We start from the raw sequence: 112078 nt of genomic DNA, 5'->3' as shown, positions 1-112078 counted from the left end.
ACTGGAAGGAAAACTGGTCAAGCATCTTGGCGGCGAGAACTACCTGTTCCGTGATGCCAGTGGTGAAGTGGAGGTCGAAGTGGATCAGGATGTGTGGCGCGGTACCGAAGTGGGCCCGGATGATCAGATCCGCATCCGCGGTGAAGTGGACCACAGCTGGAACAAGACCGAAGTAGAAGTGAAAACCCTGGAGAAAGTGGGCGCGGCCCCGCAGAGCAAGGGTGGCTTTATCGCCAAATAAGGCGTAACAACCTGCAATTTGGCCAGACGTAAAAAGGGCGCTTGATATCAAGCGCCCTTTTGCATTGGCTCTGGTTAACCGGCACGTCCAACATAGGAGCGTTTGAAGCCTTTCTCGGCCTGATCAACCTTGTAAAGATAACGCCGCGCTTCTGCTTTCGGATGCTGCTCGGTCAGCACCTGGTAGACAGCTTCTGGCGAGAGCCGGTTTATCTTGCCAGGCGCAGCCTTGCGATCCCGCGAGAAGGTGTTGAGCACCCCACCCGCACCACCGTTGTAGGCTGAAATCACCGCATAGCGACGGGAACGGGGATCCTCGATATCCACCAGATAGACCGTTTGCAACAAGTGCAGATAAGCGGTGCCGACATCAATGTTGTAGGCCGGATTAAACAAGTTCTCCCGGGTCGGTTGACCACTCTTGCCCTTGACCCGCTGGTAGACATCCCGTCCTGCAGTGGCAGGAATGACCTGCATCAGGCCATAGGCGTTAGCATGGCTCACCGCATAGGGGTTGAAGCTGCTCTCTGTCTTGATCACCGCATAGATCAGGCTCTCGGGCACCTTATATTTACGGGATGCGTCACGAATGATGTTTGCATACTTGTAGCCCCGCTTATCCTCATGGTTTGCCACCATCGGAATATCCACGAAGAAGATGGTGCGGATCCCCAAGGTACGCTTTTTCATTGCCGTACTCAGCAGGTAGTCGGCATAACGCTCGGCACGCCAGTCAAAACGGATCGGCTGACCCAGATTGTCCAGCACCTGACCATACAGGAACGGCTCGCCACCGGGGACGATTTCACGGTCAGAGTAGAGATCCACTTCCGCCGGGTCATCCGGTGTCAGCAAGGTCTCAATGATGGCGCGGCGTAAATGAGCCCGCGGATCGACACTGGATACCGTCTCCACCATGATATGACCACTGGAAAAGTCGATATGCGCCCGGCTTTTGTACTGATCCGTGTATTTGACGTAGTCAAACTTGCCGGCAAACAGCGCTTCCCGCCCCCATATTTCGTTCACGTTATGGGAGAGTGCACTAATCATGTGTTCAAAACCGCGAATGTCCTTGCCGTTGACCAGATCGTCACCCTCGCTCCCGTTGGGCTTGGGAGAAGACGAACAGGCAGAGAGAAACCACAAGGTACACAGCAGCCAAAAAATTCGGCCCATAAAATCCTCAAAACGGGCGGACATGCCGCCCATCATTCATTTGTTGCAAACAGGAAGAGGTGTCATCGCCAACAGTAACATCGGGCAATGCCTGCCCCTGTTCACATGTAGCACAGCTGGACGGCTTACTGGCTGGGAGGGGTATAACCGTCGATCTCTACTTCACCGGCATCAAACAGGTAGCTGACCATCTCTTTTTCCAGCAACTGACGATGCTCAAGATTCATCATGTTGAGCTTCTTCTCGTTGATCAGCATCACCTGCTTCTTCTGCCATTCGGCCCAGGCTTCCTTGCTGACGTTGTCAAAAATACGCTTGCCGAGCTCACCGGGATAGAGTTGAAAATCCAGGCCCGGGCCCTCTTTTTTCAAGCGTTGGCAAAATACAGTACGGCTCATGTTGACCTCTATTGTTGTAAGTCCGGATAGGCGAGCAGGCGGGCAGTGGCGGCCGCCAGCCCCACCTCGGCAGGATGGCGTAAGTTATACCAGAGTCGGTGATCGCCTTCCATGAGCCGCAGCGCCGGTGCGCTATCTATCTCGATCAGTAAAGGCTGAATATCGAGGTGGAAGTGACTGAACGTGTGGCGAAAACCGGCCAGTTCCCGATAACCGTGGTGCGCCAGCCCGAGATTTGCCAGCAGACCATCCACCTCGGCCAGCGAGGCCACCTGCGGGAAGCAGTAGAGACCGCCCCAGATCCCCTGTGGCGGCCGCTTCTCCAGCAGCAGCTCATCGCCATGGCGGATCAGCAGCATGATGCCGTCGCGGGCAGGGATACTCTTCTTGGGCTTGCTGTTGGGATAGGTGGTGGGATTACCTTGCGACAAGCCCTGGCAATCGGCCCGCACCGGACAGCGATCGCAGGCGGGCTTGCTGCGGGTACAGATGGTGGCCCCGATATCCATCATCGCCTGGTTGTAGTGCGCCACGCCCAGCTTGGGAGTTAACCGGATGGCAATCTCCCACAGCTCGTTTTCTACCTGTTTCTGACCGGGCCAGCCCGGCAGCGCCAGCCAACGGGTAAGCACCCGCTTCACGTTACCATCGAGAATGGCGTGGGGCTGACCGAGGGAGAGCGACAGCACGGCACCAGCGGTGGAGCGGCCAATCCCCGGCAAGGCCATCACCTCGTCAAAGCGCTCGGGGAAGAGGCCGTGGTGGTGATCGCGGATCTGCTGGGCTGCTTTGTGCAAGTTACGGGCCCGGGCGTAGTAGCCAAGGCCGGTCCAGTGGTGCAGCACCTCGTCGACAGGGGCATCGGCCAGCGCCACCACATCGGGGAAGCGCGCCATAAAACGCTGGTAATAGGGGATCACGGTGGCGACCTGGGTCTGCTGCAGCATGATCTCTGACACCCAGACCCGGTAAGGAGTCTTCTCCTGCTGCCAGGGCAGACTCTTGCGACCATGGAGCTGGTACCACTCCAGCACTCGGCTGGCGAAGGTTGATTGATTCACGTTGTTCTCATGTCGTTGATATAAAGGGGAACTCTGCGGTTCCTTCGATTCATGCTGGCTGTGCGCACGCCAACAGTGCCCGCAGTGCCGAGCATTGGATTGGGGGCATTGCATAGCACAATGGATTTGGAGCGGCAGCGTAAGGCCTCATCACGCCCAAGTCAAAGCCGCGCTGACCGGTACTGCGGACAGGTCGTGGTCAGGCTGCAAAGACGATATACTCGGCCCCATGATGGATGACGGGAGAGACGGTTTGCAGACTTATCTGGTTGGGGGCGCAGTGCGGGATCGCCTGCTGGGATTGCCGCAGGGCGACAGGGATCATCTGGTGGTCGGTGCCACTGTGGAACAGATGTTGGCGCTGGGTTTTACCCAGGTCGGTCGCGACTTCCCGGTGTTTCTCCACCCCAAAACCCAGCAGGAGTATGCCCTCGCCCGCACCGAACGCAAACAGGGGCAAGGCTACACCGGCTTTGTCTGCCATGCCGCCCCCGATGTGACCCTGGAGCAAGATCTGCTGCGCCGGGATCTCACCATCAACGCCATCGCCGAGGATGATCAGGGCCAGCTCCATGATCCCTACGGCGGCATTGATGACTTGAAAAAACGGCTGCTGCGCCACGTCTCCCCCGCCTTCGCCGAAGACCCGTTGCGCATCCTGCGGGTAGCGCGCTTCGCCGCCCGCTTCCACGCTCAGGGCTTTACCATAGCGCCGGAGACCCTCACCCTGATGAGCGAGATGACGGCCGCTGGCGAGCTGGCCCACCTCACCCCGGAGCGGGTCTGGAAGGAGCTGGAAAAAGTGCTGTTGGGGCCAACCCCGCAGATCTTCTTCGAGGTGCTGCGCCAATGCGGCGCACTCAAGGCGCTGTTCCCCGAGATCGATGCCCTGTTTGGCGTCCCCGCTCCCGCCAAGTGGCATCCGGAGATCGACACCGGCATCCACACCCTGATGGTGCTGGAGCAGGCGTGCCGGATCTCCCCCGAGCTGACGGTGCGCTTTGCCGCCCTCTGCCACGACCTTGGCAAGGGGATCACCCCCAAAGAGTTCTGGCCAAGCCATCATGGGCACGGCCAGAAGGGGCTGCCGCTGATCCGCGCCCTGTGCGAGCGGTTCCGGGTACCCAACGAGTGCCGGGATCTGGCGCTACTGGTGAGCGATCTGCACACCCAACTCCATATCGCCTTTGAGCTCAAGCCAGCCACCCTGCTCAAGGTGTTCGACAAAGCCGACGCCTGGCGCAGACCGGCCCGTTTTGCGCAGTTACTTGATACCTGCCGCGCCGACTTCCATGGTCGCACCGGTTTTGAAGAGCGGGTCTACGCCGAACCCGATTATGTGGCCGAGGCGCTGGCCGCCGCTCAGGCGGTGCCGGTCAGGGAGATAGTGGCTGCAGGCTTTAAAGGAGAAGAGATAAAGGCGCAGCTGGCCAAAAAACGCACCGACGCCATCAGTCGGGTCAAGGATGAGTGGACCTTTATCGAAGAGTAACATCGGCCCCATAACAGACGGCCGCCCTGATGATGAGCTCCGCAAGGAGAACATCAACAGGGCGGCCGTTTTGCATCCAGGTTTACAGATCACGTTTACATATGAAGAGGCGCCCCTTGGTGTTGCCGTTATGCTGGACCAATGCGATCCAGCAGGCTCATATGAGATGAACCATCGTGGCGTTTCAGATTCTGGCGGTACTCAACCTGGCGCTGGCTCTCCTGCTTGAGCCCCAGCATCAGCGAGTAACACATCGCCAGCATGATCACCGAAAACGGCAGCGCGGCGATAATACTGGCCGCCTGCAGGGCCGCCAACCCGCCAGAGAGCAGCAAAATGGCCGCGACCAGCCCCTGCCCCAGACCCCAGATTGCCCGATGCAACACAGGTGGATCCTGATCGCCAATGGAGAGCAAGGTGGTGATGACCAGGGTGCCCGAGTCACTGGAGGTAATGAAGTAGGTACAAATCAGCAAGGTCAGCACCCCTTTTGCAATCCAGCCCAAGGTCCCCCAGTGCAGCAACTCCACCGTCTGATAGAGCGCCAGGGTGACATCCTGATTAACCGCAGCCACCACGCCGCCACCGCCAAACAGCTCCAGATTCATCGCCGTACCACCGAATACGGTAAGCCAGAACATGCCGAGCAATGAAGGCACCAACAACACCCCGAGCACGAACTCACGAATGGTTCGCCCCTTGGAAATGCGGGCAATAAACATGCCGACAAACGGCGCCCAAGCGATCCACCAGCCCCAATAAAAGGCGGTCCAGCTCGATTGCCAGGCCGAGGTGCCATTGGCCTCGGAGTTGGTCCAGAAGCTCAATTTGACGATGTTTTGCAGGTAATCACCGATGTTCTGCACATAGGAGTTGAGGATATAAATAGTAGGCCCCAGCACCAAAAAGAGCGCTAGGACGAACACACTCAGCCAGATGTTGAGCTCGGAGAGCAGCTTGACCCCGCGCCCCACACCAGAGACCGCCGACAGGGTGGCGATCAGACTGATCCCGCCAATCAACCAAAGCTGGTTCGACTGCGATATCGCCATGCCAAACATCTGATTCAGACCGGTATTCATCTGTGCCACGCCAAGGCCAAGAGAAGTAGCCACCCCGAATACAGTACCAAACACCGCCAGTACGTCGGCAGCATGGCCCCAGAAGCCGTAAATGCGATCGCCGAGGATCGGATAGAGCACCGAGCGGATCGCCAGTGGTAACTTGCGGCGATAACTGAAGAAGGCCAGCGACAGGCCAACGATCACATAGATGGCCCAAGGGTGCAGCCCCCAATGAAAGAAGGTGAGGCGCATGGCGACCTGGGCCGCCTCGGGGGTCATTCCTTCGGTGATAAAGGGATTGCCCTGCAGATGGTTCATGGGCTCGGCAATGCTCCAGAACACCAGACCGATCCCCATACCGGCACTAAAGAGCATGGAGAACCAGGCAAAGTAGCCGAACTCCGGTACCTGGTCGTCGTCACCCAACCGGATGCTGCCAAAACGGCTGAACATCAGGTAGATAGCGAAGAACAGGAACAGGGCGACCAGCAAAATGTAGTACCACTTGAACCCGGCAATAATCTGGTCCTTGGCACCGGTGAACCAGGCCGCGGCGGTCTCGGGAACAAATACGCCAAACAGCAGAAATAGAGTGATCACGGTGAGGGCCGTCATGGCCATAGTGGGGTTGAGGCCTTTCAGTAGCCCCTTGGTTGCTATCATCGAGCCTCCTTAGTCGTTGTTAAAAAACTCTTCGCCTACATGATCACCGGCACCACCAATGGCGCGATAGACCAGCTTGCCGGTGGCCAGCTCACGATGATCCACCAGGGTGACCGAAGGCTGGCCATTCACTGCGTGGCGCTTGCCAAGGAAGATGGCCATCGGCACGCCGACATTGGAGATGCCACTGGTGATCCAGAGCCGGTTGAAGTCATAAGAGCCACCGATAAACTCCAGTTGGGCCAGTCCGGTATCAAGACCGGTCAGGTAGAAGTTCATGGCACTCTCGTCAGGAAAGAGGTGAACCAGCACATAGGCATAGCGTAATTCGTTCACCAACTCCTTTAGGTTGAAATGACCTGTCTCACTACAGGAGAGCGGTAGCTCACCATCATAGTGGTGTACCTTAAGGGTGTTGGGATCTTCTTCATAAGCGGGTTGATATCGTACAAAAGCCGAGGTATCTGGCAGTTCATAGCGAACTCTTACTATTTTCAACCCATTAACCAGGGTCTTCATATCAAGCTCGTTCATCATGGTCTATTCCTAAAATGTCAGGTTTCACACTGCGAAGAGTCGGCTAACCTAACACAAAATTGCTTTGAACATAAACCATTAGAGTAATAACGACATTGACCTTTTGATCGGTCAGGAGCAAAATTTTGCTCCTTTCAATCCCCGCAATGATTCAGAACCCATGGAAAAACATGATGAAGTGCTGGTTGCGCTGCGCCAGATTATTCGAGCTATCGATATGCACTCCAAGCGCTTGATCAAAGAAGCTGGCCTCACCTCGCCCCAACTGTTATTGCTCAAAGGAATAAATGAGCTGGGGCAGATCTCCATGCGGCAACTGGCAGATCACACCAATATGAGCCAGGCCACCGCCACCACCATCATGGACCGGCTGGAAAACCGTCAGCTGGTGCAACGCATTCGCAGCGAGACCGACAAACGCAAAGTGCATGCCACCCTGACCGATGCCGGTCGTGTGCTGCTGGCCCAAGCTCCGACACCACTGCAAGAGCGTTTCGTCCAGCGTTTTCATGCCCTCGAAGCCTGGGAGCAAAGTCTGCTGCTCTCTTCACTACAGCGGATCTCCGTCATGATGAATGCCGATGAAATCGATGCTGCCCCCGTGCTGAGCGTCAGATCGCTCACCGAAGAGTAGTAAGCAGAGCACCTTTTTCAGGCACAAAAAAAGCTCCCGTTCGGGAGCTTTTTGATATCAGGTCGCGCTGAAGATTACTCTTCCAGACTGATCCCGATGTTGGAGACGCCATCCTGAGCGGCAAACACCTTGATCGCCAGGATACGATCGCTGTCGCGTTCGTGGGCCACCCGCTTGAGCAGCTCAACCTGGAATTCCAGCTCGGCCTCCATGTACTCGTGTTCGTAGAGCTCCTCTTCGGTCAGATCTCGCTCTTCCAATAGCTCGATAAAACCGGCAACCGTGCCGACCGAAGCATGGCTGGCATCAAAGGCCTCTTCACCGATCCGGCAGATCACAGAGCTGTAAGCGCAACCCAGTGCGACGCAAGCGTCCAGCGCAGGGTAGGCGCCGTAGGATTCAAACTTGCGGGGATCCGGAATATGGGTTTCGAACTCTTCCAAAATGGCCCCCAGATTGACCCGGGATCCCTTGACGGTGAGGTAGGCCCACAGCTGATCCAGCGAGAGCCGGAAGGCGCCTGCATTGCCAAAGCCGGAGGCCTGACAGAACAGGGCATAGTTGGGGTACATGCGCTCTGCCAGCGCCAGGGTGTAGACGGTCTGTTGCCAAGGCTGTAGCTCGGCCAGTCGCTTATAAAACTTGTCACCAAACACTGGAGTCGGATCCTTTGCAAAATGTGGGGCAGATTGTAGCCCACGAGGGGCGCGGCGAAAACGAAAAAGCGCCCTGGTCAGCTATGTTGCGATATGAAGTCAGGTAAGATGGGGCGAGAGCGGCATCTTGTTGCGCCGCAAATTCTGATAAGGAACAAGAGTATGAGCCAACGTACCCTTCTTTTGCTCAGCCAGGATAATGCTCACTACGAACGGCTGCTCAAGGCCGCCAACCTCCCCCATCTGCGCATTCTGCGGGCCGATAATCCGAGCGATGCCGAAAAGCTGATTGGCGAAGCCCATATTCTGATGGCCGAACCGGCCCGCGCCAAACCGCTGCTGCCCAAAGCCAGCAAGCTGAGCTGGTTGCAATCCACCTACGCCGGAGTCGATGTGCTGCTCGACCCTGACAGTCGCCGCGACTATCAGCTCACCAATGTGCGCGGCATCTTCGGCCCGTTGATGAGCGAGTATGTTTTTGGCCATCTGCTCAGCCTGATGCGCCAAATGCCCGTTTATCGGGAGCAGCAAAAGCAGCGCCTGTGGCAAAGCCACCCCTATCAGGGACTCAAAGGCCGCACAATGTTGATCCTGGGTACCGGCAGCATTGGCCAGCATATTGCCCACACCGGCAAACATTTTGGCATGAAGGTGCTGGGCATCAGCCGTAGCGGCCGGGAACGCGCCGGTTTTGATCAGGTTTATCAGCTACCTGCGCTCAACAAAATGCTGGCCCAAGCCGATGTGATCGTCAGCGTGCTGCCTGCCACCCGCGATACCCGCCATCTGTTCAATGCCGCCCGGTTCGAACACTGCAAACCCGGTGCCATCCTGTTCAACGTCGGTCGTGGCAGCGCGGTTCACTCCGGCGATCTGCTCACCGCCCTGCGTACCGGCAAGCTGGCGATGGCAGTGCTGGATGTGTTTGAGCAAGAGCCCCTGCCTGCCGACAGCCCGCTGTGGGGCCAGCCCAACCTCATCGTCACCCCCCACAACAGTGGTTACAGTTTTCCAGAGGATGTCGCCCAGATTTTTATTCGCAATTACATCCGCTTTATCGATGGGCAACCGCTGGATAGCAAAATCGACTTCGACAAGGGTTACTGACCCTGCCGCTTGCTACCCATGTAGAAAGGCCCCGCCAGTCTGGCGGGGCCTTTCTATATCAGGATGGCTTACTCAGCATCAGCATCAGCCAGCTGCCAGCTCCTTGCGATAACTCTTCACTTTAGCGAGGAACTGGCGACGCTCCTTGCCACTCAAGGGCTCAGCCATCGGCAGTTTGGCGGTCATGGCATTGACCGGACGGTTATTGATGCGCAGCTCATAGTGCAGGTGCGCACCGGTAGAACGGCCAGTGTTACCGGAGAGGCCAATCTTGTCTCCCATCTTCACCCGTTGCCCCGACTTGACCAGCAGCTTGCTCAGATGCAGATAGCGGGTCGCCAAGGTGCGGCCATGCTTGATAACAATGTAGGTACCCGCCAGCGGGTGCCTGGTCGCCTTCTGGACGACGCCATCACCGGTGGCCAATACCGGCGTACCCACCGGCAAGGCAAAGTCAGTCCCTTCATGAGGACGAATAGCGCCAGTCACCGGATGTTTGCGCGCCGGGTTGAAGTTGGAGCTGATCCGGTAGCGGCTATGAGTCGGATAACGACGGAAACCGCGCTCCAGACTGTTGCCCTGAGCATCATAATAGTTACCGTCTTCCGAGAGCCAGGCCGAGGTACTCTGGCCCTGGCTGATCACTTCCACCCCCAACAGCTGGCTATTGCCGGTGCTCTTTCCTTCTACCGTCTCCTGGCGCACCAGTACCTTGAACTTGTCGCCCTTTTGCAAATCTTTGGCAAAATTCATCCGCCACTGAAACAGGTTGGCAATTTTCTGGATATGGTTGGCCGGAATGCCTGCATTGCGGGCACTGACATAGAAGCTACCGTTGATCACCCCATTGTAACGCTGCGGTTGCCACTCCACCTTCTCGTTGATCATGGTGGAGCTATACGCCTCGCCCCCACGTTCCATCACCAGCGTCTGTTTGATGTTCAGGCGGATCTTGAGCTGTTGCAGGATGTTGTCCTGATCAATCAACAGCTCGATATTCTGTCCCGGCTTGAGCCGCGCCAGATGGTTCTTGTTGTCTGCATCCAGCACCTTGTAGAGGGTGGTGGTAGAGAGCCCGAGGTTGTTGAAGATAGCGGTCAGGTTTTCACCATTACGCACCCGATAATCCTGCCACTGGGGAGTGGCATCGACCGGGATATCGTCATCCGGCGCACTCTGATCCACCAGCTCATGATCGGGGATTTCGTTAAAGTCGGTGTTGTTTTCATTGGTTGCCGTACCGGCGGTATCAATGGGCAACTCAAGACGCAGCGGCCGCTCCAGGATGTCACCTGGCGCTGGCAATAATGCCACTGCCGACAGCGTCATGGCCGTCAGCATCAGCATCGCATAAAAATGTTTGCGGGGAACCGGGGGTTCCCAATTGGTAGCCTGCACTACCAAGGGACGGAGACGTTTCATCCGCTATCCTGTATTTAGATCTAAAGAGTGTGAGTCGCGCGATTTGTTGTGACAAAACCGCATAAAACTGTTCTTTGGACAAAAACAAACACAGATAGTTCATCACAATCTGCATGAGCTTCACATTTTATGCATAACCTGCCCTGATGGGCAGAAATGATCGTCTTTTTTAACTATTTTTTCCTATTTTTAAGAACCGGGTCGAATTCGATTCTGAATAGAAACCCAAAATGTTGCGATATCTTTTCCATGGAGTGGATATGACGTTATCAAAACTGTTGAGCCGGATAATTCTCGTACTGTTCTTGATCGGTGCCGTGCTGCTGTTTGCTCTGGAGACCACGACCATCCGCCAGTCGATCCTCGATCAGATGTCCGCCAACCTGGAGACGGCAATTACCGCTCTGGGGCTGGTCTTGCAGGGCACCTTGCTCAATGACGACAAAGTGCTGGCTGAAACTATCGTCAACGCCATGTTTGATGGCGGCTTCGTCAGCTCGGTCACCCTGATTGATCCCGATGGCCAATTACTGTTTCAGAAAGTATTCCACGCTACCCAGCAGAATGTCCCAAGCTGGCTCCCCTCTGTTATCGGCATGCCCCCCGTCAAGATTGAGCAAGAGTTGACCGATGGTTGGCGCATGCTGGGCACCCTGACCCTGGAAGGACATAGCGGCTACGCCTATCAGCATCTGTGGAATGCCATCAGCCGCACCGGTCTGGCGCTGCTGGCAGGACTCGTCGTGTTTACCCTGATCATCTCTCTGGTTTGCAAACGCCTGCTGCAACCGCTGGAACAGATCAACCTGCAGTTGATCCGGGTCCGCAAACATCAGTTTAACAGCGCCCTGCCAACCCCCTGGTTGCAGGACCTCAAAGAGGTGTCGCTCTCCATCAATCAACTGGTATCCGAACGCAAACGGGATCTATTGCAACAACGGCTCAAAATTACCCAGCTGGGAAAACAGCTCCCCCCGCCAACGTCGCAACCACTGCAAGGGCTGGACCCGTTGCCAGAAGGCGGGCAACTACAAACTTTTGCTTCTACCCAAGGGGATATTGCACTCTATCAGCGTTTTTTACCCGGCCAGACTCTCTCTGCCAACACCGACCTGACGGTCATCCAAGCCACATTGCAGCAGTGGCAGCAACTGCACGTAGAGGGCATCTCCCTGCCACTCTCGCTGCTCAATCACCCGCAATGGACCGAGATCGCCTCGTTGCTGACCCAGGGCCGTGGCAAAACGCTGGATTGGCGTTGGGATGTGGTCTCCTTCCCCTCCCACGGCCAGCCCGCATTAGCCGCGCTGCAGGAGCAGGGCTGTGAACTCGCGTTCAGTGCCATTCCCCTGAACGCAGACACGTTTAATCTGCTCGACCCGCTCAATCCCATTTTTATCAGCTGCCAGCTGACCGATGCGCCGCTCTATTGGAACCTGCTCTCCCAGACCATGCATGCCGCCGGTTATACCCTGCTGGCAGAAGCGGGCGAGTGCAACGACAGAGACCAGCTGCGAAACTGGGGTATCGATGGGTATGCCAAGGAGGCTCAAGCATGAAAAAGCTCGCCATGTTATTGCCTCTGCTGTGGCAACCCGGCCTGATGGCCGCATCCATTACGATTGGCACCGGGGGTGAACAGGGAATTTATCACCAGATAACCAAAGAGTTTTGCCGCCTGGCCCATGAGGCCGATGAGCAACTAAAATGCGCACTGCAGGGAACATCAGGTTCAATAGAAAACCTGCAGCGGCTTAAGAGCGGCGAGTCTTCCTACGCCATGGTGCAGTCCGATTGGCTGTATCAGGCCAGCAAGGGGTTGGGCCCCTTTGCCACGCAGCCGCAACCTGAGCTGCGCGCCCTGTTTGCCACCCATGCCGAGCCCTTCACCATAGTGATCCGTGCCGATGGCGATATCACCTCACTGGAACAGCTCAAGCTCGCCCCTATCGATATGGGGCTGAAGGGGTCTGGCACACGTCAAACGGCACTGACGCTGTTCAATCAACTGGGCGCACAAGAGCAGGATCTCGATTTGAAGAGCATGGCCAATCAATCCGATGCACTTTGCAGCAAACAGATTGACGCGTTTGCGCTGGTGATGGGGCACCCGAACCGGATCGTGCTCGACACCGCCAAACGCTGCGCCGTCCGCTTCCTCCCCATCGAAGGGGCCACCCGGGATCAATTGCTCAAGGGGGTCAAATATTACCAACGCAGTCAGGTGCCAGCTCGCATCTACCCTGGCAATCTGAAAGCGACCCCCACCTTTGCCATCGCCGCTACCCTGGTGACCAATGCCGCCATGCCGGAAGAGTCTGTCTATCGGCTGACTAAAGCCATGCTGACCCAGCAGACCAAGTTCAATGAGCAGACGTACGGTTACGCCAATATGTTTCACCGAGCGCGCAATAAAATCGGCCCGGTGCTGAGCATTGAACAGCATCCGGGCGCAGTGAAATATTTCGAGGAGTTAAAAGCGGCGGGCAAGCTATAGCTGACGACGGGGAGAGCGCAGTTGCTCGCTGGAGAAACGGGTCTTCATCGATGTCCACTGCGCTAGCCTATCGGCACTCCCTGCTAGCGTCCCTTCCCGGCGCGACTTCATGATCCAGATACTTTTGGCATCGAAGCTGTAGACGGGTATCAGATCGGTACGCTTGCTACCCGGCAGGATCCGGCTGTTGATGTTGTCGAGCACCAGCGGGTCAGCCTTGGGGGTGGGGAAGTAGAGCGTCACCATGTGGAACTGGTTGTAACGTACGGCCTTGACGTAGGCCAGCCGTAGCTTTTTCTCGTCCACCCCCAACTCCATCAGGGTGTAGTACTTGGAGATGCTGTAATCCTCGCAATCCCCACCTCGGGCACCGATAAACTCCAGCGGATTGGCCCAGTAATCCTCATCACCCCACAGCTTGGGATCTTCACTGTAGGTCAGATTGTTGAAGTAGTTGTTCACCAGCTCGACCTTCTGCTGGTCGGTAGTGCCCGCTCTGGGGGTCAGCAGACGAGAAAATGCCTCGGCCCGCTGAATGGCGCGGCCACCATAAACCTCCTGCAGCTTGGCCCGTAGATCCGGGCTGGCAATGTACTCGGAAAGACGCGATGCCTGCACGCTGGCGCAACATAGCGCCAGCGTGCAGGCTGGGATCAACAACCATTTCATAGCAGACACTCCATGTCAGATGCTGGAGGTCAGTATAGTCCGTCCGGGTGAGAGGCTCAGCCGGTTATCAGCGGCACTGGGCGAATGCGTCAGCCAGTTGCTGCATGAACTGGGGATAACCATCCGGGCCAAGCGGCACCTGTTCACCCACCTCATCCAGCAACAACACCTTGGCACCGGTATTGCGCGCCACTGATTCGATCACTGCCGGTGAGAATTGCGGCTCGGCATAAATACAGCTTGCCTGCTGCTCTTCCAGTGCTTTGCGGATATCCACCAGCGTCTTGGCGCCGGGGCGACGCTCCGGGCTCACGGTGAAGTGACCTTTTGAACTCATGCCGTAATGGCGCTCCCAGTAGCCATACGCCTCGTGGAATACAAAATACCCCTTCTGGTTCACCGCCTTCATCTGGCCGGCAATCACCTTGTCCTTGGCATCCACCTTGGCATCAAATGCAGCGAGGTTGGCGGCATAGCGAGCCTGATTGGCAGGATCCAGCTTGCCCAATTCGCTTGCGATCGCCTTGGCAATCACCTTGGCCTGCGTCGGGCCAAGCCAGATGTGGGGATCGACCCCTTGGTGATGATGTCCCTCATGCCCTTCATCATGATCATGGTCACCGTGCTCGTGAGCCGCATGGTCATGATCGTGCGCATCATGATCATGGGAGTCATGGCTATCCTGAGTCGCGTAGTTGAACAGCGCCATCCCCTCAACCTGAGTCAGGGTCAATGCATGGGGATGATTGGCCAGCGGCTTGGCCATGAAACCCTCCAGCTCGGGGCCGACCCACACCACCAGACCAGCGCTGTTGATGCTGCGAATATCGGAGGGGCGCAGGGAAAAATCGTGGGGAGAGGCGCCGGTTGGCAGCAATACCTTGGGCTCGCTCACCCCGTCGGTGATCGCCGCTGCGATGAAGCCAAGGGGCTTGATGGTGGTCAGCACCTCAAGGGCACGGACAGGCAAACTCACCGCCAGCAAGGCAGTGAAAAGCGCAATAATTCTCATTGATGAATCTCGTCAGGGGGTGAGTATGTGATAATATAACAGCCGCTTTTTGTTATATTATAACTCTCACTGGCTGTAAACCCCGGAGTTGTCATGAGCCAATTGGTGGAGCTGAAAGAGGTCTCTCTCTCGTTTGATGGGCACACTGTGCTCGAAAAGGTCTCCTTTACCCTCAATAAAGGCAAAATCACCACCCTGGTCGGCCCCAACGGGGCAGGCAAGAGCACCCTGAGCAAGCTAGTGCTGGGCCTGCTCAGGCCAGATTCGGGCAAGATCACCCGCAGCCGCGACCTGAGAGTCGGCTATGTGCCCCAGCGCCTCTATCTGGATCCCACCCTGCCGCTGACGGTGCGCCGCTTCCTGCAACTGGGCAAGAACAGCCGCCTCTCCATCGAGGAAGCACTGGCCCGGGTTGGTGCAGAAGGATTGCTGGAAAACCGGATGCAAAAACTCTCCGGCGGTGAGATGCAGCGAGTGCTGCTGGCTCGCGCCCTGCTGGTCAAACCCGAACTGCTGGTGCTGGACGAACCGGTGCAAGGGGTAGATATCAACGGCCAGATCGAGCTCTATGCCCTGATCGGCCAACTCGCCGCCGAGTTTAATTGCGCCGTGCTGATGGTCTCCCACGATCTGCATCTGGTGATGGCCAGCACCCACGAGGTGATCTGCCTCAATCGCCACGTCTGCTGTCATGGCGCGCCGGAAAGCGTGGCCCGCCATCCCGAATTTGCCCGCCTGTTCGGGCGGCCGGAGCAGGAGGTGCTGGCGGTCTATACCCATCATCATCACTGCGACGGCGAACACCATCATCATGAACCGCAGGCTCCCGTCATCCGCCTGCCCTCTCGCAACAACGCTCACAGCAAATAGCGCAAGCAACAGGACATTCAAGTGGACAGCTTTCTGTTATACGCCCTCGCGGCCGGTCTCGGCATCGCCCTGCTGGCCGGCCCCCTCGGCAGCTTCGTGGTCTGGCGCAAGATGGCCTATTTTGGCGACACCCTCTCCCACGCCTGTCTGTTCGGCATCGCGCTGGGCATCCTGCTGCAGGTCGATCTCACCCTGGCGGTGGTGGTCTGCTGCCTCGCCATGGCGATGCTGCTGGTGATCATGAGCCGCAACCAGCAGGTCGCCACCGATACTCTGCTCGGTATTCTGGCCCACAGCGCCCTGTCCCTCGGTCTGGTTACCTTGAGCTTTATGGATAACGTGCGGGTGGATCTGATGGCCTACCTGTTCGGTGACCTGCTCTCGGTGCAACCGATGGATCTGCTCTGGATCTACGGTGGCGGCGCGCTGGTGCTGCTCACCCTGTGGCGGTTGTGGGATCCCCTGCTCTCCATGACCATCTCGGAAGAGCTGGCGCGGGTAGAGGGGATCCGGGTCGATGTGCTGCGCTGCGTGCTGATGCTGCTGATTGGGCTGGTGATCGCCGTGGCGATGAAATTTGTCGGGGCGCTGATCATCACCTCCCTGCTGATCATCCCCGCCGCCACCGCCCGCCGCTTCAGTCAGACACCGGAGCAAATGGCCGGCTTTGCCGCACTGATTGGCTGTCTCGCCGTGCTCGGCGGGCTGACCCTCTCCTGGTATCAGGATACTCCGGCAGGCCCCTCAGTGGTGGTCTGCGCCACCAGCCTGTTTGTGCTGAGCCAGTTCAAGAGAGCGTAACGACACAGGCTAGAGCGGCATGCTCTGGCGTGTCTCCATCATCAGCCACTGGCGCAACCGGCTGATGGCGGGCTCATGGGCCCGCGAGCGCTTGCAGGTAAAGTAGAAGGCATCCCCCGTCTCCAGCTGGTGTACCGGCAAGGCCACCAGCTGGGGATCATCGGGCCGTAGCATGTAGTCATTCACAAATGCCACCCCCTGATCCCAGGCCGCCGCCTCCATCGCCAGCAGCACATGGCTGAAATGGTGCATCCGCGCCTCGTCCGGAATAACAAGCCCGCCCGCTTTGGCCCAGCGCTGCCAATCCTCGCCCCGCGCCTTGTAGATGGACTGTACCGACAGCAACGGCAACTGCCAGATGGCCTCGGGCCACTCCCCACTGACCTGCTGTAACAGGCGGCGGCTGCAGACCGGAAAGAGCCGCTCCTGATAGATAAGATCGTGACAATAGCCGCGCCCGTGGGGCGACACCGTAATAAAACAGTCCGCCACCCGATCGGAGAGCTCGGGATCTTCCGCCACCATCTCCAGACTCAAATCCAGCTCGGGGTAGAGTTGGCGCAATCCGGCCAACCGCGGGATCAGCCACTTCACCGCAAACGAGCTGTAGACCGCGAGCCGAATTCGCATCTCGCCGCCACCGCGCAGCTGTTCGCTGCTCTGGGCAATCTGGCTGAGCCCGGCGGCAATCCCCTCGAAATAGCTCTCCCCTTGCGGTGTCAGCGAGAGCAGCCGCCCCTGACGCAGCAGCAAGCGCTCACCCAGAAAATCCTCCAACAGGCGGATCTGGTGGCTGACCGCACTCTGGCTGACATTCAATTCAAGGGCGGCGCGGGAGAAGCTGAGCAGCCGGGCGACCACTTCAAAATATTGCACGGCACGCAGGGGTGGCAGCTTCATTATCTAAATATCTCATGGGTGGTCATTTTTTATCATTTTACTGGATAACAGCCCCCGCGCTACCCTCCCCCTCATCTGAAGTGGGAGGTGGTATGAATGCAGTAGGGATCGGCATCCTTTATCTGGTGCTCGGCAATATGGTGGCGGTCTTTTCCGATGCACTGGTCAAGGTACTGGAGCCGGATCAGCCCGTCTTCCAGTTTGTCTTTTTTCGCCAGCTCTCGGCCGCCATTCTGCTGATGCCCTGGCTGCTCTGGTCATGGCGCCGCAACCCGCCGGTAGCCATCAAATGGCACCTGCTGCGGGCCCATATCTGGGCGGTCGGCGTCTGCCTAATGGTGGTCGCCCTCACCCGCTTGCCGCTCGCCACCGCCAATGCCCTGTTCTATGCCGCGCCCTTGATGATGGTGCCGCTGGCTGTGTGGATGTCGGGGGAAGCTATCTCGCGCCAAAAGGTACTGACCGCGCTGCTCGGCTTTATCGGGGTATTGATCGTGCTGCGCCCCACCGAAGTGAACTGGGCTGCGCTGGCGGCGCTCGGGGTGGCGCTGTCGATGGCGCTCAACAACCTGTTGATCAAGCGGATCCCGCTCAAGCAGCCCATCGCCCAGACTCTGTTTTTCACCAACGTGCTGAGCATGCCCTTCATTCTGGCGCTGGCACTGTGGGAAGGGGGCGACTGGCAGTGGCAGATGTGGTGGCCCGCCTTCGGCTCGTCGGCGCTGATCATGGTCTATGCGGGCCTGTGCGTGGTGGCCTATCGCCAGGCCGAGGCGAGCAAGATCGCCTCGGCGGAGTACACCGGCCTGTTGATGGCGGTGGCCATCGGGGTGTGGCTGTTTGACGAGCAGCCGGGCCTGCCGCTGCTGCTGGGGTGCCTCTGCATCATCTTGCCGCTGGTCGCCATGGCCCGCAGCAAACCCAAACCGCTGGCTGAACCGGCTGTTTGACCACTCAGGGTCGGACCAGCAAAGGGGCGACCCTTTGCTGCAGATGGGGGACTATCTCCTGCTCGAACCAGGGATTCTTCCTGAGCCAGAGGGTGTTGCGCGGGGAGGGATGCGGCAACGGCAGCCAGCCGGGGCCATAGTCGGCCCAGCAGCGCACCGTCTCGGTCAGCGATCCCTTGGCCGCCCCCCGCAGGTAGTAGGCTTGCGCATACTGGCCGATCAGCAGGGTCAGCTCGATGTTGGGTAACAGCATCAATATCTTGTCGTGCCAGGTGGGCGCGCACTCGGGTCTGGGTGGCAGATCGCCCGACTTGCCCCTGCCGGGGTAGCAGAGCCCCATCGGCATGATGGCGATGCGGGATTCGTCGTAGAAGGTGGTTTTATCGACCCCGAGCCACTGGCGCAGCCTGTCACCTGAGGGGTCATCCCACGGGATACCGCTGGCATGCACCCGGGTGCCGGGCGCCTGACCGATGATCAGCAGCCGGGCACTCTCGGCCCCGCGGATCACCGGACGAGGCCCCAGCGGCAAATGAGCCTCGCACAGACGGCAGGCCCTGATCTGCTCAAACAAAGTATCGATTCGCTGCATGATGTTGATAGTACCAGCATTTCCCTGTTTTCCCTCTTGTGGAAACAAGGCGCGCCCCCTACTATCGCCATGGGTGTTTAATTTAATAAACGGACAATAATGAAAAACTGGCTAGGTACCGGCACCGCGACCCTCTCCTTCATCCTGTGGGGGATGCTGCCGCTCTATTATCAATTCATGCCCGAGGTCAACATGTGGGAGCTGATCTCTCACCGGGTGCTCTGGTCTGTGGTGCTGCTGGGCGCCCTTTTTCTGCTGCTTGGCCACAGGGTGCCGTGGGCACAGCTGCGCAGTGAGCCGCGCCAGCTCGGCCTCATTCTGCTGGCGGGCCCGGTGATGTCCATCAGTTGGTGCATGTTCACCTGGTGCCTCACCACCGGGCAGGTGCTGACCACCAGCCTCGCCTTCTTTATGACCCCGCTGTTCAATATCGTATTCGCCGTCATCTTCCTCAAAGAGCGGCTCACCCCACAAAAGCATCTGGCAGTCGCGCTGGCGCTGGCGGGTCTCGCTTATATGCTGTTCTGCTACGGCCAGCTCCCCTGGTTCTCCCTCATCATGGGGGCCAACTTCGCCTGCTACGGCCTTATCAAGAAGAAGATCCACTACGACACCGGCACCAGCCTCTATCTGGAAGCCATGGTGCAACTGCCCGTCGCGCTGATCATCATCGGCACCCTGGCGTGGCACGGGGAAGGGGCATTCGTGAACGGAGATCTGGCCGACAAACTGCTGCTGATGGGCAGTGCGCCCGCCACCCTGCTGCCAGTCGGGCTGTTCTGCTACGCGGTGGCGAGAACCCGGATGAGCACGGTGGGGCTGTTGCAATATATCGAGCCCAGCCTCGCCTTCCTGCTCGCCATCTACTGGTTTGGTGAGGCGCCGGACCCCATCAAGACGGTCGGCTTTGCCTTTGTCTGGTCGGGTCTGCTAGTGAGCCTGCTACCGCTGCACCGGCTCAAACGTCGCCCTCAGGGGGTGCCGCGATAGGACTCCAGCACCTTGTGCCAACGGGGGTCCTTGTCCATCTGCTCGGCAATGTTGTTGAGGCGGATATGGAGATCGGCGCGGGATTTGGGAATCAGAATATGGCGGGTGTAGCTGGATTGGGGAAAGGGCGAGATAAACAGCTTGCCCCGATAGTGGCTTGAGTCGATATAAAAGCCCAGTGCCGAGCCGCTCACCAGGGTCACATCGATGCGCCCGCGTACCAGCAGCTCGAGATTGGTCTTCACCTTTTTGGCATCGTGGCGCACCAGCTCGCCCCGGCTGGCCGCATCGTCGATGCCCTGATAGCGATATCCCTCCACCCCGCCAAACACCAGCCCATTGAGGGAGTCGGGCCCGCGATAGGTGATCGGATTGTCGATGCTCGAGATCAGCTCGTTAGTGTCGCGCATCACCGGGAAGGTCCAGAGATAGCGCTCCCGCTGGGGATCCCCCACCCAGGTGGGATTGACCCAGACCACCAGACCGTTGAAGGCGGGATCCGACATCTCCAGCGCCAGCCGGGCACGATTGACCAGCCAGAGCTCGATTCTGGGTTCACCCCCCAGCTTTTCATTGAGATACTTGACCAACTCGCGGCTCAGCCCCGCATCCCCACTGGTATTGAAGGGCGGATGCTGATGGTAATCGTAGAGACGGATCGTCTCCCCCTGAGCCGGGACCGACAACAGTAACCACAACCAGAACCAGACTCTCATCGCACCTCCTTGAGCTGCCTCTGAGTTTGGCACAGAGAATTTGAATGAGAAAACCCGTGACCACTCCACCAGCGCCGCAACCAGCAGAGCCTTCCCGCTGGTCTGTCTATATGGTGCGTACCGCCACCGGCCTGCTCTATACCGGGATCAGCACGGACCCCCTGCGCCGTCTGCGCCAGCACCAGAGTGGCAAGGGCTCCCGCGCCCTGCGCGGCAAGGGGCCACTGACGCTGGTGTGGCAGCAGTTAGTCGGCGAGAAGGGGGCGGCCCTGCGCATCGAATACCGCCTCAAGCAGCAGCCAAAATCCTTCAAGGAGCGGCTGATCCACAGCCCGGAACTCTGGCAGAGCTGGAGCCCGCAGTGGTTAGCAGCAGCCACCCGGCCCTGAGGGGCGCAGGCAAAAAAAGGCCACTCAATGAGTGGCCGAAAAGGGGAAATCAGGGAGCATCACACAACGTATTGCACAACTACAGGTAAGTTACAGGTAGGTATTGGAACGCTTGCTGCGGTTGCTGATAAGCCAGCAGACCGCCAGCGCCAGCAGCAACCAGGGGGCCAGCTTGATGATCAGAGCAAGCATGCCGCCCAGTGCCCCCAGCAGCACAAACAGGCCGCTCACCAGCAACATGGCTACCAGGGTAAAACCGGTCAGTGCCATGACCAGCAGCACCACCAGCAATATGAAAAATTCCAGCATATCTTGCTCCTTATCAGTACCTTGTCTGCCGGCTGGTCAACCCTTCGGTCAATCCAGCCAGCGCTTCAATTCATAACGGGGCGGCATCACCAGCACCGCCAGCAGATAGATGGCCAGTGCCAGCGGCGGTATCAGGATCAGGGCGAGCAGTGCCACCACCCGCACCGTGACTCTGGAGACCCCCAACCGCCTTGCAATACCGGCACAGACCCCGGTCAGCTTGCGATGCACCAGATCCTTGGGCCAGGGGCTCATGATTACACCTCCGCCTTCTGGCCTTTGAGGCGAGCCAGCTCGCGCTCGATCTCGTCATTGAGCTCCAACTCGCGGAACTGGGCCTCCAGCGAGGGATTCTGCCCCAGCGTGGCCGCCTCCAGCTGGGCTTCCAGCTGATCGACTCGCCCCTGAAAACCGTCAAAGCGGGCCATCAGCTCATGCATGCGCTGGTTGTCCACCTGAGCGCGGGCACGAATGCGGCTGTGGGCCGTCTGCTCGCGCAGGGTCAGCAGTTTCTGCTTCTCGCGGGCTTCGGTCAGCTTGGCCGCCAGTCGCTCGCTGTCGGCGGTGAGCTGAGCCAGCACTTCGGCCACCCGGGCCTTGTCCTGCTCCAGCTGTTCACATTTTTTAACCTCCGCCAGCTTCTCGGTGAGGGCGGCACGGGCCAGATCCTCACGCCCTTTCTGGATGGCGAGCTCGGCCTTGGCCGACCACTCCAGGATCTGCGCCTGCAACGCCTGCTGGTGACGCTCCAGCTGTTTCTGTTCGGCAATCACCCGGGCGGCCTGGGTACGCATCTCGACCTGCACCTGCTCCATCTCTTCGATCATCAGGCGCAGCATCTTCTCCGGCTCTTCACTCTTGTCGAGCAGGCTGTGCAGGTTGGCATTAATCACGTCGGTCAGGCGGCTGAATACGCTCATGGTCTGGCTCCTTGTTGCTGGGATGGCTATCTCTTCCCATTGCATTACAAGAGCCGTGCCAAGAAAAATTATTGTTGTTTTACAGATAGATGTGGTTTTAGCGAGGAGATTCAAGAAAGGTTTATTGGTGAAAATAGCCAATGATGTGGTTATTTTTACCAACAAAAAAGGGAGCTTGCTGCTCCCTTGTCGATTCATTTTCGATATCTATCAGGCTGCGCGGCTGTGGCCCAGCTTGCTGTCCAGTTCGGCCAGTTTGGCCTCCATCTGGTCTCGACAAATCGTAGAGAGTTCACGGATCCCGGCTGCGCCGTGCTCCTTGCTGCACAGTGGCGGCAACACCTCGACCAGTACCTCGCCATTGTCCCAGCGATTGAGATCGATCTGCCCAAAATAACTGGAGCAGACAATGGGCACCACCGGCACTTCGGCCTGCACCGCGGTATGGAAGGCGCCGACCTTGAACGGCAACAGACCACGCCCCTGGGAACGGGTTCCTTCCGGGAACATCCAGATGGAGGTGCCACGCTCCTTGATGCGGTTCACCACCTGACCTATGGTGCCGATGGCACGGGAGCGGTTGGATCGGTCGATCAGCACGTTGCCGGAGAGCCAGAAAAGGAGGCCGAAGAAGGGCAGCCAGAGCAGGCTCTTCTTGCCCACCGCCACCACTCCGGGCATGACGGCACCGGTCACGGTAAAGATATCGAAATTACTCTGATGGTTGCAGACGTATACCGATGGCCCCACCGATTTGGCTTCCTCGGCCACGGTCACCTTGATCCGCACCCCGATCAGCGGGCAGACCGCGTGATACATGCGAGCGAAGACATAGACGTTGTTGGGATGGCGCGGACGAACCAGACAGAGCAGCAGGCCGAACAGGAACCAGAAAATCAGCAGCAGACCAAGCAGCAGCACACGGGCAATTTTGAGCATCGAACACCTCGAGTTTTAACTCGGCGCAGTATACTGATCCCCCTTTTAGCGAACAAGCGTTCGCCAAACAGAACCGCCCCTCCTCCCCGTCCCAACGCCCACTGCGCTGCTCATACATACGCCGCCGACTTGCCCCACCCGCCATTGGTCGTTAGGATGGCCCCATCTTGATGGACGGGGCGAACATGATTTTGCAACAACGGGTAGCGAAACATCTCCTGCTGCTGGTCTGCCTGCTGGTGCTCAATTGTGCGGCCCAGCCGCTGGCCCGGCTGGCGCTGCTCGATCACGCCCTCAGCTGTCAGGCACTGCCCGCGCCAAGCACGGCGACAGATCAGGGGGATGCCAAACCGGCCAGCCCGCAGCCCACCAGCTGCCAGCTCAACGGCAAGTGGCTGAGCGCCGCCACCCTGCTCTGCGTCGAACAACTCTTCTTTGCCGTGGCCGTGCTGATCGCCCTGCTGGCCCCCCTTTGGCGCTATACACCGCCACTGCCCCCACCCAGAGTCATCTCGCCGCCCGAACGGCGTCTGCACCTCACCCTCTGCGTCTGGCGGGAATGAGTTCAGCTGCGTTCATTCGTTAGCTATCACTCATTTTTGCGAGACCAAAAAGATGTCGAATCTCTTCAAGGCGGCCCTGCTACTGGGCGGTCTGCTGTGGCAATCCATGGGATTGGCCAGCGACACGGGCTGGCTCACCAGCCCACAGAATGATCACGCCAAGGTACGGCTGCAGGCCGACCGCAGCATGGCAGATCAGACCCGCATCCTGCTCGATGTCGAGCTGGAGTCGGGCTGGAAGACTTACTGGCACAGCCCGGGCGAAGGGGGCATTGCCCCCCAGATCCTGTGGCATGAGCCGGTCGGTGACTTTCAGTGGCACTGGCCGGTGCCGCGTCACTTCGAGGTGGCCGGGCTCAGCACCCAGGGTTATCAGGGTGACGTGACCTTCCCCCTTAGCCTCAGCTATCCGGCAGAGAAGGTGCTCAAGGGCACCTTGCGCCTCTCCACCTGCAGCAATGTCTGCATCCTGACCGACTACCCCTTCACCCTGGCGGTGGATGATGCCGCCCCGGCCAACTTCGACTTTGCCTGGGCGAAGGCAATGAGCACCCTGCCCCAGCAACTGCCCGCCGAGACCCGGGTCGAGCTTGGTTATCAGCACAACCAGCTGCAACTGCGCGCCGAGCGGGCAGAGGGCTGGCAGCAGCCTTCCCTCTTTATCGACGCTCTGGAAGGCGCCGAATTTGGCAAACCGGCGCTTGAGGTGCAGGGCAACACCCTGATCGCCCGGGTGCCGGTGAGTGACGGCTGGCAGGGGGATGCGCCGGATCTGCGCGGTCAATCCCTCGGCCTGCTGCTCAGCAGTGGCGAACAGGCGTGGCAGGGCAAGGGGACGATCGGCGCGCCGCTCGTGCTGCCCGGCCAGAGTCATTCGCTGTTCTGGTTGCTGGGAGCAGCGCTGCTCGGCGGCCTTATCCTCAACCTGATGCCCTGCGTGCTGCCGGTGCTGGCGCTCAAACTGGGATCTGTGCTGCAACATCAGGAGCGTGAACAGGGAACCGTGCGCAAACAGTTCCTCGCCGCCAGCGCCGGGATCATCGCCTCCTTCTGGGTGCTGGCGGCCATGAGCAGCCTGTTGCGAACCACGCAAGGGGCCGTCGGCTGGGGCATCCAGTTCCAGAGCGCCGGTTTTATCGGCTTTATGGTGCTGGTCACCCTGCTGTTTTGCGCCAACCTGCTGGGGCTGTTCGAGATCCGTCTGCCCAGCAACCTCAGCACCCGCCTCGCCACCAGCGGCGGCAACGGCCTCGGCGGTCACTTCCTGCAGGGGAGCTTCGCCACCCTGCTCGCCACCCCCTGTTCGGCCCCCTTCCTTGGCACTGCGGTGGCCTTTGCGCTGGCAGCGCCGCTCGGCCAACTGTGGCTGATCTTCACCGCGCTCGGAATTGGCATGAGCCTGCCCTGGCTGCTGGTGGCGGCCCTGCCACGACTCGCCCTCTGGTTGCCGAAACCGGGACGCTGGATGAACCATCTGCGTATCCTGCTCGGCCTGATGATGCTGGGCTCCAGCCTCTGGCTGACCAGCCTGCTCGACAACCATCTCGGCAGCTATGCCACCGGCTGGCTGATGGTTGCCATGGTGCTGGGGCTGATCTTCGCCATCGTCTGGCGTTACGGCATGCGCGGCTTCACGCTGGCGATCGCCCTCGCCGCCCTGATTGGCAGCGCCCTGCTGCTGAGCGGCGCCTTTAGCGCGCAGGGCTCGACCAGCGTCGACAAGGTGGTCTGGCAGCCGCTCTCTGAACGCGCCATCACCGATGCGCTGGCCCAGAACAAGCGGGTCTTTATCGATGTCACCGCCGACTGGTGCGTGACCTGCAAGGCCAACAAATACAACGTGTTGCTACGCGATGAGGTGCAACAGGCCCTCTCGGCCCCCTATGTGGTGGCCCTGCGCGGCGACTGGAGCAAACCGAGCGAAACCATCGCCGCCTTCCTGCGCCAGCGGGGCGCGGCTGCGGTCCCCTTCAACCAGATTTACGGCCCGGACTTGCCGCAGGGGGCCACGCTGTCGCCCCTGCTCGACAAGGACGAGCTGCTCACCACTTTGCACCAGGCTGGCCTGCTTCAGGCTGGCACCACCCGATTTTAAGGAGTACCCATGAAACCGACTCTGAGCGCCCTGACCCTGCTGGCCTCCCTCTCTGCCGCGCTGCTTGCTCCGGCCCTGCACGCCGCCCCCTTCACTGCGGAGCAGGAGGCGCGCATCAAGGAGCTGATCCGCGAGACCCTGATCGCCAACCCCAAGATCCTCGACGAGGCGGCCGAATCCTGGGAGAAGCAGAACGCGGCAACCCAAGAAGCGCAGCTTGGCAACTTCATCAAGGGCAACAAGGATGTGCTGTTCAACAGCGCCACCAGCCCGCGCCTCGGCGCCAAGAATCCCAAGCTGACCCTGGTGCTGTTCACCGACTACAACTGCCCCTACTGCAAGCAGTTCGATCCCCAGCTGACCAAGCTGCTCAAGGCCTATCCCAACGATCTGGGGCTGGTGATCAAGCTGCTGCCGTTCAAGGGGCAGACCTCCGCCAAGGCGGCCCAGTACAGCCTGACCCTGTGGCAGCAGGATCCCGCCCGCTTCCTCACCCTGCACGACAAGCTGATGAGCAAGCAGGGGATGCTGACCGAGGCGGACATCAACAAGGCGCTGGCGGCCACCGGCAATGTGGCCCTCAAACCAGAGGGCAAGGCGACCGAAGAGCTGCGCAATAGCCTGCGTATCGGCACACTCTTGGGGGTACAGGGCACACCGGCGACCCTGATCGGCAACCAGCTGGTGCCGGGCGCCATCCCCTATGAGGAGCTGGAGCAGTTGGTGAAAGATGAACTGGCCAAGCTGGGGTAAGGGATGACAACCACCAATCCTCACCCCCGCTGGCGACGCTGGGGCAAGGAGGCACTCTGGCTGCTGCTGATGGCGCTGGTTATCTCCACCCTGCTGGATCTGTGGCGCAGCCCGACCCTGCCAGAGGGGGCGATGCGCGCCCCCGTCACCCTGCAGGATGGCACCAACACGGATCTCACTACCTTAAGTCAGGGCAAGCCGCTGCTGGTCTACTACTGGGCCAGCTGGTGCGGTGTCTGCCGTTTCACCACCCCGACTGTGCAGCAGCTCTGGCAAGAGGGTGAAAACGTGCTGACGGTGGCGCTGCGCTCCGGCAATTCGGAGCAGTTAGGCAGAGGGCTGGGCAAGAAGGGGCTCACCTTCCCAACCCACAACGACGAGTCGGGGGATCTGGCCGCCCAGTGGCAGGTGGGAGTGACCCCGACTTTCCTCGTTATCAAGGATGGCAAGCTGGTGAGCAGCACCACCGGCTGGAGCTCGAAATGGGGCCTGCAGCTGCGGCTCTGGTGGGCGTCGCTCTAGCCCTCTAATCCTCACTAAACGCCACCCTTCACTACGGCAAGCCTCACCGCAGCAACCAATGACAAGGGCCATCCCACCGGATGGCCCTTTTTTATGCCGACATCAGGCGGGGAGCTGCATCCCGCGTAGCTGTTCCAGCAGGGCGATCACCGCCGCCGAGCGCAACGCATCGGGGGCGTAGCAGAGCCCCACCCGCCGTTTGAAGGACGACGCCGCCAGCTCGGCCACCCCACAACCGGATGGACAGAGGGAGCGAGGCAACCAGCCGATCCCCGCCCCAGCCGCCACCATAGCGGCGGCCAGTCGCAGCGATCCCGCTCGCCGTGGATAGAGCGGTGCCTGATTCCCGAGGATGGCGATCAGCCGCAGGTGGGAGTCGTGACGCGGGCAGGTGACCCAGGGCTGGTCCGCCAGCGCTGCCGAGGTGAGCGCCCCCTTGCCCGCCAGCGGGTGATCCGGCGGCAGCACCAGTACGAACTCCTCCTCCAGCAAGGGGATAAAGAGCTCATCGCCGCAGCGCAGGGATTCGCAGCCCAACCGCACATCGCCACAGCAGCCCTCCTCCAGGGTCAGCAGGATCTCCTCGTGGGCGAGCGCCCCTTGCACCAGCGCCCCCACCACGCTATCGCCCAGATCCGCCTCTATCCCCACCGTCACCTCGAGGCAGGGGGAGGTTTCACGAAACTCGCGGGCGAGGGAGTCGGTGTCGGCAATCAGCCGCTTGGCGCGGGGATAGAGCCGGTGCGCCGCTTCGGTTCCTTCCACCCCGCGGGCCTGCCGGACAAACAGGTTCACCCCCAGCTCATCCTCCAGTGTCTTGATGGTGGTGGAGAGGGTGGGCTGGGTGATGAAGAGGCGGGTGGCCGCCGCCGTGATGTTGCGCTCCTCGAAGACAGCGACAAACGCACGCAAGGTTCGCACATCCATAGAATTCACCTATACCAGACAGTCATAAAAGCCATTTTTCACGGCGACATGGGGGCAATATAGTGGTTCACCTGCCACAAGGCATCCCCATTCTCTATATCAGTGTCTATCAACACAGCCAGGAGCCATCATGCGCCATCTCTCTGTCATCGGCCTCGGGGCCATGGGCTCCGCCCTCGCCACCACTTTGCTCAAGGCGGGCCATCCGGTCACCGTCTGGAATCGCAGCGCCACCAAGGCCGCCCCGCTGCAAGCGCTGGGTGCGACACTCGCCCCCTCGGTAGGCGAAGCCATTGCCGCGGGCGATATCACCCTGATCTGTGTCGATAACTACGCCGTCAGCCAGCAGTTGCTGGACGAGGCGAGCGATGCCGTGGCGGGCAAGCTGTTGGTGCAGCTCTCCACCGGCAGTCCGCAGGGGGCCAGAGCGCTAGAGAGCTGGAGCCATGCCCGCGCCGCCCGCTATCTCGATGGCGCCATCCTCTGCTTCCCGGATCAGATCGGTACAGCCGATGCCAGCATCATCTGCTCGGGGGCCAGCGCCGCCTTTAGCGAGGCCGAGCCGGTGCTGCGCCTGCTCGCCCCCACCCTCGACCATCTGGCCGAAGCGGTGGGCGCCGCCGCCGCGCAAGATTGCGCCGTCGCCGCCTACTTTGCCGGTGGTCTGCTCGGGGCCCTGCACGGTGCGCTGATCTGCGAGGCAGAAGGGTTGCCGGTGGCCCAGGTGTGCGCCCAGTTCAGCGAGCTGTCGCCGATCTTGGGGGGCGATGTGGCCCACCTTGGCAAGACGCTGGCGAGCGGCGATTTCGATCACCCCTACGCCAGCCTGAAAACCTGGAGCGCCGCCATCAGCCGCCTCGCGGGTCATGCCACCGATGCCGGGATCGATAGCCGCTTCCCGCGTTTTGCTGCCGATCTGTTTGAAGAAGGAGTGGCGCAAGGCTTTGGCCAGCAGGAGGTGTCGGCGCTGATCAAGGTGCTGCGGGCCCGCAATGGGGCAGCGCAATGAACGAGCTGACCAACCAACCCCAAATTGCGCTGGTCACCGGCGCCGCTGGCGGAATTGGCCGCCAGCTCTGCAGCGGGCTGGCCGAGGCGGGCTATCGGGTGATTGCCACCGATCTGGCCCTTCACTCTTTCGACCATCCCGAGATCCACTTTCATCCCCTCGATCTGCGTGACGAGCAGGCCATCATGCGGCTCTTTGCGGAGGTGCGCGCGCAGCATGGCGGCGTCCATCTGCTGATCAACAACGGCGCCATCAGCAAGTTCCACACCCATTTTGAGGATCTGAGCGCAGAACAGTTCGATCAGGTGATGACGGTCAATGTGCGCGGCGCCATGCTCTGCGCCCGCGCCTTTGTGCAGGCCAACCGCGGGCAGCCCTATGGCCGCATCATCAATATTGCCTCCACCCGCTGGCAGCAGAACGAAGCGGGCTGGGATGCCTATGGTGCCTCCAAGGGGGCGCTGGTGGCCCTCACCCAGTCCCTCGCCAACTCGCTGGCCGACTACCCCATCACGGTCAATGCCATCAGTCCGGGCTGGATCCAGGCGGAGGATTACCACACCCTGACCGAGGCGGATCACCGCCAGCACCCGAGTGGCCGGGTCGGTCGCCCCGACGACATCACCCGCGCCTGCCTCTTTCTGGCGGATCCCCGGAACGACTTTATCAACGGCGCCAATCTGGTGGTCGATGGCGGGATGAGCAAGAAGATGATCTACCACACCTCCGCCTCCTTCTGGGAGCAGTAACCCCGGCGGCGGCATAGCGGCTGCCGCCCCATTTCACCTTCCAATTCCCCCCTGCCCATTTTTTCATCGCCTACTGCTAGATGGCCCTTGTACTGTCGTGGCCGACTGGCAACAATAGCCCTGCAACTGCCCCTCTTCACTCCGCCCCTTAACTCGTCGCTCAATTCATCGCTTTAGGGGGGCGTTTCCGTTAAAATGACGGGTTTTTACCGTGCCTGGGTTTCCAATCCCCACCCTCAGGCACCCGCAGTGTGAATCCTATGATGCCAGTGATGCAGGATCTGCCATGAACAACTACTTTCGGGTACTGGGCGTCAAGTCCAATGCCAACGAAAACGACATCAAAAAAGCCTATCGCCGGCTGTCGAACCAGTACCACCCCGATAAGCTGTTAGGGGCAAGCGAAGAAGAACGAGAACTGGCGGCAAGCAAGCTGCACCAGGTAAAGCAAGCCTATGAAGTGCTGTCAGACCCGCAACGACGGGCCGCTTTTATCAAAGATTTCAACAACGTCATCGTGACCGATCCCGCTGCTGCCATGCAGGATATGTGGGACCAGTTCTACCCCTGATGCACCAGCCAAAAGAGTGACTATGCAAAAAAAATGGGACCAGGCGCGGATTAAAGCGCTGATGAGTGATGCCAGCGAAAACATTGAATCCTATCGGGATCAAGATCAGCCCAAGGCACTTGAGCAGTTCACCGGCAAGATGAAGACCCTGCTGCTGGCCGACATGAGCATGCTGGAGTTCATGCCGGAATACCTGCCGCTGGCCCTCTATGGTCGGGTACAATTTGCACCCCAGGCAAAGCAGCAGTGGGTCACCTGGCTCACCAGCGGCGTACAACCCTCATGGGACGAATTCAAGGTATCGGTGGCGTTCAACAATGCCGACCTGCCGCTGGTCAAGGCAGTTCGCGCCCAGAGCGAAGATCAACTGATCGAAGCCTGTGCCGTGCTGTTCCAGCTCGACAACCCGCTGCCGCGCGGTGGCCGCCGTGCCGATGACGACTACGAGTTGCGTGATGAAGAAGATGAAGACGGGGAAGACGCTGACGCCGACTATAACGGTGATAGTGACGACGACGGCGATCAGGATATGCACGACGAAGTACGTTTCTAATTGGGGCAACGCATGAACAACAGTCTGATAGAAATTACCGCCATCGAGATCAAAGAGCTGGCAGTGGTCGAGCCGAAACAGGCCAGCGAAAGGTTCGAACTGATCGCCCAAACCATGTCTGACGACCAGCTGGCAGAAGTGATTGAGCAGATTGATATTGTCACCCTGACCCAGATCAATGGCCAGCATGACATGTCATTCCCGTCGATCATCTGTGAACTGATGACCCCGGAGCGGATCCGCGACATCGTCTGCCAGCAGCCGCTTTACTGGGAAGAGGCGATCAAGAACAACGCCGACGAGCTGCAACAGCATACCTTCGACTTCCTCAACTACCTGATCCGCACCCAGGATAGCGAAGCCAAGCAGACTGAAATTCTGGAGTGCATCGCCGACGATCCGGCCGGTCTTTTCTATCTCTCCATCCCCTTTATCGAGTTCTACCGCGGTGAGCGCATAGACGATGAAGAGGGCTCTCACGACGTGCTGCACGCCGAAGAGGAAGATCTGGAAGAGGCGCTCTCCTACAGCGATCGCCAGCAGAGTGAAAATGCTCACGACTACTCACTCGATGATCCGCGCAGCCTGTTGATGTTGATCCGCGAGCTGACCCCTGAGGTGGAGAAGGCGATCAAGGCACTGCTGCGCAATGAACACTCCAGCTGGGAAGGGATCATCAGCAAGTTCGCCAGCGAGCTGGTGATGCAAGCCAAAGAGAAGAACAAGGTCGAGGACGAGTTCGCCGAAGTCGACGACATGTTCAGCTTTCTGGATTAAGGGACCCCGTCATGCAACTGGTTATACGCGATGTCAATCAGGGCCCATTCCTCACGCAGGTACTGCGCTTTGGCCGCGAAAACGAACGCTTGAGCGATCAGCAACTGGCCGCCATCAAGGGCAAGGCCGGGCTGATGAGCCTGAAGTTTGCCGACAAGTACTACAACAAGTACAAGATGCACCTGCTGGAGCAGGCCGCCCACGACGTGATCGGGGTAGTGAGCCTGGGCCTGCTGGAGCTCTCCCAGCGCGACACTGACCGGGCACTCGCCCTGCTGCAGGCGCCGGAAGGGCCGATCAAGCCGTTCCAGAAGGGCTGGTCGATGCTGATCTCGGTCAGCACCGGCGGCAACAGCCTCTATGGCGAGGTGGATGCCCGTCTGCTGGACAAGATCTCCAGCCCCCCCGATGTGGAGGAGTGGCAAGGGTGGCAAGAGTACGAAAAAGCCCAGGTGGAGCATAACAAAGTCCGGCTGATGAGCCTGATTGATCAGCACTTCTTCGCCTGTGAGAACGACCACCCGACCATGGAAGACAAGCTGGCCGAAGCCCTGCTCTACCGCATTCTGTGCGGCAATGGCAGCGGCGCCGCCCCACTGAAGGTGAAGCAGGATCTCAAGCGCAAACTGGCGCGGGAAATCGTGCTGCAAGAGGAGTGGTACGACACCGACTATCTGGCCACCCAGCTGACGTTGCTGCTGGCGGAACTGCCAAGCGAGCTGATCGCCGGCCTACGGCAGGAGCTCAGCAAGGGGTTTGTCGCCAACCTGCTGCACACCTTGGGCTTTGTGCGCCAGTACCAGCTGCTGCAAAAAGAGCACGCCTCGCCGGAGAAGCTCGACAACATCGAGATGCGCGCCGGTCTGCGCCACCCGCTGCTCGGCTGGCCGCTCTACCACGACTTCTAGGGCGCGTTTCGCCGCCCGTTCAGTCGTTTCCCAACGCCCGGCCCGCCGGGCGTTGTTATATCTGGCGACAAGCACATCCCCTCACCCTGGCCCTCTCCCAAAGGGAGAGGGAACACGCGCCCGCGAGTAACACCTAGGGTGCAATCAAGTAGGGTCGATTAGCGAAGCGTAATCGGCCGCACCGCAACCATCTGTGGCTACGGAAATAGGAAGAGCAGATGGATTGCCAGAAAAATGGCGACCCCCTGTTTCGCTTCGCCAGTCAAACCGGCAGGCTCGCCATTTTCTCGCCAGCAATACCAATTTCCTCACATTCGTTGCAACAGCGAAACAATTATGCCATTCACCCCTCCGCAGATCCCTCCCCGGTTGCCCCTTTTCCCCTCCCGCCTCCCCCGCCGATATTTATTCACTCAACACCCATTGGTGAATGAATAACCTGCGACTGAACGGCCGGGTTATGGCGGCATGATGAGGTGAAAAACGGGACGGGGATCGCAATGCCGAGCCGAATAAGGGGCCAAATGGTCGCCATGATCACATGAACCGTACTGCAATCGCGTGGCAAATCGGGCTGCAACCACGGCGGCGAGCGCATAAAAAGGCGAAATAGATCAATAAAAAGCAATTAATCTCACCCAATTAAATTTAAGGGCTGGCAATTTAATCGCGCTGAACGCTAAATGACAAACCAGTCTTTAAAGCAGTATGGAAGCGCCAAAGGCTAGCCGGTCACTGACTGGCACACTCTCAGGATGAGTTGTGATTTTCTCTTCTCACAGGAGACAAACCGTGAGCGCTTCAGCACCACACCCTCATCACGCCGCCGTTCCCCCCGGCTCTGGCGCCCTGTTCTTTATCCAGACCTTTGCCACCCTGGGTTTTGCAGTGCTCTACTCCACGCTGGTGCTCTACGCCACCAAGCGGCTCGGCTTTAGCGAATCCCAAGCCAACGCCATGATGGGGATCTTCGGCGCCTTCAACTACGGCCTGCACCTGTTTGGCGGCTATCTGGGCGGACGCTTCCTCAGCAACCGCAACCTGTTTGTGATGGGGATGGTCTTGCAGGTGATCGGCTGCTACCTCATCGCCGAGATGGGCATCACCGGCCTCTACTGGGGGCTCGCCATGTTCCTCACCGGCAGCGGCCTCAACGTCACCTGCCTCAACATGATGCTGACCCAGCGCTTCGCCCCGGACGATCACCGCCGCGAGAGCGCCTTCCTGTGGAACTACGCCGGGATGAATCTGGGCTTCTTTATGGGCTTCTCGGTAGCGGGCTACTTCCAGCTCACCGAGGATTACCGCACCCTGTTCCTGTTCGCGACGCTGGGCAACGTGCTGGCCATCATCGCCACCCTGTTCTTCTGGCCGATTCTGGCGGATATCAACACCCCGCTGCGTCATATCAAGGGGCGCGGCTTCTACCTGCGGATGCTTGGCGGCCTCGCCATTCTGGCCATGCTGGTGCCCGCCCTGCGCCTGCTGCTGACCCACGCCAGCTTTAGCGGCAGCTTCGTGCTGATGCTGGGTGCCGTGGTGCTGGTGCTGCTCTGCGTGATGACCGCCCGCCACCCGGACGCCGCCGAGCGCAGCCGCATGGTGGCCTATCTGATCCTCGCTTTGGGCTCCCTCATCTTCTGGTCGCTCTACCAGCTGGCGCCGATGGGGCTGATGCTCTTCTCCGAGCACAACATCAACCTCAGCGTGTTCGGGCTGCGGGTCGCCCCCCAGTGGATCCAGAACATCAACACCAGCGTCATCGTTATCGGCGGCCCGCTGATGGCGCTGCTGTTCAAGCGGCTGCGCGAGCAGGGCTGGAACATCGACATCCCCTCCCAGTTTGCCGCCTCGCTGTTTTGCATGGGGTTGGGGATGCTGGTGCTGCCCATCGGCATCCATCTAGCGGGTGCCGACGGTCTGGTCGCCTTCAAGTGGATCGCCATCAGCTATGTGCTGCAGAGTCTGGGCGAGCTGCTGATCTCCCCCATCGGCTACGCCATGATTGGCAAGCTGGCCCCCGCCAGCCTGCAAGGCTTGATGATGGGCTGCTGGATGATGGTGACCGGCGTCGCCTCGGTACTGGCGGGGTATGTCTCCGGCGCCATGCCGCAAAATATCGGCAGCACCCCGCTCGCCACCAATCCGGGTTACAGCTCGGTGTTCAATATGCTGGGCTGGGGCTCGCTGGCAGGGGGTGTGGTGTTGCTGCTGCTGGTGCCCCGCCTGCGCCAGTTGATTGCCGCCAAAATTGCCCCACCACCGGCAGGGCCTGCCATCCCCGTTTGATCAGGTTCGGGCCAGCCATTTAACCGGCCCCAACCAGACTGAGCGGTTGAAGCAGCGACGCTGCTGATAATGCAAAGGGCCCCGCCATCATGGATGGCGGGGCCCTCTATTTTGGCGGGGTTAATCGCCTGCGGCCGGTTGGCGAATCCCTGTTCAGGCTGCGCTAATCAGCGCAAATCGCCTTATCCAGCAAGGCAATTCGGTTACCTTCAGAGTCCTGAAACTCGGCCACCTTGATGGCTTCACCCACCTGAGTCACGGGGTAAAGTAGCTTGGCGCCAGCCAACAGCGCACCCGCCATCACCCGCTCAATATTGTTCACCGTCAGATAAATCCGCGTGCCGTCCAGACTCGGAATATAACTATCCCCTCTGGCCAAGGCACCGGAACAGCCTTGCGCGCCATCAATAAACGGGAATAGCGCCATTTCATTGCCATCGATCTGCGCACGTTCGAACTCGATATCAAAAACGGCAGAGTAGAAGGCGATTGCTCGCTGCATATCCGTTACCGGAATCTCAAAATGCATCCCAATATTTATCATCGAATCCCTTCCTTGTTAGCTAGCGATAGCGCCGTGCAGGCAAAATCATGCACCCATTATTGCCATGATGTCATCCATCAGATCCACGCAGACGGGTCAAAAGAGCAGATGGTGCGCTGAGAAGCGCAAGCTCGCAGGGGACCAGGCGCCAGTAGGGCAACCTGCGCAGCCCATTGCAGCGGCAACCTCGCGGGGCACAACCTTGGTATACGATTGTCTGCACCACACCCGAATAAATATCGAGAGACACCATGAGTGAAGAGCCCTCTGCCGCCATGCCGGTATTGAATGACAAGGATTGCTATGGTTTCGAGCGCAAAAGTGCCGGGGACTTTCCCTTTTATCGCGAGGGGCTCCATGCATTATCTGCCCGCCACTGGGTACTGATTCTGCTGGGTGCGGCGCTGGGTTTCTCGATGCTGACGGTGCCTGTCGCATTTTTTAAAACCACCATGGGCGGCTTTGTTCCCGCCATCCTGTTTCCGCTTATCCCGCTGGCCGTGCTCGCCATCATGGTAGGCAAAGGGTGGCGAGCACTGTTTCGCACGCCGACATGGCGGGATGTTCTGTTGATGGTGGTCATTGTTGGCGCCAATATTCTGGTCTCCTTCACCGTTGCAATCTTGCTGCAGCTGCTTTTCAAGATGAATACCAATCCGGTCAATACCCTGCTGGCAGGGGCATCCGATACGGCACTCATCCTCTTTTATTTAAAAACGGCCCCGCAGCTGTTCGGTGAGGAGGTGGTATCCATATTGCCATTTCTGGCTGTGCTCTGGTTTTGTCACCAAAAACTCGCCATGACGCGCAAGCGCGCAATTATCACCGCCTGGCTCTGTACTGCGCTTATCTTTGGTGCGTTGCATCTGCCCACTTATGAGTGGAATTTTGTGCAATGTTTTCTAGTTATCGGGACGGCCCGCATTGTGCTGCTCAGTGGCTACATCATTACCAAAAATATTTGGGTATCGACCGGCGCGCACATTATCAATGACTGGCTGCTATTTACTATCATGGCGGCTTTACTGGGCGCTCACGCCGCCGGGTAGGGGCAATCCGTATAGCTCATTGCACCGGTAACCTGGTAATCCCCCCGAAAACCTGGGGTGCTCATAAGTAGAATTTTCTCGTATCTTGAACGCAGGAGGTTCTAACATGAAAACATCACGCTTTAGCGATGCCCAAATCATCGCCATCCTCAAACAGGCCGAGTCTGGCTCACCCGTCCCTGAACTCTGCCGCGAGCATGGCATCAGTTCCGCGACCTTTTACAAGTGGCGCGCCAAATTCGGTGGCATGGATGCCTCTCTCATGGCTCGCCTCAAAGAGCTGGAGGAGGAAAACCGCCGCCTCAAGAAGATGTATGCCGAGGAGCGCCTCAAAGCCGAGATTATCGCCGAGGCCATAGCAAAAAAGTGGTGACGCCATCTGCCCGCAGGGAGATGGCTATCAAAGCCGTGTCGCTCTTTGCCATTTCTATCCGGCTAGCCTGCAACATCTTCAAGGTCAGCGAAGGCTGTTATCGCTATCAACCCATGCTCGCCGATGAAAACCAGCTTATTGCGGATTGGTTGCTGCGTATCACCAACAGCCAGCGGAACTGGGGCTTTGGCCTCTGCTTCCTCTACCTGCGTAACGTCAAAGGGTTTGCTTGGAACCACAAGCGGGTCTACCGGATCTATCGGGAGCTTGAACTGAACTTGCGCATCAAGCCCAAGAAGCGACTGGTACGTGAAAAGCCACAGGCTCTGGCCGTGCCTGCCCAGCCTAACCACTGCTGGTCGATGGATTTTATGCACGATCAACTGAGCGATGGCCGGTCAGTGCGACTGTTTAATGTGATCGATGATTTTAACCGCGAGGCGCTGTGCATTGAGGTCGATTTTTCATTGCCCGCTTCACGGATCAAGCGCGCACTGGAACAGGTGATTGAGTGGCGTGGCAAACCGGCGATGATCCGGTGCGATAATGGACCAGAATATATCAGCGAAGTGCTCAAGGCGTGGGCGGCGAAACAGGAGATCACCTTGGGGTATATCCAACCAGGCAATCCTCAGCAGAACGCGTACATAGAGCGGTTTAACAGAACGGTACGTTACGATTGGTTGGCTCATCATCTGTTTGGCACGCTGGAGGAGCTCCAAGAGTTTGCAACCCAATGGCTGTGGGTTTATAACCATGAGCGGCCCAATATGGCGCTGGATGGTTATACCCCGAAGCAGCATCTGGCAAAGGCTGCATGACCTCTACTTTTGAATGCCCCTAAAAATGGGGGGATTACCACCTCGCGGGTTTAATCACGGTGCAATTCACCTTGTTCATTGCCCCCAAATGTTACCTCCCCTCACCCTAGCCCTCTCCCAAAGGGAGAGGGGACAAGTACCTGCCAACTTGTAGCCGTAGCTGTCACGCCATTCCAAAATCGCTGCGATCTGCGCCCCCTTCTCCCACTCTTTGCCATAGATAAGGGGAGAAGGGCTGGGGATGAGGGGGAACAAACCATCACAACAGAAGCCATCGACAAGCAGCAGAGCGTTAAATAAAACAGAGGCAAGTAGGGTCGATTAGCGAAGCGTAATCGGCCGCACCGGTTATCCGGTCGCGAGCAGGCAGAAGAGAAAGAACGTAGGATGCAATAAGCGAAGCGCATTGCACCGGCAACCTCGCGGGTTTAATCGCGGTGCAATTTCATTGCACCCTACGGTTACCTCCCCTCACCCTAACCCTCTCCCAAAGGGAGAGGGGACAAGTGCCTGCCAACCTTTGGCCATAGCTGTCACGCCATTCCAGAATTGCTGCGATCTGCGCCCCCTTCTCCCACTCTTTGCCATAGATAAGGGGAGAAGGGCTGGGGATGAGGGGGATCAAGCCATCACAACAGAAGCCACCGACAAGCAGCAGAACGTTAAAGAAAACAGAGAGAAGTAGGGTCGATTAGCAGAGCGTAATCGGCCGCACCGGTTATCCGGTCGCGAGCAGGCAAAAGAGAAAGGACGTAGGGTGCAATAAGCGAAGCGCATTGCACCGGCAACCTCGCGGCTTTAATCGCGGTGCAATTCACCTTGTTCATTACACCCAACGGTTACCTCCCCTCACCCTAGCCCTCTCCCAAGGGGAGAGGGGACAACTCAGCGCCAACCTCGGGCCGTAGCTGTCACGCCATTCCCAAATTGCTGCGATCTGAGCCCCCTTCTCCCACTTTTTGCCATAAACAAGGGGAGAAGGGCTGGAGATGAGGGGGAACAAACCATCACAACAGAAGCCATCGACCAGCAGCAGAGCGTTAAATAAAACAGAGGCAAGTAGGGTCGATTAGCGAAGCGTAATCGTCCGCACCGCAATCTCGGTGGCTATGGACATAGAGAAGAGATCAGCTGGAGCACCAGCAGAATTACGACACCTGTTTTCGCGATCGTCTGATTACGCTTCGCTAATCAGACCTACGACCCTAATCGAACCGAGGACACCAAGTTTTAAAAAACTGATTTCGCTCACAATAAATAACCATTTAGTACTGATAAACTACCTATCAATATATAATTGCATTTACTTTATCTATTTTTAATATGCGACACATTCTTTGTTTAAAAACCTGCGCGACTATATAGTAAAATAGGATTATATGGCAACTAATAAAAATCAACATTTTGTTCCAAGATGTTATCTTAAAGAGTTTACACATAACTCAGAAAATAAAACAATTAACATTTACAACATTGACAGAAAAATATCCATTCCTCTTGCTCCAGTTAAAAATCAATGTTCAAGAGATTATTTCTACGGAAAGGATGATAAATTAGAGGATGCAATTCAGTTCGTAGAACGAGCCTACGCCTCAGTATTACGAGATATCATCCATACACCTAAAAATCTAAATGAACATCATTGGACTGTGCTAAAACGCTTCTGGTTACTTCAACATTTAAGAACAGAAGCGGCCTCAAGAAGAACTGTCGAAATGACAAGTGGCCTAGCTGAGATAGCACAAATCAAGGGAAAGGAATTTAATTTAGGCATCAAAGAAGCTGTACTTATGGCAATGAATATCTATGCAAAAAACATGGATGTCATTGACGACTTAAAAGTCTGTTTAGTTCTTAATAAAACTGAATTACCTTTCATAACCTCCGATGATCCGGCGATACTCACAAACAGATGGCATTTAAATGATGAACGAACCAAGTTTAGATCTTTTGGGTTAAGTACTGCAGGTGACTTGCTACTACTTCCTATAACCCCCAATATTATGTGCGTAGCTTATGATTGTGATGTTTATAGTATTCCTCATAAAAATGGATGGTCAACTATATCTCAAAAAAGAGATGCTGAAGCATTTAATCAACATCAGTTTTTAAATTGTAGATCAAACTTGTTTTTTAAGAAAATACAACATCATGACTTCATTGACACTTCATTTAAATCAGTCGTTAAAATAAAAAAACCTGAGCGTCACAGAATTCATTATGCAATTCTGGATAGCCAAAACGGTGAATATACACGTTATAAAGTAGTTGATCCTAAAACAGCTGAGCATCACGAAAAGGCTATAATACACACAGAAACTCTACATTATAATCCAAACTTATGGCCAAGTATTATTCAGTGGAGAAACAAGGGCGTAGTTTACACAAATGGAACTGGAGCTGGCTATTTGAGAAAGCACCACATACCTCATGAATATAACAATTTTTACAAAGAGCCGTTAAGATCAAAAAAATGAAACCTATAAAAAAAATTAAAAGGGAGCAAATAATCGCTCCCTTTTAATTATCATCCTTCCTGATTTTCCTCCGCGACCGGTTCGGCACCGGCGGCGGGTTCAATCTCGATACGATCGACCCGCTGCAAACCACGGGGCAGCTTGGCGCCACGGCGGCCGCGCTCGCCGCGGTAGTAGTCGAGATCGGCAGGTTTGAGGGTCAGCTTGCGCTTGCCGGCAAACAGGGTGACATATTGCCCCTGCGGGATAATGGCGGCCATCACCATAAACTCTTCCCGCGCCTTCACGCGAGCCGACGGTATGCTGATCAGCTTGTTGCCCTTGCCCTTGCCAAGTACCGGCAATGTGTTGAGCGGGAACAGCAGCATGCGCCCTTCGTTGGAGATGGCCATGCAGAGATCGGTCTCTGGCGAGCCAATCTTCTGGGGTGCCATCACCTGACCCCCTTCCGGCACTGTGAGCAGCGCCTTGCCGTTCTTGTTCTTGCCGATCAGATCGTCATAGGTGCAGACAAAGCCGTAACCGGCATCGCTCGCAATCAGATACGGCTCACCCTCGTTGCCCATCACCAGATGGCGCACTTCCTCCCCAGCCCCCAGTGCAAAGCGGCCGGTGAGCGGCTCGCCCTGACTGCGCGCAGATGGCAAGGTGTGGGATTCGAGGGCGTAGGTACGCCCCAGAGTAGAGAGGAACACCGCCTGCTGGTTGCTGCGGCCACAGGCGTGGGCCAGATAGTTATCCCCCGCCTTGTAGGATAGCCCGGCCACGTCCACGTCGTGGCCCTTGGCGGCACGCACCCAGCCCTTGTCGGAGAGGATGACGGTCACCGGCTCGCTCGGGGTCAGCTCCTTCTCGGTCAGGGCCACGGCGGTGGCGCGCTCCACCAGCGGGGTGCGGCGATCGTCGCCGTACTTCTCGGCATCCGCCAGCAGCTCTTTCTTGAGCAGGGTGTTGAGGCGACGCTCGGAGCCCAGCAGCAGCTCCAGCTTGTCACGTTCGATGGCCAGCTCTTCTTGCTCGGCGCGCAGCTTGAACTCTTCGAGCTTGGCCAGATGGCGCAGCTTGAGCTCGAGGATGGCCTCGGCCTGGGTCTCGCTGATGTTGAAGCGCTCCACCATCACCTTGCCCGGCTCATCCTCGGTGCGGATGATCTCGATCACCTCGTCGATGTTGAGGTAGGCGACCAGCAAACCTTCGAGGATGTGCAGGCGGGCCAGCACCTTGTCGAGGCGGAACTGCAGACGGCGGCGCACCGTCTCGCGGCGGAAGATGATCCACTCGGCGAGGATCATCTTGAGGGTCTTCACCTGGGGTCTGTTGTCCAGCCCCAGGATGTTGAGGTTGACGCGATAGTTCTTCTCCAGATCCGTGGTGGCGAACAGGTGGGCCATCAGCCCCTCCACGTCCACCCGGTTGGAGCGGGGAATGATCACCAGTCGGGTCGGGTTCTCGTGATCCGACTCGTCGCGCAGGTCGGTGACCATGGGCAGCTTCTTGGCCACCATCTGGGCGGCGATCTGCTCCATGATCTTGGCGCCTGAGGCCTGATGGGGCAGCGCCGTGATGACGATGTCGCCATCCTCCTCGCTCCACACCGCCCGCTGCTTGATGGAGCCCTTGCCGGTCTCGTAGATTTTGCGGATGTCGTCGCGCGGCGTGATGATCTCGGCGTTGGTCGGGTAGTCCGGCCCCTGAATGTGCGCCATCAGCACATCCAGCCCCGCATTGGGGTTATCCAGCAGCTCGGCACAGGCAAGGGCCACTTCCCGCGCGTTGTGGGGCGGAATGTCGGTCGCCATCCCCACCGCTATGCCGGTCACCCCGTTGAGCAGTATGTGGGGCAGGCGGGCGGGCAGCACCACGGGTTCCTTCATGGTGCCGTCGAAGTTCGGCGTCCACTCCACAGTGCCCTGGCCGAGCTCGGAGAGCAGCAGCTCGGAGAAGCGCGACAGCCGCGCCTCGGTATAACGCATGGCGGCGAAGGATTTGGGATCGTCCGGCGCACCCCAGTTGCCCTGACCGTCCACCAGCGGGTAGCGGTAGGAGAAGGGCTGGGCCATCAGCACCATGGCTTCATAACAGGCGCTGTCACCGTGGGGGTGGTACTTACCCAGCACGTCACCCACGGTACGGGCAGATTTCTTGTGCTTGGAGAGGGCCGACAGCCCCAGCTCGCTCATGGCGTAGATGATGCGCCGCTGCACCGGTTTGAGGCCATCGCCGATATGCGGCAGGGCCCGATCCATGATGACGTACATGGAGTAGTTCAAGTAAGCCTGTTCGGTAAAGGTGCGCATTGGCTGGCGCTCTACCCCGTCCAGACTGAGCTCTAGATCGCTCATAGATTTGTTCTCTTTCGGTTATAGAGCCGGCTGGCGCTCTACTTCATCCAACAGACTGAGCTTGATAGCATCACTCATATGTTTTTTTCTTGCTATGGTGCGCCCTCACAGGACGCGCCTGAAATGCAGGTCGGCAGGTGGCCGACTGTTTGAAAGCAGGGACTATGGTGTCACCCCTCCCCCTCATCCCCAGCCCTTCTCCCGCGAGGGGAGAAGGGGGCAGAACGGCGTGCTGCGGATAAAGGGCGGATAACCTGCCAGCCACAGCTCCCCTGAACGGGGAGCAGATAACCGTAGTTGCAGCCATCGGGTCACCACCTGCACTAGATGATGGCAAGGTTGCCCTTCTCTTCCAGCCACTCACGACGATCGCCGGAGCGTTTCTTGGCCAGCAGCATGTCCATCAGTTGCAGGGTCTCTTCCCCTTGCTCATCCATGGTGAGCTGCACCAGACGGCGGGTGTTGGGATCCATGGTGGTTTCCCGCAGCTGTTTCGGGTTCATCTCACCCAGACCCTTGAATCGGGTCACCATCACCTTGCCTTTCTTCTTCTCGGCCTCGACCCGCTGCAGCACGCCGTTCTTCTCGTCCTCGTCGAGGGCGTAGTAGACCTCTTTACCGATATCGATCCGGTAGAGCGGCGGCATGGCGACATAGACGTGGCCCTTGTTGACCAGGGTGCGGAAGTGCCTCACAAACAGGGCGCAGAGCAGAGTGGCGATGTGCAGACCGTCCGAGTCCGCATCCGCGAGGATGCACACCTTGCCGTAGCGCAGGCCGCTGAGATCTTCGGAGTCGGGATCGAGCCCGATGGCCACCGAAATATCGTGCACCTCTTGCGAGGCGAGCACCTGACCGGCCTCCACTTCCCAGGTGTTCAGGATCTTGCCGCGCAGCGGCATGATGGCCTGAAACTCGCGATCCCGCGCCTGCTTGGCACTGCCGCCCGCGGAGTCACCCTCCACCAGGAACAGTTCGCCCTGCATGGGGTCGGCGCAGTTGCAGTCGGTCAGCTTGCCGGGCAGCGCCGGGCCTTGGGTAATCTTCTTGCGCACCACCGTCTTGGCGGCGCGCAGCCGGCGCTGGGCGCTGCTGATGCAGATCTCGGCGATCTGCTCCGCCAGCTCGGTGTTGCTGTTCAAGTAAAGGCTGAACGCATCCTTCACCACGCCAGAGACAAAGGCAGAACTCTGGCGCGACGAGAGCCGCTCCTTGGTCTGACCGGCGAACTGCGGATCCTGCATCTTGACGGAGAGGATGTAGGCGCAGCGATCCCAGATATCTTCCGGGGTCAGCTTGACCCCGCGCGGCAGCAGGTTGCGGAACTCGCAGAATTCGCGCATGGCGTCGAGCAGCCCCTGACGCAGACCGTTGACGTGAGTACCGCCCTGGGCGGTGGGGATCAGGTTGACATAAGATTCGGCGAGGCATTCCCCCCCTTCCGGCAGCCAGCAAAGCGCCCAGTCCACGGCAGACTGCTCGGTGCTAAAGGCGCCGATAAAGGGCTGCTCCGGCAGGCAGGTGAACTGCTTGACCGCATCGACCAGATAATCCTTGAGACCATCTTCGTAGCACCACTCCAGCTTGATGCCGGTGTTCTTGTCGAGGAACTTGATGGTGAGGCCGGGGCAGAGTACCGCCTTGGCCTTGAGCAGGTGCTCCAGCTTGGTGACCGAGAAGCGGGGCGAGTCAAAGTAGCTCGCCTGCGGCCAGAAGCGCACCCGGGTGCCGGTGTTGCGGCGGCCGCAGGTGCCGGTGATGGTCAGCTCCTGCACCTTGTCGCCACGTTCGAAGGCAATGTCATAGACCTGACCGTCGCGACGCACCGTCACTTCGACCCGATCGGAGAGGGCGTTCACCACAGAGATACCCACCCCGTGCAGACCGCCGGAGAACTGGTAGTTCTTGTTGGAGAACTTGCCGCCCGCGTGCAGCTTGCAGAGGATCAGCTCCACACCGCACACCCCTTCCTCCGGGTGGATATCGACCGGCATACCGCGGCCGTCATCGATCACCTCGAGGGACTGGTCTTCAAACAGGGTCACCTCCAAGGTACGGGCATGACCCGCCAGCGCCTCGTCGACGCTGTTGTCGATGACCTCCTGACCGAGGTGATTGGGCCGGGTGGTGTCGGTATACATGCCGGGGCGACGGCGCACCGGTTCAAGGCCATTGAGGACCTCAATGGCATCCGCATTGTATTGAGTAGACATGGAGGGCCTTGCGAATTGACGTTTGGAGGGAATCTTAACTGCTAGGCGGGGGTAGAACAAACTCCCCGCGCCGAAAGCTTGATCTGGTCCCCTTCATATAGGCGAGCGTTCAATCAAACAGCGTATCGCGCCGCCCTTGCAACAGATGGGCATGAAGGGTTTGTAACTGGGACGCCACCACCCGATGGCGGGAGAGCTCGGGCAAGTCGTCGACAGGGAAATAGGCGGCACCCTGAGTCTCGTCGGTCTCGCACAATAGCTGGCCACCGGTCACCTCGCACAGAAAGAAAGCCTTGTGGGCATGGGGCAGTTGCGGCGGATGGGGGTGTTTGTGCTTGTCAAACAGGGCCAGCAGTTGCACCGCTTGGCATTCAAGGCCGGTCTCTTCCACCACTTCGCGCACCACGGCATCCGCGGGCGAGTCGCCGATATCGCACCAGCCGCCAGGCAGGGTCCAACAGCCGTCGCTACGCTCCTGCACCAGCAGGATATGGCCTGACTCATCCATGATGAGGGCTCGCACATCCAGCTTGGGGGTGGGATAACCGCTGTCGAGGGCGATCCACTCTACTATGGCTTGCGGTTGCAGATCGCTCTGGCTGGCCATCAGGGCGACCGTGGCCACTCTGAGCGCCTCGAAACGGCCAATATCGAAGGGATCTTTCGAGTAGGTGAGGCCCGCTTGCGCCGTGGCCAGCACCTGTTCCAGAAAAGCGGCCAACGGCGGTTGCATGACTAGAGCCCGAGAAAGCGCACGATCTGGGCAGGATAGCGCTCAAACGCCACAAAGGCGTGGTTGCCGCCGCACTCCAGCGACAGGCGGGCAAAGCGGTATTCATCCAGCGCCTTGCGATAGTCGAGCACCTCATCTTCCTGCTGTTGCAGCACCCAGAGCCGCTCGGGGGCCGAGACCTGCACCGCCAACCCCCGCAGTTCATCAATGTGCGCTGGCAGCAGCTGGTACTGCTCGTTGGTATAGGGGTTGGTCTGGGGGCCAATATAGTCGCACAGCAGCTCATGAGGGCGCACTGCCGGATTGATCAGCGCGGCGCGGCAACCGTATTGCTCGCTGACCCGGGTCGCCATAAAGCCGCCGAGGGAGCTACCCACGGCACCGAGTTTGAACCCGCAATCATAACGGGTCGCAAGATCAGCGAGGGTCTGCTCGATAGCCGCCCAGGCCGCCGCAGGGGTATTGGGCTGGGCCGGAATGATCACCTCGATGTCGGGCCGGTTGGCTGCCACCCAGGCGGCCATCTGCTGCGCCTTGGCAGAGCCCGGAGAGGAGTTGAAACCGTGCAGATAAAGGAGAACCGACTTCATGCAATCCTCCTCAATAACCGGTGGCGTTGGGGTCGGGCACAAACTGCCCCACCGGCAAGCGCCACACCTCGCTGGCCACCCGCCCATCCGGATAAAGGGTGAGATAGCGCCAGCCCGGGCCGGACTCGTCCAGCGCGAAGCCATCGCAGAGCGGTTTGAACTGGATGCAGGTGGAGGGACTGGCAATCAGCCGCACCCCGTGGTGCACCTCGTCAAACTCCTGATGGACGTGGCCGAACAGGATGGTTTTTTGCTGCGGATGACGAGCCAGCACGGCAAACAGGTCATCGGCGTTCTTGAGATTGTGCTGATCCAGCCAGGCGCAGCCCACCGGCACCGCCTGATGGTGCAGGGTGATAAGGGCATGGCGATCAGGATACTGGCGCAGCGCGCGGTCGAGGGCCGCCAGCTGGTGATCACCGAGCACACCGTGGGGTTTGCCGCGCACCTGGGTGTCGAGCAGGATCACCTGCCAGTGATCCCCCACCAGCTGCTTGGACTCACTGATCCCGGCTGCATGGAGGTATTCGGTCATCAGTGGGCTGTCGTCGTGGTTGCCGGGCAACCAGTAGATAGGGCGGCCCAGTGGCGCCATCATGGAGGCAAAGCGCTGATAGGATTCCGGACTGTGATCCTGCGACAGATCGCCGGTAGCCAGGATCACGTCATAAGGATGCGGGTTGGTTTGCACCTGTTCCAGCACGGCGGCCAGACTCTCTGCGGTGCGCACAGCCAATAACCGTCCCTCTTGACTGGCAAAGAGGTGGGTATCGGTAATTTGCAACAGGCGCAGACTACCGTCCTGCGCCTGGGGGAGATCTGTTTCCAAAATCACGCTTCTTGTTATTTGTTCAACTGGAGATATTGATCGGGCTGGTACCATGTCTGAGACAAAATTTTAGCCATTCGGCCAGAAACAGATTTACCTGCTCCTTTTCATCCCGCTGGTGCATCTTTTTATTGGGATAATCATAACTTGGTTGCAAGCGGGAAATCTGTTGCGCTGCACACACTTCCGCCATCCGCACATCATGATACAAACGAATCTCGATTTGAGCCTGCAGGTATTCGGGCAATTCGGGATTGTGCTGGCTCAGGATCACCTGACTGGTGAAACGGCTCTCACCACTGATGGTGAGCTCAAATTGCAAATCGTTACCGACCCGATAGCGGCGCACCGCGCCCACCACCCCTTCCGGGGGCAGCAGCTTCATCAAAGCCATGTAATTGACCTCGCAGGTGCGCTGCCAAGAGATCAGATCTGGCACATGGCGCTTGCGCTGTTGCAGGGTCAGCGCCATCTTAGCGATCTGCCAGCCAGCGGGCGCGTAGCTCACCGTGGTTGAGGGCCAGCCACTGCAGGGCGATGACCGAAGCGGCGTTGTCGATGCGCCCCTCTTTGAGCCAGGCATAGGCCTGCTCGCGGCTTACCACATGCACCCGGATATCCTCCCCCTCGTCCGCCAGACCGTGTAGCCCCTCGGCCTTGCTGGCATCCACCTCGCCGACATAGACCTCGATCCGCTCGGTGCTTCCGCCCGGGCTCACCAGATAGCTGATGGCGTGCTCACAACGCCCTACCTCGATCCCCGCCTCTTCCACCGCTTCCCGACGCACCACCTCTTCAGCGACTTCGCCTGGGTCTATGATGCCGGCCACCAGCTCCAGCAGCCAGGGGGTCGGGCAGGTCTCCATGGCGCCGATCCGGAACTGCTCCACCAGCACAATCTGATCGCGCACCGGATCATAAGGCAGCAGTGCCGCAGCATGGCCGCGCTCGAACAGCTCGCGCACAATGGGCTCATTCCAGCCACCGGCAAATAACCTGTGCTGGAGCCGATAGACGTTCACCTTGAAGAAGCCGTTATATCCAGCTGATTTTTCGATGATTTTTACATCATCGGTGGCGTAGTGACGATCTTGTGGCAAGGGTTGCTGCGACATCCGGGACTCCCGTCAGCTTGACTTGTATCAGTTTGACCATAAAATCCGAGAAACATGAATGAACGTTCATTCACTCGGTATGCCATGGTAATGAGGGGTGGATTTTAGCAGCCACAGACCATTTGGCTAGGCGCGTGGGGAGAAAACTGCTTCCAGTTCTTGACGTTCCCGTTACCGGACCCGAGACTCTTCGCATTAAAATTTGCTTATAGTAGAGTGATTAAGCTGCAATTAAGCTTGGTCGGTGACAATATTTACCCTCTCCAGCAACCCGTTTGGATTACTACACAAGGTTAAATCGATCTATGAAAAGAACACTTTTGTCCGTCATGGTGTTGCTGGGTGTCAGTGCCGGAGCCCATGCTGAAAACCTGCTCGACATCTATCAACAAGCCCAGCTCAAAGACCCGCAGTTGCTGCAATCCAAAGCCCTGCGCGATAAGGCCTTCGAGCAGATCAATGAATCTCGTGCCTCATTGTTGCCGCAAATCAATCTGGGTGCTGGCCTGAACTACCTGCAAAACAAGGGTGATACCCAGACTGGCACCGCAGCTAGCGGCAACCTCTCACTGGATCAATCCATCTATCGCCGTAGCAACTGGATCAATCTGGACCTGACCGAGAAGAGCGCGACCCAATCTGACGTGAGCTACAACCTCGAAATCCAGAACCTGATGCTGCGCAGCGCCCAGGCCTATTTCAACGTGCTCAAGGCGATGGATACCCTGGAGTTTGTGCAGGCCAACAAAGTAGCCGTAGAGCGTCAGCTGGAACAGACCCAGCAGCGTTTTGAAGTGGGCCTGACCGCCATCACCGACGTTCATGAAGCCGAAGCCTCCCGTGACCAGGCGCTGGCCGACGAGATCAATGCAGAGAATGAGCTGGCCAACAGCTACGAAACCCTGCGCGAGCTGACCGGTATCGATCACCGCAACCTGGATGTGCTGAACACCGATCGTTTCACCCCGCAAAAAACCACCTTTGGCTCCGACAAGTGGCTGGAGTTGGCGCTGGACAAGAACCTGCAACTGCACAACGCCCGCATCACCAAGGACATCGCCAAAGAGCAGATCGATCTGGCCAAGACCGGTCATGAGCCGACTCTGGATCTGGGTGCTGGTCTGCAAACCAGCAATACCGATTACAAGGATGAAGTGCGCAACCCCGAGAGCAACGCCAATCAGGCCAACATCGGTTTGACCTTCAAGCTGCCGATCTACAGTGGTGGTGCCACTACGTCCAAAGTGAAGCAGGCCCAATTCAACTACGTGGCCGCCAGCGAACTGCTGGAGAAAAACTTCCGCTCGGTGCAGAGCACGGTGCGCTCCTCCTACAACAACGTGAACGCCAGCATCGGCTCGGTACGCGCCTACAGCCAGTCCGTGGTCTCCGCCGACAGCGCCCTGAAAGCGACCGAAGCCGGTTACGAAGTGGGCACCCGCACCATAGTTGACGTGCTGGACTCTACCCGCAAGCTGTACGATGCCAAGCAGAAACTCTCTGCCGCCCGTTACAACTACATCCTCAATATCCTCAGCCTGAAACAGGCTGCCGGTATTCTGGAAGCGCAGGATCTGGTGGAAGTGAACCAGGGTCTGATGCCTGCCACGGCAAAAACCAAAGCCTGATAGCCGTTATCGGGCATGAAAAAGGCGACCGCAAGGTCGCCTTTTTGTTATCCGGGGTTCTGTCGGCTTGCTCCGACCGATAGTCGTCGACCCCGCCAGATTACGGGGCCAGCAGAGCGTTAGCCGCGCTCGCGAATCGTCTTGATGATGTCAGAGGTGGAGCAGCCATCTTCAAAATTGAGCACTCGCACCTCACCGCCATTGGCGGTCACTTCGGCGTAACCGGCAATATCTTCCGGCTTGTAATCACCACCCTTGACCAGCAGGTCCGGCAGGATCTCGGCGATCAGTCGCTGCGGGGTATCTTCACTGAAGGGCACTACCCATGCGACGGCACCAAGGGCCGCCAACACCGTCATGCGGCGCTCGGTCGGATTAACCGGGCGACCCGGCCCCTTGAGGCGGCGCACTGACTCATCGGTGTTAACCGCCACGATCAGGCGATCCCCCAACTTGCCAGCGTTGGCCAGATAGGAGACGTGACCGGCATGCAGGATGTCAAAGCAGCCGTTGGTCATCACCACTTTCTCCCCGCGCAGACGGGCGGCACGGACCGCCACTTTCAGCTGGGCTTCAGACATCACACCAAAACCTGTCTCCTGCTCGGTATAGAGGGCATTGGCCAGCTCGACCGGACTGACGGTAGAGGTACCCAGTTTGCCGACCACGATACCGGCCGCGGTATTGGCCAGCGCGCAGGCTTCATCCAGGCTCTTGCCAGCCGCCAGTGAGGTAGCCAGGGTGGAGATCACGGTATCACCGGCACCGGTCACATCGTAAACCTCGTGGGCCTGAGCCGGCAGGTGCAGCTCGGGCTGCCCTTCGCGGATCAGGGTCATGCCATTCTCGGAACGGGTGACCAGCAGGGCATCCAGCTCGAAGCGTTTGACCAGCTCCAGTCCCTTGGCGACCAGATCGTCTTCACTCTTCACCTTGCCAACTACTGCCTCGAACTCGGACATGTTGGGGGTCAGCAGGGTGGCACCACGGTACTTCTCAAAATCAGTCCCCTTGGGATCGACCATCACCGGGATACCCGCAGCGCGAGCCCGCTTGATCATGCCGGGCACGTCGTTGAGCGCGCCTTTGCCATAATCGGAGAGGATCATCACGTCGCAGCTCGGCAACGCCTGCTCAACCTTGCTCATCAGCAGGCTGGCATCGACGGAGTGGAAGGGCTCTTCAAAATCCAGACGCAGCAGTTGCTGGTTGCGCGACAGCACTCGCAGCTTGGTGATGGTCGGGTAGTCAGCCAGACGAACGAAATCACAGGCGACTTTGACGCCAGCCATTTGACCGGCCAGCGCATCGGCCGCTTCATCCTGACCGGTCAGGCCAAGCAGCACGGCGTGGGCGCCAAGAGCGGCGGAGTTGAGGGCCACGTTGGCGGCGCCACCCGGGCGCTCCTCAATGTGTTCAACCTTGACTACGGGCACCGGCGCCTCGGGGGAGATCCGGCCGGTAGGGCCATGCCAGTAACGATCCAACATGACATCGCCAACGACCAGAACGCGGGCTTTTTCAAAATCGGGCAGGGTGATCTTCATCTGTATCGACTCTCAAAACCTGAAAAATCAGCGGACGATTTTATCACACTCTTTTATTAGGTGGAGAAAAAGCCGACCGCCGTTGCCGCACCTGTCACGCTAACCGGACGCAGGCCACCCCTCTGACCAGCAAACCGCCATTCGCCCCCGCCCCCCCTTTTCGGCTAGAATCCCCCGATTGTGTTTGCGAACAAGAGATTATCCATGGCCCATGACAATGCTCCTCGCCTCGAGCCCCGCCTGTTTCATCCCCGTTACTGGGCAAGCTGGTTCGGCCTTTCCCTGCTCTGGCTGCTGACCTTGCTGCCGTGGCGCAGCCAGATGTGGCTGGGCCGCCAACTCGGCCGCCTCGCCGCCAAGATACTGAAATCACGGGTGAAGATTGCCCGTCGCAATCTGGAGCTGGCGATGCCCGAGCTGACCAAGGATGAGCGCGAGAAACTGCTGAAAGCAAACTTCGAGAGCGTGGGCTGCGCCGTGTTCGAGGTGGGTATCGCCTGGTTCTGGCCAGACTGGCGGATGCGCAACCTGATGAAGGTGGAAGGGGAAGAGCACGTCATCGCTGCCATGGAGAAGGGTCAGGGCATGTTGCTGCTCTCCTGCCACTTCCTGACCCTCGAGCTCAACGCCCGCTGTTTCGGTCTGGTACGCCCAGGGGTCGGGGTCTATCGCCCCAACACCAATCCGGTGCTGGAGTATGCCCAGTACCACGGTCGCTGCGCCTCCAACAAATATCTGGTGGACCGGATGGACGTGAAGGGGATGATCAAGGCGCTGCGCAACGGTGACGCCCTCTGGTACGCGCCGGATCACGACTACGGCTCCCACGCCAGCGTGTTCGTGCCCTACTTCGCGGTAGAGCAGGCAGCCACCATCACCGGCACCGCTACTTTGGCGCGGGTGAAGAACACCGTCACCCTGCCCTGCTACAACATCCGCACCAGCGAGGGTTACACCCTCCATATCGGGGCGCCGCTCGCCGACTATCCCAGCGGTGACGAGATGGCAGATGCCGCCCGCGCCAACCGCGAGATTGAAGCCGCCGTGCGCAAGGCGCCGGAGCAGTACATGTGGCTCCATCGCCGCTTCAAGACCCGCCCCTCCCCCGAGGATGCCGGTTTCTACTAAGCGGCCACATCCAATAGAGGCCACATCGCAAAAACCGACAAACCGCCTGCTGGCGGTTTGTTTTTATCTGCTGTCAGCCCTGCGCGGCAAGCAAGATCCCCGCACGTCAGCCGCACGATAACACCCGGCATGTTTGCGCCCATTCCCATCAGCCAGCGGCAAAATAGCCCTCATCACCGACAGCAAAAACTGAAAGCGGGTTACAAACTTATTGATTCATTGATAACTAATAGACTATTTCGATAGATCCATCGTCACTACCCGCTGATGAGTTGCAGTGCAGCATATTCCATTTGAATACAAAAACTAATTTTGTGACATAGATCACTTTATCGGCAAGGTACGGCTAGGTCGCAAAGGTGATTTGGCTCACAAAAACAGGTCACTCAAAACAGAAAGGATCGAAAAGTAGCCTAATTACAGCATCAGAATGTGATCCGGGTCACTGGTTAGGGAGGGGGTATGGCGGGGTATCTGAGAGGTAGATCACAAGACACCCCGTTTTCAGCCTAATTTGATCGCAAGCTGGTAGATTGAAGTTGCTTAGACGACTGGGATGGCGGTTCGGCAAAACCGGACATCCCGACTACCACTTTTAATCAAACAGGCTTAAAACGGGGTCCCGACATGTTATCACCGGATACCAAAGTCAAGATACAGAATTTTGGACGCTTCCTGTCCAATATGGTCATGCCCAACATAGGCGCCTTCATCGCCTGGGGCTTTATTACCGCCCTCTTTATCCCCACCGGCTGGCTGCCAAGCGAAACCTTGGCCAAGCTGGTCGGCCCCATGATCACCTACCTGCTGCCGCTGCTGATTGGCTACACCGGCGGCAAACTGATGGGGGGTGAGCGCGGCGGCGTGGTCGGTGCCATCACCACCATGGGCGTCATCGTGGGGACCGACATCCCGATGTTCATGGGCGCCATGATGGTCGGCCCGCTCGGTGGCTGGGCCATCAAGCGCTTTGACAAGGCGATGGACGGTCGCGTCAAGAGCGGCTTCGAGATGCTGGTCAATAACTTCTCCGCTGGCCTTATTGGCATGCTGCTGGCGATCCTCGCCTTCTTCGTGATTGGCCCCTTCGTCAAGGTGCTCTCCGGCCTGCTGGCCGGTGGCGTCGGCTTCCTGGTGGAAAACCACATGCTGCCGCTCACCTCCATCTTCGTCGAACCGGCGAAGATCCTGTTCCTCAACAACGCCATCAACCACGGCATCTTCTCGCCGCTGGGGATCCAGCAGGCGACCGAGCACGGCAGCTCCATCTTCTTCCTGATTGAAGCGAACCCGGGCCCGGGCATGGGCGTGCTGCTGGCCTACATGGTGTTCGGCCGCGGTGCGGCCAAGCAGTCCGCGGCTGGCGCCTCCATCATTCACTTCTTCGGCGGCATCCACGAGATCTACTTCCCGTATGTACTGATGAACCCGCGCCTCATTCTGGCGGTGATCGCCGGTGGCATGACCGGGGTCTTCACCCTGACCCTGTTCAACGCCGGTCTGGTCTCCCCCGCGTCGCCGGGCTCCATCTTCGCCGTGCTGTTGATGACGCCGAAAGCCTCCCTGATCGGGGTCGCCCTCTCCATCATCAGCGCCACTCTGGTCTCCTTCCTGGTCGCTGCCATATTCGTTCGCGCCCAGCAACCGGAAGCTGACGAGGCCGATGCGCTGGGTGAAGCTACTCGCAAGATGAAAGCGATGAAGGGCGGCAAGCCCGAAACCGCAGCGGCCAAAAAGCCGGGCGGTGAACTGATGGCGGTGCGCAATATCGTGGTTGCCTGCGATGCAGGGATGGGCTCCAGCGCCATGGGTGCTGGCATGCTGCGCAAGCGGGTGCAGGCCGCCGGGCTTGATATCAGCGTCACCAACCGCGCCATCGATCAGCTCGACGATCAGGTGGACTGGGTCATCACCCACAAGGATCTGACCGAGCGGGCCCGTCGCCATGCGCCGAATGCCCACCATATCTCGCTCACCAACTTCCTCGACAACGGCCTCTATCAGGAGCTGGTACAGAGCCTGAGCCGCGCCGCCAACGATGATGTCGCCAACCCGCAACTGCTGGTGGCAGCCAACGATGACAGCTACGAGCCGCAAGCCGCCGAAGTCTTTATCCTGAGCCGTCATGACGTCCATCTGGGATTGAAAGCCGACAACAAGGAGGCCGCCATCCGGACCGCAGGCCGACTGCTGGCGGAGCGCGGCTACGTGGCGCCCGACTACGTCAACGCCATGCTGGAGCGTGAGCAGCTGGTCTCCACCTACCTCGGCGAGTCCATTGCCGTGCCCCACGGCACCATAGCCGCCAAGAAGTTCGTCAAGCGTACCGGCATCGTCATCTGCCAGTACCCGGCCGGGGTCGCCTTTGGCGAGGCTGCCGATGAGGTGGCGCGGCTGGTGATCGGCATCGCCGCGTGCAACGACGAACACATGCAGGTGATAACCCGCCTGACCAATGCACTGGATGAACCCGGTCTCATCGACCTGCTGGCCAGCACCACGGATCCCCAGGCCTTCCTGGATCTGCTGGGTGCCGAACAGGCTGCGTAATCATCTTTCATCGTCTTTGGTTCAAGAGGTTAATATCATGAAAACATTGCATTTTGGTGCTGGTAACATCGGTCGCGGCTTTATCGGAAAACTGCTGGCAGATGCCAGCCATCAGGTCACCTTCGCCGACGTCAACGACACTCTTATCGATCAGCTCAACCACCGTCAGGAGTACAAGGTCCATGTGGTGGGGGCGGATCAGAAGCTGGACGTGGTGCGCAACGTGGCGGCAGTCAGCTCCGCCGGTCACGAGGTGATCGCCCGTATCATCACCGCCGATCTGGTCACCACCGCAGTCGGCCCCAACATTCTGGACAAGATTGCCAACACCCTGGCCAAGGGGCTGCAGGCCCGCTTCGATGCCGGCAACCTGGCGCCACTGAACGTCATCGCCTGCGAAAACATGGTGCGCGGTACCAGCCACCTCAAGCAGGAGGTACTCAAGTACCTGCCGGTCGCGTATCATGCCACGCTCGAAACCTGTATCGGCTTCGTCGATTCGGCGGTGGATCGCATCGTACCGCCCGCCGCGGCCGCCAACGATGATCCGCTGGAAGTGACGGTAGAGAGCTTCAGCGAGTGGATCGTCGACCAGACCCAGTTCAAGGGGGAGCTGCCCCAGGTGGCGGGCATGGAGCCCACCGACAACCTGATGGCCTTCGTCGAGCGCAAGCTGTTCACCCTCAACACCGGCCACATCGTCACCGCCTATCTCGGCAAGCTGCGGGGCTATCGCACCGTGCGCGAGGCGATCGAAGATCCGGTGATCCGCAGCAAGGTGCGCCGCGCCATGGAGGAGAGCGGTGCCGTGCTGGTGAAACGCTACGGCTTCGACCCGCGCCTGCACGCCGCCTACATCGAGAAGATCCTCTCCCGCTTCGCCAACCCCTATCTGGTGGACGAGATTGACCGGGTCGGTCGTCAGCCGCTGCGTAAGCTGGCGGCGGGGGATCGACTGGTGAAGCCGCTGCTCGGCACCCTGGAGTACGGCCTGCCCAGCGCGCAGTTGCAGGAGGGGATCGCTGCGGCGCTCCACTATCGCAATGCCGATGACCCGCAGGCGGTGGAGCTGCAAGCCCTGCTGGCGGAGCTGGGCCCGGCCAAAGCGCTGGCCCGCGTCACCGGGCTGGATGAAGAGAGCGAGGTGGTTCGCGCCATCGTCGCCCGTTACGAAACCCTGTAATGACCCTGCTTGCGGCGCATTCAGCCAACCCTGATAGCGTGCCAAGCGCTTGAATGGCAAGGGAATGTGCCCCATATGATAAAAAACGGGAGAGAGATTCACTCTCTCCCTGTCAGCTGGACTCTATGCACCTATGACCACACACCAGGAAGATGAAGTACTGGAACGACTGAACGAGCAGGATGGCCCCCGCGGCTTCTTTCTCGAAGCCGTGACCATCCTGGAAGAGGCGGTCGATTCCCTGATGCGACGCGCGTTCCGTCAGGAGGAGTATGCCGTCAAATACGCCATCGAACCTCTGCTCAACCAGAGCGGCCCCCTCGGCCAGCTGGAGGTGCGCCTCAAGCTCATCTTCGCCCTCGGCCTCATCTCCCTCGAGCGCTATCAGGATCTGGAAGCCTATCTGAAGATCCGCGACTTTCTGGTACGCGACCCCAAGGATTACCGCTTCAGCGACAAGCCGATCCGCGATCTGCTCGACCGGCTGCACGGGGTCAATCAGGGCGGCATGATGAAGCTGGAGCCCCCCACTAGCGAAGAGGATTGGGCCTTCTACCAGATGCAGCTCAACCGGCTCGATCAGATGGTGCGCTCCGCACTGGTACTGGCGCTGGCCGACTGTGTCGGCGAGCTCCACAAGGAGAGCCCCATCTAATCCGGCTCAATCTCCTGACCGCCCAACTGGCGGTCTTTTTTTGCACCTACCTTGCCACAGCGCCTTGCCCCGCCCCGTCGCGAATGTCACTCTGATCCATCACCAGCTCGTCTGTACGTAGCGCACCGCGGACACCACAGGCAGAGAGCCCCCTCACCCGGAGGAATCGAATGTGATGAGTGAGCAGAGTACCAACCCTCTGATAGCCCCGCTGCTCGCCCTGTTGCAGCAGGCGGCGGGCAGCTACAAGGTGCACGAACTGATGGCCGACCTGCGCCAGCAGGGGGCAATCCCACCATTGGCCGACGATGAGCAGTTGCAGCTGTTTCGGGTTAACTTCCTGATCATGAACGCCCTCTACCAGCTGCAGGCCGAGCTCTGGCAAGAGGGGTGGTGGCTGGTGATCAGCACCCTGGATATCCGGCTCGAACCGCTGACCGAGACCCCGGATGCCAGCCACGCCTTTGCCCTTGGCGAAAATCTGCGCAGCTACTATCTCGACTGGCAGGTATTCTGGCAGACCGATCGGGCAGAGGTAGAAACCCTGCTCAACCGCTTCTGGCGCGCCTATGACGGGGAGGGACACAAAGGGGAGGCGCTGGCACTGTTTGAACTGGATGAAGGGGCAAGTCAGGAGGCGATCCGCCGCCGCTGGCGGGAGCTGGCGTTGCAGCACCATCCGGATCGGGGGGGCAATGCCGAGACCTTTATCCGCATCCGCTGGGCCTGGGAGTCTCTGCGGGGATGATCCCGTTGCTGCTCATCTGTGGCAGGCATAGACTGGAAGTGGATATTCCCCCAAGGAAAGGAGAACATCATGACAGTCAGTGAACTTCGCAAGATCTATCAGCAACAGCTCCTCATCGAAGCTGAACTTATCCATGACATCGCGGTTCCCGGCTGGCTCATCGAGTTCAGAGGCAAGGATGGCGCCCTCTATGAGCTTACCGATACCCTCGGCTGCCCGGTCAGTTTCGGCACGGTCGCGCAGGCCCGCGACCATGTCCATCTGGTGGCCGACTGCCCAATCCAGGTGGAACACCTCTACCGCTTCTTCGAACGCTAGCTGCGCCAGCCAGACCCCGCACAGCAAAAAGGCTCCGAGGAGCCTTTTTCTATTCCGGTTGCTTTCTATTCCGGTTGCTTTCTATTCCGGTTGCAGTGGTTCCGCCAGCTTGCCCTCCAGCTTCCTGACCGGTTTTTGCAGGATCAGGTTGGCCGGATAGGTGACCAGATCGCCGTTGTCATCCCGCACCCGCAAGTAGAACAGGCCGATCTCGGTGATCACACCGGTGACCGAATCATCCTTGTCGAGGATGCGGATCCGGTCGCCAATCCGATAGGGAAAGGCGAAGAAAATGGTGATGCTGGCGGTGATGTTGGAGAGGATCGACCACTGGGCCACCATGGCGACCCCCAGCACCGCGAAGAAGGAGGAGGCGAGTACCACCAGCCGGGAGAAGTCGAGCCCCCACACCCCGGCCAGCACCAGCAAGGTGGCGCAGCCAAGCAAAAAATGGAACACGTGGGCCACGTAGAGCACCCGGTTCTCGCTCACCTGCCTGCTCTGGCCGAGCGCCAGCAGGCTCTTGTGAATAAGCCGCCGGATCAGGGTGTGCCCCAGCAACAGCAGCAGGGTCAGGCCAATTGATTGCCACATGGGTTATGCCTCCTTACCACCAGCGTCGGTGCCTGAGCCAGACGGCCAGACCGGCTGCCAGCGCCACCAGCGAACCACAGAAGACCCAGAAGGCGGTCGGGCTCTCGGCCCCGGGCATACCGCCGAGGTTGATACCAAACAGGCCGGTCAGGAAACTGGCAGGCAAAAACAGCAGCGCCATCACCGACATCTGGTAGGCGCGGCGGTTGGTCGCCTCCGCCATCAGATTGTTGATTTCGTCCGCCAGTACAGCAGTGCGGGCCACCCCGGCATCGAGGTCATCGAGCCAGCGTCGCAGCCGGTCGGCAATATCGAGCAGACGGCGGCGGTCATCTTCATCCAGCCAACTGATCTTCTCGTTAGCGAGACGCGCCACCAGATCCCGCTGGGGAGAGAGATAACGGCGGATCATGATGAGCTGCTTGCGGATCAGCGCCAGGCGGCCATTGGCGGGCATGTCACGCATCAGTACCATCTCTTCCAGATCGAGGATCTTGTCATGCAGCTCTTCGACAAACTCCCCCGCCCGGTCGGTCAGGGCATCACACACCTCCACCAGCCAGTCGGCCGGGGTGTCGGCGCCGCCCCCCAGCTTGAGCTGGTTGAACACATCCTGCTCGGAGAGCAGCGGACGACGGCGACTGCTGATGATGAGATCCGGGGTGATGAAGATGCGCAGCGCCACCATCTCTTCGGGCCTGTGATCCTTGTTGTGGTTGATGCCGCGCAGGATCAGCAGCACAGTTTCCCCCATCCGCACCAACTTGGGACGATTGCTCTGGCCGAGCAGCGACTCCTTGCCCGCCTCGCTGAGCAAGGGGGTCTGCAACAGCCAGCGTGCCGCCTCCGGATTCCCGTAATCCAGATGTAGCCAGGCCGGGCGATCTCCCGGGATCTCGCTTCCCGCAGGTAGCGGAGTCATGCCGCCTTTGCCATCCAGAGTCAGGCCATAAATGAGGTCACTGGGCACCCGATCCATTTCGTCTCCATTTCTCGTTTCATGCGCAGGCCCCAGCTTACACCAAAGCAGGAACCGACTCAGCCCCACGGCGGACAGCGGTCGCCTGTGTTACTATGCCTGCTTTCATATTCCCCCGTTTTAACCACAGGAAACCATGCCATGCCCATCTGGGTTGATGCCGATGCCTGCCCCATTCCGGTCAAGGAGATCCTCTACCGCGCCGCCCACCGCGCCCAGGTCGTCACCACGCTGGTGGCCAATCAGGGCTTGCGGGTTCCCCCCTCTCCCTATATCAAGACCCAGCAGGTGGAGAAGGGATTCGATGTGGCAGATCATGTCATCGCCCAGCAGGTGCAACTCGGCGATCTGGTGATCACCGGCGATATCCCCCTCGCCTCCTGGGTGATCGACGCCGGTGGCGAGGCGCTCAATCCCCGCGGCGAAATCTACACCCGCGAGACCATCAAAGCGCGGCTCGGGATGCGCAACTTCATGGAGGAGCTGCGTTCGGCCGGGGTGCAGACCGGCGGCCCCGCCCCCTTCAACTCTGCCGACAAGCAATGCTTCGCCAATGCCCTCGACAAGTGGTTGGTCAAAGGCAAACTATAATCAGACCCTAAAGGCGCCCTTGCTGGGTGCTTTTTCGCCGTAACATCCTGATTTTTAAAATAACAGCTGACCAACGCCAGCGGCCTGATAAGATGCGCCGCCCTTTCTCCACACAGTAACCATCATGACCGCCCAAGGGCACCTGCTCTTCTCTGTTACCTGCGCCCTGCTCGCCCACAAACTCCAGCTCACCCCGGCCCTGGCCGATGCCAGCCTGTGGCAGACCATTCCTGCCGCCTTGGCCAGCGCCCTGCTGCCCGACCTCGATCATCCCAAATCGGTGCTGGGACAACGACTGCCGTGGATCTCGAAACCCCTGTCGCGACTGTGTGGCCATCGCGGCTTCACCCACAGTCTGCTAGCGGTGGCCATCGCCATCTGGGGACTAAACCAGAGCTTGCCTGCCGGCTCTGTGCCTATCGGGGTCAAAGATGCGCTGATCGTCGGCTACCTCAGTCATCTGCTGGGGGACTGGCTCACCCCGGCGGGCATTCCGCTGCTGTGGCCCATCAAGCGCCGCTTCCGGCTGCCGGGCTGGCCGCTCAAAAGCGGTGGCCCGCTGGAAACCGGCTTTTGCACCCTCACCCTGCTGGTTGCGGGCTGGTGGTGCGGCTGGTTGATATAACACAGAGACAAAAAAGGCCCCGAACCAGAGTCCGGGGCCTGCCAGTGGTGATGCCACTAGCGGATTAGATCATGATGCCGGCGATAACCGCAGAGAGCAGGCTGACCAGGGTAGAGCCGTAAACCAGCTTCAGACCGAAGCGGGAAACCATGTTGCCCTTCTCTTCGTTCAGCGCCTTTACCGCACCGGCGATGATGCCGATGGAGCTGAAGTTGGCGAACGACACCATGAAGATGGAGAGGATACCGACGGTACGCGGCGAGAGCTCGGCAGCAACCTTGCCCAGATCCATCATGGCCACGAACTCGTTGGTTACCAGCTTGGTCGCCATGATGGAGCCCGCTTGCAGCGCTTCACCACTCGGGATCCCCAGGATCCAGGCGATTGGGTAGAAGAGGTAGCCCATCACGAACTGGAAGTTGACGCCAAACGCCATCTCGAACAGGTAGTTAACCAGCGCAATCAACGCGATAAAGCCGACCAGCATGGCCCCCACGATAACCGCAACGGTGAAACCGGCCATGATGTACTCGCCCAGCATCTCGAAGAAATTCTCTTTCTTCGGCGTATGCTGCTCGTCACCTTTGGTAATGGCTTTCAGGTCGGTCACCGAGTTATCCGGCTCGTACGGGTTGATCAGTGACAGCACGATGAAGGTACTGAACATGTTGAGCACCAGTGCCGCGACCACATAGCGTGGCTCGATCAGCTGCATGTAGGCACCGACGATGGACATGGAAACGGTAGACATCGCCGTCGCCGCCAGGGTGTACATCTGCTTCTCGTTCAGGTGCGGCAGGGTATTTTTCAGGGCGATGAAGTTCTCGGACTGGCCGACGATCATCGAGCTGATGGCATTGAAAGACTCCAGCTTACCCATGCCGTTGATCTTGGCCAGCACGGTACCGATGCCACGAATGACAATAGGCAGCAGACGGATGTACTGCAGAATCCCGATCAGCACCGAGATGAAGACGATGGGCATCAGCACCATCAGGAAGAAGGAGAAGGCCCCTTCGTTGACCAGGCCACCGAACACGAAGTCGGTACCCTGTTTGGCAAACTCCATCAACTTGGTGAAGCCAGCCGCGAAGCCCCCCACCACCGCCAGACCCACTTCAGAGTTCAGCATGAACCAGGCCAGCGCCAGTTCGACCACCAACAGTTGGCCGATATAACGCAGCTTGATCTGTTTCCAGTTGTGGCGGTTAGCCAGCAGAGAGAGAGCGAGGACCATGACCAGTCCGAGCACAAAGTGAACGTATTCCATACCTGTAGCACCTGAGTAAATTGTAATTTTTGACCGGCGCCATCATAGACATTTGCACATTTAAAAATCAGATAGCCATCACAATCCCGCTCAATAATATGCATACAGGATAATACAAACGTTTTTAAATTAATTACGCAATGAACTGATATTAATCGCACAACATGGATAACAAAAATCCATTTAAAACATCAAGTTATACAATAATGGCGCCGTTTTTATGTTTTTTAACATATTCGATCAGCATTTTCGCAACATCCCCTGTGGCGTCACGGCTGCTCGTAGAATATTTTTAAGCAATTATATTGAAATACCGAAAATGGAAAACGTTTATCCGCAATAAATAATTAGATGGGTGTTTGAAAAATAGTCCTTATCGCATTTTCAGTTATTGCCCGCGCTCTGTTTGGCAACAAATGAACCCTGCATGCTCGCCCCATGGTCAACCGTTCAAATTTCCGCCACATCCACTGCCACATTCTGGTATGATGCGCGGCCTTAGCGCTCGCGCGCATCCCCGTTTTCTTCGAAATAGAGTCTTTTTGTGAACAACAGCGAATTTAGCAGCCTCAATCTCTCCCCCGCCCTGCAAGAGAACCTCATCAGCCTGGGTTATCTGCAGATGACACCGATCCAGGCCCAGAGTCTGCCCCTGGTGCTCGATGGCAAAGACCTGATCGCCAAGGCTAAAACCGGTAGCGGCAAGACCGCCGCCTTCGGTCTGGGCCTGCTGGCCCAGCTCAACGTCCATCGTCTCGAAGTGCAGGCGCTGGTGCTCTGTCCGACTCGCGAACTGGCAGATCAGGTCGCGCAGGAGATCCGTCGGCTGGCCCGCGCCCTGCCCAACGTCAAGCTGGTGACCCTGTGCGGCGGCACCCAGACTGCGCCCCAATCGGCCACCTTGGGCTTTGGCGCCCACATCGCCGTCGGTACCCCGGGCCGCATCCTCAAGCATCTGGAGCAAGGCACCCTGGAGTTGTCTGGCCTTAAAACTCTGGTGCTGGACGAAGCAGATCGCATGCTGGATATGGGCTTTGGCGAAGAGATCAACCGGGTCATCAGCTATGCACCCCAACAGCGCCAGACCCTGCTGTTCTCCGCTACCTACCCGGAAGGGATCGCCCAGATGAGCCGCGGTGTGCAGCGCAATCCGGTTGAGGTGAGTGTCGAGTCTCTCCATGAAGGGAGCGCCATCGAACAGAAGCTCTATGAAGTGCCATTTGGCGAGCGCCTCGACGCCCTCACCTGGTTGCTGAGCCACTATCAGCCAGCCTCCTGCGTGGTGTTCTGCAACACCAAGCGCGCCTGTAACGACGTGGCTGACCATCTGGCCGCCAAGGGTTTCTCGGCGCTGGCACTGAACGGCGATCTGGAACAGCGCGAGCGGGATCAGGTACTGGTGCGCTTTGCCAACGGCAGTGCCACCATTCTGGTGGCCACCGACGTGGCAGCCCGCGGCCTCGACATCAAAGAGCTGGGCGCCGTCATCAACTACGAGCTGACCTATGACCCGGAGATCCATGTCCATCGCATCGGTCGTACCGGTCGTGCTGGCCAGCAGGGTCTGGCCCTGAGCCTCTATCAGCCGAACGAAGCCCAGCGCGTCAACTTCATCGAAGAGTACCAGCAAGCCCCGATGCCGCAGGGCGACCTCGCGCTGATTGGCCGTGATATCAAGCCGATTGCGCCACAGATGGTGACCCTCTCCATCGATGCGGGCCGCAAAACCAAGGTGCGGGCCGGTGACATTCTGGGTGCCCTGACCGGTGAAGGCGGCATTGCCGGCGCCGATGTCGGCAAGATCCAGATCTCCGAGCAGTACTCCTACGTCGCGGTCAAATGTAGTGTGGCGAGTGCCGCCCTCAAGCGGCTGCAAGAAGGCAAAATCAAGGGGCGCACCTACCGCGCCCGCAAACTGGGCTAAACCTGAGGATGGGTAGCCTGGCTGCCCGACTCACGGTTGACCGCAATACGGGCGCCTTTGCAGGCGCCTGTTTTTTATCAAAAATGTGCTATTCCATGGCATGGACAACATAGATGAACCAACAAACCCCAGTCGAGGTCAGCTGCCAGAATTGCGAGGCCTGCTGCTGTCGCCTTGAAGTGATGCTGTTTACTGATACCGGCGTGCCGGATCGCTACGTCGATGATATCGAAGGTCAGGTGCCGGTGATGCACCGGCTGGAAGATGGCTGGTGTGCCGCGCTAGATCGCAACACTATGATGTGCCGCATTTATGAAGTACGGCCGCTGATCTGCCGTGAATTCGAGATGGGTGAGCCCGACTGTGTGGATGAACGGGACAAGTGGTTTATCACGCTGGCGTGACCCGGGCGCTCGATCGCACTCCCCGCCATGATGTGCAGCATCTACGAGGTGCGACCGCTGATCTGCCGTGAATTCGAGATGGGTGAGCCCGACTGTGTGGATGAGCGGGACAAGTGGTTTATCAACTTGGCGTAAGCCCTGCCACTGTGATATCGCAGGGATCCGTGGTGAGCTGCTGTTCCAGCCAGTGGATCGCTGCCGCCTCCTGTTCGAAATAACGCACCGCCCTGAATGGCAGATCCCTGAAGAGGTTATCTGCCAGATAGCGTTTGAAACCACCCTCTAGCACCACCGCCAGAAACCGGCAGCCACTGCTGGCGCACCAACCAAACTGGCGACGAAAACGGGCCAGCACCTCGGGTCCGGCAGCTTCGAACTCGGTCGCTACCTCCACGATCCCCCAAGGCAGGCCGACCAGCTCGACCAATTCCTCGCAAAAGTCAGCCTCATAGGCCATGGCGCCTGCCAGATTAAAGGCGCCATTTGGCCGGCAGATCAGCATCTGCCCCCGGCGCACCATCTCGAATTGCCCATGTGGCTGCATCCCTGCTCCCTTGCGCTGCAACTGCCTGCAAATTGTTATCATAAGGTAATAATTTATAAAGAAAAGTCCAGTGAAAAACCTTTACCGATGAAGACCGGACGCCTCATCTGGCTAGCCACTAACGCCTTCTCATACCTTCATACTGTCACCATTCCGTACCGGATCAGCCTCAACAAAATGTGTGATTGCAGTTAATAAAAAGTTACTGCTATTATCCGCGCCGCCACAAACATTCCACCAGCCGAAAGGTTTGGCACACCAACAAGGATGCGCAATGAAAAACAGGGACTCGAGTCATTACCAACGGATCTGGCGCTGGCACTTCTACGCCGGTCTCTTTGTCGCCCCTTTCCTGATCCTGCTGTCACTGACCGGGATCGTCTACCTGTTCAAACCCCAGCTCGATAACCTGATGTACCCCGAGCTGATGAAGGTCGCCCCCGCCAGCCAGACCCTGAGTGCCGACCAGCTGCTGGCCAAGGCGATGATGACCATGCCCGATGCCAGCCTGCGTAAATACCTGCCCCCTGCCGCTCCCGATCAGAGCGCCCAGTTCATCATCAATCGGGGCGAACAGGAACTGACCCTGTTTATGGATCCCGCCAGCGGCGCCCTGCTCGGCACCATGGACAACAAGTGGAATCTGCAAGCGGTGGCCCGCTCCCTGCACGCCGACCTGCTGCTCGGCACCACGGGGGATCGGCTGATCGAACTGGCGGCAGGCTGGGGGCTGGTGCTGCTGCTAAGCGGTCTCTACCTCTGGTGGCCACGCAAGGGGCCCGGGGTGGGCGGCATCCTCTGGCCCAGAATAAGCCTGCGCGGACGGCTCTGGTGGCGAGATCTGCATGCAGTGGTCGGCTTCTGGGGTGCCGGTTTCCTGCTGCTGTTGCTGCTGAGCGGCATGACCTGGACCGGTTTCTGGGGCGATCAGTTTGCCGCGGTCTGGAACCGCTTCCCCGCCGCCATGTGGAACGAGGTGCCCAAATCGGCGCCGCTGGCCCGCAGCCTGAATCAGGCTCATGAGCAGACCGTCCCCTGGGCGGTGGAAAACACCCCCATGCCCAGCTCGCAGCCAGCTAACAAAGATCACGATCACGGCGCCATGAACCACGGCGAGCATGAGGGAATGGTGATGGCGAGCCAGCGTATTGCGCTGCAACAGGTGGTCGAGACCGCCAGTGAACGGGGAGTCAAACCGGGTTACAGCATCACCCCGCCGGTGGGTGACACCGGCGTCTACACCATAGCCCTGTTTGCCGACGATCCGCGCAACGACGCCACCCTGCATATCGATCAATACAGCGGCAAGGTGCTGGCCGATGTGCGCTGGCAGGATTACGGCCCGGTCGCCAAGACGGTGGAGAGCGGCGTCATGCTGCACATGGGCAAGCTCTACGGCTGGCCCCATCAGCTCGCCATGCTGATCATCTGCCTGATGGTGCTGGCCAGCGCCGTGAGCGGCCTGTGGATCTGGTGGTGCCGCCGTCCGCAGGGACGTCTCGCCGCGCCGCCGCTGCCCGCAACACTCCCGCCGATGCGCGGTGCCATCGCCCTGCTGATCCTGCTGGGGATCGCCTTCCCGCTGGTGGGTGCCTCTATGGTTGCCATCTGGCTGCTGGATACCCTGATCTTCTCTCGCCGCACCCTCAAGGTGGCGCGCGCCAGCTAGTCGATAGCAGCATCCACCACCAACACAGAGGGCTCCCGCGTGGGAGCCCTCTGTGTTTTATTGCGTTTCATTGCAACCGGCTTTCACTCCTGCTCGACCAGCAGGAGAATTTTCTTGGCCTTCTCGAAGTGATCGAGCTTGTGGATCTGGATCCACCAGGTGGCCGCCTCCATCAGCAAATCGGGATCGTCATTGCGATTGGCAAAGAAGGCATAAAAAGAGAGCCCGACCGTCTCCCCCTTCTGAGCGATTTTTTGCTGGCAGACCTGAATAATTTTCTGTTTGAGTGATGCCCGCATGGTGGTGCTCCTATCTGACAGATTAAGTGCCAACACGTCTTGTCGCCACACAAAAGGGCTCCCACCTCGGGAGCCCGTTTCACATAACCACAAGCAGCCAGCTCATCAAGAGAGCGCCAAGCCGATGGAGAGCAGCAGGCTGAACAGAAACGCGCTGATGGCGGTCTTCTTGAGGGCGCCAGTCAACACCTCACCATCAAAGCTCTCGCGCAGGGTCTTGGCCGCATCGCTGAGGGGCTTCATGGCAGGCAGGAAGATCCACGGCCAGAAGCTGGCGGGCTGGGTCAGGATAAAGGCGATGGTTGTTAACAGCGCCGCCCCCAGCAGCACCCAGTGATAGGCGATGGCGCGGTTGCGGCCAAGGCGCACCGCCAGGGTGATCTTGCCGCAGGCGGCGTCGGTCTCGATATCCCGCACATTGTTGATATTGAGCACGGCGGTGGCCAGCAGGCCACAGGCGGTGGCAGGCAACAGCAGATCCCACTCCAGCGTCTTGGTGAAGAGGTAGTAGGAGCCGAGCACCCCCAGCAGACCGAAGAACAGAAACACCGAAATATCGCCGAACCCGCGATAGCCGTAAGGGGTCTTGCCCACGGTATAGGTCACCGCCGCGACGATGGCTGCTCCACCCAGCACCACAAATGCCAGGATCTGCAGCCACTGACCACCGAAGGCGCAACCCAGCAGCAGCAGGCCGCTGGCCACCGCCGCCAGCGCGGTGAGCGCCATCGCTACCCGCATCTGCTTTTGGGTAATAAGGCCGGAGACCACGGCGCGCTGCGGGCCAATCCGATCGCCATTGTCGGCGCCGGAGACCGCATCGCCGTAATCGTTAGCCAGATTGGAGAGGATCTGCAGCAGAATGGCGGTCAGCAGCGAGAGCACCATGATGGTGCCATCGAAGGCACCACGACTGGCAGCCAGTCCCGCGCCCAGCAGGATGGAAGAGCAGGCCAGTGGCAGTGTTCGCAAACGCGCCGCCAGCAACCAAACAGAGAAGGTATTTGTCATATTGTGATGGCCAAACAATCGGATATTGATCGTGTTAAGGGTTATCGAACCGGATTTGGGTATACTTGGCCCCAGAGAGTGAAACACCCTCGGGCGATTTACATGGACGAATGGACGGATAATATATAGGAAATCCTCGCCCTTTGGCATAAACCCACTGAAACCTACATAAAGATCGGTGCAACCCGGCACCCATCACTGCAGGATCAGTCGTTACTATCCGGCTCAGAAAAGAATCCATGTTGGCTCAGACCCATATCAAGCAACAACTGGACGCCCTGCGTCACAGCAACGTCAGCGGCTTCGTACGGTTGCGAGTGGCGATCGAAATCCGCTCCTTTCTGGGCTGGCTCGCGGCGCAAACCCTCTATCCCCGCATCTACTGGCAGGCCCGTGGCCAGGATCGTCCAGAATATGTCGCGTTGGGCGCGATCCATGAGCTGACCGAGCCACACGCCATCAAACGGGTGTGCGCCAACGCGGCCAGCCAGCATCACGACGATAGCCCCCGCTACTATGGCGGACTGGCGTTCGATCCGGCCCAATCAGGCTGGCAAGGGTTTGGCCCCTGCCGTTTCGTGCTGCCCCGCATCGAGCTGGTGCGCCGTGGCGAGTGCGTCAGCCTCTGCCTCAACCTCTGGCTGGATGACGACAACCTCGCGGCCGAACTGCAGGCGGCCGAAGCGGCCCTCGATGCCCTGCGCCCGGAAGCCCCGCTGCCCGCCCTGCAAAAGCAACCCTGGCAGCGACAGGATTGCCCCGGCCCCGCCCAGTGGCAGACGCTGGTGAAGCGGGTCACCGCCCCCGATTTTCAGGCGCACACCCCCAAGGTGGTGCTGTCGCGGGAGAGCGTGCTGACCAGTCCGAACCATGATGCAGATATCAATCCCTGGGCCATGCTCGACCAGTGGGCCCGCCACGCGCAGGACTGCTTCCACTTCGGTTTTCAATTCTCCCCCGAGCAGGCCTTTATCGCCTGCTCCCCCGAGCGGCTCTACCGCCGGGAAGGGAGCCACCTCTTTACCGAGGCGCTGGCGGGCACTATCCGCCGCTCCGGCGATGAAGAGGTTGATGCCCAACTGGCCGCCGAGCTGCTGGCCGACAACAAGAACCGGCTGGAGAACCGGCTGGTGCACGCCGACATCCTCAGCCGTCTAGCACCGCTGGCCCACGATGCCACCCTGACCGAGCCGCGCATTCTCAAACTGCGGCTGCTGCAACACCTCAAGTGCGATATCGAAGCCGAGCTCAAGCCCGGCGTCTGCGACTGGCAGCTGCTCGACGCCCTCCACCCCACTCCAGCGGTGGGCGGTGCGCCGCGCGAGGCGGCACTGGCGTTCATTCGTGAGTTCGAGCCCTATGATCGGGGCTGGTACGCTGGTGCCTGCGGCATGCTGAGCCGGGAGACCTCCGAGTTCTCGGTCGCCATTCGCAGCGCCCGCATTCAGCCGGGCAGCGTCACCCTGTTTGCCGGTGCCGGCATTGTCGCCGGTTCCGAGCCTGTCGCCGAGTGGGCCGAACTCGACAACAAGATCGCCAATGTGCTCTCCCTGCTGGGATAGTCATTTACCCTTTTCAACCCGCGAGAGCCCCTATGCCGACCCATCAAGAGCCTGCCAGCGAAGAGTTTGCCAGCTCCCCGTTTTCGAGCCAGCACGCCACCTTCAACCACGTCTGGTCCTCCCTCTTGCTGGAGGAGCTCTTTCGCCTCGGGGTACGCGACATCGCGCTGGCCCCCGGCTCCCGCTCCGCGCCGCTGACCATGGCGGCCGCGGCGCATCAAGGCTTTCGCCGTCACCTGCACTTTGACGAGCGCGGTCTCGGCTTTATGGCGCTGGGGCTGGCCAAGGGGAGCAACCGGCCGGTGGCGGTGATCATGACCTCCGGCACCGCAGTGGCCAACCTCTGGCCCGCCGTGGCAGAAGCCCAGCTCACCGGCGTGCCGCTGATTATTCTCTCCGCCGATCGCCCTCACGAGCTTATCGACAACGGCGCCAATCAGGCGATCGACCAGCAGGGGATCTTCGGCCGCTACCCCGTCTATCAGCAGAACCTGCCGAGCCCCACCCCGACCATTCCGGCGGCGTTTGTACTGAGCTCGGTGGATCAGGCGCTGGCCAAACAGGCGCTCACCCCCGGGGTGGTGCACTTCAACTGCATGTACCCCGAGCCCCTCTATCCGGGCGAGCACTATCAGGATTTCTCCGACTATCTGGCCCCCCTCGGCGACTGGCTCGGCTCGCACAAGCCATGGAGCCCGTGGCAGCAAAACGAGCCGAGCAGCCCACCTCAGGCGGAGTGGGAAACCTTTCGCCAACAGCGCGGCATTATTGTCGCCGGCAGGATCACTGACCCCGAACAGGCACAGGTGGTCGTCGAACTGGCAGAGCAACTCGGCTGGCCGTTGCTGGCGGATCTGCAGAGCCAGATCCGCTTCGATAGCCGCAACCTCATCCATATGGATATGGCGCTCAACGACCCTGAATTCGTCGCCGAGCTGGGCCGCGCCGAGGTGCTGCTGCAATTTGGCGCGCGGCTTCTCTCCAAGCGGCTTGGCCAGTTCATCAAGCACCATTCATGGCAGGATTACTGGCTGGTGGATCCGCAACCGGCGCGGCTCGATCCCGACTACCGGCTGCGCAACCGGCTGCTCTGTAGTGCCAGCGCCTTTGCTGCGGCCCATCCGGTCACCACACAAGCCCCTTGGCACACATTGGCCGAGCTGCAACACAACGCCAGCCAGCAGATCGCCGCTGCCTGCGAGCACTTCTCGGAACTCGGGGTCTGCCATCGCCTAAACCGCCTGATCGAAGGGCAACTGTTTGTCGGCAACAGCATGCCGGCCCGACTGATGGATATGCTCGGCGAAACGGGCAAGGGGCCGAGCCGGGTGATGACCAACCGCGGCGCCTCCGGCATCGATGGCCTGATCGCCACCGCCTACGGGTTTGCCCAATCGGTCGAACCAGGCAGCAATGAGCCCACCACCCTGCTGCTTGGGGATCTCAGCGCCCTGCACGATCTCAACAGCCTTGCCCTGCTCAGCAAGGCGAGCCGACCGCTGGTGGTGCTCCTGCTCAACAACGATGGCGGCAGCATCTTCCGCATGTTGCCGGTGCCCACCGAAGGGGAGCTGCTGGAGAGCTACTACCGGCTGCCCCACGGCCTCAGTTTTGCACATGCCGCCGCCATGTTTGGCCTCAGCTATCGCGCGCCGACCACTCTGGCCGAGTTCGAACGCGATTACCGCGCCGCCCTCAAAGATGGCATTACCTTGATCGAGATCCGGGTACCGAGCGAGCAGGTAGCCGATGATCTCAAGGCGCTGGGGGCCGCCATCCGTGGCAAATAAGGATGCCAAGGTGCCGCTGGTGCTGCTGCACGGCCTGCTGGGGGAGAGCGGCGACTGGCAGCCGGTGATCGACCGGCTGCCCGCCATCCACTGCATTGCCCTCGATCTGCCGGGTCACGGCAGCCATAGCGCTCTGAGCGTCGATGGTTTTGAACAGAGCCACCAATGGCTTATGGATGAGCTGGCCAGCCGCAACATTGAACGCTATCTGCTGGCGGGTTACTCGCTGGGGGGGCGACTGGCCCTCTATCACGCCAGCCGCGAGCCCGCCGGACTGCGGGGGCTGCTGCTGGAGAACTGCCACCCGGGGCTACCGGCCAGTGAACGGGCCGCCCGCATCCAGCACGATGAACAGTGGGCCCAGCGCTTCGAGCGCGAGCCCCTGGCCGAGGTGCTGGCAGACTGGTACCGGCAAGGGGTGTTTGCTGATCTCGACGAGGCAGCCCGCGCTCGCCAGATCGCCAAACGCCTTGGCAATAACGGCAGCGCCATCGCCGCCATGCTGCGTGCCACCTCGCTCGGCAAGCAGCCGGATCTCGCCTCTTGGCTCATGCAGTGCCAGTTGCCGGTCACTTATGTGAGCGGCAAGCAGGATCACAAATTCCATCAGCTGGCTTGCCAGCTGGCGAACCAACATCGCAAAATCAACCACTTGGTGCTGGATGGCGGCCATAACCTGCACGCCCATCAGCCTGAACCCTTTGCCCGACTCCTCGCGGAGTGGGTCAACCAACAAGAAGAGACGAGTCATGATTGAAGCAATGACAGAAGCGGAACTGTACGCACCCGTTCCGCATGCCGGAATTGTTCAACTCGGTGCTCAACTGCACTCTCCCAGATCAGAAGGAAAAAACCATGATTGAGGCAATGACGGAAGCTGAACTGTACGCTCCTGTTGAATGGCAGGATTGCTCCGCCGGTTACGAGGACATCCTCTATCACAAGTCCGGCGATGGCATTGCCAAGATCACCATCAACCGTCCCCAGGTTCGCAACGCCTTCCGTCCCCGCACCGTCAAAGAGATGCTGCAGGCGCTGGCCGATGCCCGTTATGACGACCATATCGGCACCATCATCCTCACCGGTTTTGGCGAGAAAGCCTTCTGCGCTGGCGGCGACCAGAAGATCCGTGGCGACTACGGTGGATACCGCGATGACGAGGGGACTCACCACCTCAACGTGCTCGACTTCCAGCGCGACATCCGCACCTGCCCGAAACCTGTGGTCGCCATGGTGGCCGGTTACGCCGTCGGTGGCGGCCACGTGCTGCACATGATGTGTGACCTGACCATCGCCGCCGATAACGCCCAGTTTGGCCAGACCGGCCCGAAAGTCGGCTCCTTCGACGGCGGTTGGGGTGCTTCCTACATGGCCCGCATCGTCGGCCAGAAGAAAGCCCGCGAAATCTGGTTCCTCTGCCGCATGTACGATGCTAGCCAAGCCCTCGACATGGGTCTGGTCAACACAGTCGTGCCGTTGGCCGAACTGGAGCGCGAAACCGTGCGCTGGTGCCGCGAAATGCTGCAAAACAGCCCGATGGCGCTGCGCTGCCTGAAAGCGGCCCTCAACGCTGACTGTGATGGTCAGGCGGGCTTGCAGGAGCTGGCTGGCAATGCCACCATGCTGTTCTACATGACCGAAGAGGGTCAGGAAGGCCGCAACGCCTTCAACGAAAAGCGTCGCCCCGACTTCTCCAAATACAAGCGGAACCCCTGATGACACTAGCCCTGTATCGCTATCAACTGCCTTTTACCCAGCCACTGACCTTTCACGGCAAGGTGGAGGTGGCGCGAGAGGGGCTATTGGTGCGCATCAACGACGGCTGGGGAGAAATTGCCCCCCTGCCCGGCTTCTCAAAAGAGAGCCTGCAACAGGCAGAGGCGGAAGCCCTTGCCACGCTGGCGGCCCTGGCCGCTGGCGACACCCCGAACCCCGTGCTGCCGTCGGTGCAATTTGGCCTCGACTGCGCACGCCGGAAATGGCCCGAGCAGCGCAACCCGCTGCCGGAGCCCTATCCCCTCATTCAAGGCTCCCCCCAGGAGCTGCTGCGTAACTGGAAAGCCTGGCTGCACCGCACCCCCAACAAGGCCAAGCTGAAGGTGGCACGCTACCCGATGCGTGACGAGCTGGCGCTGATCCGCCTGCTGTGCGATCGCCTCCCCTCCCTCAAGCTGGTGCTGGATGCCAACCAGGGCTGGACCCGCGAGGAGGCGTGGACCTTCTGCGGGCATCTCGACCCGAACCGCATCGAGTATCTGGAAGACCCCTGCGCCGATTTTGCCGACATCGCCTTTGTCGCCAACCGCACCGGCATGCCAGTGGCGCTGGACGAGCTGCTGGCGCAAGGCAAGCCGTGGGAGCCGATCCCGCAACTGCGCGCGCTGGTGCTCAAACCCACCCTGCTCGGATCCTTGGCCAACTGCGAAGCGCTGATCGCCCGCGCCCACGAACTGCGGCTCAAGGTGATCATCTCCTCCTGCTTCGAATCAGATCTGGGCCTGAACCAGCTCTTTCATCTGGCAGGCGAGTGGGCACCGGAACAGGCGCCGGGGCTGGATACCCGCCGCTGGATGGCAGGCAATCTGCTGGGGGAAGATGGCAAACCGGATCTGAGCCGACTGGAGCAACTGTATTACTGTGATTGACCCCTCCCGCTCATCCGAACAGACGCCTTGCCCGGTACGCCACCGGGCAATCACCACCCCGGACCGCATTGCCATCCACGCAGCCTCCTCCCTCAGTTACCGCCAGCTCGATGCCCACCTCAACAGCCTGTGCCAGCAGTTGGAACGTGCCGGGGTGCACCGTGGCGCTCATCTGGCGGCGGTGGTGCGCGGTGCGCAGGAAGATGTGCTGCTGGCCTGGGCCTGCGTGCGCAGCGGCGTGGTGTTCTGCCCGCTCAATCCCGCCTTTCCCGTTGAAAAACAACGCGAGCTGGCGGTGCAACTCGATGCCGATGCCTTCTGGTCGGCAGGGGATATCCCGGCAGGCAACTGGCAACCCTTGCAGCTCGACTTCGCGCGCGAGCTGCCAGCAAGCGAGGAAGCGTGGCCGCTTGAATCGACCCAGCTCAACAACATGATCCTCACCTCCGGCTCCAGCGGCACGCCGAAAGCGGTGGTGCACCGGCTGTGCAACCACCTTGCCTCGGCGCGCGGCTCTGCCACCCTCATTCCCCTCGATGAGGAGTGCGGCTGGCTGCTCTCCCTGCCGCTGTTCCATGTCGGCGGCTACGCCATCCTGTTTCGGGTCTTTCTGGCGGGCGCCACGCTGGTGCTGGATCAGCGTGAGCGGCCCCTCAAAGAGCGGCTGGAGTGCCAGCCCATCACTCACCTCTCGTTGGTACCGACCCAACTCTGGCGCCTGCTGGCAGAGGGCTTTGACCCCGCTCGCACCCGCCTGCGCGAACTGCTGCTCGGTGGCGCCGCCATTCCGCAACCGCTGGTGAGTCGCCTCTGCGCCATGGGGCTCGAACCCAAGGTGAGCTATGGCCTCTCCGAGATGGGCAGCCAGGTCTGCACCGCTGTGCCCGGTGATGCGGGCGTGGTTGGCAAACCGCTGCCGGGGCGGGAGGTGTGCATCAGGGAGCAGGAGATCTGCGTGCGCGGCGCCACCCTGTTTGCCGGTTACTACCGAGATGGCATGCTGGATCTGCCCCTCGATGGCGAAGGCTGGTTTCATACCCGCGACAAGGGGCGGTTCAGTGCGGCAGGGGAACTGCTGGTGGAGGGGCGACTCGACAACCTCTTTATCTCGGGCGGGGAGAATATCCAACCCGAGACCATAGAGCAGCGACTGGTGGATCATCCCGCCGTGGCCCAGGCGCTGGTAGTGCCGGTGCCGAGCGATGAGTGGGGGCAACGCCCCGCCGCCTTTATCGACTGGCACGGCGAACCGGTTCCCTACCCCGAGCTGGCAGCCTGGATCCGCAGCACCCTGCCCGGCTTTATGGTGCCCGACCAGTGGCACCCCTGGCCCGATCTCGGCGGCAATCTCAAGCCCTCCCGCCAACAGTTGGGCAAGGTTGCCCGACAGCAGACCACCTTGTCACAACAAGCTGAATGAGATCAGACTCACAATTTCCCGATCTTCTCTGAAAACAAAAAAAGAAACATGTGAGTCCTCGCTACGGCGCCAACCCACGATAATTCGATCAGATTCAAAAGCACATCATCTTATTGATTCATTTGATTTTTAACTGGCAATTGATATCCCTTTGGAACCAGTTAGATTGCCTTGCGATTACTCGCAAGACAATACACAAACAACAACAAAGGGATAAAAATGAACCGTTCGGGTACCGGGTGGCTGCTGCTGGCAGGCCCACTGCTTTTGGCTACATCTTCGGCGCAAGCCAACTACTCCCCCAATGACTGGCGACAGTATCAGCTGACTGGCGAATCGAGCCAACAACTGGCCGCTCGCATCACCGAGATCACCTACGAACTCAAGGCGCGCAGCAGCAGCGCGCCCTACCAGCAGCTTAGGGTCTACCGCCGCTTCGACTGGCAGAGCAGCGAGCTCGGTGCACTGGCCGAGCAGCAGTGTGGCGAGCCGCAGCTCAAGGTGGATGCAGGCTGGCAGATCCGCTTCGTGCGCTGTGAAGATCGGATACCGGCGGGCAAGCTTATTCCCGCCAGCAGTTATGACTTCGGCTATGGCCTCAAGCAGGGTCGCTGGGAGCAGCTGGGGGGCACGCCGACCGCCCAACGGCAGGATCGTCTGCCGCTGCCGCAAGCCATCATTCTTGGTCAGAGTGAAAGGGAGCTGGATCGCTGCGAACTCAACGCGCAAGGCCGCTGCGCAGAGCCCGAGTGGCACTATCAGCCGCAGGATTGGCAGCAGTTGCAGGTACTTGAAGAGACACCCAGCGAGCGGGATGGCCGACTGGAGCAGATCTTCTTCCGCTTGCAGCCGGTGGCAGCCAGCCAGGCTGCCGCTCAGGTCAGCGAGCTCCACGTCTGGCGCCGCTATCAGTGGCAGCTGGATCAACTGACCCCGCAGCAGGAGTGTGATGAGCCGCAGGAGCGCAAGGAGGGGAGCAACACCATCCGCTATCGCATCTGCCGTCAGGTGATCCCCGCAGGCAGCGAGGTTCAGGTAACGCTGCAAGATAGCGGCTACCAATACCCGATCGCGGGCGGCGAATGGCAGCCCCTGCCAGAGAGCAAAGAGTGGCAGGAGAGCCGGGTGCTCAATCGCCCCATAGTGCTAGCCAGCAAGGAGGAGCAACTGGAGTGCCGCCGTGCCAACGGTCGTCTCTGCTCCGAGCCAGAGCAGCCCGATGTGGATCTGCTCGATAGCGATGCCGCCAAACTGGTGGCTGACGTGAGCGGCCAGAACAGTCCTGCCTGGCAGGCGGATTATGGCCACGATGACGCCAAGCTGATGGCGGTGGTGCGCGGCATGCGTGCCCTGCTGACGGCCAACCAGCCGACCCATCCGGCGATGGACAAGCTGCTCTACTACGTGCGTGCCCACAACTACCACGGCGGCGTTGGCAAGGAGAGTGATCAGGTCGCCCGAGCGCTTGCCGGGGTGATGATTGATCTGCTCAACCACCCCCTGCTACTGGGAGCCGAACCGCAGGATCAGGCAGGCACAGTGCTGGAAGCCTGGAGCGTGGCGGCGCAGGGACAGCTTGGCCAAACCGCCTTCCGCCAGAGTGCCGCCCCCATGCTGGCCCAGCTCAACCAGGCGCTCGGCTATGCGGTGCAACATGCGGTGCAAATCAATGGTCACAAACCCTGGGCTGATGGCCTGTTCGAGCTGCTCAATCTGGTCGATCAGAGCGCCTCTTATGGTCAGCAGGCCGACTTCAGCGCGGCGGTGCTGCAACAGGAGGCGGCATTGCGCCAGAACCTGCTGCAACTGGGCCTGAGTGAACTGGCCCTCTGGCAACAGCGCGATGGCTCACGGGATCTGTTTATCTTCAACAACATCCTCGATGCCCATAGCCGTCTCTACCAGATGATGCGCTATCTCCATCACACCAGCCCGGATGAGGCTATCGCCTATCGCCAACAGCTGGATCGCGATGTCATCACCATCATGCGCCAGCAGGGGCTGATCCCGGGTGGCCAGCATCCGGCGGCCATGCTGGAAGAGGTCTCCCTGACCCTCTCCAGCTACTACCTCACCTACACGGAACGCACCAGTGAAGCCTGCGTCAGCGGCGAATTCGCCGGGCTCTGCACCCCGATCCGCATGGAAGATATCCTGTCGTTCGAGCACACCTGCTCGCCCACCCTGCGCCTGCGCGCTCAGGATCTGACCCAGGCTCAGGCCGAGGGGATCTGCCGTGAACTGGGTGACGAGGAGCAACGCTTCCACCAGCTGATGGAAACTGGCGAGCAACCGGTGGCCGATGATCACAACGAGGCGCTGGAGCTGGTGATCTTCAACTCCTCTGCCGACTGGGGCCGCTACGGCAGCGCGCTGTTTGGCGTCTCCACCGACAACGGTGGTATCTATATCGAGGGGGATCCGGCTCGCCCCGGCAATCAGGCGCGCTTCTTTGCCTATGAAGCGGAGTGGAAGCGCCCGGCCTTCCAGGTGTGGAACCTGCGCCACGAGTACGTTCACTATCTGGATGGCCGCTTTAACCAGTACGGCAGCTTCGGCCACTATCCGCTCAATCGCACCACCTGGTGGTCAGAGGGGATTGCAGAGTACATCGCCCACGGTCAGTGCTTTGCCCGGGGTCTGGATAACGTGGCAAACCGGCCCACCAACCAGCGCCCGACACTGACGGCGATCCTCCATCTCGATTACGAGCAGGGGGGCGAGATGGTCTACTCCTGGTCCTATACCGTGCACCGCTTCCTTAACGACACCGGTCGCGGCGCCAGCTGGCTGACGCTGGCACAGGCGCTGCGCAATCAAGATCAAAAGCAGGCGATGAGCGACTTCGAAGGGGAGCTGGACAGGCTGATCGCCAACGACAGCGACGCCTATCAGGCGTGGCTGAGCCGGGATCTGCTGCCATGGTGGCAAGCCAACAAGGAGTCTGACCTCTGCAAGGGCAATGATTCGGCCCACTGACCCATCATAACGACGCGAGGGGCAGCCACGGCTGCTCCTCTTTTTTTCCGGCGTAGTAGCCAGCCCATTTGATGCGGCAACCTCTGCCCGCAAGAGCGCTACCCACTCATCAAGCCTGACGCCAGCGGCCGAGTTGTAATAGAATGGCGATAGCCACTCCTCACCTCAGATCCTGACCGCACCGCGCATGAAGAAGTTTGCCAAAATCCTCCTCGCCTGCCTTGTTTTGCTGCTGGCACTGATTGCTTCGCTGCTGGCCTATAGCGAGTGGATCGTTTCGGATGCCCGTCACTACACCTACGATCAGGTGGAGCAGGTGCCCTACAACCGGGTTGCGGTGGTGCTGGGTACCTCCAAATATCTCTCCGGTGGTGGCCCCAATCACTATTTCAAGCACAGGATCAAGGCGGCGGCCGAACTCTACAACGATGCCAAGGTGGACTTCATCATCGTATCCGGTGACAACGCCACCGTGCAGTACAACGAGCCGCGCCAGATGCGGCGTGCCCTGATCAAGGCGGGCATCCCCGCCTCTGCCATCTATATGGATTTCGCCGGATTCCGCACTCTCGACTCAGTGGTGCGAGCCAAGGAGGTGTTCGGTCAGGATCGTTTTACCGTGGTCTCCCAGGGCTTTCATAACGAACGCGCCATTTTTATCGCCCGTCATTTCGGTATCGACGCGGTCGGCTTCAATGCCGAAGACCCCAGCGCCTATCAGGGGATCCGCACCCGGGTACGGGAAGTCTTTGCCCGCCTGATGGGGCTGCTCGATCTCTATGTACTGGACAAGGGGCCCAAGTTTCTCGGGGAGCCGGTGCCCATCGGTCTGCCTGTGCCTTGTAAATCTCTGAGCACCATCGGCAGCCTGCAACCCTGCCTCAAACAGCCCAAACCTGCCGTGGCTGAGATCAAGCCAACGGCGGTATCCGCAGTTGCAGTCACTGAACCGGTCACTCCCGCTGTATCAGCAACGGCAGCCACTGAGCAGGCCCCGCCAGTTGAATCAGCAGCGGCAACGACTGAACCGGTCACCCCCATCAAACCAGCGGTTGAAGCCGCCGCCAAGCCCCCCACTGCGACCTTGCCAACAGTGCCGGTGACGCCCTCCGCCGCCAGCGCCAGCGTGCCCGCCCAATAACAAGACAAACGACCCGCCAGTTGGCGGGTCGTTTGGTATTGCATGCACTGCTGATTGTGGCTGCGGTCTTGTACCGCTCAATACCACATCTCTATTGCGGCCAGATCAGCCTCGCGCCGCCTGATAGCGACGGGCCACCTCGGCCCAATCCACCACCTGATAGAAAGCCGCGATGTAATCCGGACGCTTGTTCTGGTACTTGAGGTAGTAGGCATGCTCCCACACATCCAGCCCCAGGATCGGGGTATGGCCATGCATCAGGGGGCTATCCTGATTGGCACTGCTCTCCACCTGCAATCGGCCCGCCTGGTCCACCACCAGCCAGGCCCAGCCGCTGCCAAAGCGACTCAGGGCCGCCTGAGTGAAGGCCTGCTTGAAGGCATCGAATCCCCCCAACTCCCGCTCGATGGCCAGCGCCAGTTCGCCACTTGGCTCACCACCACCCTGCGGGCTCATTACCAGCCAGAACAGAGAGTGGTTGGCATGGCCGCCGCCGTGGTTACGCACCGCCCCCTGCAGCGTGGTGGGCAGGGTAGCGAAGCGGCGCAGCAGATCCTCAACCGGCAGTGCAGCCAGCTCCGGCGTGCTTTCCAGCACGGCGTTGAGGTTGTTGATATAGGTCTGGTGGTGACGGCTGTGGTGGATCTCCATGGTCAAGGCATCGATATGGGGTTCCAGTGCGTCATAGGCATAGTTCAGGGCTGGCAAGGTATGGCTCATGATTACCTCTGGTCGGATTAATGGAGTCGGGATGAAGATTCGCTCTGGCACAGACATTGGCCAAGCGAGCAGATGATCGCGGCATTGCTGCCGTGGCGCTGAACGAACGTCAGCAACTCGGCACGAGTGGTGCGGGTGTGGCGCAAGGCTGCCTCCCGCAAACGGGGTGAGGTCGCGGGAGAGTGACAGGTTGCCAGCAGGCAGTCGTGGACATAGCAGAGCTGGTCGGCAGCGCGATCAGGCAGGGTCATGGCCACCAGCAGATCCGCCAGATTGTGATGGGCCACCACCAGTGCCGCCACCGCCTCATCGGCATCGTGCCACCGGGCCAGTTGCTGGCGTGCCAGCCAAAGCGCTTGCTGATAATGGGCCAACGCCTGATGGTATTCGCCACAGTCAAACAGCCGGTTGCCCTCTCTGGTCTGCTGCTTCCAGTGAGTCATGCTGCTGCCACCTTCGGTCGACCCGACCCATCCTTTCACCCAGGTTGCTGTCATATCCGCCACACCAACAAATGATAATAGTTATCATTACATAGCTTGTATCCGGGAAACAAGAGAGAATCACATCACGGCTCGCGGCCAAAACAGAACGGCCACTCCCTGGCAGGGAGTGGCCGTTTGATCCGCCCGATCAGTCAATGGCCAGAATGGCTGGTCAGATATTGTTGGCAGGGGAGGGAGGAGCAATCCCCAACAGCATATGATCCATCATCCCCACCATGCGGCCAATCTCAGGCTTGGTAATGGTATCGTTGGCACCCAGTTGCAGCGCTTTCTGACGGTTATCATCGCTCATCAGGGAGGAGAACATCACGATGGGCATCTCCTTGTAGGAGGGGGTATCGCGCAGTCTTTTGAGCAGGTGCATGCCATCCATCCGCGGCATCTCCACATCGGTGATCACCGCGTTGACGAAACCAGACACCGGCATCCTCTCCTCCTGGGCCAGACGGTCGAAATCCGTCAGCATCTCCAACCCTTCCCCCCCATCCTTGGCCGTTATCACGTTGAAGCCAGCGGTACGCAGGGTGGTCTCGATCATCTTGCGGATAAAGGCCGAGTCGTCCACCACCAGAATGGTCTTGCCCTGACGCAGTGCCATCATACGATCGTCGATGAGCACCTTACGATCCTGGGTAACGTCGTACTTCTCCATGCTGAGCTCGGGATTGATGTCGGCGATGATCTTCTCGAAATCGAGGATCATGATGAGGTTGCCATCACGCCTGACCACCGCCACCACGCAGTCATTTTCCCCCGCCTCCAGAAACTGGCTGGGGGACTCCACATCCTCCCAGGAGACCCGATGAATCCTGCTGACGCTGTCGATCAGAAAGCCGTTGGCCATCTTGTTGAAGTCGGTGACGATCACCACCTTGTGACTAGGATCCGGGTTGGTCTTGATACCAAGCCAACCGGCCAGATCCACCAGCGGGATCAGGCGCTCCCGCAGGGAGAACACCCCCACCATATGGCGCTGGGCATTGGGGTAATCGGTGGTATCCGGCACCCGGATCACCTCGCGCACCTTGGCGACGTTGATCCCGTAATAGGCGATCTTCTCTCGCCCGTCCGGCAACAGCTTCTTGAGGTGAAACTCGATGATCTCGAGCTCGTTGGTCCCGCTCTCGGTCAGGATGGATTTACGCTCTTCCCCGTCTTTGGACATCATGGTGACTCTCATTCTGGTTGCGCGGGCAGCACACCGCTGCGGTTTTCTCTCAGTATAGGAATGGATCCGCCCAGACCGGAGAGATCCGCACAACTTAGCCTTGATAGCTACTTGATCCCGCGAGCAAAAAGGAACGTAACAGCGATGGAGAGTACAAAAATGCGATGGTGAAGGTCATCACCTCAATCGAAACAGGAGCAGAATATGGCGCAAAGCGTGGTTGTGATTGGAGCTGGGGGTGGCATAGGACAGGCTCTGGTGACGCAATGGCTGGCCACCGGAGCCAATAAGGTCATTGGCATCAGTCGTCAGCAAGCCCCTGTCGGGTTTGCTAATCCCCGCCTACATTGGCTCTGTTGTGACTACAGTGACCAGCAGATTAGCCACTGCGTCGCTCAAATTGTCGCCCTGGCCCCCAACTTGCGTCATCTGGTGATCTGCAACGGCATCCTGCATCAGGGGGAGATCCAGCCAGAGAAGCGGCTCGAAGCACTCAATCTCGATGCCATGACCCACCTCTACCAGACCAACGCCTTGTTGCCACTACGCTGGATCAGCCAGTTGTTACCGCTGTTTGGCCGTGAGCCCTGCACCCTGGCCGTACTCAGTGCCCGGGTCGGCAGCATAGGCGACAACCGCGCTGGCGGCTGGTATGGCTATCGCGCCTCCAAGGCCGCCCTCAATATGCTGCTCAAGTGTGCCGCCATCGAGTTGGCCCGGCGGGCCCCCGGGGTCAAATTGCTGGCCTTTCATCCCGGCACCACTGATACCCCGCTCTCCCGTCCGTTTCACGCCAATGTACCGGCGGGAAACGTGCAAACTCCCGAGCAGGTAGCCAGCCATCTGGTGCAGCTGATGAACCGGCTACAACCGGATGGTGAGCTCAGCTTTCTCGACTGGCAAGGTAAACCTATCGAGTGGTAGGGGAACCCAACAAACGCGCCAGCAGCGCCCGCAACCCCTTGATCACGGCGGGTTTGCCCGCCAGCTGCAACCTCGCGGCCAGCGTTCCCCAATCGGCATATTGCCAGATGGTGGCGATCAGCAGCTGGCGCTCGGCAGGGGTGAGCGAAGCCAGCACAGCCAAATGACGCGCCAGCCACAGCTGCAAGCTGGATTGGCACAGCTCAAACGGCTTGTGGTGCAAGGCGAAGCATTCGATCTCATCGCGCTCGAACTCGCCAAGCTCAGGTGCAGTGACGGTACTGCCTTGCAGACATTGCCATACCAGCTCGGGATCCAACGCTTTTAACTCGCCCGCCAGCAGGGTCGGCAGCTGGCGTGCGAATCTCTGCTGCCACTGGGCCAGTTCGGGCTCATGCTCGGGTTTGAGCGCCTTTAGCAGCAAGGCAGCGTGGCAGCCGCTGGCGGCATCCCGCTGCAGGCCGATACGCAATACCACTAGTCCCGCCTTGCACCAGAAGGGGAGCAGATCGGCGCTGGCCGAAAAGGCAGAACCAAGATAGTCGATGCCCGCCTGGCGATAGTGTTCTTCCAGCCTGCCAAGCAGCAGCGAACCCAGCCCGTGGCGATGCAGCTCGGGATGGATGGCGATGCGCATCACCCGGGCATAACTGCGCGCCCCTGCCGTTTTGAAACCGGCGTGGGCCAGCAGCGACTGGGGCAGCAGATGGCCGCGCGGGCGGCGGCGCCCGGCCCAGATCGCCTCGGCCAGCTCGGGTTCTATCCCTCCTTCCCGCGCCACCAGCGCAACCCCCAACAGGCTCGCATCCTGCTCCAGCAGATGGATGTCGAGATCCGGGCTCTCCAGCAGGGATCTGAGATCGCCCGGCGTGGTCTGGTAGTGAGCCAGCACCAGCAAGCCGAACAGCTGGTTGAGCAGCGACTCGTCGCTCGCCAGCGCCTGCTGACTGATCTGACGCCAGCGCGGGCTGGTCGGCGGTAAGGGCGCTGCCACTTCGGCATCGAGCCCCAGCAGGCGGAAGATCAGCGGCTCCAGCGGATCGTGCTCACCCCAGCGAATGGGTTCGCCCAAGTGGATCTCCTGCCACTGCGGAGTCTGGCTATCGAGCACCCGCTTGAAGCGCAGGTGAAAACCACGTCCCGTCCCTTCGTAACCGTGCTCGGTAGTGGCAAACACGATGCGGCTGTGGCGGGCCAGCATCGCCTCAAGCAGCGGGGTCGGAATGGCGGCCGCTTCATCCACCAGCAGCAGGTCGGGTTGCAGCGCCTCGTGCACCAGCCGATCCGGCGAGCAGTAGCTCAGCCCCGTCAGCTGTTCCGGCTTATGTTCCGGCGTAGTATCGAGACCACGAGCGGCGTGGGCAAACAAGGTCGCTACCGTCGCCTGCGAGGGGGCCGTCACCACTATGTTCAGCCCGGGCTGCTGGCGCAGCAGCTCGGCGGCAGCCAGCCCCAGCAGCGCACTCTTGCCACGACCGCGATCCGCACTCAGCACCAGCGGACGACGGCGATGGCCGTGCAATACCTTGTGAATGGCGGGCAGCGCCCGAACCTGATCACTGCTCAGCCTGTGCTCGGGCCCAATCGGTTGCCACGGCTGCGGACAAACCGGCGGAGCCAGTGACAGGGCAAGATCCCCCGCCAGCAGCCGCACCAGCCGGGCGATAAAGCCGTGACCCGCTCGGCTCGCCTCCTCCGGCTGAGCCACCAGTCTGATCCGGTCGGGATCCGGCCATGCGGGCCAGATCTCTCTGGGCGGGGTCAGCAGCAACAGCAAGCCACCGGCGCGCAGAGTGCCCGCCAGCGCCCCGAAGGCGTCGGGGTGAAAACCACTGAATGTATTGAACACCAGCGTGTCGCACTCCTGACCGAGCCGCTGCAGCGCCTTGGCGGCGGGTTGCGGGGCATAACACTCAGGCCCCGCGCCCAGCCAAAAGATGCGCTCGCCGAGCAGGGTTTGGGCACGGACAATGCAGTCGGCCTCCTCCCCCTCCAGCCAGATCAGGCGCCGCTCACCGGCGCAGGCCAGCGCCTCGCGCAGCCGGTTGACCTCTGCTTGAGTCATGAAGCCGCGCTGTCAGCCGGTTTGCGGGGTTCGAACATGCGATCCCCCATCTGATCGATAAAGGTGTGGGCCTTCTGCACCATGAAATGCTCGGCATCGGCCGGATTGGCAAACAGATCCGAGCGGATAAAGCGGTGAGTCTGCAGCACCCCATCCAGCTCTTTGGTAATGCGGCCCGCCAGCCTGTACTGACCCCCTTCCGCCATCGGCTCGGGATAGATGAGATAGCCGGCATATTCGGTCGGTGTAACGTCCGCCACCTTGGCCGACTCGCCGCCGAACAGGGCACTGAACAGTTTTTTGAGCATGGTGATCTCCTCTGGTTGCCAGCATTGTCCCCAAGGGGTTGCACAGTGGCAAGCAAGGGATCTTATTACCAATGGTTATTTGCATCACGAACCATTCTCATTTAGATTTCACCCAACTCCAGCATGAGGTAAATCCTATGTACGTCTGTTTGTGCCGCGGCATCACAGATACCCAAATCCGCAAGGCGGTGCAGTCAGGTAAAAGCGAGTTCCGCCAGCTCAAGCAGTCGCTCGAGGTGGGCGCCCAGTGTGGCAAGTGTGTGCGCATGACCATGGAGATCATCGCCGCCGAGCTCGATAAGATGGAGCAGGAGCAACCCGTGCTCTACTACCAAGTGGCCTGACCCAGACCACTCCTTTCTGACCCGACCCGCCAACAGGGTTGGCCCTTCCACTCGGGCGAGCTGGCTCGCCAGATCTCTTATTGTCACTTTTCTCGACTAAGCTCTAACGATCTAAGCCTCAGGCACGAACCAAGGAGCAGAGCCGATGAAAGGAGATCCCAAGATCATTGCCCACCTCAACAAGGTGCTGGCCAATGAACTGATTGCCATCAACCAATACTTCCTGCACGCCCGCATCTACGATGACTGGGGCCTCAAGGCGCTCGGGCACAAGGAGTACCACGAGTCCATCGATGAGATGAAACACGCCGATGAACTGGTCAAACGGGTGTTGTTTCTCGAAGGGCTGCCCAACTTGCAGGATCTGGGCAAGCTGCGCATCGGTGAATCCGTAGAGGAGATGCTGCGCTGCGATCTGTTGCTGGAGATGGATGCCATCCCCGACCTGAAAGTGGCCATCGCCTACGCCGAGTCGGTACAGGACTACATCAGCCGCGACCTGTTCCAGAAGATCCTGGAGGATGAGGAGGAGCATGTGGACTGGCTGGAAACCCAGCTCGACCTTATCGATCGCATCGGGCTGGAGAACTACCAGCAGGCGCAACTGCACCACGGCTCCTGAGCCAACAGGCTAGCAAGCAGCGAGACCCGCCAGCGCGGGTCTCTTCATTTAGGCCGCCTATTTGGGCCGCGATAGCCCGAAAACTTTTCGACAGGATCACAGTTAATACGCCCGAGACAACATCCGTCATGGCTTTCGATTAGGATACGGCTCTCTGCCAATAACAATGCTACGGACGATTTCCATGGAACAGATTGCACGCGAGATGGCGCCCCACAAACGGCTGGCACTGGTGGCTCACGACAACATGAAGACCCCTCTGCTGAACTGGGTGATGCGCCGTAAGGAGGAGCTCAAGCTCCACCATCTCTATGCGACCGGCACCACCGGCACCATGCTCGGCAAGAAGGCGCAGTTGCCCATCACCTGCCTCTTCTCCGGCCCCATGGGCGGCGACCAGCAGCTCGGCGCCCTGATCGCCGAAGGGAAGATCGACGTGCTGATCTTCTTCTGGGATCCCCTCAATGCGGTTCCCCACGACCCAGATGTGAAGGCGCTGCTGCGGCTGGCGGCGGTGTGGAACATCCCGGTTGCCACCAATGAAGCAACCGCCGACTTCATCATGGACAGCCCCCACATGCGGCAGGCGTTCAGCGTGCAGATCCCGGATTACGCCGGTTATCTCAAGGCACGCACCGAGTGATCGGCTAACCCATCATGCAAAAGGGCCGCAACAAGCGGCCCTCTTTATTGGGAAACAAACCGACACCGGCTTACAGCGCCCGGGCGAGAATGCGCGCCACCCGATCCGGGTCGATATCCTGCTGCTCACCAAGCGCGGTGCGCCCCACCCGCTTGAGGTTGGAGCAGATCGCCGGAATACAGCTTTCGCTGAGGCCATAATCGGCCAGCCGGGTGCCCAGCCCCATCTTCTGGAAGAACTGCTCGGTGCGGATGATCGCCTCTTCGATCCGCAGAGCCTTATCCTCGCGGGTCGAATGCCACACTCGCTCGGCAAACTGGGCCAGCTTGTCCTGCTTCTGGCTCGCCCGTTCACGCAGCAGTGAGGGGAGCACCACCGCCAGACTCTGGCCGTGATCCAGCCCGTAGAGCGCCGTCAGCTGATGACCGATGGCGTGAGAGGCCCAATCCTGCGGCACCCCACAGCCAATAAGGCCATTGAGCGCCAGACTGGCGGCCCACATCAGGTTGGCCCGCACCTGATAGTTGGTCGGTTCCGCCAGCGCTCTGGGGCCGTTCTCCACCAGCACCTGCAGCAAGCCTTCCGCCAGCCGGTCCTGCACCTCGCCCCCCACCGGGAAGGTGAGGTACTGCTCGGTGATATGGATGAAGGCATCCACCACCCCGTTGCCGGTCTGGCGGGCTGGCAGACTGTAGGTGGTCGCCGGATCGAGCACCGCAAATTGCGGCTGTACCAGCGGGCTTCTGAAAGAGATTTTCACATCCCCCCGGCTCACCACCGAGGTGGGATTGTTCTCGGATCCGGTAGCAGGCAGGGTCAGCACACAGCCCATCGGCAGCGCCTGGTGCACGCTCGCCTGTTTGCCGCAAATATCCCAGGGGTCGATCCCCTCATAGCAGGCCGCCGCCGCGACAAACTTGGTGCCATCCACCACCGAGCCGCCGCCGACCGCCAGCAGGAAGTCGATGCGCTCGCGCTTCACCAGCGCCACCGCCTCCATCAACAGCTCGTATCTGGGATTGGCACCGATGCCGGAGAACTCCTGCCAGGTCACCCCTTCCAGCGCTTGGGTCAGCTGCTCATAAACGCCGTTCTGCTTGATGCTGCCGCCACCATAGAGCACCAGCAGGCGACTGCCGGGCGGGATCAGCGTTGGCAGGCTGGCGATCTGCCCTTCACCAAAACAGATGCGGGTCGGGTTGGCATATTGGAAGTTGTACACGGCGGGATCCTCGACTTGAACAAAGCGGGGACATTGTGCGCCTGCCAGCGGGTGAGGTCAAAACAGCGGGAAACGTAGAGCAAGCCAGCGGTCAGCACGGCGCAATCCGTGCCGACCCGGCAGAAGCGAGGCAACAGGCGGCAGGATCAGGCCGTTTTGGTCTTGTCACTCTTGTCTGATTTACCGGTCAGGCGTTCCATCGCCTCTTTCAGCATCGCCTCTCGCTGCTCGTTGAGCGGCTTGCTCTGCTCCGCCCGCTCTTCCGGCGTCAGCTTCTTGTTGTCGGCAATGGTCTTGAGCTTCTCTTCTATCTCGTTGAACTTCTTGCGATCGAAGCCCAGCGCCTTGTCCACCAGCTGCTGCACCACGCCCCCCTTGTCGGAGCTCATATCCAGTGCCGGCGGCAACTTGCTGTTCTTGGCCAGATGTTCATAGGTCAGCACCTGCTGAGCCTGACTGGTCATGCGCTGGGTGGAGAGGCTGACCATCTCCTCCCAGCCACCGCCCTGGCCGCCACCGGCACTGTTGAGGGTGGCGAGGGCACGGTTGTTGGACGCACTCTGGGCAAGTTGCTGGCTGTAGGGTTTGATATCCATTGGGGCTCCAATTCGCTGCGCATATCCGGCAACGCGCACAGGCTGATCCGGTCACATGGGGCGTCAGGCCCCACCATTATTAATTAAACCAGCAAGTTACAGGCCAACTTGTCGGATGGTGCGGGATCCCGCGCGCTGGCGGCGCTCACCGGATATGCAACGCAAACAGGCGTCAGAATCATGACTCATCTGCTGCCAGTTCACGCTGTTTTGGCACCTTTCGCCGCTTGCTGACGCCAGCGACAAGGCCACTGCGCTCGGGCTGGCCGCCGACTACTCCTACGGCCAGCTGGAGCAGGCCTATCAGATGGCCAAAGAGCTGCGCTACAAGCTGATGACGGATCTGACCAAGAGCAGCGAGCAGAAGTATTCGGAAGAGGAGTTCAAGAAGATCATGAGCCTGTAACCAGCTCGGTTGATAGAACAGCATGAACAGAGGCACCCCGGGGTGCCTCTGTTCATTTCATCAAGCTGGTTTCATCAAAATCTGCAATCAGCGGCGGCTGATAGTGAGCGGGCCGAAGGTCTGCGCCACCGGCATGATCTCGATGCTGTTGATGTTGACGTGAGCGGGCTGCTGGCTGATCCAGAGCACTGTGTTGGCGATATCGTCCGGCTGGATCGCCTGCACACCCTGATAGACGGTCGCCGCCTTGGCATCGTCGCCGTGGAAGCGCACGTTGGAGAACTCGGTGCCACCGCACAGGCCCGGCTCCACGTTGGTGACGCGGATGGCGGTACCCGCCAGATCGGCGCGCAGGTTGAGGCTGAACTGCTTCACAAACGCCTTGGTGGCACCGTAGACGTTGCCGCCCGGATAGGGGTAGGTGCCGGCGATGGAGCCGATGTTGATGACGTGGCCGCGATTGCGCGCCACCATGCCCGGCAGCAGCAATCGGGTAAGCAGGGTCAGACCGCTGATATTGGTGGCGATCATCTGCTCCCAATCCTCGAGATCCGCCTTGTGGGCAGGCTCCAGCCCCAGCGCCAGACCGGCGTTGTTGACCAGCAGATCCACCTCGCTCCAGGCAGCTGGCAGACCGGCGATGGCGGCGCGGGTAGCGGCCTTGTCCTGCACGTCGAACACCAGCGGCAGGAACTGCTCGCCCAGCTCGTCAGCCAGTGCGGCCAGCCGCTCGGCGCGGCGACCGGTGCCGATCACCTTGTAGCCCGCCTGCACCAGCTGGCGGCTGATGGCTTCACCAAAACCGGACGAGGCGCCCGTTACCATTGCAATCATCTGAACCTCCATATCTACACCGATATTGTTATTTATCTGTTTGAATCTATTCAGATTCATTCATCGCTCAATTCACGTCCGGTCGCCTTGCGCCAGACAAATACCACCAGATGGAGCAGCAACAGGCCCGAGCCACCCAGCGCGAACAGCAGGCCGGTGAGGGCGTTGACCGAAGTGTCGGCGCCACACCACCACCAGACCAGCCAGCCAATCAGGCCGATGACGAAAGTCTGGCCAGCGCAGACCGGGCAGCGCCCCAGCTTGGCCTTGATGGCGGTGGCAAGGCAGTTGTCGCAGCTCATCCTGCTCCTCGATTCTGCTCGTTCAACATAACTAGCGGGCCTGCGAGAGCCGCTTGCGAGCCTGCCGCCGCAGCAGGATCTCCTCATCACTCACCAGCGGCAACACCAACCGGTGGGCGTGCTGGTCGCGGCCATAGTAATTCGCCAGCCGCTGCTGGGGACGAAATCCCAACCCCTGATAGAGTGCCAGCGCCTCTTCATTGGCATCCCCCACTTCGAGGCGAACCGCCCCCCAACCGGCAGCCTTGCCCTCACGGATCACCTGCTCCAGCAGGCGGCGGGCCCAACCCAGACGGCGCACCGTCCAACGGATCGCCAGCGCCTGAATGACCAGTCGATCCCACCCTTTGTGTTCCAGCAGGCAGAGGTAACCCATCAACAGATTTTTTTCATCCAGCAGCAGCAGGGTACGTCCCTTGGCGTGGGTCAGCAGATAGTGCCAGCGGCTGCGGCCAAAGGCGACTTCAGGGGGAAAGCAGTAGCGTTCCAGATTAACGATGGCGCCCAGATCATCGGTTCGGGCCGCTCGTACGGTCAACACAGGGAGTCCTTGTTCGGTTATTTATCTTCAGCACCAAAAATGCGACTTGTATCACAAGTGACCAAAGCAGAATATGAGGCACTGTAACCTCTTGTTTCCCCTCGCGCCATTGTCGTGCTTGTCGGTGCATCGAAGCCCACTGGGGATCCTGCCTGTTCAGGCAGTCTGATCTGTGGAGCCGAAAATATGAGTACCTACGTCATCGTCGAAGAGCTGGGCGACTGGCCTTGCCATGCCGATTATCTGCTGACCGCCCGCACCTACCTGCAACATGGGGTACCGACCACCGGCGGCCGACCCCGCATCATCAACCTCTGCCGCAATCTGGAGCACCTGAGCGCAGGCTACTACTGCTCGCTGCTGGCACAGGCCCGGGGCCATCAATGCCTGCCGGGTCTGCAGGCCATCAGCCGACTGCAACCCCAGCAGCCACCGGCCAAGCTGTGGCGCAAGGCGCAAGGGTGGCTGGCCCAGCAGAGCGAGGATCGGATCCGGGTGCGCGCCATCTTCGGTCAGTGCGAACAGAGCGAGCTGGCGGGGCTGGCCCGCTACTACTACGGCCTGAGCCAGCTACCGCTGCAGGAGCTGACCCTGAAACGCGGCCGTCACGGCTGGTCGGTGCGCCAGCAGCAGAGCCTGTCGCCGCTGGAGCTAAGCCAAAGCGAAAAAGCACTGATGCAGCACCACGCTCAGGCACTGGTGGGCACAGGTGACGAGGAGCAGGCGGCGCCGCTCTACCAGCTTGCCATTCTGGTGGATCCCGATGATGGTCGCGCCAGCAGCGATGGCTTGGCGCTGGAGCGCTTTATCCGGGCCGCCGCCGCCCAGGGGATCCGGGCCGAGATCCTGCCACCGTCGGCCATCGAGCGGCTGCCGGAGTTCGACACCCTCTGGCTGCGCGCCGAAACCGCGGTCGGCCACTACACCTTCGAGTTTGCCCGCCGCGCCGAACAGCTGAAGATGCCGGTGATCGACAGCTCCCGCGCCATCCTCGCCTGCAGCAACAAGCTCTACCTCTACGAGCTGATGGTGCGCAGCGGGGTGCCCATGCCGCCGACCATGGTGGTGACCCGTCGCGGTCGCCACCATGTCGATGAGCTGGTGCAGCGACTCGGCCTGCCGCTGATGGTGAAGGTGCCCGATGGCGCGCAGGGGCGCGATCTCGCCCTGGCCAGTGACGAGCAGCAGCTGGCCCGGCTGCTGGACGAGGGGCTCAGCCGCTCCGCCCTGCTGCTGGTGCAGAGCCGGATCCCCGCCGAGTTTGACTGGCGCATCGGCTTTCTCGACGGCTCGCCGCTGTTCGCCTGTCGCCGCTACCGGCCCGAACCCGGCAACCGCATTCGCCGCCGCAAGCACCCCCTCGACATGAGCCGGATCGAGGCACTGCCGCTTAACGAGGTACCGGAGCGAGTGCTGCAGACCGCCCGCCGCGCCGTGCATCAACTCGGCAATGGCCTCTATGGGCTGGACTTGCGCCAGCAGGGCCGTGACTGCGTACTGCTGGAGATCGTCGACAACCCCTGGATCCGCGGCGATATCGAAGACAAGGAGGCGCAGGATCTCTACGAACGGCTGGCCCGCGCCTTCCGCCAGCGGCTGGAAAACCGGGGCCAGACAACTTCATAGGTCGCCATGACCTCAACGCCCACAATGAGAGAGGGCCCCGCGATGGGGCCCTCTCTCGTATCACAACGTGCTGCCGCTTACTTATTGCAGACGCAGGAAACGCCCGCTCAAGGGGGGAAGCTCCACCGTCACGCTGCTGCCGCCGATGGCCAGACTCTCGCCGCTTTGCAGATCCACCAGCGCGCTGCCGCTGCGCAGCTTGCCCGTCGGCAAGTTGTAGCTGAGCGCCGAGGTGGAGAGGTTGAGCAGGTAGACGACTTGCTCGCCCGCCGTCTGCTTGATGTCGCCATAGAGGTTGCCATCTGCCACCAGCTTGACTCGCTCCCCCTGATAGAGCGCGGGGTGCGCGGCGCGCATCCCTAGCAATTGGGCGAGCCACTCTTTCAGCTCGGCCTGTTCGGCACTAGCCACAAAACCGCTGACAGCGGGCACCTTGCCGTCGCTGCGGGCCACGTGATCGTCGCACAAGCCCTGCGCCACGCAGTCATCGCTGACCTTGGCGGCAAAGCCCGGCACCTCGTCGCCAAACTCCTCGCCGTAATAGAAGGTGATGGGGCCAGAGCGGGCAGCGAGGAAGCTCAAGGCCGCCTTGTGGCGCTGCCAGTACTCGGCTGAGTTGAAGTTGCCGCGCTCCAGCAGATCGCCAAAACGCACCAGATCGTGGTTGCCCAGCATCAGGTTAGGCATGGCGTGACCGGGGTAGTTTTCCACCTTGTTCCAGCTGGCGTCGAGCACGCTGGCCCCTTGGCCACCCTTGCCGGACTCCTCCACCGCCAGTGCCTGCACGATGCCGTAGCGCAGCGGGAAGTCGAACGCCGAGGAGAGCGCCGGGTTGTCGCTCGATCCATACGCCTCGGCACGAATCTCATCAGCCCCCTTCCACACCTCCCCCACCATGTAGCCGAGAGTGCCCCACTGCTGACCGGCGGCCTTGCGCGTCGCGCTGGCTCGATCCACTTCACTGCGAATGGCGCGCCACTCGTCCAGATTGAGCTGATAGGCCTGATCGAGACGCCAGCCGTCGATGCCATACTGCTCGACCCAGTAACGGGCCACCTCCTTGAAGTAGGCGAGACTCTCCGGCTTGCTGTAATCCACCAGCTGACCAGGATAACCGGCACCGCCGCTGGTGAGCGCTGGCAGACGCCCCTCTGGCGACGGCTTGCTCACCCCCACCTTGTTGACGTGGCCAAACACCCCGTCGAGGAAAACGTAGAGGCCGCGCTGGTGCGCCCCATCCACCAGCTTTTTCAGCTGGGCATTGCTGCCGAAGTTGGGATCAACATTGAAGTAGTCGCAGGCGAAGTAGCCAGTGGCATCGAGCTTGTTGTCACCGCCCTGACCGGCGCAGGAGTCGAATACCGGGGTGAGCCAGATGGCGTTGACGTTGAGACTCTTGATGTGGTCGAGGCTATCGATGATCCCCTGCAGATCGCCGTTGTGGCGGGAGGGGCCATAGCCGACGCCGTAGTTGGCGCTGCCGTCACCATCGACAAAGGATTCCACCATCACCTGATAGATGCGCAGGTTGCAGGCGGGTTGATCATCGCCATAGCAGGCACGGTTGCTGACCAGATCGGTACGGTTGGGAACCGGCGGGATGACTTCACCACCGGAAGAACTGCTGCCACCACAGGCAGCCAGTAACAGGACGGCCCCGAGCAGGCCGCCATAGCGTAACGTTCCTTGTTTCATTGTTATGTTCCCGCTGTGAGAGCAGGCGTCTGATACGCCTGTTTTTCACCATGATAGCGAGCGCTCGCAGAGGGGTCTGTGACTGAAAACGTTATCTGACTCAACTGGTTAGAGCACACCTGCCGAGGCAAAACGGTAGTTGACCGAGAGCCAGTATGATCGGCTCAGGGATGCAGCCACGCAGCTCATAGCCAACCCAGCCTGACTGGTGTGCAGCGACGTGAAGAGGGGCCGATCCCCCTTGCTCACAAACAGCAGGGATTAACGGAAGGCTTCCCGTTCATCGATGGGGGAGATCAGGTGATAAATCTCGTGGGCTGACAAGGTACAGCCGACGGGCCACTCCAACTGGTGGTGACGGTTGATGAAGACCCGGGCGCACTGGCGCTCACTCTCCAGTTTTGCAAACAGCGCCTGACCACGCCAGGGGTTCAGATCCAGCACCCCTGTGATACCGTCCGATAGCACCACGAACAGACGCCATCCCTGCACATACTCCACATCGATAAAGACCGGCATCCTTTCGGCTCCGATTGGGATAATTCGCGGTAATTATAAACACCCGTCACCCTATCCATACGCGCCGCAGCTCACATTTCACCCAGCAGATTATTCTGTAATCATTAACTGCGCGCCGCCACACCCTTTGATAAGCGATATGTTAATTGCCCCTTTTGGCAAGCTAGAGTGCAACCTTCTCCCCATCTGCCTGTCATAAGGTCACAACAAATAAAAAAAACGTCTGTGGACAGACGTTTACAGGCTCTATCAGGAACATTCATGACAAACCTAAAACAGCGACTGGGCCCATTTTGGCCTTTCGCTATCTTCTGCGCGCTCGCCCTGCTCTCTCTCACCTTCAGTCGAATTGCCCTCGGCCTCTGGCAACTGGAACGGGTGGATGCCGTTGCCGGTTGGCAGGAGATGCTGCTGCAAGGGATCCGGGTCGATTTTGCCACCCTCTGCTGGGTCTGGGGTGTCCCCGCCATGTTCACCCTGCTGCTGGCAGGCCCCCACGCCATCGGCCGGGGCTGGCTGCAACTGATGCGAGTGTGGCTGACCGTCGGACTCTGGCTGATGCTGTTCCTCGAGATCTCCACCCCCTCTTTCGTCACCGAATATGGCGTGCGCCCCAATCGCCTCTATGTGGAGTACCTGATCTATCCGAAAGAGGTGCTCTCGATGTTGTGGGCGGGCCGCAAGGGCGAGCTGTTGCTGGCGGCGCTCTTCAGTGGCGCCGTACTGGCCGGTGGCTGGTGGCTGAGTGGCCGTCTGGTGCGCGGCCTTAGCTTCCCCCGCTGGTATCTGCGTCCAGCGTTTGCCCTGCTTATTCTGGCTATAGGTTTTCTCGGCGCTCGCTCCAGTCTCGGCCATCGCGCACTGAACCCGGCCATGGTCGCCTTTGCCGATGATCCGCTGATCAACTCACTCACTGTCAACTCCGCCTACTCCCTCTTCTTTGCCATCAAACAGATGGGAGCCGAAGAGGACGCCAGCCAGTTTTACGGCAAGATGTCCGAGGAGAAAGTGCTCGAGATCATGCGTCAGGAGAGTGGCCGTCCGGCCAGTGATTTCAACTCGGATCTGCTGCCCAGCCAGACCTTCAACCCGGCGAGCTTTCAGGGCAAACCGAAGAATCTGGTGATCTTGCTGCAAGAGAGCCTGGGTGCCCAATTTGTCGGTTCCCTCGGCGGCCTGCCGCTCACCCCCAACATCGACGCACTGTCCCAACAGGGTTGGGCCTTCGAGCAGCTCTACGCCACCGGCACCCGCTCGGTGCGCGGTATCGAGGCGGTGCTGACCGGCTTCACGCCAACCCCGGCGCAGGCAGTGGTCAAACTCGGCAAGAGCCAGACCAACTTCTTCACCATCGCCGATCTGCTCAAGCAGCGAGGTTATGACACCAGCTTTATCTACGGCGGCGAGAGCCACTTCGACAACATGCGCAGCTTCTTCCTCGGCAACGGCTTCACTACCATCGTCGAGCAGAAGGATTTCGACAATCCGGTATTCGAGGGCTCATGGGGCGCCTCTGATGAGGATCTGATGGCCAAAGCCGACGAGACCTTCAAGGCGCTGCACAAGGAGGGCAAACCCTTCTTCAGTCTGGTGTTCAGCTCCAGCAACCACGATCCGTTCGAATTCCCGGACAATCGCATCGAGCTGTTCGAGCAGCCCAAGCAGACCCGTAACAACGCGGCCAAGTATGCGGACTACGCCATCGGCGAGTTCTTCAAGAAGGCAAAACAGTCCGAATACTGGAAGGACACCCTGTTCCTGGTGATCGCCGATCACGACAGCCGGGTCGGCGGCTCCAGTCTGGTGCCCATCCCCCGTTTCCATATTCCCGGTGTCATCGTCGGCAACGGCATAGCGCCGAAAAAAGATCCCCGCATCGTCAGCCAGATCGACATGGCACCGACCCTGCTCTCCCTGATGGGGATCAGTGCCGACCACCCCATGCTGGGCAAGGATCTGACCCGTATGCCCGCCGACTGGCCCGGCCGCGCCCTCATGCAGTACGACAAAAACTTCGCCCTGATGCGCGGCAAGGATGTGGTGATCCTGCAACCAGAGCGACCAGCGGAAGGATTTGTCTATAACCAGACCAGTGAAGCGTTGACCTCTGCCGCACAACCTGACGCAATGAAGGACGATGCCCTTGGTCTGGTGCTTTGGGGCAGCATGGCTTATCAGCAGGGGCTCTATCAGACCGCAAAGGATCAACGGGTCGCAGCAAAATAAGCGTCCCCTTTCGGATAGCAATGAGGCCAAAAAGGTAACATGTTGAATAGAAAAAACCGCCAGCTGGCGGTTTTTTTATCTGCTCAACCGAGCGACTCGCCCGCCGTTATGGCTGGGTAAAACAGGGTAGCGAACGGCTGAATCTGTGCTCGAATACCAGTGAGGTTTCGAGGTGCACCACCTCCTCGCGGGAGGTGAAGTGGTCAAAGACGAAGTTACGCAGATGCTCGGTGTCGGAGACACACAGGTGCACCAGAAAATCATCCTTGCCGCCCATGTGGAACAGGCTGATCACTTCGGGCAGCGCCAGAATGGCATCGCGGAAGGCATCGATGATCTGGCGACTATGGCGGGCCAGCTGCAGGGAGACCATGGCCTGAATGTGGCCACCGAGGGCCTGATAGTCCACTTCGCAGTGCGCGCCTTTAAGCACGCCATCCTGCTGCAGTTTGCGTACCCGCTCCAGACAGGTGGAGGGGGCAACTCCCACCAACGCGGCCAGATCCTTGTTGGTCATGCCCGCATCGCGAAACAGATGGGCCAGGATATCCAGGTCCAGTTGATCCAGATTTCTCATCTTAACTCCTTGAGCCACACAATTTTTTTAAACTCTGCCCGTAAACCGGACCGAACACAACGCAGATTGACATCGCGACCACGCGCCCTATCCTTTGTCACACTCAGCATCCGGGCCTGGCCCGTTTCGTCTTGCCCCTACCTGCCTCATAAGGACTTTTATGTACTCGTCTCATCCCTTCTGGAGCCAGGAAGTCCCCCGTGTCGATGGCCAACTGCTGCTGACCCCCTGCCCCGGCACCCAGCAGGTGCCGTTGACCCTGGCGCTCGATCAACTGAGGTTTGCCGGTGCTCACGGCGTGGTGACCTTGATGACGGCTGCCGAGCTGGCCCGACTTGAACTGGATCAGCTCGGTCAGCAGGTCGAGCGCGAAGGGATGCGCTGGTTCCATCTGCCCATAGAGGATGACCAGGCCCCCGATAGCGCCTTTGATCTGATCTGGCAGCAAGCACTGCCTGCCATGCGCGAGCTGCTTGGGGATGGCAAGCATCTGGTCATTCACTGCAAAGGGGGCAGCGGTCGTACCGGTCTGGTCGCCGCCGCGCTGCTGATGACCCTGGGCCAGCCACAAGCAGAGGCCATGGCCGCCATCAAGGCCCACAGACCCAAAGCATTCAACCTGGCCGTGCACCGCCAGTGGCTCGACCAGCTGGCCGAGCGGCTGGAACAGGGCAGCTGACTACTTGCCGCCCTGACCATAGGTAAAGACCTTGCCGATATCCTCTACCCGATAACTGGTGAGCTGATAGACGTAGTAGTTAAGCCAGTTGGCAAACAGCAAGTGACCATGGCTACGCCAACTGGCGCGCGGGGTGTTGCCCGGCTCGTTATCAGGGTAGTAGTTGACCGGAATGGCCGGGTCGAGCCCTGCCGCCAGATCCCGCTGATACTCGCCGTCCAGGGTCAGGGTGTCGTATTCAGGATGACCGGTGACAAACACCTGGCGACAATCCTTGGTCGCCGCCAGATAGACCCCCGCCTCTGCTGACTCGGCAAAAATCTGCAGGTCGGTATGGGCGCGGATCAGATCACCATCGAACGCCGCATAGCGGGAGTGGGGCGCGACAAACTCGTCATCAAAACCGCGCAGCAGCGGCTCGTGCTCGTCGAGGCGATGATGGCGGTAAACCCCGGAGAGCTTCTCGCCGTGGGTCTGCTTCTCCATGCCATAGAGCGCCTTGAGCGCTGCCTGCACCGCCCAGCAGAGGAACAAGGTAGAGGTGACATGCTGATGGGACCACTCGATGATCTCGACGATGCGCGGCCAGTAGACCACCTCCTCGAACTCCACTAACCCGAGCGGCGCACCGGTAATGATCATGCCGTCGTAGTTATTGCCACGCACCTGCTCGAAGTCGTGATAGAAGTTCTCGAGATGGGCCTGCGGCGTATTCTTCGACTCCCGATCGTCGATGCGCAGCAGATCCACATCCACCTGCAGCGGCGAGTTGGAGAGCATCCGCATCAGCTGGATCTCGGTCTCAATCTTCTTTGGCATCAGGTTGAGGATCAACACCCGCAGCGGGCGGATGTTCTGGGTGACGGCCCGGGATTCCGTCATCACGAAGATGTTCTCCTGCCCCAGCACTTCGGCGGCGGGTAACTGATCCGGGATTTTGATCGGCATGCTTACTCCCTGTACTGCATCGGTAAAAGTGTCTGGACATCCAGAAGCCTATAATAAAGCCCCCAGCCTGTCATCAGATACCTTTTGTATTCATCTCCGCCTTTGACTAGCATACGGCTCAGTGTGCCTCCTGCTTCCAAGATAATGACTGGTATCAAGATTTCCGTAGATCGACTGCAAGTCGGCAACTATGTATCCCTGCCACTGGGGTGGCGCGAACACCCGTTCCTGTTTTCCAGCTTCAAGATCAAAAATGAAGAGGAGATCGAACTGATCCGCCGTCTCGGTCTCAAGCTGGTCACTATCATTCCCGACAAGAGCGATGCGCCCCCCAAGCCTCTCAGCCAGGTGCAACCGCAACCGGCTGAAGCGTCAGATACTGCGCAGCGTCAGGCGCAGATGCAGCAGGAGAAAGATCGCCGTATCGAACAACTGCAGCAATATCGTCGCGACTTGCAGCAGTGCGAGAAGCAGTTCCAGCAGTCGCTGGCACAGGTGCGCAATGTGATGAGCAAGCTCCAGTCCCGCCCCCTCAATGCCATTGGCGAGGCGCAAGAGTTAATCAACGCCATGACCGAGCAACTGCTCGCCGTGGATGAGATGGTGCTTCATCTGGTCTCCGACAGCGATGATAACAACAACCTCTACTTCCACTCCCTCAATGTCAGCGTGCTCTGCATGCTGCTGGCAAAGGAGTGCGCCATGTCGGCCGACCAGATCCGCCAGATTGGCATGGGGGCGCTGTTCCACGACATCGGCAAACTGAAGATCCCGAGCCAGATCCTGCGCAAGAGCGAGCCCCTCACCAAGCCGGAGCAGAACCTGATGGCCCAGCACCCTCGCTACGGTCTGGATCTGCTCAATCTGGCCAAGGATTTCCCGGCCGAGGCGAAAGGGATTGTGCTGCATCACCATGAATATCTCGATGGCAGCGGCCCGGAAGGGCTCAAGGGTGGCCAGCTCGACCCGCTGACCCAGATGGTGTCGCTGATCAACGAGTACGATAACCTCTGCCACATGCAGGCCAAGGTGCCATACTCGGCCCTGAGCGGCCTCTACAAGCAGCGCAAAGCCCAGTTCAATCCGGAGTACCTCAGCATGCTGATCCGGCTGATGGGGATCTACCCCCCCGGCAGCGTGGTGCAGCTATCCAACGGCCAGGTGGGGCTGGTAATGTCAGTCAACGCCTCCCGCCTGCTCTACCCTTCGGTGCTGGTTTACGATCCGCGCATCCCGCGCCAGGAGGCGGCCATCATTGACCTGCAACAGGTCGAACTGTCGATTGCCAAGGTGATCCACCCCAAACGGCTGCCACCTGCCGTGTTCGAGTACCTCAATCCACGCACCCGGATCAGCTACTACTTCGAGCAAGCCAAATCCTGATTGCCCTGGCCTCAGGTCAGCGCCACTACCCTTTTCAGAGCAAGGAGTTCGCCATGCGTATCGAGATCATCAGTACCGGAGACGAAATAGTGACGGGGCTGGTGGTGGATACCAACGCGGCCTGGCTCAGCGCCCTGCTGCTGGAACAGGGGTGGCAGGTGCGCCGTCGCCTGACGGTGGGGGACAACCTCGCCGACCTGAAAGCCGTGCTGCAAGAGAGTGCCAGCCGCGCCGAGGTAGTGCTGGTGTGCGGCGGGCTCGGGCCCACTGCCGATGACCTCACCGCTCAGGCCGCCGCCGAGGCCTTTGGCCAGCCGCTCACCCTGTTCCCCGACTGGCTCGCCACCATCACCGCCCGCTACGCCAGCCGTGGCCGCCCCATGGCACAAAGCAACGCCAAGCAGGCCTGGTTGCCACAGGGGTGCGAGATCCTCGACAACCCGGTCGGCACCGCCTGCGGCTTTGTGGTGCGAAGTGGCCAGAGCCAACTGTTCTTCACCCCGGGCGTTCCGTTCGAATTCAAGCAGATGGTGCGCGAGCAGATCTTGCCGCGCCTTAAACAGCTGGCCGGGGCACAGACCGACACCGAGCTGCGCCGCTTTTACACCTTCGGCGTCTCGGAATCAGCGCTCTCCGACCTGCTGGATGCCGCCCCCTGGCCCACCGGTATCGAGCTGGGTTACCGCTCCGCCATGCCCCTCATCGAGCTGAAACTGATCGGCCACGGCGCCAGCGCAACTGACATGGAGAGCGCCGAGAGCCGACTGCTCAACACGATCCGCCCATGGCTGGTCGGCAGCGGGGATACCGAACCGGCGCAGCAGATCCTCGCGCTGCTGCAAGGCAGGCCACTGACTCTGCTGGAGGGGGAGAGTGGCGGCGCGCTGCTGGCGCTTTGTCACGGCTATCCCCAGCTGGAGGCCCGCTTCAGCGCGCAACTGGCCGATGAGCTGGCGCAGCTGCCGACAGCCGATGCAGACCTGCAGCTGACCATAGGGCGAGAGGGATCAGAGGGTGTGCCACTGCTGCTCAGCGCCGATGGCAAACAGATAGGCCAGACGGTCAAAGTCAGCCATCCCGATCCGGAGAGCCGCCGCAAGATCCTCGCCTTTGCCGCGCTCGACATGCTGCGCCGCCACCTGCTGGGGGAGCCGATTCTCGGCGATTACCTCACGCTGGCCAGAACGGCCCAGCGCGGCTGATAACCACAGCGCCTGCCAGCGATCCCCGTGTCGCTGGCAGAGATCTCCTGTCACGATCCGGCGCACCTCTTCATACCATTGCCAAACAGCACCCACATTTATCCGGCCGTCATCACCGATTTGACCTCAATCCATTGACCATTCAGCAGAAATATCTGAATACTGCCCACTCTCAAAGTCAGCGATTCGCTTTATCCATCATTGAGAGATTAAATGACAGTAGAGGGACGAAACGATCGCCCCTCCTTTCACCCGGCAAGGAGATACGGTGTTAAGCAAAGAGTGGCTGCTGCTATCAAGCGATATGGAACTGGTCTGCCTGCGAATTGCTGCCGGTCTCACCCAGCCGGTCACCGAACAGGATATTCAGGCTCTGCTGCTCGCCTCCAACTGTCGCCGCTATCAACCACTGCCAGAGGGGGTCAAACAGGCCATTAGCCTGCTCAATACCCTGCTCACCAACCCTGCCGCCCCCGTGCCTGCCAACCCGGTTCCCATCGCCAAACGGCAAGATGCCAGAGTCACCATAGTGGTGGAAAAAGATCGGATGAGCGCCAGCGCCCAGATCACCGCTGACTGGGGTGGCAAGTATGTGACGCTGGAACAACTGCAAGAGGCCATCTCTCTTAGCGAGATCAAGCAGGGAGTGAGCGCGCCGCTGCTCACCGCCGCGATCCAGACAGCTAAAGAGGCCGCCCCCGGCAGTCAGCTCAAACTGGTCATCGCCCGCGGCCAGCCCGCCGTCAATGGCCAGGACACCCGCTATGAACGCTTGGTGGAGACCCCTGCCGAACGGATCCTCAAACCCAGGGAGCTGGATCATGACCGGGTCGATCTGCGGGATCTCGGCTCCATAGTCACCGTCAAGGCGGGCGCCCAGCTGATGCGCCGTCACCCGGCTACGGTCGGGGTGCCAGGCTTTACCGTGACCGGCCAGGATCTGCCCGCCAAGAACGGCAAGGACAGTCCGATGAGTGCCGGGGACGGCACTTGCTTCTCCCCTGACGATCCCGATCTGCTGATTGCCAGCCGCGCCGGGCTGCCCTGTCAGGAAAAATCGGGCATGAAGGTAGACGAGGTGCTCAACGTCAAACGGGTGGATGCACGCCATGGTCATATCACCTTTGAAGGGGGCTTGATCGTCAATGACGATGTCAATCCGGGCATGAAGATCTCGGTCAGCGGCGACATTGTCATCGGCGGCTTTATCGAAGGGGGGTGGATCGAGGCGGGGGGCACCATCACGGTGCGCCACGGCATCATAGGCAGGCGCAACGAGCAGGGGGAGTACCTCTGCCAACTCAACGCCCAGGGTGAGATCCATGCCACCTATGCCCAATATGCCCAGCTGGAGGCGGGTGGCGATATCCAGATCCAGAGCCAACTCAACCACTGTTACTGCCGCAGCGGACAGGATATCAAGGTAGGTGACAGCGGCATGCGTAAAGGCAACCTGCTGGGTGGCCTCAGCATTGCCCATCGCCTCATCATCTCACCGGTGCTGGGAGCCTCCGCCGGTAATCAGACCAAACTGCAGATCCTCGGTGGTTACTTCACCCACAAGGAGCAGGAACATCAGCTCAAACAGCAGCAACAGGCGTGTCTGGATCAGCTGGAAAAGATCAAGGAGCTGGTGATGCGACTGGTGCAACTGCCCAGCGACAAACGCAATCCGGATACCCTGCGCAAGCTGAAGCCCATCCGTGAACGCTATCAACTCGAGCTACGCCAGCTGGAGGAACAACTGGCCGCCAACCATGAAGAGTTGCAAAAACTGATGGCCGAAATGGACATCATCGCTACCCAGCACCTCTTCCCGGGGATCGAGGTGGAGATGGCTCACCACCACAACCGGGTCGATATCGAACACGGCCCGATCCACTTCTGCATCCGCGAAGATCAACTGCTGATGAACCCTTATGAGGCGCACAAATAGGTCAACCGGCGCAGATCCACCGCTGAACCGTTCGTGATCCCGCCGCCGATTTTCGCTACACTCGCCACTTCCTTGGCCCCACCGGACGGGCCACCCAGACTCAGGTAGTGAGAGATGTACAAGCTGATCGCATTGGATATGGATGGCACCCTGCTCAACCCGCAGGGCCAGATTACTCCCCGCACCCACGCCGCCATCAGCGCCGCGCGCGCCAAAGGGGTAACCGTGGTGCTGGCCTCCGGCCGCCCGCTGGAAGGGATGAGCCGCTATCTCGAAGAGCTCGGCCTCACCACCGAGCATGACTATGTCATCTGCTACAACGGCGCTCTGGTGCAACAGGTGGCCGATCAGCGCATCATCCGCAGCCAGCTGCTGACCGGCAGTGACGCCAGCGCCATCGCCAAACTGGCCGCCGAGCTGGAAGTGAACATTCACGGCTTCTCGGTAACCCGCGGCCTGATCAGTCCGCGGGTCAGCACCTACACCGAACATGAATCGCGCCTGATCGGCATGCCGATCAATCTGATCGACTTCGCCACCCTGGCTGCCGACGAGCAGATCATGAAGGTGATGATGATCGACGAACCGCCCCAGCTCTCCCGCGCTATCGAGCGACTGCCAGCAGAGCTCTATGAGCGCTATACCGTGGTACAGAGCGCCCCCTTCTTCCTCGAGTTCATGAACAAGCAGAGCAACAAGGGAACCGGCGTCGCGGCACTGGCCGAGCACCTTGGCCTGACTGCCGAGCAGGTGATTTGCGTCGGAGATGCCGGCAACGACCGCCATATGATCGAGTACGCGGGTCTCGGGGTTGCGATGGGCAATGCCACTGACGAGATCAAAGGGCTGGCCCAGCACATCACAGCCCGCAATGATGAAGATGGCGTCGCTCAGGTAATCGAGCAGTTCGTACTGAACGCCTGATCCCATCGCGTGACACAGTTGCAACCGATGAGGAAAAGAAAACGGGGAGGCTGTTAGCCTCCCCGTTTGTTATCTGCCTGATTAGGTTATCTGAGTGATTAGCTGCAATAGGCCAGTATCACTGGTTCGCCAGACACTGGGTATGGGAGGCCGGTTGCAGGTATGGCATCAGCAAGGGGGCCATCCCCTTGAGCACTTGTACCGGCAGCGCCGAGGTGAAGCGGAACTTGTCGGACTGGCTGCCCGGCACATAGGCGGTCAGGGTGCCGAAGTGATCTTCACCGATGAAAAAGACAAAGGTCGCGGTGCGGTTGCGCGCCAGTGAACTGGTCACATTGCCATAACGACCTACCGTCTCGATCCGGTTATCACCGGTCCCGGTCTTGCCACCCATCTGCAGCACAGTGCCGTCAGGCAATGCAAAAGCACCGGCGATACGTCTGGCGGTTCCCCCTTCCACCACTTTGGAGAGGGCGCTGCGCAGCGCGGCAGCGACTTCTGCAGGCATCACCCGGGTTCCCTCGGTATGCAAGGGTTCAAACGCTGTCTCGAACGGCGTTCCCTTGGCGAACGAGAGGTGCTCGATACGCAGGGTCGGCGTGCGGATACCGCCATTCTGGATAATCCCCATCAATTCGGCCAACGCAGCCGGGCGATCACCAGAACTGCCCAAGGCGGTCGCCAGTGACGGCACCAGATGGTCAAACGGATAACCCAGCTTGGCCCAACGCTGATGAATGTCGAGGAAGGCCTCAACCTCCAGCATGGTGCGGATCCGGCTATCACGGGCACTGCGATGACGGGTCTTGAACAACCAGCTGTAGACCTCCTGCCGCTCGTCACGGCTGGCCGCAACCGCGTCGGCAAAGGTCGCCTTGTCGAACTCCTTGAGATAGGCCAGCAGCCACAGCTCCAACGGGTGCACCCGGGCAATGTAGCCCTGATCCGGCAGTGAATACTTGCCCGGGCCATAGCTGACATAAAGCTGATTGATCCGCTTCGCACTCAGCTTATCCCGCGGCAACCGCTGCGCCAGGAAGGCAGCAAAAGCCGCTTCGTCAGCTTCCGGCATCAGGTAGCGGTGAACCGCTGCCAGACGCACCGCGCTCGGCTTGAGGCCATCAAGGAAGGTATCCAGCTGCTCCTCGGGGGTCTTGCCTTGATATTTACGCCAGAAGCGCAGCAGATAGGTTTGCCCCTCTTTATCGGCAAATTTGGCCAGATATTCCTGACGACGGGGATCCTTGTCATCCTTGAGCAACTGGGCGCGATTGCCCTCTTTATAGAGGCTGTAGCGCACGATATCACGCATCAACCGGACAAATGGCAGGTTGATGGACTCACGCAGCGCATCGCGGATGGCGGGAATACGCCCGTTATCCTCGCGGCGGAAGTTATTGAAGGTGTGCATGCCACCGCCGGTAAAGAAGCCTTCATTAGGGCTGGCGGAGTATGTACGATCCAGCGCCGCCTCCAGCATCACCGGCAAGCTCTTGTCTTTGGCACTCATCAGATAGGAGATAGCCCAGCGACTGAGATTATCCTGAGAGACCGAAGCCAGTTTGCGCAAGCTCTCTGCTGGCATATTGGCGTAGTTATCGTGCAGTTCAGCCACAATCTCCAGATAGGTAGTCAGCACCCGTAACTTGGCGGTGGAGCCCAGCTCCAGCTTGGAGCCTTCGTTGATATCAAACGGCTGATCAGTGTTGTCAGTTTGCACCCGCACCTTGAACCCTTCCGGTGACTTCTCGAACAACGTGAAGCTGTAGCGCACATCACCGGTCTTCTCGGGGGAGAGCAAGCGCTCACCAAACAACCCGACTTGCGCTGCAACAGCAGGGTCGGCCAGTTGTTGCAGATAACGAGAGACTTCGTTCTGCAACGGCATGTTGAGGCTGGTATCTGCGGTCAGATCCATCCGATCGAGATCATAGAGCTGCACCCCGAGCTGGCGGCTCAAGCGGGTACGAGCAACCTGCAACCCCTTGTTATTATTCACCCGTGTGATAGCCGGGGACTTCAAAAAATCACGGAAGCTGATCTTGGCTTTGAGGGCGGCCTCCATCAACGGCGGTGTGATCATCCCCTCCTGTACAAACAGGCGCAGGTAACTGTCAGTCAGGTCTGCGAGCGACGCGCGCCCCTGAGCCAGATAGTAGGAGGGACGACGATGGGCAATCATCAGGGAGACCACCTGACGCAGGGCAAGCCCCTGCTCGGCCAGTGGCGCGTTCTGGTTACGGGCGGGATCCAGCAGACGGTTCACGTCATCAACATTGGCGCCAAACCAGACCCACAGACCATCCCCCAGACCATGCACCTCACCATATCCCGGCGCAGCCGAGAGCGGCACCGAGTTGAGGTAGGCCCAGGCAACCAGCTTGCGCGCCTCCAGCGTTTCTGGCCCGAGACGATAGGCCCGCACACTGGCAGAGGCCATCTGACGGATCTTCTCGGTCGGCGACAGAGTCAGGCCATCCGGCGAGTGGCGATACTTCTCCACCTGGGTTGCCAGGGTACTGCCACCGGCAGATTGATCCTGCATATCAAGCGCCTTGCCCACCTGAGACAGTGCCGCTTTGGCAAAGCGGGGCCAGTCGACAGCCGGGTTGGCCAGTGGCTCCTCGTTGCTCAGCAATTCCCGGTTCTCGATAAACAGCAACGACTGGATCACCAGCGGTGGAACAGAGGCAAAGTCAGGATAATGATGGGTCGGGTATTTGAACTGGTAGAAAGGTTCCGCGCGGCAATCGTGCAGCGTCAGTCCGGCCTGAACCTTTTCGGTATAAGGCACAAAGAAGCCACGAGTGGCGTAGTCATAGAGGGCATCGGAGAAATGCGCCTGCCTGCTAACCTCATAACCCCGCTGCAGCAAACGCTCCTGCATCATTGGCAGTTGCACATAGCCGAGCCGCTTGTCGAACGGGCCATCACTGGGAAAAGCGATCTGCTTGCTCTGACCTGGCTCGACCTGATAGGTCAGTTTGGCGGCATAGCGGGATATCTCTTGAGACTGTAGCGTCGAGGTTTTCATCTCATAGCCCACCAGGAAGATCACGCCTCCCAGGCACGCTAAAAAGAGAAAACAAAACAACCAACGCCACCAAGAACGACGCTTGCGTTTTGGGGTCCCGTCCTTGGTCTGGACAGATGAATCTTGAGATGCCACTTGTGTCAAATCCGTCTGTTCTGATGCGCCCATATCAGCCCCACCATGGTTGCGCAATTTATTGTGTTTAAAGCTTAGTCTTTTCAAGTCAATGGCTTGAAACTATTGACCGCTTTGTAGTGATGGTAACAGGGCAACTCTAAAAAGGGGAGCCGATTGTTGCAGCAGTGGCAGAGATCCGAGCTGATAACAAAACACCGGCCATGGCCTAATGCCGATCAGTTAAGGATCCATTGACCGATCCTTCTGATGTGTGAAAATCCGAAACCTGTTGATTGGTTTCGGATTTTTTATGCGTATCGCTCAAGCTCTCGACTTCCTCCACGCCAGTAATGCCGCTCAGTTTGAGTCACTCTCCGACCTCATTCCCACCGAGCTCATCACCACGCTGCTCGGCGAAGAGGGCGTTGCTACCCTCCGCCGTCGCCGTATGCCCATGGAGCGACTGGTCTGGGCCATCATCGGCATGGCCATCTTCCGCCACGTCCCCATGACCCAGCTGGTCAATCAGCTCGATATCCTCTTGCCCGGTGACCGCCCCTTCGTCGCCCCCAGCGCCTTCCTGCAAGCTCGCCAAAAGCTCGGGGACAAGAGCATCGAACGCCTGTTTCACGAAACCGCCGCAGGCTGGCACCAGCAGGCCAATCACCCCGGCTGGGCCGGGCTGCAACTGCTCGCCGTCGATGGCGTGATGTGGCGCACGCCTGATACCCCGGACAATGCCGCCGCCTTTGCCAAGCCCGGTACCCAGCATGGGGAGACCGCCTATCCGCAGGTGCGCATGCTCTGCCAGATGGAGCTGACCAGTCACCTGCTTGTTCAGGCGGTCATGGAGAGCTGCGCCGTCAACGAGATGGTGTTGGCCGAGCAGCTGGTCGCGCGCACGCCGGACCACTCGCTGACCCTGTTCGACAAGGGGTTTTACTCGCTCGGTTTGCTCCATGCCTGGCAAACCGCTGGCAGCGAGCGGCACTGGTTGCTGCCACTCAAAAAGGGCACGCACGCAAGCTGGGGCGTCAGGATGCCCTGGTGCGTCTCAACACCAGCCCACAGGCGAGGAAGAAGTGGCCGCAACTGCCAGAGACGCTAGAAGCCCGCTTGCTGACTCGCACTATCAACGGCAAAGAGCGGCAGGTGCTGACCTCAATGGTCGACCCGATGCGCTTCCCTGGCGCCGATATCGTCGAACTGTATGGCCACCGCTGGGAAATCGAGTTGGGCTATCGGGAGATGAAGCACAGCCTGCAACAGCACCGGCTGACCCTGCGCAGCAAGAAGGCGGCGGGGATACGGCAAGAGTTGTGGGGCGTGCTGTTGGCGTACAACCTGCTGCGCAGCCAGATGGTAAAGATGGCGGCGAGCCTGAAGGGATACACGGCGAGCCAGCTGAGTTTTCACATGGCCTCGGTCTACCTCATCCATGAGTTGAGCTGCATGCCGTATGTGTCGCCGGGGAATATCCCGGGACGCGTTGCGGAGCTGGAGAAACAGGCGGGCCAGTTTGTGTTGCCGGCCCGAAGGGAGCGAAATTATCCCCGCTGCGTGAAGCCCAGACCACAGAAGTATGGTGTTAAAAAAGCCAATAAAAACAATGCCAGTCAGGCTTAACTGACTGGCATTACCGGCCATGGCCGGTGTTTATTTACTGATAGCTAAAAGCTTACTTGTGGGAGCTCATGCCCTTCAGCTTGGTGCTCAGCTCTTTACGCTCTTTGGAGAGCTCGGCATTCTTGATGATGTGATCATCAACCCGCTCTTCATAGTCGGTACGCATGTTGGCGATGATAGCCTGAACATCATCAATGCTCATGCCCGGCTTGATGTAATCGCTCAGGTTGTCGAGCAGCAGCACACGCTTCTGGTTGTCACGGATCTTCTTCTCATTGTCCGTAATTTCACGCTTGAGTTTGTTCTGACGACGGGACATTCGCACATATTCCAGTACATCACTGAAAGTAGATTTGTTTACTTGTTCCATATCGATACCACTGGCTTAAGGTTGATAAAAACGGGCCAAGTTACACCTTTATCCCAGCGAACACCGAGCAGGGAAGGCAAACTCAAGATGCCCTTACTCTACCGAGTTATAAGCGAGATACAACCCTAATCACGCACCCTCCGCGGCGTTTGGCCAAAAGTACACCACCAAAATTGATCATTAAGCAACCAACTATCCGCTGATATAGCTATAAAAAAGAACCGCCTGCAAACGTTACAATGAAAATAGCAAGATTGATGGTACAAAAATCAACCACGCCAGCTGCTAGAAACAGCAAAGCCCGGTCGAGAGGCCGGGCTTTGCTGTTCGCTCTGGTGTGCAAGCATGGGGGGCAATGGGCAAAATCCGCCCATAGCAAAAAGGCCTTCCCAATCGGGAAGGCCTTTAAAATTACTGGCGGAGCGGACGGGACTCGAACCCGCGACCCCCGGCGTGACAGGCCGGTATTCTAACCAACTGAACTACCGCTCCGCTATTTGGTTAGCTTTTCGCTAAATCTTTTGCCGCTTATCAGAGGTGCCATCCTCTCGGCCAATGACATGAATTTGCACATCATTGTTTAATTGGGTGCCTGGCAGTGTCCTACTCTCGCATGGCGAATGCCACACTACCATCGGCGCTACCGCGTTTCACTTCTGAGTTCGGCATGGGATCAGGTGGTTCCACGGCGCTATGGCCGCCAGGCAAATAACTTCAATCTGAAAAAGCTGACGTAAATAACGATGTTGCTCGTGGCTTGTCGTTATCACTGAATTAGTTAGTAGTTCACTTGGTATCTGTTACAAGTCTCAGAACACTTCTTGGGTGTTGTATGGTTAAGCCTCACGGGTAATTAGTATGGGTTAGCTCAACACGTCGCCGCGCTTACACACCCCACCTATCAACGTTGTGGTCTCCAACGGCCCTTTAGGACCCTCAAGGGGTCAGGGATGACTCATCTCAGGGCTCGCTTCCCGCTTAGATGCTTTCAGCGGTTATCGATTCCGAACTTAGCTACCGGGCAGTGCCACTGGCGTGACAACCCGAACACCAGAGGTTCGTTCACTCCGGTCCTCTCGTACTAGGAGCAACTCCCTTCAATCATCCAACGCCCACGGCAGATAGGGACCGAACTGTCTCACGACGTTCTGAACCCAGCTCGCGTACCACTTTAAATGGCGAACAGCCATACCCTTGGGACCGACTTCAGCCCCAGGATGTGATGAGCCGACATCGAGGTGCCAAACACCGCCGTCGATATGAACTCTTGGGCGGTATCAGCCTGTTATCCCCGGAGTACCTTTTATCCGTTGAGCGATGGCCCTTCCATTCAGAACCACCGGATCACTATGACCTACTTTCGTACCTGCTCGACCTGTCCGTCTCGCAGTTAAGCTGGCTTATGCCATTGCACTAACCTCCTGATGTCCGACCAGGATTAGCCAACCTTCGTGCTCCTCCGTTACTCTTTGGGAGGAGACCGCCCCAGTCAAACTACCCACCAGGCACTGTCCGCGAGCCCGATTCAGGGCCCTGCGTTAGAACATCAAACATACAAGGGTGGTATTTCAAGGACGGCTCCAGCGCAACTGGCGTCACGCCTTCAAAGCCTCCCACCTATCCTACACATGTAGGTTCAATGTTCAGTGCCAAGCTGTAGTAAAGGTTCACGGGGTCTTTCCGTCTAGCCGCGGGTACACCGCATCTTCACGGCGAATTCGATTTCACTGAGTCTCGGGTGGAGACAGCATGGCCATGGTTACACCATTCGTGCAGGTCGGAACTTACCCGACAAGGAATTTCGCTACCTTAGGACCGTTATAGTTACGGCCGCCGTTTACCGGGGCTTCGATCAAGAGCTTCGCTTGCGCTAACCCCATCAATTAACCTTCCGGCACCGGGCAGGTGTCACACCCTATACGTCCACTTTCGTGTTTGCAGAGTGCTGTGTTTTTGATAAACAGTCCCAGCCATCTGGTCACTGCGACTCCCAACTGCTCCATCCGCAAGGGACTTCACTGTCAAGAGCGAACCTTCTCCCGAAGTTACGGTTCTATTTTGCCTAGTTCCTTCACCCGAGTTCTCTCAAGCGCCTTGGTATTCTCTACCCGACCACCTGTGTCGGTTTGGGGTACGATGACTTGTAATCTGAAGCTTAGAGGCTTTTCCTGGAAGCATGGCATCAATGGCTTCCGCACCGTAGTGCGTTCGTCTCGTGTCTCAGCGTTGTATCTCCGGATTTGCCTAGAAATACCGCCTACGCACTTTCACCAGGACAACCGTCGCCTGGCCCACCTAGCCTTCTCCGTCCCCCCATCGCAATTACAAGTCGTGCAGGAATATTAACCTGCTTCCCATCGATTACGCCTTTCGGCCTCACCTTAGGGGTCGACTCACCCTGCCCCGATTAACGTTGGACAGGAACCCTTGGTCTTCCGGCGAGGAGGTTTTTCACCCCCTTTATCGTTACTTACGTCAGCATTCGCACTTCTGATATCTCCAGCATACCTCTCGATACACCTTCGCAGACTTACAGAACGCTCCCCTACCACTCACACATAGTGTGAATCCGCAGCTTCGGTGCCTGGTTTGAGCCCCGTTACATCTTCCGCGCAGGCCGACTCGACTAGTGAGCTATTACGCTTTCTTTAAATGATGGCTGCTTCTAAGCCAACATCCTAGCTGTCTGAGCCTTCCCACATCGTTTCCCACTTAACCAGAACTTTGGGACCTTAGCTGGCGGTCTGGGTTGTTTCCCTCTTCACGACGGACGTTAGCACCCGCCGTGTGTCTCCCGGATATTACTTACTGGTATTCGGAGTTTGCATGGAGTTGGTAAGTCGGGATGACCCCCTAGTCCAAACAGTGCTCTACCCCCAGTAGTATTCGTCCGAGGCGCTACCTAAATAGCTTTCGGGGAGAACCAGCTATCTCCGAGTTTGATTGGCCTTTCACCCCCAGCCACAGGTCATCCCCTAACTTTGCAACGTTAGTGGGTTCGG

Annotated in this window: 104 protein-coding genes, 1 tRNA gene, 2 rRNA genes and 3 pseudogenes (2 of these 110 only partly in view); 59 read left to right on the top strand and 51 right to left on the bottom strand. The window is 59.5% G+C overall.

Going from position 1 to position 112078, the window contains the following annotated elements:
• On the top strand, window positions 1-241 hold the 3' portion of the coding sequence (locus ACY8FN_RS06635; protein ID WP_101325909.1) for a YgiW/YdeI family stress tolerance OB fold protein. It extends 146 nt beyond the left edge of the window; the window shows 241 of its 387 coding nt (coding positions 147-387); its start codon lies off the left edge, out of view; its stop codon occupies window positions 239-241.
• Between the two features lie 74 nt (window positions 242-315).
• On the opposite strand, the gene mltC is transcribed toward ACY8FN_RS06635, so the two are convergent.
• The 3 genes from mltC to mutY form a co-directional block, all read right to left on the bottom strand.
• The gene (mltC, locus tag ACY8FN_RS06630; protein ID WP_463099539.1) at window positions 316-1419 is read right to left on the bottom strand and encodes a membrane-bound lytic murein transglycosylase MltC; all 1104 of its coding nucleotides are present in this window, start codon (window positions 1417-1419) and stop codon (window positions 316-318) included.
• Between the two features lie 125 nt (window positions 1420-1544).
• Window positions 1545-1817: an oxidative damage protection protein gene (locus ACY8FN_RS06625; RefSeq protein WP_042019433.1), complete on the bottom strand. Its 273-nt coding sequence runs from the start codon at window positions 1815-1817 to the stop codon at window positions 1545-1547.
• Window positions 1818-1825: 8 nt separating this feature from the next.
• Window positions 1826-2878, bottom strand: a complete 1053-nt coding sequence (gene mutY / locus ACY8FN_RS06620) for an A/G-specific adenine glycosylase (RefSeq protein WP_463099538.1) — start codon at window positions 2876-2878, stop codon at window positions 1826-1828.
• A gap of 253 nt (window positions 2879-3131) precedes the next feature.
• On the opposite strand from mutY, the gene ACY8FN_RS06615 reads away from it, so the two are divergent.
• Window positions 3132-4370, top strand: a complete 1239-nt coding sequence (locus ACY8FN_RS06615; RefSeq protein ID WP_463099537.1) for a multifunctional CCA addition/repair protein — start codon at window positions 3132-3134, stop codon at window positions 4368-4370.
• Between the two features lie 128 nt (window positions 4371-4498).
• Here ACY8FN_RS06615 and ACY8FN_RS06610 read toward each other — a convergent pair whose 3' ends face one another.
• Both ACY8FN_RS06610 and ACY8FN_RS06605 read right to left on the bottom strand, forming a co-directional pair.
• The gene (locus ACY8FN_RS06610; RefSeq protein ID WP_139720076.1) at window positions 4499-6097 is read right to left on the bottom strand and encodes a BCCT family transporter; all 1599 of its coding nucleotides are present in this window, start codon (window positions 6095-6097) and stop codon (window positions 4499-4501) included.
• A 9-nt stretch (window positions 6098-6106) separates the two neighbouring features.
• On the bottom strand, window positions 6107-6634 hold the full coding sequence (locus tag ACY8FN_RS06605) for a hypothetical protein (RefSeq protein WP_068977601.1): 528 nt from the start codon (window positions 6632-6634) through the stop codon (window positions 6107-6109).
• Window positions 6635-6794: 160 nt separating this feature from the next.
• Between ACY8FN_RS06605 and ACY8FN_RS06600 the strand changes: the two genes are divergently transcribed.
• Window positions 6795-7268, top strand: coding sequence for a MarR family winged helix-turn-helix transcriptional regulator (locus tag ACY8FN_RS06600; protein WP_042019425.1), 474 nt, complete (start codon window positions 6795-6797; stop codon window positions 7266-7268).
• A gap of 74 nt (window positions 7269-7342) precedes the next feature.
• On the opposite strand, the gene ACY8FN_RS06595 is transcribed toward ACY8FN_RS06600, so the two are convergent.
• Window positions 7343-7924 carry a YjaG family protein gene (locus ACY8FN_RS06595; protein ID WP_463099536.1) on the bottom strand — a complete coding sequence of 194 codons (582 nt, stop codon included), beginning with the start codon at window positions 7922-7924 and terminating at the stop codon, window positions 7343-7345.
• 162 nt (window positions 7925-8086) lie between these two features.
• Between ACY8FN_RS06595 and ACY8FN_RS06590 the strand changes: the two genes are divergently transcribed.
• The gene (locus ACY8FN_RS06590; protein ID WP_463099535.1) at window positions 8087-9031 is read left to right on the top strand and encodes a D-2-hydroxyacid dehydrogenase; all 945 of its coding nucleotides are present in this window, start codon (window positions 8087-8089) and stop codon (window positions 9029-9031) included.
• Window positions 9032-9115: 84 nt separating this feature from the next.
• On the opposite strand, the gene mepM is transcribed toward ACY8FN_RS06590, so the two are convergent.
• Window positions 9116-10453 (bottom strand): murein DD-endopeptidase MepM, encoded by a 1338-nt coding sequence (gene mepM, locus ACY8FN_RS06585; protein ID WP_463099534.1) that lies wholly within the window; start codon window positions 10451-10453, stop codon window positions 9116-9118.
• 260 nt (window positions 10454-10713) lie between these two features.
• On the opposite strand from mepM, the gene ACY8FN_RS06580 reads away from it, so the two are divergent.
• Together ACY8FN_RS06580 and ACY8FN_RS06575 are read left to right on the top strand one after the other, a co-directional pair.
• The gene (locus tag ACY8FN_RS06580; RefSeq protein WP_463099533.1) at window positions 10714-12012 is read left to right on the top strand and encodes a LapD/MoxY N-terminal periplasmic domain-containing protein; all 1299 of its coding nucleotides are present in this window, start codon (window positions 10714-10716) and stop codon (window positions 12010-12012) included.
• A complete protein-coding gene (locus ACY8FN_RS06575) occupies window positions 12009-12950 on the top strand; it encodes a TAXI family TRAP transporter solute-binding subunit (RefSeq protein WP_463099532.1) in 942 nt (313 codons plus the stop codon). The genes ACY8FN_RS06580 and ACY8FN_RS06575 overlap by 4 nt, the downstream gene beginning before the upstream one ends.
• On the opposite strand, the gene ACY8FN_RS06570 is transcribed toward ACY8FN_RS06575, so the two are convergent.
• Window positions 12945-13619 carry a transglutaminase-like cysteine peptidase gene (locus ACY8FN_RS06570; RefSeq protein ID WP_101315761.1) on the bottom strand — a complete coding sequence of 225 codons (675 nt, stop codon included), beginning with the start codon at window positions 13617-13619 and terminating at the stop codon, window positions 12945-12947. The two genes, ACY8FN_RS06575 and ACY8FN_RS06570, sit on opposite strands and share 6 nt — an antisense overlap.
• Before the next feature lie 67 nt (window positions 13620-13686).
• Complete coding sequence (gene znuA, locus ACY8FN_RS06565) at window positions 13687-14631, bottom strand: zinc ABC transporter substrate-binding protein ZnuA (RefSeq protein ID WP_463099531.1); 945 nt, start codon at window positions 14629-14631, stop codon at window positions 13687-13689.
• A gap of 93 nt (window positions 14632-14724) precedes the next feature.
• On the opposite strand from znuA, the gene znuC reads away from it, so the two are divergent.
• Window positions 14725-15501: a zinc ABC transporter ATP-binding protein ZnuC gene (znuC, locus tag ACY8FN_RS06560; protein WP_463099530.1), complete on the top strand. Its 777-nt coding sequence runs from the start codon at window positions 14725-14727 to the stop codon at window positions 15499-15501.
• 21 nt (window positions 15502-15522) lie between these two features.
• Window positions 15523-16302 (top strand): zinc ABC transporter permease subunit ZnuB, encoded by a 780-nt coding sequence (znuB, locus tag ACY8FN_RS06555; RefSeq protein WP_005354863.1) that lies wholly within the window; start codon window positions 15523-15525, stop codon window positions 16300-16302.
• A 9-nt stretch (window positions 16303-16311) separates the two neighbouring features.
• Here znuB and ACY8FN_RS06550 read toward each other — a convergent pair whose 3' ends face one another.
• Entirely contained in the window at window positions 16312-17202 is an 891-nt protein-coding gene (locus tag ACY8FN_RS06550; RefSeq protein ID WP_463099529.1) for a LysR substrate-binding domain-containing protein, read from the bottom strand.
• A 92-nt stretch (window positions 17203-17294) separates the two neighbouring features.
• Here ACY8FN_RS06550 and ACY8FN_RS06545 point away from each other — a divergent pair, with 92 nt between their 5' ends.
• On the top strand, window positions 17295-18152 hold the full coding sequence (locus ACY8FN_RS06545; protein ID WP_068979009.1) for a DMT family transporter: 858 nt from the start codon (window positions 17295-17297) through the stop codon (window positions 18150-18152).
• Window positions 18153-18156: 4 nt separating this feature from the next.
• On the opposite strand, the gene ACY8FN_RS06540 is transcribed toward ACY8FN_RS06545, so the two are convergent.
• Entirely contained in the window at window positions 18157-18744 is a 588-nt protein-coding gene (locus ACY8FN_RS06540; RefSeq protein ID WP_463099528.1) for a uracil-DNA glycosylase family protein, read from the bottom strand.
• A 99-nt stretch (window positions 18745-18843) separates the two neighbouring features.
• Here ACY8FN_RS06540 and rarD point away from each other — a divergent pair, with 99 nt between their 5' ends.
• A complete protein-coding gene (gene rarD / locus ACY8FN_RS06535; RefSeq protein ID WP_463099527.1) occupies window positions 18844-19734 on the top strand; it encodes an EamA family transporter RarD in 891 nt (296 codons plus the stop codon).
• Here the strand turns inward: rarD and ACY8FN_RS06530 are convergent.
• A complete protein-coding gene (locus ACY8FN_RS06530; protein ID WP_463099526.1) occupies window positions 19716-20450 on the bottom strand; it encodes a substrate-binding periplasmic protein in 735 nt (244 codons plus the stop codon). The two genes, rarD and ACY8FN_RS06530, sit on opposite strands and share 19 nt — an antisense overlap.
• Before the next feature lie 44 nt (window positions 20451-20494).
• On the opposite strand from ACY8FN_RS06530, the gene ACY8FN_RS06525 reads away from it, so the two are divergent.
• Window positions 20495-20839, top strand: a complete 345-nt coding sequence (locus tag ACY8FN_RS06525) for a GIY-YIG nuclease family protein (protein ID WP_463099525.1) — start codon at window positions 20495-20497, stop codon at window positions 20837-20839.
• Window positions 20840-20929: 90 nt separating this feature from the next.
• Here the strand turns inward: ACY8FN_RS06525 and pspG are convergent, their stop codons facing one another.
• From pspG to ACY8FN_RS06505, 4 genes are all read right to left on the bottom strand, one after another.
• Window positions 20930-21148, bottom strand: a complete 219-nt coding sequence (gene pspG, locus ACY8FN_RS06520; RefSeq protein ID WP_068979014.1) for an envelope stress response protein PspG — start codon at window positions 21146-21148, stop codon at window positions 20930-20932.
• A gap of 48 nt (window positions 21149-21196) precedes the next feature.
• The gene (locus ACY8FN_RS06515) at window positions 21197-21403 is read right to left on the bottom strand and encodes a PspC domain-containing protein (RefSeq protein WP_303843032.1); all 207 of its coding nucleotides are present in this window, start codon (window positions 21401-21403) and stop codon (window positions 21197-21199) included.
• Window positions 21404-21405: 2 nt separating this feature from the next.
• Window positions 21406-22068, bottom strand: coding sequence for a phage shock protein PspA (gene pspA / locus ACY8FN_RS06510; RefSeq protein WP_019446683.1), 663 nt, complete (start codon window positions 22066-22068; stop codon window positions 21406-21408).
• Window positions 22069-22278: 210 nt separating this feature from the next.
• Window positions 22279-23007: a 1-acylglycerol-3-phosphate O-acyltransferase gene (locus tag ACY8FN_RS06505; RefSeq protein ID WP_463099524.1), complete on the bottom strand. Its 729-nt coding sequence runs from the start codon at window positions 23005-23007 to the stop codon at window positions 22279-22281.
• 185 nt (window positions 23008-23192) lie between these two features.
• Here ACY8FN_RS06505 and ACY8FN_RS06500 point away from each other — a divergent pair, with 185 nt between their 5' ends.
• From ACY8FN_RS06500 to ACY8FN_RS06485, 4 genes are read left to right on the top strand one after another with little or no spacing between them, the layout of a single operon-like run.
• Window positions 23193-23570, top strand: coding sequence for a hypothetical protein (locus ACY8FN_RS06500; RefSeq protein ID WP_139690961.1), 378 nt, complete (start codon window positions 23193-23195; stop codon window positions 23568-23570).
• Window positions 23571-23622: 52 nt separating this feature from the next.
• The gene (locus tag ACY8FN_RS06495) at window positions 23623-25665 is read left to right on the top strand and encodes a protein-disulfide reductase DsbD family protein (RefSeq protein ID WP_463099523.1); all 2043 of its coding nucleotides are present in this window, start codon (window positions 23623-23625) and stop codon (window positions 25663-25665) included.
• A gap of 9 nt (window positions 25666-25674) precedes the next feature.
• Window positions 25675-26418, top strand: a complete 744-nt coding sequence (locus tag ACY8FN_RS06490; protein ID WP_463099522.1) for a DsbA family protein — start codon at window positions 25675-25677, stop codon at window positions 26416-26418.
• A 3-nt stretch (window positions 26419-26421) separates the two neighbouring features.
• Window positions 26422-26940: a protein disulfide oxidoreductase gene (locus ACY8FN_RS06485; RefSeq protein WP_463099521.1), complete on the top strand. Its 519-nt coding sequence runs from the start codon at window positions 26422-26424 to the stop codon at window positions 26938-26940.
• Window positions 26941-27042: 102 nt separating this feature from the next.
• On the opposite strand, the gene ACY8FN_RS06480 is transcribed toward ACY8FN_RS06485, so the two are convergent.
• The gene (locus ACY8FN_RS06480) at window positions 27043-27867 is read right to left on the bottom strand and encodes a LysR family transcriptional regulator (RefSeq protein WP_463099520.1); all 825 of its coding nucleotides are present in this window, start codon (window positions 27865-27867) and stop codon (window positions 27043-27045) included.
• Between the two features lie 130 nt (window positions 27868-27997).
• Here ACY8FN_RS06480 and ACY8FN_RS06475 point away from each other — a divergent pair, with 130 nt between their 5' ends.
• The 7 genes from ACY8FN_RS06475 (at window position 27998) to ACY8FN_RS06445 (ending at window position 34723) form a co-directional block, all read left to right on the top strand.
• Window positions 27998-28876 (top strand): NAD(P)-dependent oxidoreductase, encoded by an 879-nt coding sequence (locus ACY8FN_RS06475; RefSeq protein WP_463099519.1) that lies wholly within the window; start codon window positions 27998-28000, stop codon window positions 28874-28876.
• Window positions 28873-29625, top strand: a complete 753-nt coding sequence (locus ACY8FN_RS06470; RefSeq protein ID WP_463099518.1) for an SDR family NAD(P)-dependent oxidoreductase — start codon at window positions 28873-28875, stop codon at window positions 29623-29625. Before ACY8FN_RS06475 ends, ACY8FN_RS06470 begins: the two co-directional genes overlap by 4 nt.
• A 286-nt stretch (window positions 29626-29911) precedes the next feature.
• Window positions 29912-30196 carry a cold adaptation protein ActJcold adaptation protein ActJ gene (gene atcJ, locus ACY8FN_RS06465; RefSeq protein ID WP_042023047.1) on the top strand — a complete coding sequence of 95 codons (285 nt, stop codon included), beginning with the start codon at window positions 29912-29914 and terminating at the stop codon, window positions 30194-30196.
• A gap of 22 nt (window positions 30197-30218) precedes the next feature.
• Window positions 30219-30749, top strand: a complete 531-nt coding sequence (gene atcA, locus ACY8FN_RS06460; RefSeq protein WP_101348180.1) for a cold adaptation protein AtcA — start codon at window positions 30219-30221, stop codon at window positions 30747-30749.
• Window positions 30750-30761: 12 nt separating this feature from the next.
• Window positions 30762-31526: a cold adaptation protein AtcB gene (gene atcB, locus ACY8FN_RS06455; protein ID WP_101315944.1), complete on the top strand. Its 765-nt coding sequence runs from the start codon at window positions 30762-30764 to the stop codon at window positions 31524-31526.
• Window positions 31527-31537: 11 nt separating this feature from the next.
• Entirely contained in the window at window positions 31538-32434 is an 897-nt protein-coding gene (gene atcC / locus ACY8FN_RS06450; protein WP_463099517.1) for a cold adaptation protein AtcC, read from the top strand.
• A gap of 792 nt (window positions 32435-33226) precedes the next feature.
• Entirely contained in the window at window positions 33227-34723 is a 1497-nt protein-coding gene (locus tag ACY8FN_RS06445) for a peptide MFS transporter (protein ID WP_463099516.1), read from the top strand.
• 163 nt (window positions 34724-34886) lie between these two features.
• Here ACY8FN_RS06445 and ACY8FN_RS06440 read toward each other — a convergent pair whose 3' ends face one another.
• Window positions 34887-35267: a VOC family protein gene (locus ACY8FN_RS06440; RefSeq protein WP_463099515.1), complete on the bottom strand. Its 381-nt coding sequence runs from the start codon at window positions 35265-35267 to the stop codon at window positions 34887-34889.
• Window positions 35268-35518: 251 nt separating this feature from the next.
• Between ACY8FN_RS06440 and ACY8FN_RS06435 the strand changes: the two genes are divergently transcribed.
• The 3 genes from ACY8FN_RS06435 (at window position 35519) to ACY8FN_RS06425 (ending at window position 39987) form a co-directional block, all read left to right on the top strand.
• Window positions 35519-36316, top strand: a complete 798-nt coding sequence (locus tag ACY8FN_RS06435) for a CPBP family intramembrane glutamic endopeptidase (RefSeq protein ID WP_463099514.1) — start codon at window positions 35519-35521, stop codon at window positions 36314-36316.
• 106 nt (window positions 36317-36422) lie between these two features.
• A protein-coding gene (locus ACY8FN_RS06430) for an IS3 family transposase (protein WP_463099321.1) occupies window positions 36423-37510 on the top strand; the annotation gives its coding sequence in 2 pieces (ribosomal slippage) (window positions 36423-36672 and window positions 36672-37510; 1089 coding nt in all).
• Window positions 37511-38889: 1379 nt separating this feature from the next.
• Window positions 38890-39987, top strand: coding sequence for a DUF4238 domain-containing protein (locus ACY8FN_RS06425; protein WP_463099513.1), 1098 nt, complete (start codon window positions 38890-38892; stop codon window positions 39985-39987).
• A gap of 50 nt (window positions 39988-40037) precedes the next feature.
• Here ACY8FN_RS06425 and parC read toward each other — a convergent pair whose 3' ends face one another.
• The 7 genes from parC to nudF form a co-directional block, all read right to left on the bottom strand.
• Window positions 40038-42329: a DNA topoisomerase IV subunit A gene (parC, locus tag ACY8FN_RS06420; RefSeq protein WP_463099512.1), complete on the bottom strand. Its 2292-nt coding sequence runs from the start codon at window positions 42327-42329 to the stop codon at window positions 40038-40040.
• Between the two features lie 323 nt (window positions 42330-42652).
• On the bottom strand, window positions 42653-44542 hold the full coding sequence (parE, locus tag ACY8FN_RS06415; protein ID WP_042023054.1) for a DNA topoisomerase IV subunit B: 1890 nt from the start codon (window positions 44540-44542) through the stop codon (window positions 42653-42655).
• A gap of 109 nt (window positions 44543-44651) precedes the next feature.
• A complete protein-coding gene (locus ACY8FN_RS06410) occupies window positions 44652-45275 on the bottom strand; it encodes an NUDIX hydrolase (RefSeq protein WP_463099511.1) in 624 nt (207 codons plus the stop codon).
• Window positions 45276-45277: 2 nt separating this feature from the next.
• Window positions 45278-45865: a YqiA/YcfP family alpha/beta fold hydrolase gene (locus ACY8FN_RS06405; protein WP_139720118.1), complete on the bottom strand. Its 588-nt coding sequence runs from the start codon at window positions 45863-45865 to the stop codon at window positions 45278-45280.
• Window positions 45866-45875: 10 nt separating this feature from the next.
• Complete coding sequence (cpdA, locus tag ACY8FN_RS06400) at window positions 45876-46694, bottom strand: 3',5'-cyclic-AMP phosphodiesterase (RefSeq protein ID WP_463099510.1); 819 nt, start codon at window positions 46692-46694, stop codon at window positions 45876-45878.
• 22 nt (window positions 46695-46716) lie between these two features.
• Window positions 46717-47166 carry a DUF1249 domain-containing protein gene (locus ACY8FN_RS06395; protein ID WP_463099509.1) on the bottom strand — a complete coding sequence of 150 codons (450 nt, stop codon included), beginning with the start codon at window positions 47164-47166 and terminating at the stop codon, window positions 46717-46719.
• 1 nt (window position 47167) lies between these two features.
• Complete coding sequence (nudF, locus tag ACY8FN_RS06390) at window positions 47168-47809, bottom strand: ADP-ribose diphosphatase (protein WP_463099508.1); 642 nt, start codon at window positions 47807-47809, stop codon at window positions 47168-47170.
• Between the two features lie 305 nt (window positions 47810-48114).
• Between nudF and tolC the strand changes: the two genes are divergently transcribed.
• On the top strand, window positions 48115-49437 hold the full coding sequence (tolC, locus tag ACY8FN_RS06385; protein ID WP_101325976.1) for an outer membrane channel protein TolC: 1323 nt from the start codon (window positions 48115-48117) through the stop codon (window positions 49435-49437).
• Window positions 49438-49556: 119 nt separating this feature from the next.
• On the opposite strand, the gene hldE is transcribed toward tolC, so the two are convergent.
• Window positions 49557-50984: a bifunctional D-glycero-beta-D-manno-heptose-7-phosphate kinase/D-glycero-beta-D-manno-heptose 1-phosphate adenylyltransferase HldE gene (gene hldE, locus ACY8FN_RS06380; protein ID WP_139720120.1), complete on the bottom strand. Its 1428-nt coding sequence runs from the start codon at window positions 50982-50984 to the stop codon at window positions 49557-49559.
• A 204-nt stretch (window positions 50985-51188) separates the two neighbouring features.
• On the opposite strand from hldE, the gene lpxL reads away from it, so the two are divergent.
• The 6 genes from lpxL to ACY8FN_RS06350 all read left to right on the top strand — a co-directional run bounded on the left by lpxL (window position 51189) and on the right by ACY8FN_RS06350 (window position 57566).
• Window positions 51189-52112 (top strand): LpxL/LpxP family Kdo(2)-lipid IV(A) lauroyl/palmitoleoyl acyltransferase, encoded by a 924-nt coding sequence (lpxL, locus tag ACY8FN_RS06375; RefSeq protein WP_463099507.1) that lies wholly within the window; start codon window positions 51189-51191, stop codon window positions 52110-52112.
• Window positions 52113-52739: 627 nt separating this feature from the next.
• On the top strand, window positions 52740-54662 hold the full coding sequence (locus ACY8FN_RS06370; RefSeq protein ID WP_463099506.1) for a PTS mannitol transporter subunit IICBA: 1923 nt from the start codon (window positions 52740-52742) through the stop codon (window positions 54660-54662).
• Window positions 54663-54699: 37 nt separating this feature from the next.
• Entirely contained in the window at window positions 54700-55845 is a 1146-nt protein-coding gene (locus tag ACY8FN_RS06365; RefSeq protein ID WP_463099505.1) for a mannitol-1-phosphate 5-dehydrogenase, read from the top strand.
• Window positions 55846-55978: 133 nt separating this feature from the next.
• Window positions 55979-56500 carry an MltR family transcriptional regulator gene (locus ACY8FN_RS06360; protein ID WP_101315837.1) on the top strand — a complete coding sequence of 174 codons (522 nt, stop codon included), beginning with the start codon at window positions 55979-55981 and terminating at the stop codon, window positions 56498-56500.
• A gap of 175 nt (window positions 56501-56675) precedes the next feature.
• A complete protein-coding gene (locus tag ACY8FN_RS06355) occupies window positions 56676-57248 on the top strand; it encodes a DNA-J related domain-containing protein (RefSeq protein WP_303847073.1) in 573 nt (190 codons plus the stop codon).
• 69 nt (window positions 57249-57317) lie between these two features.
• A complete protein-coding gene (locus ACY8FN_RS06350) occupies window positions 57318-57566 on the top strand; it encodes a hypothetical protein (RefSeq protein ID WP_101325991.1) in 249 nt (82 codons plus the stop codon).
• 81 nt (window positions 57567-57647) lie between these two features.
• Here the strand turns inward: ACY8FN_RS06350 and ACY8FN_RS06345 are convergent, their stop codons facing one another.
• Both ACY8FN_RS06345 and zntB read right to left on the bottom strand, forming a co-directional pair.
• Window positions 57648-58160: a mechanosensitive ion channel domain-containing protein gene (locus ACY8FN_RS06345; RefSeq protein WP_098970711.1), complete on the bottom strand. Its 513-nt coding sequence runs from the start codon at window positions 58158-58160 to the stop codon at window positions 57648-57650.
• 13 nt (window positions 58161-58173) lie between these two features.
• Window positions 58174-59139, bottom strand: a complete 966-nt coding sequence (gene zntB / locus ACY8FN_RS06340) for a zinc transporter ZntB (RefSeq protein ID WP_101315846.1) — start codon at window positions 59137-59139, stop codon at window positions 58174-58176.
• Window positions 59140-59280: 141 nt separating this feature from the next.
• On the opposite strand from zntB, the gene ACY8FN_RS06335 reads away from it, so the two are divergent.
• Window positions 59281-59730: a YaiI/YqxD family protein gene (locus tag ACY8FN_RS06335; protein WP_463099504.1), complete on the top strand. Its 450-nt coding sequence runs from the start codon at window positions 59281-59283 to the stop codon at window positions 59728-59730.
• A gap of 124 nt (window positions 59731-59854) precedes the next feature.
• Window positions 59855-60355, top strand: coding sequence for a metal-dependent hydrolase (locus ACY8FN_RS06330; RefSeq protein ID WP_101315848.1), 501 nt, complete (start codon window positions 59855-59857; stop codon window positions 60353-60355).
• A gap of 64 nt (window positions 60356-60419) precedes the next feature.
• Here the strand turns inward: ACY8FN_RS06330 and ACY8FN_RS06325 are convergent, their stop codons facing one another.
• Window positions 60420-61625, bottom strand: coding sequence for a NupC/NupG family nucleoside CNT transporter (locus ACY8FN_RS06325; protein WP_101315850.1), 1206 nt, complete (start codon window positions 61623-61625; stop codon window positions 60420-60422).
• Window positions 61626-62169: 544 nt separating this feature from the next.
• On the opposite strand from ACY8FN_RS06325, the gene dbpA reads away from it, so the two are divergent.
• The 3 genes and pseudogenes from dbpA to ACY8FN_RS06310 form a co-directional block, all read left to right on the top strand.
• Window positions 62170-63549, top strand: a complete 1380-nt coding sequence (gene dbpA / locus ACY8FN_RS06320; RefSeq protein WP_042023073.1) for an ATP-dependent RNA helicase DbpA — start codon at window positions 62170-62172, stop codon at window positions 63547-63549.
• 113 nt (window positions 63550-63662) lie between these two features.
• Entirely contained in the window at window positions 63663-63953 is a 291-nt protein-coding gene (locus ACY8FN_RS06315; RefSeq protein WP_042023074.1) for a YkgJ family cysteine cluster protein, read from the top strand.
• A gap of 27 nt (window positions 63954-63980) precedes the next feature.
• Window positions 63981-64088 (top strand): annotated as a pseudogene (locus ACY8FN_RS06310) (YkgJ family cysteine cluster protein); the annotation flags it as partial.
• Here the strand turns inward: ACY8FN_RS06310 and ACY8FN_RS06305 are convergent.
• Window positions 64075-64497 (bottom strand): hypothetical protein, encoded by a 423-nt coding sequence (locus tag ACY8FN_RS06305; protein WP_101315852.1) that lies wholly within the window; start codon window positions 64495-64497, stop codon window positions 64075-64077. The pseudogene ACY8FN_RS06310 and the gene ACY8FN_RS06305 sit on opposite strands and share 14 nt — an antisense overlap.
• A gap of 274 nt (window positions 64498-64771) precedes the next feature.
• Here ACY8FN_RS06305 and ACY8FN_RS06300 point away from each other — a divergent pair, with 274 nt between their 5' ends.
• Entirely contained in the window at window positions 64772-66166 is a 1395-nt protein-coding gene (locus tag ACY8FN_RS06300; RefSeq protein WP_463099503.1) for a PepSY-associated TM helix domain-containing protein, read from the top strand.
• Window positions 66167-66249: 83 nt separating this feature from the next.
• On the opposite strand, the gene ACY8FN_RS06295 is transcribed toward ACY8FN_RS06300, so the two are convergent.
• Window positions 66250-66465: a DUF6500 family protein gene (locus ACY8FN_RS06295; RefSeq protein ID WP_463099502.1), complete on the bottom strand. Its 216-nt coding sequence runs from the start codon at window positions 66463-66465 to the stop codon at window positions 66250-66252.
• 105 nt (window positions 66466-66570) lie between these two features.
• The gene (locus tag ACY8FN_RS06290) at window positions 66571-67476 is read right to left on the bottom strand and encodes a 1,4-dihydroxy-2-naphthoate polyprenyltransferase (protein ID WP_463099501.1); all 906 of its coding nucleotides are present in this window, start codon (window positions 67474-67476) and stop codon (window positions 66571-66573) included.
• 239 nt (window positions 67477-67715) lie between these two features.
• On the opposite strand from ACY8FN_RS06290, the gene ACY8FN_RS06285 reads away from it, so the two are divergent.
• From ACY8FN_RS06285 to ACY8FN_RS06250, 8 genes are all read left to right on the top strand, one after another.
• A complete protein-coding gene (locus tag ACY8FN_RS06285; protein ID WP_463099500.1) occupies window positions 67716-69038 on the top strand; it encodes an isochorismate synthase in 1323 nt (440 codons plus the stop codon).
• Window positions 69039-69070: 32 nt separating this feature from the next.
• Window positions 69071-70828 carry a 2-succinyl-5-enolpyruvyl-6-hydroxy-3-cyclohexene-1-carboxylic-acid synthase gene (menD, locus tag ACY8FN_RS06280; protein ID WP_463099499.1) on the top strand — a complete coding sequence of 586 codons (1758 nt, stop codon included), beginning with the start codon at window positions 69071-69073 and terminating at the stop codon, window positions 70826-70828.
• Window positions 70788-71585 carry a 2-succinyl-6-hydroxy-2,4-cyclohexadiene-1-carboxylate synthase gene (menH, locus tag ACY8FN_RS06275; protein WP_463099498.1) on the top strand — a complete coding sequence of 266 codons (798 nt, stop codon included), beginning with the start codon at window positions 70788-70790 and terminating at the stop codon, window positions 71583-71585. The genes menD and menH overlap by 41 nt, the downstream gene beginning before the upstream one ends.
• A gap of 98 nt (window positions 71586-71683) precedes the next feature.
• Window positions 71684-72544, top strand: coding sequence for a 1,4-dihydroxy-2-naphthoyl-CoA synthase (gene menB, locus ACY8FN_RS06270; protein WP_139729934.1), 861 nt, complete (start codon window positions 71684-71686; stop codon window positions 72542-72544).
• A complete protein-coding gene (gene menC / locus ACY8FN_RS06265; RefSeq protein ID WP_139729935.1) occupies window positions 72544-73473 on the top strand; it encodes an o-succinylbenzoate synthase in 930 nt (309 codons plus the stop codon). Before menB ends, menC begins: the two co-directional genes overlap by 1 nt.
• Complete coding sequence (locus ACY8FN_RS06260; protein ID WP_463099497.1) at window positions 73466-74893, top strand: AMP-binding protein; 1428 nt, start codon at window positions 73466-73468, stop codon at window positions 74891-74893. The genes menC and ACY8FN_RS06260 overlap by 8 nt, the downstream gene beginning before the upstream one ends.
• Before the next feature lie 219 nt (window positions 74894-75112).
• Window positions 75113-77872 carry a collagenase gene (locus tag ACY8FN_RS06255; protein ID WP_463099496.1) on the top strand — a complete coding sequence of 920 codons (2760 nt, stop codon included), beginning with the start codon at window positions 75113-75115 and terminating at the stop codon, window positions 77870-77872.
• A 187-nt stretch (window positions 77873-78059) separates the two neighbouring features.
• Window positions 78060-79013, top strand: coding sequence for a SanA/YdcF family protein (locus ACY8FN_RS06250; protein WP_463099495.1), 954 nt, complete (start codon window positions 78060-78062; stop codon window positions 79011-79013).
• A gap of 105 nt (window positions 79014-79118) precedes the next feature.
• Here ACY8FN_RS06250 and ACY8FN_RS06245 read toward each other — a convergent pair whose 3' ends face one another.
• The 3 genes from ACY8FN_RS06245 to ACY8FN_RS06235 all read right to left on the bottom strand — a co-directional run bounded on the left by ACY8FN_RS06245 (window position 79119) and on the right by ACY8FN_RS06235 (window position 81407).
• Window positions 79119-79733 (bottom strand): superoxide dismutase, encoded by a 615-nt coding sequence (locus ACY8FN_RS06245; protein ID WP_463099494.1) that lies wholly within the window; start codon window positions 79731-79733, stop codon window positions 79119-79121.
• A gap of 17 nt (window positions 79734-79750) precedes the next feature.
• Complete coding sequence (locus ACY8FN_RS06240) at window positions 79751-80230, bottom strand: tetratricopeptide repeat protein (RefSeq protein WP_083221069.1); 480 nt, start codon at window positions 80228-80230, stop codon at window positions 79751-79753.
• A 160-nt stretch (window positions 80231-80390) separates the two neighbouring features.
• Window positions 80391-81407 carry a chemotaxis protein CheV gene (locus ACY8FN_RS06235; RefSeq protein WP_101346163.1) on the bottom strand — a complete coding sequence of 339 codons (1017 nt, stop codon included), beginning with the start codon at window positions 81405-81407 and terminating at the stop codon, window positions 80391-80393.
• A gap of 204 nt (window positions 81408-81611) precedes the next feature.
• Between ACY8FN_RS06235 and ACY8FN_RS06230 the strand changes: the two genes are divergently transcribed.
• Entirely contained in the window at window positions 81612-82331 is a 720-nt protein-coding gene (locus tag ACY8FN_RS06230) for an SDR family NAD(P)-dependent oxidoreductase (RefSeq protein WP_463099493.1), read from the top strand.
• Here the strand turns inward: ACY8FN_RS06230 and ACY8FN_RS06225 are convergent.
• The gene (locus ACY8FN_RS06225) at window positions 82318-84396 is read right to left on the bottom strand and encodes a tRNA(Met) cytidine acetyltransferase TmcA (protein ID WP_463099492.1); all 2079 of its coding nucleotides are present in this window, start codon (window positions 84394-84396) and stop codon (window positions 82318-82320) included. The genes ACY8FN_RS06230 and ACY8FN_RS06225 overlap by 14 nt on opposite strands.
• Window positions 84393-84704 (bottom strand): HlyU family transcriptional regulator, encoded by a 312-nt coding sequence (locus ACY8FN_RS06220; protein WP_101323488.1) that lies wholly within the window; start codon window positions 84702-84704, stop codon window positions 84393-84395. Before ACY8FN_RS06220 ends, ACY8FN_RS06225 begins: the two co-directional genes overlap by 4 nt.
• A gap of 137 nt (window positions 84705-84841) precedes the next feature.
• Here ACY8FN_RS06220 and ACY8FN_RS06215 point away from each other — a divergent pair, with 137 nt between their 5' ends.
• The 3 genes from ACY8FN_RS06215 to ACY8FN_RS06205 all read left to right on the top strand — a co-directional run bounded on the left by ACY8FN_RS06215 (window position 84842) and on the right by ACY8FN_RS06205 (window position 86313).
• On the top strand, window positions 84842-85048 hold the full coding sequence (locus ACY8FN_RS06215; protein ID WP_162515564.1) for a bacterioferritin-associated ferredoxin: 207 nt from the start codon (window positions 84842-84844) through the stop codon (window positions 85046-85048).
• A 145-nt stretch (window positions 85049-85193) separates the two neighbouring features.
• Window positions 85194-85670, top strand: coding sequence for a bacterioferritin (gene bfr, locus ACY8FN_RS06210; RefSeq protein WP_098970749.1), 477 nt, complete (start codon window positions 85194-85196; stop codon window positions 85668-85670).
• Window positions 85671-85854: 184 nt separating this feature from the next.
• On the top strand, window positions 85855-86313 hold the full coding sequence (locus ACY8FN_RS06205; RefSeq protein WP_101315892.1) for a methylglyoxal synthase: 459 nt from the start codon (window positions 85855-85857) through the stop codon (window positions 86311-86313).
• Between the two features lie 70 nt (window positions 86314-86383).
• On the opposite strand, the gene ACY8FN_RS06200 is transcribed toward ACY8FN_RS06205, so the two are convergent.
• Window positions 86384-87535 (bottom strand): iron-containing alcohol dehydrogenase, encoded by a 1152-nt coding sequence (locus ACY8FN_RS06200; RefSeq protein WP_463099491.1) that lies wholly within the window; start codon window positions 87533-87535, stop codon window positions 86384-86386.
• A 146-nt stretch (window positions 87536-87681) separates the two neighbouring features.
• Window positions 87682-88131 carry a hypothetical protein gene (locus ACY8FN_RS06195; RefSeq protein ID WP_463099490.1) on the bottom strand — a complete coding sequence of 150 codons (450 nt, stop codon included), beginning with the start codon at window positions 88129-88131 and terminating at the stop codon, window positions 87682-87684.
• A gap of 229 nt (window positions 88132-88360) precedes the next feature.
• Between ACY8FN_RS06195 and ACY8FN_RS06190 the strand changes: the two are divergent.
• Window positions 88361-88537, top strand: a pseudogene (locus ACY8FN_RS06190) (C69 family dipeptidase); the annotation flags it as partial.
• 87 nt (window positions 88538-88624) lie between these two features.
• On the opposite strand, the gene ACY8FN_RS06185 reads toward ACY8FN_RS06190, so the two are convergent.
• The 3 genes from ACY8FN_RS06185 to ACY8FN_RS06175 are packed head-to-tail and all read right to left on the bottom strand — an operon-like array spanning window position 88625 to window position 90214.
• The gene (locus ACY8FN_RS06185; protein WP_463099489.1) at window positions 88625-89371 is read right to left on the bottom strand and encodes an SDR family oxidoreductase; all 747 of its coding nucleotides are present in this window, start codon (window positions 89369-89371) and stop codon (window positions 88625-88627) included.
• 56 nt (window positions 89372-89427) lie between these two features.
• Complete coding sequence (locus ACY8FN_RS06180) at window positions 89428-89673, bottom strand: DUF3624 domain-containing protein (RefSeq protein WP_033136045.1); 246 nt, start codon at window positions 89671-89673, stop codon at window positions 89428-89430.
• A 31-nt stretch (window positions 89674-89704) separates the two neighbouring features.
• Entirely contained in the window at window positions 89705-90214 is a 510-nt protein-coding gene (locus ACY8FN_RS06175) for a GNAT family N-acetyltransferase (RefSeq protein ID WP_139427506.1), read from the bottom strand.
• A 186-nt stretch (window positions 90215-90400) separates the two neighbouring features.
• On the opposite strand from ACY8FN_RS06175, the gene ACY8FN_RS06170 reads away from it, so the two are divergent.
• On the top strand, window positions 90401-91840 hold the full coding sequence (locus tag ACY8FN_RS06170) for a RimK family protein (protein ID WP_463099488.1): 1440 nt from the start codon (window positions 90401-90403) through the stop codon (window positions 91838-91840).
• Between the two features lie 81 nt (window positions 91841-91921).
• Here the strand turns inward: ACY8FN_RS06170 and ACY8FN_RS06165 are convergent, their stop codons facing one another.
• Both ACY8FN_RS06165 and ACY8FN_RS06160 read right to left on the bottom strand, forming a co-directional pair.
• The gene (locus ACY8FN_RS06165; protein ID WP_463099487.1) at window positions 91922-93535 is read right to left on the bottom strand and encodes an alpha-amylase family glycosyl hydrolase; all 1614 of its coding nucleotides are present in this window, start codon (window positions 93533-93535) and stop codon (window positions 91922-91924) included.
• Window positions 93536-93796: 261 nt separating this feature from the next.
• A complete protein-coding gene (locus tag ACY8FN_RS06160; RefSeq protein ID WP_139720193.1) occupies window positions 93797-94054 on the bottom strand; it encodes a DUF2442 domain-containing protein in 258 nt (85 codons plus the stop codon).
• A gap of 261 nt (window positions 94055-94315) precedes the next feature.
• Here ACY8FN_RS06160 and ACY8FN_RS06155 point away from each other — a divergent pair, with 261 nt between their 5' ends.
• Complete coding sequence (locus ACY8FN_RS06155) at window positions 94316-96280, top strand: LTA synthase family protein (protein ID WP_463099486.1); 1965 nt, start codon at window positions 94316-94318, stop codon at window positions 96278-96280.
• A 106-nt stretch (window positions 96281-96386) separates the two neighbouring features.
• Here the strand turns inward: ACY8FN_RS06155 and ACY8FN_RS06150 are convergent, their stop codons facing one another.
• Entirely contained in the window at window positions 96387-96857 is a 471-nt protein-coding gene (locus tag ACY8FN_RS06150) for an Lrp/AsnC family transcriptional regulator (protein ID WP_042023133.1), read from the bottom strand.
• Between the two features lie 160 nt (window positions 96858-97017).
• On the opposite strand from ACY8FN_RS06150, the gene ACY8FN_RS06145 reads away from it, so the two are divergent.
• On the top strand, window positions 97018-97536 hold the full coding sequence (locus ACY8FN_RS06145) for a cyclin-dependent kinase inhibitor 3 family protein (protein ID WP_303844120.1): 519 nt from the start codon (window positions 97018-97020) through the stop codon (window positions 97534-97536).
• On the opposite strand, the gene metA is transcribed toward ACY8FN_RS06145, so the two are convergent.
• Window positions 97537-98484, bottom strand: coding sequence for a homoserine O-acetyltransferase MetA (metA, locus tag ACY8FN_RS06140; RefSeq protein WP_101315912.1), 948 nt, complete (start codon window positions 98482-98484; stop codon window positions 97537-97539).
• 144 nt (window positions 98485-98628) lie between these two features.
• Here metA and ACY8FN_RS06135 point away from each other — a divergent pair, with 144 nt between their 5' ends.
• From ACY8FN_RS06135 to yidA, 4 genes are all read left to right on the top strand, one after another.
• On the top strand, window positions 98629-99867 hold the full coding sequence (locus ACY8FN_RS06135) for an HD-GYP domain-containing protein (RefSeq protein ID WP_162515561.1): 1239 nt from the start codon (window positions 98629-98631) through the stop codon (window positions 99865-99867).
• Window positions 99868-99920: 53 nt separating this feature from the next.
• Window positions 99921-101069 (top strand): CinA family nicotinamide mononucleotide deamidase-related protein, encoded by a 1149-nt coding sequence (locus tag ACY8FN_RS06130; protein ID WP_463099485.1) that lies wholly within the window; start codon window positions 99921-99923, stop codon window positions 101067-101069.
• Between the two features lie 268 nt (window positions 101070-101337).
• Window positions 101338-103005 (top strand): DUF342 domain-containing protein, encoded by a 1668-nt coding sequence (locus tag ACY8FN_RS06125; protein WP_463099484.1) that lies wholly within the window; start codon window positions 101338-101340, stop codon window positions 103003-103005.
• Between the two features lie 114 nt (window positions 103006-103119).
• On the top strand, window positions 103120-103929 hold the full coding sequence (yidA, locus tag ACY8FN_RS06120; protein WP_463099483.1) for a sugar-phosphatase: 810 nt from the start codon (window positions 103120-103122) through the stop codon (window positions 103927-103929).
• 118 nt (window positions 103930-104047) lie between these two features.
• Here the strand turns inward: yidA and ACY8FN_RS06115 are convergent, their stop codons facing one another.
• Complete coding sequence (locus ACY8FN_RS06115) at window positions 104048-107131, bottom strand: transglycosylase domain-containing protein (RefSeq protein ID WP_463099482.1); 3084 nt, start codon at window positions 107129-107131, stop codon at window positions 104048-104050.
• Window positions 107132-107390: 259 nt separating this feature from the next.
• On the opposite strand from ACY8FN_RS06115, the pseudogene ACY8FN_RS06110 reads away from it, so the two are divergent.
• Window positions 107391-108706 (top strand): annotated as a pseudogene (locus ACY8FN_RS06110) (IS4 family transposase).
• Between the two features lie 52 nt (window positions 108707-108758).
• Here ACY8FN_RS06110 and tmaR read toward each other — a convergent pair.
• From tmaR to ACY8FN_RS06090, 4 genes are all read right to left on the bottom strand, one after another.
• The gene (gene tmaR, locus ACY8FN_RS06105) at window positions 108759-109076 is read right to left on the bottom strand and encodes a PTS system regulator TmaR (protein WP_042023151.1); all 318 of its coding nucleotides are present in this window, start codon (window positions 109074-109076) and stop codon (window positions 108759-108761) included.
• Window positions 109077-109491: 415 nt separating this feature from the next.
• Window positions 109492-109568, bottom strand: a tRNA-Asp gene (locus ACY8FN_RS06100).
• 98 nt (window positions 109569-109666) lie between these two features.
• Window positions 109667-109781 (bottom strand): 5S ribosomal RNA (gene rrf, locus ACY8FN_RS06095).
• A gap of 127 nt (window positions 109782-109908) precedes the next feature.
• Window positions 109909-112078: ribosomal RNA gene (locus tag ACY8FN_RS06090) — 23S ribosomal RNA — on the bottom strand; it runs 719 nt beyond the window's last position.

This window comes from Aeromonas sp. 160P, assembly GCF_055193095.1.
The sequence above is the reverse complement of the archived record's forward strand: the minus strand, read 5'-3'. Positions and strand labels throughout refer to the sequence as shown.

What these genes read in the sequence shown, in the direction of transcription:
- mltC (WP_463099539.1), bottom strand. Translation starts at nt 1,419, where the DNA reads ATGGGCCGAATTTTTTGGCTGCTGTGTACCTTGTGGTTTCTCTCTGCC.
- ACY8FN_RS06625 (WP_042019433.1), bottom strand. Translation starts at nt 1,817, where the DNA reads ATGAGCCGTACTGTATTTTGCCAACGCTTGAAAAAAGAGGGCCCGGGC.
- ACY8FN_RS06610 (WP_139720076.1), bottom strand. Translation starts at nt 6,097, where the DNA reads ATGATAGCAACCAAGGGGCTACTGAAAGGCCTCAACCCCACTATGGCC.
- ACY8FN_RS06605 (WP_068977601.1), bottom strand. Translation starts at nt 6,634, where the DNA reads ATGATGAACGAGCTTGATATGAAGACCCTGGTTAATGGGTTGAAAATA.
- ACY8FN_RS06600 (WP_042019425.1), top strand. Translation starts at nt 6,795, where the DNA reads ATGGAAAAACATGATGAAGTGCTGGTTGCGCTGCGCCAGATTATTCGA.
- ACY8FN_RS06590 (WP_463099535.1), top strand. Translation starts at nt 8,087, where the DNA reads ATGAGCCAACGTACCCTTCTTTTGCTCAGCCAGGATAATGCTCACTAC.
- mepM (WP_463099534.1), bottom strand. Translation starts at nt 10,453, where the DNA reads ATGAAACGTCTCCGTCCCTTGGTAGTGCAGGCTACCAATTGGGAACCC.
- ACY8FN_RS06580 (WP_463099533.1), top strand. Translation starts at nt 10,714, where the DNA reads ATGACGTTATCAAAACTGTTGAGCCGGATAATTCTCGTACTGTTCTTG.
- ACY8FN_RS06575 (WP_463099532.1), top strand. Translation starts at nt 12,009, where the DNA reads ATGAAAAAGCTCGCCATGTTATTGCCTCTGCTGTGGCAACCCGGCCTG.
- ACY8FN_RS06570 (WP_101315761.1), bottom strand. Translation starts at nt 13,619, where the DNA reads ATGAAATGGTTGTTGATCCCAGCCTGCACGCTGGCGCTATGTTGCGCC.
- znuA (WP_463099531.1), bottom strand. Translation starts at nt 14,631, where the DNA reads ATGAGAATTATTGCGCTTTTCACTGCCTTGCTGGCGGTGAGTTTGCCT.
- znuC (WP_463099530.1), top strand. Translation starts at nt 14,725, where the DNA reads ATGAGCCAATTGGTGGAGCTGAAAGAGGTCTCTCTCTCGTTTGATGGG.
- ACY8FN_RS06550 (WP_463099529.1), bottom strand. Translation starts at nt 17,202, where the DNA reads ATGAAGCTGCCACCCCTGCGTGCCGTGCAATATTTTGAAGTGGTCGCC.
- ACY8FN_RS06545 (WP_068979009.1), top strand. Translation starts at nt 17,295, where the DNA reads ATGAATGCAGTAGGGATCGGCATCCTTTATCTGGTGCTCGGCAATATG.
- ACY8FN_RS06540 (WP_463099528.1), bottom strand. Translation starts at nt 18,744, where the DNA reads ATGCAGCGAATCGATACTTTGTTTGAGCAGATCAGGGCCTGCCGTCTG.
- rarD (WP_463099527.1), top strand. Translation starts at nt 18,844, where the DNA reads ATGAAAAACTGGCTAGGTACCGGCACCGCGACCCTCTCCTTCATCCTG.
- ACY8FN_RS06530 (WP_463099526.1), bottom strand. Translation starts at nt 20,450, where the DNA reads ATGAGAGTCTGGTTCTGGTTGTGGTTACTGTTGTCGGTCCCGGCTCAG.
- ACY8FN_RS06525 (WP_463099525.1), top strand. Translation starts at nt 20,495, where the DNA reads ATGAGAAAACCCGTGACCACTCCACCAGCGCCGCAACCAGCAGAGCCT.
- pspG (WP_068979014.1), bottom strand. Translation starts at nt 21,148, where the DNA reads ATGCTGGAATTTTTCATATTGCTGGTGGTGCTGCTGGTCATGGCACTG.
- ACY8FN_RS06515 (WP_303843032.1), bottom strand. Translation starts at nt 21,403, where the DNA reads ATGAGCCCCTGGCCCAAGGATCTGGTGCATCGCAAGCTGACCGGGGTC.
- pspA (WP_019446683.1), bottom strand. Translation starts at nt 22,068, where the DNA reads ATGAGCGTATTCAGCCGCCTGACCGACGTGATTAATGCCAACCTGCAC.
- ACY8FN_RS06505 (WP_463099524.1), bottom strand. Translation starts at nt 23,007, where the DNA reads ATGCTCAAAATTGCCCGTGTGCTGCTGCTTGGTCTGCTGCTGATTTTC.
- ACY8FN_RS06500 (WP_139690961.1), top strand. Translation starts at nt 23,193, where the DNA reads ATGATTTTGCAACAACGGGTAGCGAAACATCTCCTGCTGCTGGTCTGC.
- ACY8FN_RS06495 (WP_463099523.1), top strand. Translation starts at nt 23,623, where the DNA reads ATGTCGAATCTCTTCAAGGCGGCCCTGCTACTGGGCGGTCTGCTGTGG.
- ACY8FN_RS06490 (WP_463099522.1), top strand. Translation starts at nt 25,675, where the DNA reads ATGAAACCGACTCTGAGCGCCCTGACCCTGCTGGCCTCCCTCTCTGCC.
- ACY8FN_RS06485 (WP_463099521.1), top strand. Translation starts at nt 26,422, where the DNA reads ATGACAACCACCAATCCTCACCCCCGCTGGCGACGCTGGGGCAAGGAG.
- ACY8FN_RS06480 (WP_463099520.1), bottom strand. Translation starts at nt 27,867, where the DNA reads ATGGATGTGCGAACCTTGCGTGCGTTTGTCGCTGTCTTCGAGGAGCGC.
- ACY8FN_RS06475 (WP_463099519.1), top strand. Translation starts at nt 27,998, where the DNA reads ATGCGCCATCTCTCTGTCATCGGCCTCGGGGCCATGGGCTCCGCCCTC.
- ACY8FN_RS06470 (WP_463099518.1), top strand. Translation starts at nt 28,873, where the DNA reads ATGAACGAGCTGACCAACCAACCCCAAATTGCGCTGGTCACCGGCGCC.
- atcJ (WP_042023047.1), top strand. Translation starts at nt 29,912, where the DNA reads ATGAACAACTACTTTCGGGTACTGGGCGTCAAGTCCAATGCCAACGAA.
- atcA (WP_101348180.1), top strand. Translation starts at nt 30,219, where the DNA reads ATGCAAAAAAAATGGGACCAGGCGCGGATTAAAGCGCTGATGAGTGAT.
- atcB (WP_101315944.1), top strand. Translation starts at nt 30,762, where the DNA reads ATGAACAACAGTCTGATAGAAATTACCGCCATCGAGATCAAAGAGCTG.
- atcC (WP_463099517.1), top strand. Translation starts at nt 31,538, where the DNA reads ATGCAACTGGTTATACGCGATGTCAATCAGGGCCCATTCCTCACGCAG.
- ACY8FN_RS06440 (WP_463099515.1), bottom strand. Translation starts at nt 35,267, where the DNA reads ATGATAAATATTGGGATGCATTTTGAGATTCCGGTAACGGATATGCAG.
- ACY8FN_RS06435 (WP_463099514.1), top strand. Translation starts at nt 35,519, where the DNA reads ATGAGTGAAGAGCCCTCTGCCGCCATGCCGGTATTGAATGACAAGGAT.
- ACY8FN_RS06425 (WP_463099513.1), top strand. Translation starts at nt 38,890, where the DNA reads ATGGCAACTAATAAAAATCAACATTTTGTTCCAAGATGTTATCTTAAA.
- parC (WP_463099512.1), bottom strand. Translation starts at nt 42,329, where the DNA reads ATGAGCGATCTAGAGCTCAGTCTGGACGGGGTAGAGCGCCAGCCAATG.
- parE (WP_042023054.1), bottom strand. Translation starts at nt 44,542, where the DNA reads ATGTCTACTCAATACAATGCGGATGCCATTGAGGTCCTCAATGGCCTT.
- ACY8FN_RS06410 (WP_463099511.1), bottom strand. Translation starts at nt 45,275, where the DNA reads ATGCAACCGCCGTTGGCCGCTTTTCTGGAACAGGTGCTGGCCACGGCG.
- ACY8FN_RS06405 (WP_139720118.1), bottom strand. Translation starts at nt 45,865, where the DNA reads ATGAAGTCGGTTCTCCTTTATCTGCACGGTTTCAACTCCTCTCCGGGC.
- ACY8FN_RS06395 (WP_463099509.1), bottom strand. Translation starts at nt 47,166, where the DNA reads ATGGCGCTGACCCTGCAACAGCGCAAGCGCCATGTGCCAGATCTGATC.
- nudF (WP_463099508.1), bottom strand. Translation starts at nt 47,809, where the DNA reads ATGTCGCAGCAACCCTTGCCACAAGATCGTCACTACGCCACCGATGAT.
- tolC (WP_101325976.1), top strand. Translation starts at nt 48,115, where the DNA reads ATGAAAAGAACACTTTTGTCCGTCATGGTGTTGCTGGGTGTCAGTGCC.
- hldE (WP_139720120.1), bottom strand. Translation starts at nt 50,984, where the DNA reads ATGAAGATCACCCTGCCCGATTTTGAAAAAGCCCGCGTTCTGGTCGTT.
- lpxL (WP_463099507.1), top strand. Translation starts at nt 51,189, where the DNA reads ATGGCCCATGACAATGCTCCTCGCCTCGAGCCCCGCCTGTTTCATCCC.
- ACY8FN_RS06370 (WP_463099506.1), top strand. Translation starts at nt 52,740, where the DNA reads ATGTTATCACCGGATACCAAAGTCAAGATACAGAATTTTGGACGCTTC.
- ACY8FN_RS06365 (WP_463099505.1), top strand. Translation starts at nt 54,700, where the DNA reads ATGAAAACATTGCATTTTGGTGCTGGTAACATCGGTCGCGGCTTTATC.
- ACY8FN_RS06360 (WP_101315837.1), top strand. Translation starts at nt 55,979, where the DNA reads ATGACCACACACCAGGAAGATGAAGTACTGGAACGACTGAACGAGCAG.
- ACY8FN_RS06355 (WP_303847073.1), top strand. Translation starts at nt 56,676, where the DNA reads ATGAGTGAGCAGAGTACCAACCCTCTGATAGCCCCGCTGCTCGCCCTG.
- ACY8FN_RS06350 (WP_101325991.1), top strand. Translation starts at nt 57,318, where the DNA reads ATGACAGTCAGTGAACTTCGCAAGATCTATCAGCAACAGCTCCTCATC.
- ACY8FN_RS06345 (WP_098970711.1), bottom strand. Translation starts at nt 58,160, where the DNA reads ATGTGGCAATCAATTGGCCTGACCCTGCTGCTGTTGCTGGGGCACACC.
- zntB (WP_101315846.1), bottom strand. Translation starts at nt 59,139, where the DNA reads ATGGATCGGGTGCCCAGTGACCTCATTTATGGCCTGACTCTGGATGGC.
- ACY8FN_RS06335 (WP_463099504.1), top strand. Translation starts at nt 59,281, where the DNA reads ATGCCCATCTGGGTTGATGCCGATGCCTGCCCCATTCCGGTCAAGGAG.
- ACY8FN_RS06330 (WP_101315848.1), top strand. Translation starts at nt 59,855, where the DNA reads ATGACCGCCCAAGGGCACCTGCTCTTCTCTGTTACCTGCGCCCTGCTC.
- ACY8FN_RS06325 (WP_101315850.1), bottom strand. Translation starts at nt 61,625, where the DNA reads ATGGAATACGTTCACTTTGTGCTCGGACTGGTCATGGTCCTCGCTCTC.
- ACY8FN_RS06315 (WP_042023074.1), top strand. Translation starts at nt 63,663, where the DNA reads ATGAACCAACAAACCCCAGTCGAGGTCAGCTGCCAGAATTGCGAGGCC.
- ACY8FN_RS06305 (WP_101315852.1), bottom strand. Translation starts at nt 64,497, where the DNA reads ATGCAGCCACATGGGCAATTCGAGATGGTGCGCCGGGGGCAGATGCTG.
- ACY8FN_RS06300 (WP_463099503.1), top strand. Translation starts at nt 64,772, where the DNA reads ATGAAAAACAGGGACTCGAGTCATTACCAACGGATCTGGCGCTGGCAC.
- ACY8FN_RS06295 (WP_463099502.1), bottom strand. Translation starts at nt 66,465, where the DNA reads ATGCGGGCATCACTCAAACAGAAAATTATTCAGGTCTGCCAGCAAAAA.
- ACY8FN_RS06290 (WP_463099501.1), bottom strand. Translation starts at nt 67,476, where the DNA reads ATGACAAATACCTTCTCTGTTTGGTTGCTGGCGGCGCGTTTGCGAACA.
- ACY8FN_RS06285 (WP_463099500.1), top strand. Translation starts at nt 67,716, where the DNA reads ATGTTGGCTCAGACCCATATCAAGCAACAACTGGACGCCCTGCGTCAC.
- menD (WP_463099499.1), top strand. Translation starts at nt 69,071, where the DNA reads ATGCCGACCCATCAAGAGCCTGCCAGCGAAGAGTTTGCCAGCTCCCCG.
- menH (WP_463099498.1), top strand. Translation starts at nt 70,788, where the DNA reads ATGATCTCAAGGCGCTGGGGGCCGCCATCCGTGGCAAATAAGGATGCC.
- menB (WP_139729934.1), top strand. Translation starts at nt 71,684, where the DNA reads ATGATTGAGGCAATGACGGAAGCTGAACTGTACGCTCCTGTTGAATGG.
- menC (WP_139729935.1), top strand. Translation starts at nt 72,544, where the DNA reads ATGACACTAGCCCTGTATCGCTATCAACTGCCTTTTACCCAGCCACTG.
- ACY8FN_RS06255 (WP_463099496.1), top strand. Translation starts at nt 75,113, where the DNA reads ATGAACCGTTCGGGTACCGGGTGGCTGCTGCTGGCAGGCCCACTGCTT.
- ACY8FN_RS06250 (WP_463099495.1), top strand. Translation starts at nt 78,060, where the DNA reads ATGAAGAAGTTTGCCAAAATCCTCCTCGCCTGCCTTGTTTTGCTGCTG.
- ACY8FN_RS06245 (WP_463099494.1), bottom strand. Translation starts at nt 79,733, where the DNA reads ATGAGCCATACCTTGCCAGCCCTGAACTATGCCTATGACGCACTGGAA.
- ACY8FN_RS06240 (WP_083221069.1), bottom strand. Translation starts at nt 80,230, where the DNA reads ATGACAGCAACCTGGGTGAAAGGATGGGTCGGGTCGACCGAAGGTGGC.
- ACY8FN_RS06235 (WP_101346163.1), bottom strand. Translation starts at nt 81,407, where the DNA reads ATGATGTCCAAAGACGGGGAAGAGCGTAAATCCATCCTGACCGAGAGC.
- ACY8FN_RS06230 (WP_463099493.1), top strand. Translation starts at nt 81,612, where the DNA reads ATGGCGCAAAGCGTGGTTGTGATTGGAGCTGGGGGTGGCATAGGACAG.
- ACY8FN_RS06225 (WP_463099492.1), bottom strand. Translation starts at nt 84,396, where the DNA reads ATGACTCAAGCAGAGGTCAACCGGCTGCGCGAGGCGCTGGCCTGCGCC.
- ACY8FN_RS06220 (WP_101323488.1), bottom strand. Translation starts at nt 84,704, where the DNA reads ATGCTCAAAAAACTGTTCAGTGCCCTGTTCGGCGGCGAGTCGGCCAAG.
- ACY8FN_RS06215 (WP_162515564.1), top strand. Translation starts at nt 84,842, where the DNA reads ATGTACGTCTGTTTGTGCCGCGGCATCACAGATACCCAAATCCGCAAG.
- bfr (WP_098970749.1), top strand. Translation starts at nt 85,194, where the DNA reads ATGAAAGGAGATCCCAAGATCATTGCCCACCTCAACAAGGTGCTGGCC.
- ACY8FN_RS06205 (WP_101315892.1), top strand. Translation starts at nt 85,855, where the DNA reads ATGGAACAGATTGCACGCGAGATGGCGCCCCACAAACGGCTGGCACTG.
- ACY8FN_RS06195 (WP_463099490.1), bottom strand. Translation starts at nt 88,131, where the DNA reads ATGGATATCAAACCCTACAGCCAGCAACTTGCCCAGAGTGCGTCCAAC.
- ACY8FN_RS06185 (WP_463099489.1), bottom strand. Translation starts at nt 89,371, where the DNA reads ATGATTGCAATGGTAACGGGCGCCTCGTCCGGTTTTGGTGAAGCCATC.
- ACY8FN_RS06180 (WP_033136045.1), bottom strand. Translation starts at nt 89,673, where the DNA reads ATGAGCTGCGACAACTGCCTTGCCACCGCCATCAAGGCCAAGCTGGGG.
- ACY8FN_RS06170 (WP_463099488.1), top strand. Translation starts at nt 90,401, where the DNA reads ATGAGTACCTACGTCATCGTCGAAGAGCTGGGCGACTGGCCTTGCCAT.
- ACY8FN_RS06165 (WP_463099487.1), bottom strand. Translation starts at nt 93,535, where the DNA reads ATGAAACAAGGAACGTTACGCTATGGCGGCCTGCTCGGGGCCGTCCTG.
- ACY8FN_RS06160 (WP_139720193.1), bottom strand. Translation starts at nt 94,054, where the DNA reads ATGCCGGTCTTTATCGATGTGGAGTATGTGCAGGGATGGCGTCTGTTC.
- ACY8FN_RS06155 (WP_463099486.1), top strand. Translation starts at nt 94,316, where the DNA reads ATGACAAACCTAAAACAGCGACTGGGCCCATTTTGGCCTTTCGCTATC.
- ACY8FN_RS06150 (WP_042023133.1), bottom strand. Translation starts at nt 96,857, where the DNA reads ATGAGAAATCTGGATCAACTGGACCTGGATATCCTGGCCCATCTGTTT.
- ACY8FN_RS06145 (WP_303844120.1), top strand. Translation starts at nt 97,018, where the DNA reads ATGTACTCGTCTCATCCCTTCTGGAGCCAGGAAGTCCCCCGTGTCGAT.
- metA (WP_101315912.1), bottom strand. Translation starts at nt 98,484, where the DNA reads ATGCCGATCAAAATCCCGGATCAGTTACCCGCCGCCGAAGTGCTGGGG.
- ACY8FN_RS06135 (WP_162515561.1), top strand. Translation starts at nt 98,629, where the DNA reads ATGACTGGTATCAAGATTTCCGTAGATCGACTGCAAGTCGGCAACTAT.
- ACY8FN_RS06130 (WP_463099485.1), top strand. Translation starts at nt 99,921, where the DNA reads ATGCGTATCGAGATCATCAGTACCGGAGACGAAATAGTGACGGGGCTG.
- yidA (WP_463099483.1), top strand. Translation starts at nt 103,120, where the DNA reads ATGTACAAGCTGATCGCATTGGATATGGATGGCACCCTGCTCAACCCG.
- ACY8FN_RS06115 (WP_463099482.1), bottom strand. Translation starts at nt 107,131, where the DNA reads ATGGGCGCATCAGAACAGACGGATTTGACACAAGTGGCATCTCAAGAT.
- tmaR (WP_042023151.1), bottom strand. Translation starts at nt 109,076, where the DNA reads ATGGAACAAGTAAACAAATCTACTTTCAGTGATGTACTGGAATATGTG.